This is a genomic window from Gimesia chilikensis (assembly GCF_007744075.1).
In the GTDB taxonomy this organism is placed as follows: domain Bacteria; phylum Planctomycetota; class Planctomycetia; order Planctomycetales; family Planctomycetaceae; genus Gimesia; species Gimesia chilikensis_A.
Map to the genome: position 1 here is coordinate 6,486,262 of NZ_CP036266.1, position 114,781 is coordinate 6,601,042.

At 53.5% G+C, this 114,781-nt stretch carries 114 protein-coding genes and 1 tRNA gene (1 of these 115 cut by a window edge); 67 read left to right on the plus strand and 48 right to left on the minus strand.

What is annotated here, in order from left to right:
* The first annotated feature begins 126 nt into the window (after positions 1-126).
* The 3 genes from HG66A1_RS24370 (at position 127) to HG66A1_RS24380 (ending at position 1,889) form a co-directional block, all read left to right on the plus strand.
* Positions 127-200 (plus strand) — tRNA-Asp (locus HG66A1_RS24370).
* Between the two features lie 137 nt (positions 201-337).
* Positions 338-1,036: a hypothetical protein gene (locus HG66A1_RS24375; protein ID WP_145190288.1), complete on the plus strand. Its 699-nt coding sequence runs from the start codon at positions 338-340 to the stop codon at positions 1,034-1,036.
* Between the two features lie 532 nt (positions 1,037-1,568).
* Positions 1,569-1,889 carry a hypothetical protein gene (locus HG66A1_RS24380; protein WP_145190291.1) on the plus strand — a complete coding sequence of 107 codons (321 nt, stop codon included), beginning with the start codon at positions 1,569-1,571 and terminating at the stop codon, positions 1,887-1,889.
* Positions 1,890-1,891: 2 nt separating this feature from the next.
* On the opposite strand, the gene HG66A1_RS24385 is transcribed toward HG66A1_RS24380, so the two are convergent.
* Positions 1,892-2,362 carry a hypothetical protein gene (locus HG66A1_RS24385; RefSeq protein WP_145190294.1) on the minus strand — a complete coding sequence of 157 codons (471 nt, stop codon included), beginning with the start codon at positions 2,360-2,362 and terminating at the stop codon, positions 1,892-1,894.
* A gap of 146 nt (positions 2,363-2,508) precedes the next feature.
* On the opposite strand from HG66A1_RS24385, the gene HG66A1_RS24390 reads away from it, so the two are divergent.
* Together HG66A1_RS24390 and HG66A1_RS24395 are read left to right on the plus strand one after the other, a co-directional pair.
* Complete coding sequence (locus tag HG66A1_RS24390; protein ID WP_145190297.1) at positions 2,509-2,988, plus strand: hypothetical protein; 480 nt, start codon at positions 2,509-2,511, stop codon at positions 2,986-2,988.
* 131 nt (positions 2,989-3,119) lie between these two features.
* Positions 3,120-3,902 (plus strand): hypothetical protein, encoded by a 783-nt coding sequence (locus HG66A1_RS24395; protein ID WP_145190300.1) that lies wholly within the window; start codon positions 3,120-3,122, stop codon positions 3,900-3,902.
* A gap of 52 nt (positions 3,903-3,954) precedes the next feature.
* On the opposite strand, the gene HG66A1_RS24400 is transcribed toward HG66A1_RS24395, so the two are convergent.
* A complete protein-coding gene (locus HG66A1_RS24400) occupies positions 3,955-4,383 on the minus strand; it encodes a hypothetical protein (RefSeq protein ID WP_145190303.1) in 429 nt (142 codons plus the stop codon).
* Between the two features lie 324 nt (positions 4,384-4,707).
* Between HG66A1_RS24400 and HG66A1_RS24405 the strand changes: the two genes are divergently transcribed.
* From HG66A1_RS24405 to HG66A1_RS24420, 4 genes are all read left to right on the plus strand, one after another.
* Positions 4,708-5,184 (plus strand): hypothetical protein, encoded by a 477-nt coding sequence (locus tag HG66A1_RS24405; protein WP_145190306.1) that lies wholly within the window; start codon positions 4,708-4,710, stop codon positions 5,182-5,184.
* Between the two features lie 107 nt (positions 5,185-5,291).
* Complete coding sequence (locus HG66A1_RS24410) at positions 5,292-5,678, plus strand: hypothetical protein (protein WP_145190309.1); 387 nt, start codon at positions 5,292-5,294, stop codon at positions 5,676-5,678.
* A gap of 70 nt (positions 5,679-5,748) precedes the next feature.
* Positions 5,749-6,558 carry an oxidoreductase gene (locus tag HG66A1_RS24415; RefSeq protein WP_145190312.1) on the plus strand — a complete coding sequence of 270 codons (810 nt, stop codon included), beginning with the start codon at positions 5,749-5,751 and terminating at the stop codon, positions 6,556-6,558.
* 90 nt (positions 6,559-6,648) lie between these two features.
* Positions 6,649-7,131: a DUF6368 family protein gene (locus tag HG66A1_RS24420; protein ID WP_145190315.1), complete on the plus strand. Its 483-nt coding sequence runs from the start codon at positions 6,649-6,651 to the stop codon at positions 7,129-7,131.
* An 18-nt stretch (positions 7,132-7,149) separates the two neighbouring features.
* On the opposite strand, the gene HG66A1_RS24425 is transcribed toward HG66A1_RS24420, so the two are convergent.
* A complete protein-coding gene (locus tag HG66A1_RS24425; RefSeq protein WP_145190318.1) occupies positions 7,150-7,596 on the minus strand; it encodes a hypothetical protein in 447 nt (148 codons plus the stop codon).
* Between the two features lie 224 nt (positions 7,597-7,820).
* On the opposite strand from HG66A1_RS24425, the gene HG66A1_RS24430 reads away from it, so the two are divergent.
* A complete protein-coding gene (locus HG66A1_RS24430) occupies positions 7,821-8,300 on the plus strand; it encodes a hypothetical protein (RefSeq protein WP_145190321.1) in 480 nt (159 codons plus the stop codon).
* 227 nt (positions 8,301-8,527) lie between these two features.
* Entirely contained in the window at positions 8,528-9,955 is a 1,428-nt protein-coding gene (locus HG66A1_RS24435) for a mechanosensitive ion channel family protein (RefSeq protein ID WP_145190324.1), read from the plus strand.
* 35 nt (positions 9,956-9,990) lie between these two features.
* Here the strand turns inward: HG66A1_RS24435 and HG66A1_RS24440 are convergent, their stop codons facing one another.
* The 4 genes from HG66A1_RS24440 to HG66A1_RS24455 form a co-directional block, all read right to left on the minus strand.
* Entirely contained in the window at positions 9,991-10,197 is a 207-nt protein-coding gene (locus HG66A1_RS24440) for a hypothetical protein (protein ID WP_145190327.1), read from the minus strand.
* A 94-nt stretch (positions 10,198-10,291) separates the two neighbouring features.
* Positions 10,292-10,558 (minus strand): hypothetical protein, encoded by a 267-nt coding sequence (locus HG66A1_RS24445; protein ID WP_145190330.1) that lies wholly within the window; start codon positions 10,556-10,558, stop codon positions 10,292-10,294.
* An 18-nt stretch (positions 10,559-10,576) separates the two neighbouring features.
* Complete coding sequence (locus HG66A1_RS24450; RefSeq protein WP_145190333.1) at positions 10,577-11,938, minus strand: NAD(P)/FAD-dependent oxidoreductase; 1,362 nt, start codon at positions 11,936-11,938, stop codon at positions 10,577-10,579.
* 68 nt (positions 11,939-12,006) lie between these two features.
* Positions 12,007-13,239: a hypothetical protein gene (locus tag HG66A1_RS24455; protein WP_145046479.1), complete on the minus strand. Its 1,233-nt coding sequence runs from the start codon at positions 13,237-13,239 to the stop codon at positions 12,007-12,009.
* A gap of 345 nt (positions 13,240-13,584) precedes the next feature.
* Between HG66A1_RS24455 and HG66A1_RS24460 the strand changes: the two genes are divergently transcribed.
* Positions 13,585-15,039: a sulfatase-like hydrolase/transferase gene (locus HG66A1_RS24460; protein WP_145190336.1), complete on the plus strand. Its 1,455-nt coding sequence runs from the start codon at positions 13,585-13,587 to the stop codon at positions 15,037-15,039.
* Between the two features lie 10 nt (positions 15,040-15,049).
* Here HG66A1_RS24460 and HG66A1_RS24465 read toward each other — a convergent pair whose 3' ends face one another.
* Both HG66A1_RS24465 and HG66A1_RS24470 read right to left on the minus strand, forming a co-directional pair.
* Positions 15,050-15,718: an RraA family protein gene (locus HG66A1_RS24465; RefSeq protein ID WP_145190340.1), complete on the minus strand. Its 669-nt coding sequence runs from the start codon at positions 15,716-15,718 to the stop codon at positions 15,050-15,052.
* Between the two features lie 7 nt (positions 15,719-15,725).
* On the minus strand, positions 15,726-16,484 hold the full coding sequence (locus tag HG66A1_RS24470; protein ID WP_232106668.1) for an IclR family transcriptional regulator: 759 nt from the start codon (positions 16,482-16,484) through the stop codon (positions 15,726-15,728).
* Positions 16,485-16,642: 158 nt separating this feature from the next.
* Between HG66A1_RS24470 and HG66A1_RS24475 the strand changes: the two genes are divergently transcribed.
* Complete coding sequence (locus HG66A1_RS24475; RefSeq protein WP_145190347.1) at positions 16,643-18,115, plus strand: M81 family metallopeptidase; 1,473 nt, start codon at positions 16,643-16,645, stop codon at positions 18,113-18,115.
* A 29-nt stretch (positions 18,116-18,144) separates the two neighbouring features.
* Complete coding sequence (locus HG66A1_RS24480; RefSeq protein ID WP_145190350.1) at positions 18,145-19,362, plus strand: mandelate racemase/muconate lactonizing enzyme family protein; 1,218 nt, start codon at positions 18,145-18,147, stop codon at positions 19,360-19,362.
* Positions 19,363-19,378: 16 nt separating this feature from the next.
* Here the strand turns inward: HG66A1_RS24480 and HG66A1_RS24485 are convergent, their stop codons facing one another.
* On the minus strand, positions 19,379-21,076 hold the full coding sequence (locus HG66A1_RS24485; protein ID WP_145190353.1) for a formate--tetrahydrofolate ligase: 1,698 nt from the start codon (positions 21,074-21,076) through the stop codon (positions 19,379-19,381).
* 217 nt (positions 21,077-21,293) lie between these two features.
* On the opposite strand from HG66A1_RS24485, the gene HG66A1_RS24490 reads away from it, so the two are divergent.
* On the plus strand, positions 21,294-22,259 hold the full coding sequence (locus HG66A1_RS24490) for a mannonate dehydratase (protein ID WP_145190356.1): 966 nt from the start codon (positions 21,294-21,296) through the stop codon (positions 22,257-22,259).
* Between the two features lie 278 nt (positions 22,260-22,537).
* Positions 22,538-22,921 carry a hypothetical protein gene (locus HG66A1_RS24495; protein WP_145043301.1) on the plus strand — a complete coding sequence of 128 codons (384 nt, stop codon included), beginning with the start codon at positions 22,538-22,540 and terminating at the stop codon, positions 22,919-22,921.
* 104 nt (positions 22,922-23,025) lie between these two features.
* Here the strand turns inward: HG66A1_RS24495 and HG66A1_RS24500 are convergent, their stop codons facing one another.
* The 3 genes from HG66A1_RS24500 to HG66A1_RS24510 all read right to left on the minus strand — a co-directional run bounded on the left by HG66A1_RS24500 (position 23,026) and on the right by HG66A1_RS24510 (position 27,037).
* Complete coding sequence (locus HG66A1_RS24500; protein WP_145190359.1) at positions 23,026-23,613, minus strand: SMI1/KNR4 family protein; 588 nt, start codon at positions 23,611-23,613, stop codon at positions 23,026-23,028.
* Positions 23,614-23,826: 213 nt separating this feature from the next.
* Positions 23,827-25,134 (minus strand): Gfo/Idh/MocA family protein, encoded by a 1,308-nt coding sequence (locus HG66A1_RS24505; protein WP_145190362.1) that lies wholly within the window; start codon positions 25,132-25,134, stop codon positions 23,827-23,829.
* 178 nt (positions 25,135-25,312) lie between these two features.
* The gene (locus tag HG66A1_RS24510) at positions 25,313-27,037 is read right to left on the minus strand and encodes a response regulator (protein WP_145190365.1); all 1,725 of its coding nucleotides are present in this window, start codon (positions 27,035-27,037) and stop codon (positions 25,313-25,315) included.
* Between the two features lie 416 nt (positions 27,038-27,453).
* On the opposite strand from HG66A1_RS24510, the gene HG66A1_RS24515 reads away from it, so the two are divergent.
* The 4 genes from HG66A1_RS24515 to HG66A1_RS24530 all read left to right on the plus strand — a co-directional run bounded on the left by HG66A1_RS24515 (position 27,454) and on the right by HG66A1_RS24530 (position 32,197).
* Positions 27,454-28,350 carry a diacylglycerol/lipid kinase family protein gene (locus HG66A1_RS24515; RefSeq protein WP_145190367.1) on the plus strand — a complete coding sequence of 299 codons (897 nt, stop codon included), beginning with the start codon at positions 27,454-27,456 and terminating at the stop codon, positions 28,348-28,350.
* 39 nt (positions 28,351-28,389) lie between these two features.
* A complete protein-coding gene (kdsA, locus tag HG66A1_RS24520; RefSeq protein ID WP_145190369.1) occupies positions 28,390-29,232 on the plus strand; it encodes a 3-deoxy-8-phosphooctulonate synthase in 843 nt (280 codons plus the stop codon).
* Between the two features lie 160 nt (positions 29,233-29,392).
* Positions 29,393-31,111 carry a hypothetical protein gene (locus tag HG66A1_RS24525; RefSeq protein WP_145190372.1) on the plus strand — a complete coding sequence of 573 codons (1,719 nt, stop codon included), beginning with the start codon at positions 29,393-29,395 and terminating at the stop codon, positions 31,109-31,111.
* 45 nt (positions 31,112-31,156) lie between these two features.
* Positions 31,157-32,197, plus strand: coding sequence for a bile acid:sodium symporter family protein (locus tag HG66A1_RS24530; RefSeq protein ID WP_145190375.1), 1,041 nt, complete (start codon positions 31,157-31,159; stop codon positions 32,195-32,197).
* 26 nt (positions 32,198-32,223) lie between these two features.
* On the opposite strand, the gene HG66A1_RS24535 is transcribed toward HG66A1_RS24530, so the two are convergent.
* Positions 32,224-32,841, minus strand: a complete 618-nt coding sequence (locus HG66A1_RS24535) for a helix-turn-helix domain-containing protein (protein WP_145190378.1) — start codon at positions 32,839-32,841, stop codon at positions 32,224-32,226.
* Positions 32,842-32,974: 133 nt separating this feature from the next.
* Here HG66A1_RS24535 and tdh point away from each other — a divergent pair, with 133 nt between their 5' ends.
* The gene (tdh, locus tag HG66A1_RS24540) at positions 32,975-34,006 is read left to right on the plus strand and encodes an L-threonine 3-dehydrogenase (RefSeq protein WP_145190381.1); all 1,032 of its coding nucleotides are present in this window, start codon (positions 32,975-32,977) and stop codon (positions 34,004-34,006) included.
* Between the two features lie 45 nt (positions 34,007-34,051).
* Positions 34,052-35,236, plus strand: coding sequence for a glycine C-acetyltransferase (locus tag HG66A1_RS24545; protein ID WP_145190384.1), 1,185 nt, complete (start codon positions 34,052-34,054; stop codon positions 35,234-35,236).
* Here the strand turns inward: HG66A1_RS24545 and HG66A1_RS24550 are convergent.
* The 5 genes from HG66A1_RS24550 to HG66A1_RS24570 form a co-directional block, all read right to left on the minus strand.
* Positions 35,233-36,129, minus strand: coding sequence for a hypothetical protein (locus HG66A1_RS24550; protein ID WP_145190387.1), 897 nt, complete (start codon positions 36,127-36,129; stop codon positions 35,233-35,235). The genes HG66A1_RS24545 and HG66A1_RS24550 overlap by 4 nt on opposite strands.
* Complete coding sequence (locus tag HG66A1_RS24555; RefSeq protein ID WP_145190390.1) at positions 36,126-36,782, minus strand: MotA/TolQ/ExbB proton channel family protein; 657 nt, start codon at positions 36,780-36,782, stop codon at positions 36,126-36,128. The genes HG66A1_RS24550 and HG66A1_RS24555 overlap by 4 nt, the downstream gene beginning before the upstream one ends.
* A gap of 247 nt (positions 36,783-37,029) precedes the next feature.
* Entirely contained in the window at positions 37,030-38,238 is a 1,209-nt protein-coding gene (locus tag HG66A1_RS24560; protein ID WP_145190393.1) for a 2,3-bisphosphoglycerate-independent phosphoglycerate mutase, read from the minus strand.
* Between the two features lie 148 nt (positions 38,239-38,386).
* The gene (locus HG66A1_RS24565; protein ID WP_145190396.1) at positions 38,387-39,718 is read right to left on the minus strand and encodes a glycosyltransferase family 4 protein; all 1,332 of its coding nucleotides are present in this window, start codon (positions 39,716-39,718) and stop codon (positions 38,387-38,389) included.
* 37 nt (positions 39,719-39,755) lie between these two features.
* Positions 39,756-40,499 carry a type 1 glutamine amidotransferase gene (locus HG66A1_RS24570; RefSeq protein WP_145190398.1) on the minus strand — a complete coding sequence of 248 codons (744 nt, stop codon included), beginning with the start codon at positions 40,497-40,499 and terminating at the stop codon, positions 39,756-39,758.
* Positions 40,500-40,993: 494 nt separating this feature from the next.
* On the opposite strand from HG66A1_RS24570, the gene HG66A1_RS24575 reads away from it, so the two are divergent.
* Positions 40,994-41,557, plus strand: a complete 564-nt coding sequence (locus HG66A1_RS24575; protein ID WP_145190401.1) for a protein tyrosine phosphatase family protein — start codon at positions 40,994-40,996, stop codon at positions 41,555-41,557.
* Between the two features lie 6 nt (positions 41,558-41,563).
* Here the strand turns inward: HG66A1_RS24575 and HG66A1_RS24580 are convergent, their stop codons facing one another.
* The 7 genes from HG66A1_RS24580 to HG66A1_RS24610 form a co-directional block, all read right to left on the minus strand.
* Positions 41,564-41,929 carry a hypothetical protein gene (locus HG66A1_RS24580; RefSeq protein ID WP_145190403.1) on the minus strand — a complete coding sequence of 122 codons (366 nt, stop codon included), beginning with the start codon at positions 41,927-41,929 and terminating at the stop codon, positions 41,564-41,566.
* Complete coding sequence (locus HG66A1_RS24585) at positions 41,889-42,224, minus strand: hypothetical protein (RefSeq protein ID WP_232106669.1); 336 nt, start codon at positions 42,222-42,224, stop codon at positions 41,889-41,891. Before HG66A1_RS24585 ends, HG66A1_RS24580 begins: the two co-directional genes overlap by 41 nt.
* A gap of 123 nt (positions 42,225-42,347) precedes the next feature.
* Positions 42,348-42,998: a class I SAM-dependent methyltransferase gene (locus HG66A1_RS24590; RefSeq protein ID WP_145190406.1), complete on the minus strand. Its 651-nt coding sequence runs from the start codon at positions 42,996-42,998 to the stop codon at positions 42,348-42,350.
* A 30-nt stretch (positions 42,999-43,028) separates the two neighbouring features.
* Positions 43,029-43,328 carry a Rho termination factor N-terminal domain-containing protein gene (locus HG66A1_RS24595; protein ID WP_145190409.1) on the minus strand — a complete coding sequence of 100 codons (300 nt, stop codon included), beginning with the start codon at positions 43,326-43,328 and terminating at the stop codon, positions 43,029-43,031.
* A gap of 435 nt (positions 43,329-43,763) precedes the next feature.
* Positions 43,764-45,101, minus strand: coding sequence for a DUF1501 domain-containing protein (locus HG66A1_RS24600; protein ID WP_145190412.1), 1,338 nt, complete (start codon positions 45,099-45,101; stop codon positions 43,764-43,766).
* Between the two features lie 288 nt (positions 45,102-45,389).
* A complete protein-coding gene (locus HG66A1_RS24605) occupies positions 45,390-46,796 on the minus strand; it encodes an MBL fold metallo-hydrolase (RefSeq protein WP_145190414.1) in 1,407 nt (468 codons plus the stop codon).
* A 32-nt stretch (positions 46,797-46,828) separates the two neighbouring features.
* On the minus strand, positions 46,829-47,278 hold the full coding sequence (locus HG66A1_RS24610; RefSeq protein ID WP_145190417.1) for a beta-lactamase hydrolase domain-containing protein: 450 nt from the start codon (positions 47,276-47,278) through the stop codon (positions 46,829-46,831).
* 305 nt (positions 47,279-47,583) lie between these two features.
* On the opposite strand from HG66A1_RS24610, the gene HG66A1_RS24615 reads away from it, so the two are divergent.
* Entirely contained in the window at positions 47,584-48,849 is a 1,266-nt protein-coding gene (locus HG66A1_RS24615) for a tetratricopeptide repeat protein (RefSeq protein ID WP_145190420.1), read from the plus strand.
* Here HG66A1_RS24615 and HG66A1_RS24620 read toward each other — a convergent pair.
* On the minus strand, positions 48,846-49,895 hold the full coding sequence (locus tag HG66A1_RS24620; RefSeq protein WP_145190423.1) for a CobW family GTP-binding protein: 1,050 nt from the start codon (positions 49,893-49,895) through the stop codon (positions 48,846-48,848). The two genes, HG66A1_RS24615 and HG66A1_RS24620, sit on opposite strands and share 4 nt — an antisense overlap.
* A gap of 71 nt (positions 49,896-49,966) precedes the next feature.
* On the minus strand, positions 49,967-51,424 hold the full coding sequence (gene gntH / locus HG66A1_RS24625; protein ID WP_145043344.1) for a guanitoxin biosynthesis MBL fold metallo-hydrolase GntH: 1,458 nt from the start codon (positions 51,422-51,424) through the stop codon (positions 49,967-49,969).
* Positions 51,425-51,896: 472 nt separating this feature from the next.
* Here gntH and HG66A1_RS24630 point away from each other — a divergent pair, with 472 nt between their 5' ends.
* The 5 genes from HG66A1_RS24630 (at position 51,897) to HG66A1_RS24650 (ending at position 55,712) form a co-directional block, all read left to right on the plus strand.
* Entirely contained in the window at positions 51,897-52,451 is a 555-nt protein-coding gene (locus tag HG66A1_RS24630) for a DUF3239 domain-containing protein (protein WP_145190426.1), read from the plus strand.
* A 37-nt stretch (positions 52,452-52,488) separates the two neighbouring features.
* Positions 52,489-52,872: a VOC family protein gene (locus HG66A1_RS24635; protein WP_145190428.1), complete on the plus strand. Its 384-nt coding sequence runs from the start codon at positions 52,489-52,491 to the stop codon at positions 52,870-52,872.
* A 56-nt stretch (positions 52,873-52,928) separates the two neighbouring features.
* The gene (locus tag HG66A1_RS24640; protein WP_145190431.1) at positions 52,929-53,603 is read left to right on the plus strand and encodes a DUF4253 domain-containing protein; all 675 of its coding nucleotides are present in this window, start codon (positions 52,929-52,931) and stop codon (positions 53,601-53,603) included.
* 229 nt (positions 53,604-53,832) lie between these two features.
* Positions 53,833-54,597, plus strand: coding sequence for a DUF3050 domain-containing protein (locus HG66A1_RS24645; protein ID WP_145190435.1), 765 nt, complete (start codon positions 53,833-53,835; stop codon positions 54,595-54,597).
* A 92-nt stretch (positions 54,598-54,689) separates the two neighbouring features.
* The gene (locus tag HG66A1_RS24650) at positions 54,690-55,712 is read left to right on the plus strand and encodes a carbon-nitrogen hydrolase family protein (RefSeq protein ID WP_145190438.1); all 1,023 of its coding nucleotides are present in this window, start codon (positions 54,690-54,692) and stop codon (positions 55,710-55,712) included.
* A gap of 85 nt (positions 55,713-55,797) precedes the next feature.
* Here HG66A1_RS24650 and HG66A1_RS24655 read toward each other — a convergent pair whose 3' ends face one another.
* Positions 55,798-57,420, minus strand: coding sequence for a mechanosensitive ion channel family protein (locus HG66A1_RS24655; protein ID WP_197996776.1), 1,623 nt, complete (start codon positions 57,418-57,420; stop codon positions 55,798-55,800).
* 212 nt (positions 57,421-57,632) lie between these two features.
* On the opposite strand from HG66A1_RS24655, the gene HG66A1_RS24660 reads away from it, so the two are divergent.
* The 8 genes from HG66A1_RS24660 to HG66A1_RS24695 all read left to right on the plus strand — a co-directional run bounded on the left by HG66A1_RS24660 (position 57,633) and on the right by HG66A1_RS24695 (position 66,243).
* Positions 57,633-58,370 (plus strand): class I SAM-dependent methyltransferase, encoded by a 738-nt coding sequence (locus HG66A1_RS24660; protein ID WP_145190441.1) that lies wholly within the window; start codon positions 57,633-57,635, stop codon positions 58,368-58,370.
* 44 nt (positions 58,371-58,414) lie between these two features.
* A complete protein-coding gene (locus tag HG66A1_RS24665) occupies positions 58,415-58,909 on the plus strand; it encodes a GNAT family N-acetyltransferase (protein ID WP_145190444.1) in 495 nt (164 codons plus the stop codon).
* 14 nt (positions 58,910-58,923) lie between these two features.
* Entirely contained in the window at positions 58,924-59,517 is a 594-nt protein-coding gene (locus HG66A1_RS24670) for a hypothetical protein (RefSeq protein ID WP_145190447.1), read from the plus strand.
* 265 nt (positions 59,518-59,782) lie between these two features.
* The gene (locus tag HG66A1_RS24675; RefSeq protein WP_145190450.1) at positions 59,783-61,108 is read left to right on the plus strand and encodes a Gfo/Idh/MocA family protein; all 1,326 of its coding nucleotides are present in this window, start codon (positions 59,783-59,785) and stop codon (positions 61,106-61,108) included.
* 64 nt (positions 61,109-61,172) lie between these two features.
* Positions 61,173-63,272: a hypothetical protein gene (locus HG66A1_RS24680; protein ID WP_145190452.1), complete on the plus strand. Its 2,100-nt coding sequence runs from the start codon at positions 61,173-61,175 to the stop codon at positions 63,270-63,272.
* 150 nt (positions 63,273-63,422) lie between these two features.
* Entirely contained in the window at positions 63,423-63,773 is a 351-nt protein-coding gene (locus tag HG66A1_RS24685) for a hypothetical protein (RefSeq protein ID WP_145190455.1), read from the plus strand.
* Between the two features lie 508 nt (positions 63,774-64,281).
* Positions 64,282-65,118 (plus strand): hypothetical protein, encoded by an 837-nt coding sequence (locus HG66A1_RS24690; RefSeq protein WP_145190458.1) that lies wholly within the window; start codon positions 64,282-64,284, stop codon positions 65,116-65,118.
* 63 nt (positions 65,119-65,181) lie between these two features.
* The gene (locus HG66A1_RS24695; protein ID WP_145190461.1) at positions 65,182-66,243 is read left to right on the plus strand and encodes a hypothetical protein; all 1,062 of its coding nucleotides are present in this window, start codon (positions 65,182-65,184) and stop codon (positions 66,241-66,243) included.
* Between the two features lie 87 nt (positions 66,244-66,330).
* Here the strand turns inward: HG66A1_RS24695 and HG66A1_RS24700 are convergent, their stop codons facing one another.
* A complete protein-coding gene (locus tag HG66A1_RS24700; RefSeq protein ID WP_232106670.1) occupies positions 66,331-66,795 on the minus strand; it encodes a hypothetical protein in 465 nt (154 codons plus the stop codon).
* A 316-nt stretch (positions 66,796-67,111) separates the two neighbouring features.
* On the opposite strand from HG66A1_RS24700, the gene HG66A1_RS24705 reads away from it, so the two are divergent.
* From HG66A1_RS24705 to fae, 7 genes are all read left to right on the plus strand, one after another.
* Positions 67,112-68,434 (plus strand): acetylxylan esterase, encoded by a 1,323-nt coding sequence (locus HG66A1_RS24705; RefSeq protein ID WP_145190464.1) that lies wholly within the window; start codon positions 67,112-67,114, stop codon positions 68,432-68,434.
* A gap of 97 nt (positions 68,435-68,531) precedes the next feature.
* A complete protein-coding gene (locus HG66A1_RS24710; RefSeq protein WP_145190467.1) occupies positions 68,532-69,389 on the plus strand; it encodes a hypothetical protein in 858 nt (285 codons plus the stop codon).
* Between the two features lie 156 nt (positions 69,390-69,545).
* Positions 69,546-70,070: a hypothetical protein gene (locus HG66A1_RS24715; protein ID WP_145190470.1), complete on the plus strand. Its 525-nt coding sequence runs from the start codon at positions 69,546-69,548 to the stop codon at positions 70,068-70,070.
* A 159-nt stretch (positions 70,071-70,229) separates the two neighbouring features.
* The gene (locus tag HG66A1_RS24720) at positions 70,230-70,982 is read left to right on the plus strand and encodes a hypothetical protein (protein ID WP_197996777.1); all 753 of its coding nucleotides are present in this window, start codon (positions 70,230-70,232) and stop codon (positions 70,980-70,982) included.
* Positions 70,983-71,075: 93 nt separating this feature from the next.
* Positions 71,076-71,942 carry a hypothetical protein gene (locus HG66A1_RS24725; RefSeq protein ID WP_145190476.1) on the plus strand — a complete coding sequence of 289 codons (867 nt, stop codon included), beginning with the start codon at positions 71,076-71,078 and terminating at the stop codon, positions 71,940-71,942.
* Between the two features lie 408 nt (positions 71,943-72,350).
* Positions 72,351-72,974: a hypothetical protein gene (locus HG66A1_RS24730; protein WP_145190479.1), complete on the plus strand. Its 624-nt coding sequence runs from the start codon at positions 72,351-72,353 to the stop codon at positions 72,972-72,974.
* Positions 72,975-73,067: 93 nt separating this feature from the next.
* Positions 73,068-73,616, plus strand: coding sequence for a formaldehyde-activating enzyme (fae, locus tag HG66A1_RS24735; RefSeq protein WP_145190482.1), 549 nt, complete (start codon positions 73,068-73,070; stop codon positions 73,614-73,616).
* A gap of 84 nt (positions 73,617-73,700) precedes the next feature.
* Here fae and HG66A1_RS24740 read toward each other — a convergent pair whose 3' ends face one another.
* From HG66A1_RS24740 to HG66A1_RS24750, 3 genes are all read right to left on the minus strand, one after another.
* Entirely contained in the window at positions 73,701-75,143 is a 1,443-nt protein-coding gene (locus HG66A1_RS24740; RefSeq protein ID WP_145190485.1) for a neutral/alkaline non-lysosomal ceramidase N-terminal domain-containing protein, read from the minus strand.
* Positions 75,144-75,171: 28 nt separating this feature from the next.
* Complete coding sequence (locus HG66A1_RS24745) at positions 75,172-75,477, minus strand: Dabb family protein (protein ID WP_145190488.1); 306 nt, start codon at positions 75,475-75,477, stop codon at positions 75,172-75,174.
* A 201-nt stretch (positions 75,478-75,678) separates the two neighbouring features.
* Positions 75,679-76,548 carry an aminoglycoside phosphotransferase family protein gene (locus HG66A1_RS24750; protein ID WP_197996778.1) on the minus strand — a complete coding sequence of 290 codons (870 nt, stop codon included), beginning with the start codon at positions 76,546-76,548 and terminating at the stop codon, positions 75,679-75,681.
* A 284-nt stretch (positions 76,549-76,832) separates the two neighbouring features.
* Between HG66A1_RS24750 and HG66A1_RS24755 the strand changes: the two genes are divergently transcribed.
* The 4 genes from HG66A1_RS24755 to HG66A1_RS32175 all read left to right on the plus strand — a co-directional run bounded on the left by HG66A1_RS24755 (position 76,833) and on the right by HG66A1_RS32175 (position 79,124).
* Positions 76,833-77,324, plus strand: coding sequence for a MarR family winged helix-turn-helix transcriptional regulator (locus HG66A1_RS24755; protein WP_145190494.1), 492 nt, complete (start codon positions 76,833-76,835; stop codon positions 77,322-77,324).
* Between the two features lie 24 nt (positions 77,325-77,348).
* Entirely contained in the window at positions 77,349-77,819 is a 471-nt protein-coding gene (locus tag HG66A1_RS24760) for a VOC family protein (RefSeq protein WP_145190497.1), read from the plus strand.
* A 280-nt stretch (positions 77,820-78,099) separates the two neighbouring features.
* Positions 78,100-78,714, plus strand: coding sequence for an ankyrin repeat domain-containing protein (locus tag HG66A1_RS24765; RefSeq protein ID WP_145190500.1), 615 nt, complete (start codon positions 78,100-78,102; stop codon positions 78,712-78,714).
* An 86-nt stretch (positions 78,715-78,800) separates the two neighbouring features.
* Positions 78,801-79,124, plus strand: coding sequence for a DUF6959 family protein (locus tag HG66A1_RS32175; protein ID WP_197996779.1), 324 nt, complete (start codon positions 78,801-78,803; stop codon positions 79,122-79,124).
* 279 nt (positions 79,125-79,403) lie between these two features.
* Here HG66A1_RS32175 and HG66A1_RS24775 read toward each other — a convergent pair whose 3' ends face one another.
* From HG66A1_RS24775 to HG66A1_RS24800, 6 genes are all read right to left on the minus strand, one after another.
* The gene (locus tag HG66A1_RS24775; RefSeq protein ID WP_145190506.1) at positions 79,404-80,549 is read right to left on the minus strand and encodes a DUF6985 domain-containing protein; all 1,146 of its coding nucleotides are present in this window, start codon (positions 80,547-80,549) and stop codon (positions 79,404-79,406) included.
* 264 nt (positions 80,550-80,813) lie between these two features.
* Positions 80,814-81,068 (minus strand): hypothetical protein, encoded by a 255-nt coding sequence (locus HG66A1_RS24780; RefSeq protein ID WP_145190509.1) that lies wholly within the window; start codon positions 81,066-81,068, stop codon positions 80,814-80,816.
* 38 nt (positions 81,069-81,106) lie between these two features.
* Positions 81,107-81,565, minus strand: a complete 459-nt coding sequence (locus tag HG66A1_RS24785; protein ID WP_145190512.1) for a hypothetical protein — start codon at positions 81,563-81,565, stop codon at positions 81,107-81,109.
* Positions 81,566-82,383: 818 nt separating this feature from the next.
* Positions 82,384-83,388, minus strand: coding sequence for a D-2-hydroxyacid dehydrogenase (locus HG66A1_RS24790; protein WP_145190515.1), 1,005 nt, complete (start codon positions 83,386-83,388; stop codon positions 82,384-82,386).
* Positions 83,389-83,403: 15 nt separating this feature from the next.
* A complete protein-coding gene (locus HG66A1_RS24795) occupies positions 83,404-84,204 on the minus strand; it encodes a biotin--[acetyl-CoA-carboxylase] ligase (protein ID WP_145190518.1) in 801 nt (266 codons plus the stop codon).
* Between the two features lie 33 nt (positions 84,205-84,237).
* Positions 84,238-84,630 (minus strand): STAS domain-containing protein, encoded by a 393-nt coding sequence (locus HG66A1_RS24800; protein ID WP_232102041.1) that lies wholly within the window; start codon positions 84,628-84,630, stop codon positions 84,238-84,240.
* 509 nt (positions 84,631-85,139) lie between these two features.
* On the opposite strand from HG66A1_RS24800, the gene HG66A1_RS24805 reads away from it, so the two are divergent.
* Both HG66A1_RS24805 and HG66A1_RS24810 read left to right on the plus strand, forming a co-directional pair.
* A complete protein-coding gene (locus tag HG66A1_RS24805) occupies positions 85,140-85,730 on the plus strand; it encodes a DUF2062 domain-containing protein (RefSeq protein WP_145190521.1) in 591 nt (196 codons plus the stop codon).
* 84 nt (positions 85,731-85,814) lie between these two features.
* Positions 85,815-86,777, plus strand: a complete 963-nt coding sequence (locus HG66A1_RS24810; protein ID WP_145190524.1) for a carbohydrate kinase family protein — start codon at positions 85,815-85,817, stop codon at positions 86,775-86,777.
* Positions 86,778-86,808: 31 nt separating this feature from the next.
* On the opposite strand, the gene HG66A1_RS24815 is transcribed toward HG66A1_RS24810, so the two are convergent.
* The 4 genes from HG66A1_RS24815 to HG66A1_RS24830 form a co-directional block, all read right to left on the minus strand.
* Positions 86,809-87,498 carry an SGNH/GDSL hydrolase family protein gene (locus HG66A1_RS24815; RefSeq protein ID WP_145190527.1) on the minus strand — a complete coding sequence of 230 codons (690 nt, stop codon included), beginning with the start codon at positions 87,496-87,498 and terminating at the stop codon, positions 86,809-86,811.
* 78 nt (positions 87,499-87,576) lie between these two features.
* Complete coding sequence (folP, locus tag HG66A1_RS24820) at positions 87,577-88,362, minus strand: dihydropteroate synthase (protein ID WP_145190530.1); 786 nt, start codon at positions 88,360-88,362, stop codon at positions 87,577-87,579.
* A gap of 1,209 nt (positions 88,363-89,571) precedes the next feature.
* Positions 89,572-89,940 (minus strand): hypothetical protein, encoded by a 369-nt coding sequence (locus HG66A1_RS24825; protein ID WP_145190533.1) that lies wholly within the window; start codon positions 89,938-89,940, stop codon positions 89,572-89,574.
* 200 nt (positions 89,941-90,140) lie between these two features.
* A complete protein-coding gene (locus HG66A1_RS24830; RefSeq protein WP_145190536.1) occupies positions 90,141-91,547 on the minus strand; it encodes an HD domain-containing protein in 1,407 nt (468 codons plus the stop codon).
* Positions 91,548-91,634: 87 nt separating this feature from the next.
* On the opposite strand from HG66A1_RS24830, the gene HG66A1_RS24835 reads away from it, so the two are divergent.
* Positions 91,635-93,458, plus strand: coding sequence for a TrkH family potassium uptake protein (locus HG66A1_RS24835; RefSeq protein ID WP_145190539.1), 1,824 nt, complete (start codon positions 91,635-91,637; stop codon positions 93,456-93,458).
* Positions 93,459-93,517: 59 nt separating this feature from the next.
* On the plus strand, positions 93,518-94,207 hold the full coding sequence (locus tag HG66A1_RS24840; RefSeq protein WP_145190542.1) for a potassium channel family protein: 690 nt from the start codon (positions 93,518-93,520) through the stop codon (positions 94,205-94,207).
* Between the two features lie 33 nt (positions 94,208-94,240).
* Here the strand turns inward: HG66A1_RS24840 and glpK are convergent, their stop codons facing one another.
* Together glpK and HG66A1_RS24850 are read right to left on the minus strand one after the other, a co-directional pair.
* On the minus strand, positions 94,241-95,728 hold the full coding sequence (glpK, locus tag HG66A1_RS24845; RefSeq protein WP_145190545.1) for a glycerol kinase GlpK: 1,488 nt from the start codon (positions 95,726-95,728) through the stop codon (positions 94,241-94,243).
* Positions 95,729-95,972: 244 nt separating this feature from the next.
* On the minus strand, positions 95,973-97,352 hold the full coding sequence (locus tag HG66A1_RS24850) for an ammonium transporter (RefSeq protein ID WP_145190549.1): 1,380 nt from the start codon (positions 97,350-97,352) through the stop codon (positions 95,973-95,975).
* Between the two features lie 721 nt (positions 97,353-98,073).
* Here HG66A1_RS24850 and groL (HG66A1_RS24855) point away from each other — a divergent pair.
* The 12 genes from groL (HG66A1_RS24855) to HG66A1_RS24910 all read left to right on the plus strand — a co-directional run bounded on the left by groL (HG66A1_RS24855) (position 98,074) and on the right by HG66A1_RS24910 (position 110,200).
* A complete protein-coding gene (gene groL / locus HG66A1_RS24855) occupies positions 98,074-99,780 on the plus strand; it encodes a chaperonin GroEL (RefSeq protein WP_145190552.1) in 1,707 nt (568 codons plus the stop codon).
* 139 nt (positions 99,781-99,919) lie between these two features.
* A complete protein-coding gene (groES, locus tag HG66A1_RS24860; protein WP_145043434.1) occupies positions 99,920-100,210 on the plus strand; it encodes a co-chaperone GroES in 291 nt (96 codons plus the stop codon).
* A 161-nt stretch (positions 100,211-100,371) separates the two neighbouring features.
* On the plus strand, positions 100,372-101,991 hold the full coding sequence (groL, locus tag HG66A1_RS24865; protein WP_145190555.1) for a chaperonin GroEL: 1,620 nt from the start codon (positions 100,372-100,374) through the stop codon (positions 101,989-101,991).
* Between the two features lie 175 nt (positions 101,992-102,166).
* Complete coding sequence (gene dnaJ, locus HG66A1_RS24870; protein ID WP_145190558.1) at positions 102,167-103,303, plus strand: molecular chaperone DnaJ; 1,137 nt, start codon at positions 102,167-102,169, stop codon at positions 103,301-103,303.
* A gap of 86 nt (positions 103,304-103,389) precedes the next feature.
* A complete protein-coding gene (gene grpE / locus HG66A1_RS24875) occupies positions 103,390-103,947 on the plus strand; it encodes a nucleotide exchange factor GrpE (protein ID WP_145190561.1) in 558 nt (185 codons plus the stop codon).
* Between the two features lie 40 nt (positions 103,948-103,987).
* Complete coding sequence (locus tag HG66A1_RS24880; protein WP_145043443.1) at positions 103,988-104,287, plus strand: FmdB family zinc ribbon protein; 300 nt, start codon at positions 103,988-103,990, stop codon at positions 104,285-104,287.
* 79 nt (positions 104,288-104,366) lie between these two features.
* Positions 104,367-104,576: a DNA gyrase inhibitor YacG gene (locus HG66A1_RS24885; RefSeq protein ID WP_145043445.1), complete on the plus strand. Its 210-nt coding sequence runs from the start codon at positions 104,367-104,369 to the stop codon at positions 104,574-104,576.
* The gene (locus HG66A1_RS24890; protein ID WP_145190566.1) at positions 104,560-105,660 is read left to right on the plus strand and encodes a DMT family transporter; all 1,101 of its coding nucleotides are present in this window, start codon (positions 104,560-104,562) and stop codon (positions 105,658-105,660) included. Before HG66A1_RS24885 ends, HG66A1_RS24890 begins: the two co-directional genes overlap by 17 nt.
* Positions 105,647-106,273: a gamma carbonic anhydrase family protein gene (locus HG66A1_RS24895; RefSeq protein ID WP_145190568.1), complete on the plus strand. Its 627-nt coding sequence runs from the start codon at positions 105,647-105,649 to the stop codon at positions 106,271-106,273. Before HG66A1_RS24890 ends, HG66A1_RS24895 begins: the two co-directional genes overlap by 14 nt.
* Positions 106,274-106,414: 141 nt before the next feature.
* Positions 106,415-107,743, plus strand: coding sequence for a Gfo/Idh/MocA family protein (locus tag HG66A1_RS24900; protein WP_145190571.1), 1,329 nt, complete (start codon positions 106,415-106,417; stop codon positions 107,741-107,743).
* Between the two features lie 321 nt (positions 107,744-108,064).
* Positions 108,065-108,793: a hypothetical protein gene (locus HG66A1_RS24905; RefSeq protein WP_145190573.1), complete on the plus strand. Its 729-nt coding sequence runs from the start codon at positions 108,065-108,067 to the stop codon at positions 108,791-108,793.
* Between the two features lie 57 nt (positions 108,794-108,850).
* Positions 108,851-110,200 carry a PQQ-binding-like beta-propeller repeat protein gene (locus HG66A1_RS24910; RefSeq protein WP_145190576.1) on the plus strand — a complete coding sequence of 450 codons (1,350 nt, stop codon included), beginning with the start codon at positions 108,851-108,853 and terminating at the stop codon, positions 110,198-110,200.
* Between the two features lie 30 nt (positions 110,201-110,230).
* Here HG66A1_RS24910 and HG66A1_RS24915 read toward each other — a convergent pair whose 3' ends face one another.
* The gene (locus HG66A1_RS24915; protein WP_145043458.1) at positions 110,231-110,650 is read right to left on the minus strand and encodes a secondary thiamine-phosphate synthase enzyme YjbQ; all 420 of its coding nucleotides are present in this window, start codon (positions 110,648-110,650) and stop codon (positions 110,231-110,233) included.
* A 19-nt stretch (positions 110,651-110,669) separates the two neighbouring features.
* The gene (aroC, locus tag HG66A1_RS24920) at positions 110,670-111,812 is read right to left on the minus strand and encodes a chorismate synthase (protein ID WP_145190579.1); all 1,143 of its coding nucleotides are present in this window, start codon (positions 111,810-111,812) and stop codon (positions 110,670-110,672) included.
* Positions 111,813-112,038: 226 nt separating this feature from the next.
* Here aroC and HG66A1_RS24925 point away from each other — a divergent pair, with 226 nt between their 5' ends.
* Entirely contained in the window at positions 112,039-112,791 is a 753-nt protein-coding gene (locus HG66A1_RS24925; RefSeq protein WP_145190582.1) for a DUF1614 domain-containing protein, read from the plus strand.
* Here the strand turns inward: HG66A1_RS24925 and HG66A1_RS24930 are convergent.
* Positions 112,784-113,428, minus strand: a complete 645-nt coding sequence (locus HG66A1_RS24930; protein ID WP_145190585.1) for a TlpA disulfide reductase family protein — start codon at positions 113,426-113,428, stop codon at positions 112,784-112,786. The genes HG66A1_RS24925 and HG66A1_RS24930 overlap by 8 nt on opposite strands.
* A gap of 126 nt (positions 113,429-113,554) precedes the next feature.
* On the opposite strand from HG66A1_RS24930, the gene HG66A1_RS24935 reads away from it, so the two are divergent.
* Positions 113,555-114,361, plus strand: a complete 807-nt coding sequence (locus tag HG66A1_RS24935) for a sulfite exporter TauE/SafE family protein (RefSeq protein WP_145190588.1) — start codon at positions 113,555-113,557, stop codon at positions 114,359-114,361.
* Between the two features lie 57 nt (positions 114,362-114,418).
* On the plus strand, positions 114,419-114,781 hold the 5' end (the start) of the coding sequence (locus HG66A1_RS24940) for a M28 family peptidase (RefSeq protein ID WP_232106671.1). The gene runs 597 nt beyond the window's last position; the window shows 363 of its 960 coding nt (coding positions 1-363); the start codon lies at positions 114,419-114,421; its stop codon lies beyond the right edge, outside the window.

Here is a 114,781-nt window from a genome sequence, read left to right on the forward strand (position 1 = left end):
TGAAAGCTGACTCAAAAAGTTTGCTTTTCAGTTTAGTGAGAAAATTTTCGAACATTCTCATGAATTTTTGTGTCGAATGAGTGGCAATCAGCAAAATGATCGCCTATCATCTCCGACCACCTGAAAGGGGCCGTAGCTCAATTGGTTAGAGTACCGGACTGTCGATCCGGGGGTTGCGGGTTCAAGTCCCGTCGGCCTCGCTTTTTGGTTAAAACTGTAAAGGACATCGAATCACTGATTCGATGTCCTTTTTTCGTTTGATACCAGCCTGTAACGGTATAAGCTGTTGCTGCACATTGACTGAACAATGACTGGTTCATTCCGGGGAGCGAGGGTGATGGACGACTTTCTGTTGACGCTGGCCGCGATCGGCATCCTGCTGGGTGGCTTTTTTATTCTGATAGTGGCGGTCTGCCTCTGGGAGAAGCAGTCGATCCAACCCTTCTATTTTCCAGATCCGGGTCAGGAATATTCCCCGGTCCAGGCCGCAACCAAAGCGAACAGCGAAGCCTTCCGGCTCGGCTTTGATCATGGCTGCCTCTGTCATTTTGGCAAAGCCCAGATGTATAAAGTGCGTTTTGACTTCTGGACCACACCCGACTGTTCAACGATCGCCACCGTCAGTGGTGGTACGATCCTGAATATACCGAACAAAGCGATCTGGTTCTTCACTAAGTCAACCGATGGACGCGTTCTGGCCACCACCAACGAGATCGGGTCACAGGACATTTCCGGAGTGGTAGAACAGTCGACCTGGTCCAACTACGAGTTCGAAGCCCTCTATCAGAAACACCAGGCGCGGCTGGAGGAAATTGCAATCGAGCCTTTCGAGGCGGACAATCCTGTGGCCGGCTATTTTCAAATCCGGAAAAAGCAGGCCGAGCAACTCGTCAAACACTCAGACGCTTATTACCTGGATGAAGAAGAACTGGTCTGGCGGTACAATCTCAAAGGGGCACTCAAGTATTACTTCATCTCGCAATGGGTACGGCCCCTCAAACGAGGATTGCGTTCGCTGGGCCTGGTGAAAGGGTGAAGTGATGTGGCTTCGACTTCCTGCTAACCTTCAAACCGGATCAGTAAATGAAAAACTGACTGACACACCTACCGCAGAACTATTGAAGAAAGCGGAGCGCAATTCATTTGAGAAAGCAATCGTTCAATTAAGCTTTCCCCTCTCATTGATACTGATCATCATTTCCTGGTTTCTTATTTTCCACAGCTTCGTTTCTCACATCTTCCCGGGGATACTTCTCAGCTTTCTGGCAGCTATACTCATCCCTCTGATAATCGGTTCGTTTTCAAAGTTTGTCTCTGAATGGAGAGGCTCTGAATTCATTGACGAACTGAATCGTCGGTATGGGCGGTGGAATATCCCCCGGTATATCCGATTCTATCAAGAGCAACTCCAGCCGGGAGAAATCCGATGTATCTTAAAGGCGCGCATGCTGCCTCATGGTCCTCATTTCTGGGCATGCCTCTCCCAGCATATAGATCGATCTTTAAAATTCAGATGCTCACAGACACGAGGTTCCAGTTCTACGCTTCTATGTCCCCCCTGGAGTGAAGTGATTCCTCATGAAAAAGATTTGACTCCCGATCAGAGTGGAACATTACGACAGCTGATTCAAGAATCAATTCAACGGGGTAAACAACCGATTCGGATCGAACAACGAATCAAAGATGGATGCCCCGCTGCAATGGCTATTATCTCTGGAGATGGTTCCAAACCCGTCACTGTTGTTTACAACTTGAGTCTGCTCGATGCCCCGTTCTCAGATGATCCTCGTCTCGAACTCTTAAAGCACCTGGCGTGTCTGACGGATGACTCCCGTTTTACCAGAAAATTTGAACTGGATTTCGATGCAAGTTCTACAGATAGTCCCTGATCTCATTCTCTCAGACAGAAACTGCGTAGACCAAGTTCCTGAAACTCGTCGTCGGGCTCACGTTCAATGCGACACATCGCGCGGACATTACCGACAGTGATGATCTCAATCACTCCGGGTAGTGCAGGTACATCACACAAGAAATAGGGAATCTCAGCTGCATCTAAGCCTGCCTTGAGTTCCTCCGCAGGCATTTTGTCGTGGATCACCCAGGGATCGATGTGCAGCGTCTTGCCGCCCGTGGGGATCTCAAAATCATCACTGAAGATCTGAAACAGCTGATCCGCCCGGCTGAAATAGAATTCGATGTCGCCATATTTCCAGATCGTCGCGGTCTCAACATTTTTCGCATTGGATGGGCCCCACAAATCGGGTGATCCCAGCAGAGAACTGACAGACTCGCGTGACATCCCCAGTGAAATCTCTCCCAGGACGCCGGTTCTGAAAAATTCTTCTAAACACACTGCAAGCATGTTGCCTCTGCTTTATACTGGAACCGTTGATTTAGATTTGCTCTCATCCAGTTGACAGTTGCATGGCGAGTAAAGTTCGCAGCTCTGAAATCATTTTCAGGACTCTGCTGATACAGAAAACATACCCAAACAGGAATTGATATTTTATGGTTGATATCTCGTCCTATCTGCCGGAACGGACGATCAAACGTCTGCGCTGCGTCGAAAGTGGAACGTGTGTGCTATTGGATCCAAATCCGCCTGACTGGAAACGGGCTGAAATTACTGGGCCCCGGAAACTCGCCGCTACGGATGCGGAACTATTGAGCCAACTGCTGCTGAATCCTGATTCCTGGTATCGTTGCAAAAAACGCTGTCTGCCCAGCGAGACAGCGATCTTCAGCCTGGAAGCCATTTCCGGAAAAGTAAATGTCTTCATTGACATGTCCTGCGCCGGCTGGCGGGTCCTGAAGCCGTCACATGCTCAATCTTCAGCTTTCTTTGATCCGGTCTATCGAGAAGTACGTGGCATCCTGCAACGAACCTTTCCAGAGTTAGCTTCTCGGCACGCACGCGCTCTGTGGAAACAAGGTGTCATTCATGATCTGTGCCAAAAAGCCAGGCAGAACAAGCGGGAACCCGAATAAGCCTCGCAACGCCTAATAAAACTTCTTCTTGACACGTCGCCTGGGACTGATACGATAAATTGGTCCACCTCTTCATTTGAGTTCGTTCACTTCTCTACTCAATTCTCAAAAGTCGACGAAGGAGATGACACATGATTTATGCACTACATCCATTTCCCCGTCCTCCTGCAAAGACAGGCCCCGAGCAACCACTACCTGACATTCGCGAAACACTGGCATCCAGACCCGCTTGTCAAAATGAGCGCGCAGTTGCGAATACACTTCTCCTGGATGTCATTGTTGACGGACTCCACGATATCGGGGTGCCATTTTATATCACTCATTGTCATGAGACGCACGGTGATTTACATCTGTCCGTGACAGCGGCCGGTCAGGGCCACGAAGTCGCAGCGGGGGATGAATTGCGCGGAGGACTGTTTATCCGCAACTCGGAAACGTGCCGCTTCGAAACACTGGTCTGCACCCGACTGTTTCGGGTTGTCTGTGAAAACGGCGCCTTGATGGAATGTGAAAAAGAGCAGTCTTTCACGATCGCCGAAGAGGGCGCCCCCCCTGGTGACTGGCAGGCGCAGGTCAAACGAATCATTCAGCTTTCGTTTGATCAGGAGCACTTACGCTGGGATTTTCGGCGTTTTGAAGCCACCACAAATCAGATTATTATTACCCCCTACGAATTCCTGTTACAGTTGCACGCTCAGCGATTGATCGACGATGACGAACAGTCCGCCATCCAGGCGGCCTTTCAGGAAAATGCAGACTTTTCTATGTATGGTCTGATCAATGCAGTGACGCAGACGGCACATCATCACCGGGCCAGCGACCAATGGATTCGCGCGTTTGAAATTGAACGACTGGCAGGAGAAATTTTAAGGGGAGATCATAATCTGCGCGCGTATGAATTTGCGATGTCGTGATTGCGGGTCATCTGGTTTCTGACCGCTGAAAAGACAGATAGATGAAATGCGCTCAACGACTTTCCGCAGACGTTTCAATCACAGACTGACTGATTGTGTGAGCCAGATCATCTTCGGAGACGGTGTACTGTTCCAGATCAAGTGCGTGAGAACGGGACAGGGTAATCTGCAGGCCGCCGACAAGGGTATCGGTGAGTTGAATTCGATCCCGGGCGAACTCAGCGTCCTGGACCACTGTCACATTACCAGCGTAGAGATTGATGAAGTACTGGGTCTGCTGGAGGTGGTTTCCGTTATTGTGTGAGAAGCGCAGGGTCCCATTCGGGGTAATGCGTACATTTTCCACTCGGTCCAGCTCGATCGTATGCCGCTGGATTTTCACGGTATGCGTGCTGGCTGATTTTTGATTTTGAGGGGTTACCAGCAGAACAGCGAAGCCAATCAGTAGAACAGCGATGAGACTCAAGGCGATTCTATCCATCTTCATTCTCCAGAAAGAACGTGCCTGCTTTCAAGAATCACGTTTGTGATCCTAACCCATCAGCCTGCTCATTCAAGCAGAATGTCGTGTTTTTATCGAAGAGCATGCCTCAAGAAGTATTAGCCAATTATTAAATGCAGATGAACCAGTGAGTTAGCAGGAACTGAAGTAAATCACTGCAGGAACAATAATCTCATAAACACAATTTGGCTTTTGTATGACTCAGGTCAAAATAAGATTGTGTGTATCTTCCTGTGCAACCTTTTCCTACTCTGGATAAACTGCTGGTTCTATCCTTCAACGAGAGTTTAGAAAACACTGATTATGATCGACCCCTACTTTGAACTGGGATTCTCTCTGGAACTGGGCGGCCAATATTCCTGGCGTCTGAAAGAGGGAGAACTGCGCTATCGCGGGATCCGGGAATTTGCGGGGCTGATTGAAGGTCGCATTCCCGTCTCTGACGGGCAGATTGAACGCTTCGTTGCTGCCCTGGATCTGCTGGATACCTGGAACTGGCGGGACGACTATCGTCCGCAGGACGTACAAATGGCCGTGATGGACGGCGGACACTGGTGGTTCAAGGCAAAATTACATGATCGTGTCTGTAACACCGCTGGCGAGAACGCCTATCCCTCGTATCATGATCCCAGACAGACGACTTTGAACCCGGAACGCTTCGACCTGCTGCGCGCGGGACTCTATGAGGCTTTTCAGATCGAGCACTTTATCTATCAGGCCCGCTGGCGACAACAGCAGGCAGAACGCCTCGCTTCTGACGAAACGAGTTCCCAGGAATAAGCGCGTTGTGTTGTTCGATGTTATCGCGATAAAATTGCACATAAATCGGGGATCACACAAAGTCCCCCTCTTAAGTTTGCCTCCCTTCAAAAGATAGTTTCACCCGCATGGACTTTAACGAAGACTTAAACAACTGGCTGACCGCTGCGCTCTCTGAGGACATTCCGGATGATGTAGCAGCGTTCCATTTTAATCTGTATGAATCCGCGGGAGATGAGGAGTTCAGGTTTGGCATCGACCTGGTCGGCACAGGGAGTTTCGATCCTGAAGATGATGACTGGGCCTGCGATGAGGTCTGGACGCCTGAGCAACGAATGCTGTATATTCCCCTTGAGGCCTCCGGGACAGAGTGGGAGGCGTGTCTCTCCTGCATGAAGTCTCTGGTTCAGAATTATCTCAACACAGAACAGGGCCCTGCTGAAAAGCTGAAGTCCGGAGCCGCGGTCGGCATCGGGTTTGTGGATGGCGACATCGAACTGGCCTGGCAGAAATAAAGCGTATACGAACCGCGACTGGTCGGCGACTAACACAACAAGCAATTCAACTGAACGGAGTCAGAACAGTATGAAGACAGTCTTGATCACCGGTGCTTCTGCCGGATTTGGAAAACTGGTTGCTGAGAAACTGCTGGCGAAAGGCTATACCGTTTACGCAGCAGCACGGCGGGTCGAGCGGATGCAGGACCTGGAAGCCAAAGGCGCCCATGTGATGCATATGGATGTGACCGATAACGAATCCGTCAAAGCGGGAGTGGGGCGCGTTCTGGAGGAACAACAGCGAATCGATGTGCTGTTTAACAACGCGGGCTACGGTTCGTACGGTACAATTGAAGACATCCCCCTGGAAGAAATTCAGCGTCAGTATGATGTCAATGTCTTCGGCATGGGACGCTTAATCCAGGCGGTACTGCCCCAGATGCGTCAGCAACGCTCGGGAACCATTATTAATACCTCGTCAGTAGTCGGCCAGATTTCAACAGCCGTAGTAGGCTGGTACGCTTCGACCAAGCATGCCGTCGAAGCTTTTTCAGATGCCCTGCGGATGGAGGTCAAGCCGCTGGGAATTGACGTGGTCATCATCGAGCCGGGCGCCGTCAAAACTGAATTCGACGAAGTCGCCTTCGGCACTCTCGACAGCCTGGATCTCGCGGAAGATTATAAGCCTTTAGTCTCCGGCTTCCGTAAATATACCGGCGGGATGTATGCCAAGTGCCCGGGTCCGGAAGGGACAGCGAACGCCGTAATCAAAGCGATCGAGGCCAAAAACCCCAAGACCCGCTACGCAACGACCATGGACGCCAAGCTGCTGCCCCGCGTGAAGCGACTGCTGACGGACAAGCTGTTCGATAAGGTTGTATTGAGTCAGATGAAATAGAGTTTTTCCAACGAACCTGTCGTCCCTGTTACTGTGTCCTGCTCCTCGATGATCAATTGCATCTCAATTTGCAGATAGCAGGAGAAACCAATGGCAGGTCCCGCTGCAGGCATTATCCTGCCTGAGCCTCTATCTCAAGTGCAAAAGAACGACATTTTTCTGTATCTGGAGAGTATTGCCTCTCAGATTCGTGGGAAGTACGACTACTCGATTGAAGAACGCCCCTTCCTCTATACAGAGGGACCGGAAACGGATGGCACACTCGAAGTCTACATCGAGGAAGCGGTCCCGGAAGTGATTGGCTGGATCCCGCAGGATTCCATCAGTTTCGCAGCCATGTGCAATTCGGAGCAGGATCATCGGATTCTGGGAGAACTCTGTCTATACTTTGCCAGAGAATTTGAGGGGCTCGTTGACTTTGGTGCCGCGTTAGGAGAACTGGCTGAAGTCAAAGGCACACTTTTCAAAATTCCTTACGAACAGCAAAACGGTTTCAACCTGTTCTACCACATCGGCGATACTGCATTCATGGAATACTGGCTGCAGCACCCCGGCTTTCACATGATCAAATAGCAGGGCGAGATTAACAGCCTACTTCTGGGGCTGCTCACTCTTGATTAGTTTAGTGACCTGAAACACATGCTCAAAATGAAACCCGGTTGTTGCAACTTGCGGGATATCAGCAAATGCTTTGCGGGGAATTCCGCCAAAGCGTCCGATCTCGTATCCGCGAAGATGCACTAGAGTTCCATTGGCAGGGAGCAGGGTCCTCGCGAATGAAAATGTTTCGAGCGTGATCATGACCGGCTTCTTAAGTTTCTGATCGCCAACCTTGTGAACCTGCATCCGTTTCTTTTTGCGCCAGGCTTTTGTACGCCCTGTTTCTTCATACATCATCCGACCTTCAATCTCGATGATGTTGCCAAATCCCTGACCGAGCAGAGGTCGAATCTCCGAAAGCTCCTCTTTCTCTGCAGCAGCAAGCCCACCACAGATACTCAGCAGGATCACACAGGTTGTCAGAGCATGTTTCAACATCTTTTCTCCGGTTTCCCTCGAAAGGATTTCGCCTGGTCTGGTTTACGACCACTGTTCTGCTGCACTACTTCATCCTATCCGGGTATCGATGTCAGTCAAATCATTCCTGGATAGACGATTCGCAACGCATTCGCTTTATTTTTGCTTTCGTCGCACGGTTACAGGGTTTAGAATGAAATCAGTAAATGGGATCGAGAAGTATTCTGATTTCTCAGAGGGGCATCATGAACTTCAAACGGGGGCTCATCGCCGGCGTGATTGGTACCGCAACAGGTGCTCTGCTGCCCGTCATCCTGATTGGCGGCTATACCCTGTTTCACTGGTTCTGGCACAATTCCCCCGCAATGGACCGCGAAGCTGATCTGGCTTACTGGCGCACCTATGGGGCGGGAACGGTAACTGGTATGGCACTCTTCTTTGGCCTGAGTGCCTGGGCGACTTATACTCCACCCGGAAAACATCGCTTTATCAGCACACTGGGAATTCTGACTCTGTGCTCATTGCTTCAAATGATTTTTCTGGATCTGATACTCGGACCTTCACCCCCGACTCATAAAGGCATGGAGCATCAGACAGACTGGTCTGATATTTTGTTTTTTTCGTCACCACTGCTGGCGGTCGCCTGTCTGATTGTACTCTTCCGCTGGTTCAGGTTCTGTGACTCTGAAGCAACCGCTGCGTCTCCCCAATCTCATCCGGGTTGAGAATCCAGTCCTTTTCCTGCATGACGATCGATCAGGGTGCGCGTTCAACGACCAATTGATTACACCGTTGTGAGAGCGCCAGAGGCTTTGCCTGGTAGATCATGCCTGAAATGTATTTAACCAGTCAGCGCCAATGGTACGGCATGTGCTTTAAATATTGAGGGGCTGTTCTGCAGAGCAGCTTCAAAAATGAAATCACCCCTAAACTTCACAGATGGGAGTTCTCCATGCCTGCACTGATTCGGTTCTTTCTTATACTCAGCATGGTGGCAGGAGGTCCGTCGGTCAGCAGGGGGCAGGAACAGGAACCGGCAGAATCAGCGCCCGCGGAACCGCAGCCGGTTGAGGAGACCGTGCCGGCGCCGAAAGCGGTGAATGTCACACCCGCTGCCCTCGATGCAGATATTTCGCGACGACTGACTCACATTCTGGAAGCAACAGAATGGTTTACCGAACCGGAAGCAGACGTCGATGAGGGAGTCGCCTTTCTCACGGGAACGACTGACGATGAAAAGTACCGCACCTGGGCCGGGGAACTGGCGCGGAATACTCAGGATGTCGTGGCGGTGGTCAACCGGATTCAGGTGAGACAGCCGCCTCTGTGGGACATGAGCGCGTCATTTTTGCCAATGCGGGAGATACTGCGGAACACGGTGCGCGCGATTCCGACTATCATCATGGCACTCTTGATCCTGCTGCTGACCTGGCTGAGTATGCTGCTCTGCGGCTGGGTGGCGGATTGGACATTGCTGAGTCGCGTGGAAAATAAGCTGTTGAAAGGGGTACTGCGGAAAGCGCTGCTGTTGATTGTCCTGCTGTTCGGCATTTACCTGGTGCTGCAGATCTCCGGTCTGACGCGACTGGCGACTACCGTGATTGGTGGGACCGGGCTGATTGGTTTGATCATCGGGATCGCCTTCCGGGACATTGCAGAAAACTTCCTGGCCAGTATTCTGATCAGCATGCAGAATCCGTTTCGCTATGGTGATCTCATCGAGGTCGAAGGGGTTGAGGGCTTTGTTCAACGGGTCAATACCCGCGGTACCCTGCTGATGACGCTGGAAGGCAATCACGTTCAGATTCCGAACTCGATTATCTACAAAAGCAAGATTGAGAACTTCACCTCGAATCCCAAAGTCCGGCTCGACTTCCTCATCGGCGTGGGATACGACGTGCCGCTCATCGAAGCGCAGACACTTGCGAAAACGACGCTGGGACAGCACCCGGCTGTACTCGACGATCCTGAACCTCTGGTACTGGTCGAAAACCTGGCAGCCTCGACCGTCAATCTGCGCCTGTATTACTGGATCGACGGACATAAGCACAGCGTGCTCAAAGTCAATTCCGCGTTAATGCGTCAGGTCAAAACGGCGTTTGAAGAACAGGGATTCTCGATGCCCGACGACGCCCGCGAAGTCATCTTCCCGCAGGGAGTACCAGTTCAGATGCAGGATGCGGAACAGGGCCTCCCCATGGAGCCGGCTCCCGCGCGACTGCCTGCCCGACCGCGGCCCGTCAATCTGATGGACGAAGAGACCGTATCGTCGGCAGAAGGAGAACTGACCAACGAATACAACGACATCAAACGCCAGAGCCAGCAGGCCCGCGATCCGGAAGAAGACTCGACCGATCTGTTGGCGGATACGCCTAAGTAGAAGTGGAGATTCTCGAACGCGCTTTGGATCGCTGGTCAGTTACGGAACAGCGCATTCGCCAGGAGACCGAAGGCAAAGGCGGAGGCCAGCAGATAGATTCCCCCTGCCCCCAGGTTCTCAGTCATGGCAATTAACGCACCCACAATGCCCAGAAACCCGGTGACAATCGATCCAAAATAAACCATGCCTGCGGTAGCGGTGGCTTTTTGACGGAGTTCAGTTTCCTGATTTGTTGTTTCCATGAGCGTGTCTCCTTAGATTAAATAGTCTTGAGACGTCTGCAGTGAGCCTCTGAAACTTTTGGTTCTCCGGCGACATTGCAGGCAGCAGTTTTTCTTATCCAGTTCCACAATACCAGGCGCAGCCGAGTGCGCACACCAGGATCAGCAGTGAAATCGGAATCCGAAAGACATAAACAAAGTCAGCCAGACTCAACCAGAACAGGACTCCGGAAGGAACTTCCATCCCATAGTTCTGTTCTCGTGAAAGATCTCCACCGCGCTGCTGCAGTTCCTGTCGAAACGCGTGTCTGACCACCCAGCGGAACAGAAAGATCCCCAGGATCAACAGGCCGGCCACGACGAGTGCCATCAGGTAATTCACTATTGTCCTATACCAGGATTACTGTTCCTCGTCCTGCTTGCGTTGCAGCAGGCGTCGGTGTTTTTCCTCTTCGCGTTTCTGTCGTTCCGAGTACAGGCGTTTGATATGGACCTGGGGATCGCCGGTAATCAGTCGTGAGCGGCGGGTCTTCCAGATGTAGTTCCAGAGCCAGTCCAGCATGACTTTGAAGCGGTTACGGAACCCGACGAGGAACATCACATGCAGGATATTCCAGGAGATCCAGCCCAGGATGCCGCTGTAATGCACCTTGCCGATCGCAGCGATCGCGTTCCCCCGGCCAATCATCGCCATGGAACCTTTGTCGTAATAGCTGAATGCGGGACGTTCTTTAGGCGGATTGCCCTGGAGTTCCTGCTTGATGATCTCGGCAACAAAACGGCCCGTCTGGATCGCACCCTGGGCGACGCCGGGGACCGGCTTTCCGGTTTTGGCATCGGTCGCGTGGGCCGCATCCCCTACGACGAAAACTTCGGGATGACCGGGGATTGACATGTCCGGATTGACGACAATCCGGCTGCCGCGATCGGTCTCGACGTCCAGTTTTTTAGCCAGGTCCTGTCCCTGGACGCCCGCCGCCCAGAATACGTTCTCGGCGGGAATGGTCTCGTCGCCGATGACGACCCCTTCCGAAGTGACGTCGTTCACATGCACCTGCAAATGGATCTCGACGCCCATTTTTTCGAGTACTTCCTGAGCTTTCTTGCCCAGATCTTCAGGCATGGGGCCCACAAGTCGTTCACCGCCATCGACGAGAATCACGCGGGCCATGTCACAGTGGACATTGCGGAATTCTTTCGGCAGCGTTTCGGTGGCGACTTCTTTCACGGCCCCCGCCAGTTCGACGCCCGTCGGTCCGCCCCCCACGATAACGAAGGTCAGCTTTTTGCGGCGGGACTCTTCATCGGCCTCCCATTCCGCTTCTTCGAATGCGAGGAAGAGGCGGCGACGGATTTCCAGGGCATCGTCAATCGTTTTGAGACCGGGCGCGTGCACACGAAATTCGTCATGCCCGAAGTAGGACTGCTGGGCACCGGTGGCGATGACCAGGTAATCGTAGTCCATTTCGCCCCCGTCAAAATGGACGATCTTTTTATCGAAGTCAATGTTAGTGACTTTGCCCAGGGCCACGTGCACATTCTTCTGTTTCCAGAGAATCTTGCGGATCGGCGCGGCGATATTCGCGGGATCAAGTTCTCCGGTTGCCACCTGGTACAGCAGAGGCTGAAACAGGTGGTAATTCCGTTTGTCGATCAGATCAATTTCCACCGCGACATTCTTGAATGCCTTGGCGACGTTGATGCCCGCGAAGCCTCCGCCGATGATGACCAGCCGTGGCAGTTCCTTAGAAGTCTGATTCATAAAGTTCTCAATTCCTGGTGTGAGTAGAGCAGCGCAGAATTCCGGGGGATGTCAGGGCGGAGTGTCTGTCAATCGAAGACGTGCCCGTGATCGTAGCGCTCGTCCTTGCCTGCCGCTGCGGTCAACGCAGCCACATTGGACTTGGTGAAGAAGCCCTCGTAGGCATGGCAGCGTTCCACATATTCGGTAATCAGAATCGAATACTGTGAATGCTTGGAGAAAATCTGTTTCAGGTTGGGTTCATCCAGACATTCCCCGACCACGTGAGCCAGGAAGGGAATGCCTTTGTCTTTGAGAGTCTGGACGACGTAATCCACATTTTTCTCACCAGACTTATGATCGCCGTCGAGTACTTCATATGCCACGTGGTGCAGGCGACGTCCGTAATTGCGTACGAAGTCTTCAGTAGGCATGGGCAGATTTTCGAACGAATTCACAAAGGAAGGTGTGTTGTTGGCCGTGAAGACCTTGGCGGGCGACTTTTTATCATTGTCGACGTAGCCATTCCGGGTCACGTTCGTAGACGAGTTCATCTCCGAAATATTGTATGCCCCCCAGAAGTAGTGATTAGACATCGTCAGAAATTCCAGGATGGCATCTTCCCGCTCGCCGGCCAGAATCCGGGTTGCCAGGTGATCGACCCCCAAAACCAGCTTATTCAGCTTATGGGCTTCACCGAAGGCGAGTACCTGGTTCAGCGAATCCATCACTTCAGGTTCGAGTTCGAAGGGGGTGCCCAGTTGGAGCACATCGTAATCGTCGATGTTCTCCTGCGTATAACCAACCCGGTTACAGGTAAAATCGGAAGGGAAGGTGAAAACGAAATGCGCGTCAGTGAAGAACGGGTTCTTGGTTTCATGATGATAATTGAAACGGACGCTGTGTGATTCGAGCGTGCTCCGCGTTTCGTTCACATCTTTAGTACTGAAGATTTCGCCGATGTAGCGGGCGTTCGGCTTTTTGCTGGAGAGCGGATACAGCCGATTGAACATGGTGATTTCGTCGGCGTAATCCTTGTCGCGTGGCTCCAGAACGAACAGCCGCGGGTAATCGGGGTGCGAGGTGAGCACATAGACGTTATGTGTATTATTCTTGAAGGCCGCGGAAAAACGGTAGGGCCCCATCAGATAAAGTTCATGCAGGTAAGGCAGCACTTCTCCAGTTTCAACCTGCAACACGATCCCCCGCATCGTTCCGAGCAGATCTTCGATCCCGCTGGACTTGCGGCGTTCGAAGATTTTCATCCGGTATTCTTCGAAAAACTCAGAATTCTTTTTATCGCCGCCCGGCTGATAGGTCATGGGATCAATGCTCACGGATGCTTTCCTTTTCTGAAACCTGAAATGCGTGGTTATCTTCCTGAACTGAACGGGAGAAAAGAACCAGGGAGTGAATGTGTCAGCCCGGGACATTCTTCCATGGCAGATGCTATGTTACCCTGTCCGATTCGATTTGTAATCGCTGTTTTCTTAACTTTTCGGGTCCGTTCTTAATTATTGGATTCTTCACAGAGGCCGAGTTACGGGAGACGGATGCTAAAGCAGAAACCTGAAACGCAAATCCGGAATGACAGACGTCGACTCAGCGACTATGCTGGGCTTACTGTAGCAATTCATGCGTTTGAGGTGTAGGGGGATTTGAGAACCATGCCACGTTTGATCGAATTGAGAATTCAGGCACTTCTGTACTGCCTGCTGCTGATCCTCGGCGGCTTCACTTTCTGCCGGACATCGCTGGCGGAAGACTCCCGACGCCCGAATATTGTGATGATCATTTCCGACGATCAGACCTATCGCGATTTCGGGTTCATGGGAAACAGGCAGATCAAAACGCCCCAGATTGACCAGTTGGCGGCCCAGTCGGCCCGGTTTGTCAACGGCTATCTGCCGACGAGCGTCTGCAGTCCGTCACTGGCGACATTGCTGACCGGCCTCTATCCGCACCAGAGCGGCATTCATTATAATCACCCTCCGCCAGGCAATAGTGCCTTCAACCGGATGACCTCCCGCAAGGAGTACGAGCAGACCCGCAGCCCCGCTTTTCAATTGATTCAATCCGTCGATACACTACCGCGGCTGCTCGCGGCCCACGGCTATCGTTGCCTGCAGACCGGGAAGTTCTGGGAAGGCCATTACCGCAATGCCGGGTTTACGGAGGGGATGACGATTTTCGAACCGGTACCGGGGCAGACGTTTGGCGGGAATCGCAAGCTGGCGAACGGCACCCTCGCGGCCCACGGTAATGGAGACTGGGGACTCAAGATCGGTCGCGAGACGATGCAGCCGATCTATGATTTTGTGAAAGACTGCGAAAAAGAATCCACCCCCTGGCTGGTCTGGTACGCCCCGTACCTGCCGCATCAGCCCCACGATTCTCCTCAGAAGTATTTCGATCTCTATCGCGATCAACCGGGCGTGAAGAAAAACGAAATCGCCTACTATGCCAGCTGCACGGAGTTCGATGATACGGTCGGAGACTTAGTCCGCTTCGTCGAAAAAGAAGCGAACGTCAAAAACACGTTGTTTCTGTTCGTGATCGACAACGGCTGGACTCCCGGTGAGCGACCGATGCAGCCACGAGAAAATTATCACCACACGAAAGCCAGCAAACGATCTCCGTTTGAAGACGGACTGCGCTCGCCGATCCTGATCCGCTGGGATGGCGTGACCCAACCTGCGACGCTCACAGAACTGGTCAGCAGCATTGATGTGGTACCAACACTGCTCAACGCGGCCGGCCTTAAAAAAGAGGCACAACGACTGCCCGGCGTGAACCTGTTGCCGGCTGCGGAAGGCAAAGAAGCGTTACCAGCTGACCGCGCCGTGTATGGGGCGATTTTTCCAGGCGATGCGAGTTCCTTAAAGCATCCGGAGCGGGATGTCGCCCATCGCTGGGTGCGCCAGGGGAATCTCAAGCTCATCACGTCACACAACGCGAACGCACAGGGGAAAACCTGGAACAATTACACGCGAGGCGATGTGCTGTATGATGTGGTCAAAGATCCGGGTGAAACCAATAACCTGATTGACGATCCCCAATTCAAAGTCCCGCAGCAAACATTACGCGAGCTGCTGAACCAGTGGTGGAATCCGGAATCGTAACGGCCGTCGATCAAAGGATGCCGTATTTGGCGAAGGCTTCGGTGGCAGACATGCCGGCCTTGATGCTGTCGCGGAACGTGTTTTCTTCGTGTACCTTCTGCCAGGCGAGACGAATGACTTTGTCTTCGACTTCCTGAGGGACGACCACAATGCCATCCACGTCAGCGATCACCAGGTCACCAGGGGAGAAGACGACACCACCGATCTCGACGGGAATGTCGAGGTCGATAATCCGCTGGCGGTCTTTGCTGTCATAAGGGGATGTGCCGACGGCCCAGACAGGGAAGGACATTTCCCGCATCTGACGGACATCGCGAACGGCGCCATCAATGATCGCTCCGCAGCAGCCCCGGTGCTTTACGGCGGTGGAGAGAAGTTCGCCCCAGATGCCCGACCGCATCGAACCGCTGGCCGCGGCGATGAAGATTTCATCCGCGTTAATGGAGTCGACACCTTTGAGTTCCAGTTCGTAAGGGCTGGGGTCCGCGTGGTACATGTCGGCCCAGAGACTGGTTTTACAGCGACCCACGACAACATCCTCAACCGTCATCGGAAAAAGCTCCTTGCGGGGAGACTGGTTGGTCAGGCCGATGGAATCCAGGGCATCACAGACGATGGCCGAATAGAGGGATTCCCGCATCATATCCAGCGTGATTGTTTCAGGGGTCGGATTATTCATGGTGTGCTCATCTGTTGAATTCGAGTTTTTGAGAAATCTGTTCGGCCGTTCGCAGCACGGCTTTAATGAAACGCTTTAAGGCCTTCGCATCGGCGCGGGCGGTGGGAACGCTGAGACTGATGGCGGCGACGATGTTTTCCTGTTGATAGATGGGGGCACCGATGCAGGTTACGCCGACATCGTTCTGATCCTGTTCAACGGAGTAACCGTCCTGCTGGGCCTGCTGATGAATTTTGCGGAGCTGTTTGACATCGGTTACCGTTTCTGTGGTTCGTGCCAGCAGACGGGTGCGGTTAATCAGCGCTTCCCATTCTGCATCGGTGAGTTGCAGTGTGATCGCCCGTCCCAGAGACGTCGAGTAAAAGGGATCGACGCTGTCCGGCTCCACGATCCGCCGCAGGGGATGTGTGCTCTCCAGCACCCGCAGGTAGCGAACATTGGTGCCTCGCAGGACACCTAAATTGACGGTCTCTCCCGTCTCCGTATGCAGCTCCCGCAGACAGGGGTCCGCGATTTCTATCAGACGATCTTCCAGTTCGCCGGAGGCGAGCCTTCTGAGTTTGGGAGTGATTTCATAGACGCCTTTTTCGACGCGACTCACATATCCCAAGTCAACGAGTTCACCGAGAATGCGGTGCACGGTCGGTTTATGCAGCCCCAGATCCTGCACGATTTCCAAGAGTGCTCGAGGTCCGGCGGCGGTCGCTAAAACTTCGAGAACCTGAAATGCTTTGCCCAGCGAAGAGGCTTCTTTAGTGGCAGGCATATTGAGTGGCGTCTCATCTCTGGAGTGCGCTGACATGGTTACAGGGATCGGCTTGCATCCCCCACTACGTTTCATTATAGTGAATACACCGTTCCATTTTAAGATACGACATGGAATTTTTTATTGAGTTTCACTAATGTGATCTGGAGGAACCTGAGATGCGTGTCGGAATCCTGGCCTTACAGCACGAATCAAATACGTTCATCCGGACCGCGACCACTCTGGTCGATTTCGAACATGATGTTCTGGCGACCGGCGACGAGATCTATCCGATCTTCAAAAAATCGGCCCATGAAATCGGCGGCTTCTTCGCGGGACTGGCGGAAACGGATCTGGAAGTGGTGCCGATCTTTGTGGCCCGGGCCTTACCGGGAGGAACGATTACTGCGGAAACCGTCGATACACTAATCGACCAGATGCTCGCGGCGCTGAAAGAGGCAGGACCCCTGGATGGTCTGCTGGTCGCACCGCATGGTGCAGGCGTGAGTGAGAGTGAACGTGATCTGGACGGGTACTGGCTCTCGCTGGTTCGCGACGCCGTCGGTCCGGATCTGCCCATCATCTGTACGCTGGATGCCCATGCGAATGTTTCCCAGCAGATGATCGATGCCTGTAATGCGACGATCGTTTACCGGACAAATCCGCACATCGATCAGAAGGACCGGGGAATTGAAGCGGCACGACTGATGGACCGGACTCTGAAAGGGGAGGTCAAACCAACACAGGCGGCCTGTTTTGTGCCCCTGGCGATAAACATCGAACGCCAGCATACCTCCTCTGAACCCTGTGACTCGCTGTATTATGTCGCCAACAAAATGCTGGAGACGCCCGGCGTGCTCTCGAACAGTATTATCCTGGGTTTTCCTTACGCGGATGTCGAAGAGATGGGCTCGGGCTTCATTGTGGTGACCGACGACAATCCCACTCAGGCCCGGGAACTGGCCGATGAACTGGGACAGACGCTGATCAACCGCCGCGATGAATTCAAAGCGCACCTGATTGGCATCGAAGACGCACTCGACCGGGCAGAACAGATGGAGGGGCCGGTCTGCTTCCTGGATATGGGCGATAATATCGGCGGCGGTTCCCCGGCAGACGGGACCACGATTCTGCATGCGATCAAAGCCCGCCGAGGTCCAACCAGCTTCGCGTGTCTATACGATCCTGAGGCAGCACAAACGGCGATTACTGCCGGACCCGGAATTCATCTCCCTGAACTGGCGATGGGTGGAAAAACAGATGACCTGCATGGTGAGCCCCTGGTGGCGAATGTCACCGTCATTAGTGTGCATGATGGAGACTTCACGGAAGCGGAAGTCAGGCACGGAGGCAAAACCGAATTCCATATGGGACCGACGGCCGTGGTTCAGACCGATTTCGGCTTGACGATCATGCTCAACAGTCACCGCACGCCTCCATTCAGCCTGGGGCAGTTAACGTCCTGTAATATCCATCCGGGCGACTACCAGATTCTGGTCGCCAAGGGAGTTCAGGCTCCGCTGGCCGCTTATCGTCCGGTCTGCCCGAACCTGATTCGCGTCAACACGCCGGGCTCCACTTCAGCCGATATGGAACAGTTCGACTACCACTACCGTCGCAAGCCTTTGTTCCCGTTTGAACCGATCAATTAACTGTTTGCACTGCTGCTAAAGGACCTCTGATGCAGATCACGAAAATAGAAACGTCGATTGCCGAATCGATCATGCCCGGTCTGCTGCTGGTACGCATTCATACCAGCGAAGGCGTTGTCGGATGTGGCGAAACTTACTATGCACCGCATGCGGTAGCAGCGATGATCCACGACTGGATGTCACACTACCTGATGGGAAAGAATCCCCTCGATATCGAGGCTCACTGGCGGTTCCTGTATGAACGGGCAACGAACTTCGGCTCCCGGGGAACCGAGCTGCGGGCGATCTCGGCGATAGACCTCGCGCTGTGGGACATCTTCGGCAAGGTCACATCACAGCCGGTCTGGCAGTTGCTGGGTGGCTGTGTGCAGGAATCGATTCGCACTTACAACAGTTGCGGCGGCCCTTCTTATGGAGGCACCACCGAAAAAGAGAGCAAGCACACCTGGCCGGGTTACGGTTCGGTAGGGAACCAGGGTCCGCTGAATGACTACTGGTCCGCCGTCAATGAACCGGTGGAACTGGCACGGTCGCTGCTGTCAGAAGGTTATCAGGCTCTTAAAGTCTGGACGCTGGACTTTGCGGCGCACAAGACGAATGGGCCTCTGCACATCACACACGAAGACATTACGCGTGCACTGGAACCGTTTCAGAAAATCCGGGATGCGCTGGGAAGTAATATCGAACTGATTATCGACGGCCACGGGTTCTTTCAACTCGCGCCCGCGCTCCGCATCGCGAAACGACTGCAGGAATATGACATTCTCTGGGCCGAAGACCTGCTGCGGATTGACTGTGTGGATACGCTGAGCGACTTCCGCAGCAAAGCAGGAATTCCCGTTGCGGTGAGTGAAATGTTCAACGGCCCGGACGACTTTCGACTGGCACTGGAAAAACGGGCCGCTGACTTTGTGATGATCGATCCGACGTGGGTGGGCGGTATATCGCAGACGCGAAATATCACCCGTCTGGCGCAGTTCTATAACATTCCCGTGGTCATGCATGACTGCACCGGACCTTTGACTTTGCTCAACGGCGTGCACGTCGCCGCAAGTTCGAATAATGTGGCCTGGCAGGAAAGTCTGCGGGCCCACTTGCGGATTCTGTACCCTCAACTGATCGACACACCCATTGAAGTCGAAGCGGGGCGGATCAAGATTCCGCAGAAGCCGGGCCTGGGAGTCGCCTGGCTGCCTGAGCTGTTCACGCCGGGAACAAACCAGTATCGCGCGACGACGCTGACTTAGTCACTTGGGTTGCCCGTCAATGCAGGCCGATGATTTTACCGGCATCGTCGATGTCAATCCGCAGTGCCGCAGGATCGGAGGGCAGTCCGGGCATTGTGCGGATTTCGCCGCTCAAGGCATACAGAAAACCGGCGCCCGCAGAGAGTCGCAGATCCCGAACCGGGAAGGTAAAGCCGGTCGGTCGTCCCAGGAGGTGCGGATCGTGAGAGAGCGAGTACTGCGTTTTGGCGATGCAGATGGGAAGGTTGCCGTAGCCCAGCTGTTCGTACTCCGATATCCGTCGGCGGGCCAGCGGCTCGAATTCGACGGAGGCAGCCCCATAGATACGAGTCGCGATCGTTTCGATTTTTTCCGCGATCGGCATTTCCAGAGGATAGAGATACTCAAACTGATTCGGCAGTTCTGCGGCCTGGACGACCGCTTCGGCCAGTGCAAAGGAACCTTCGCTGCCTTCACTGAAAGCGCGTGTGATGACGGCCGCTGTGGCTCCCTGATCGAGGGCGATCTTTTGAATCTCCTGCAATTCGCGTTCGGAATCATCGGGGAAGGCATTGATGGCAACGACGGTAGGCAGATGATACTGCTGAATGATATCCAGGTGTGCCTGCAGATTGACGGCCCCTGCGCGAAGGGCCTCCAGGTTCTCCTCCAAAAGTGCAGGGGGCAGCGGTTTCCCCGGATGGACGTCGAACTGACCACTCTGCAGTTTCAGAGCACGGGCGGTACAGACGAGGACTTCCGCAGCGGGCTGCAGTCCACTGGCGCGGCATTTGATATCGAAAAACTTTTCTGCACCGCAGTCCGCACCGAATCCACTTTCCGTGACAACGTAATCGGCAAGTCGCAGGGCGATCTGATCGGCGATGATCGAACTGTTGCCGTGGGCAATATTGCCGAAAGGTCCTGCGTGCACGAGAAAGGGCGTCGATTCACAGCTCTGGACCAGATTGGGGCGCAGGGCATCAATGAGCAGGGCGGCCATCGCACCGGCGCAACCCAACTGTTCGACGGTCACCGGCTGGCGGTCATAAGTCATGCCGACGACGATGCGTCCCAGACGCGTGCGGAGATCGCGGGGATCGCTGGCCAGGGCGAGGATTGCCATGACTTCCGAGGCGGCGGTCAGATCGAAGCCGGTCTCGCGAAGCGGGGCCTGCGGCGGTTGATCCAGTCCACTGATGATGTGAGCCAGCCCTTTATCGCAGAGATCAAGGGACCGTCGCCAGGTGATGGTCTTCGGGTTGATTTCGGGAGTTTTTCGTCGGGCGACGTGGTTATCGATGATGCTGGCCAGCAGGTTGGTGGCCGAGGTAACAGCGTGCATGTCCCCTGTGAAATGCAGGTTGATATCGGCCTGGGGCTCGAGCGTGCAGTTTCCACCGCCGGCACCGCCTCCCTTGATGCCGAACACCGGCGCCAGGGAAGGTTCACGAAGTGTACCAACTGTGGTATGTCCCAGTTGCGAGAGGGCCATCGCGAGCCCGATGGTGGTTACCGTTTTGCCTTCCCCCAGTGGCGTGGGATTGACAGCGGTGACACCAATGTATTTTCCCAGGGGACGATCGGTGAATTTGCTTGCCAGTCCGTGCACCAGTTTGGCCTTGAGGCGGCCGTACGGTTCATAGTCGCCAGGCGCCAGTCCGAGATCTTTGGCAAGGGAATCGATGTCTCTGAGAATCGGCCCGTCGGGGCTCGAAGGAGTAATGCGATGCATCTGAGAGTGCCTGTCAGAAATTGGTTTGCTGTTTGATTCGAAAATGAATGCAGAATTTTACTCCAGCGTCTGCATCAGTGAAAAGCCAGAAGCTGTTAATTCTGTACGACGGTGATTGTGAAATCAGTGGATTAATATGAAAATGAAATCTGGATGACAGACATAAAAGAACGCGTTTGCCGTGAACCTCATCCCAGCTGAAAAAAGAAAGCATCACATGCAACTGACATCGGTGGTCACGCCATTTACCGACGAGAACCTGACAATGCTGGCCCAGATTGGAGTGACGCATGTCACAATTCGCTATCCTGGCCCAGGGCGGGAGCGTCTGCAGGCGTTGTGTGATCAGGTAGCAGGACAGGGATTGAAGATTGCCGCCATCGAAGGTTATCTGCCGATCGAAAATATCAAACTGGGGAACGAACGGTTTGACGCCGAGATCGCGGAAATGAAAACACTGCTGCGCGATATGCAGGCGGTGGGCATTCCGTTTGTGTGTTACAACTTCATGGCGGGTACAGACTGGGTGCGGACCAAACTGGATGCCCGCGAGCGGGGCGGGGCACTTGTGACCGGCTTTGATGTCGATGAGGCAGAGCAGGCCGTTTCTCTGTCGGAGACTACGCGGGACCAGGTATCCAGCCCGATTACAGCGGAAGAACTCTGGATCAACCTGGAACGGTTTCTCACAGAACTGGTGCCGGTGGCAGAGGAATGCGGCGTGACACTGGCGATGCATCCGGACGATCCGCCGCTGGAGACGTTCATGGGCAAAGCACGGATTATGAACTGTGTCGAAAATTTTGAACGGCTGGTGCAGTTGGTCCCCAGTCCGGCGAATGCGATCTGTTTCTGCCAGGGGACGTTCGCCGAGATGGGCGTGGATATTCCGGAGACCATCCGGCGGCTGGGTTCGCATATCAGGTATGTGCATTTTCGGGACATCAAAGGGACCCGCGAACGGTTTGTGGAGACGTTTCACGATAATGGCCCAACCGACATGTATGCCGCAGTGCAGGCGTACCAGGAAATCGGTTTTACGGGGCCGATACGTCCGGACCATGTTCCCCAGCTGGTGGGAGAAGAAGCGGGAGAGCCCGGGTATACGATGCTGGGGCGGCTGCATGCCTTCGGTTATCTGCAGGGATTGATGGAGGCCGCCCGGAAAGTCGGAAACAGCTGATTTTGCGCAGGGGAACAATTTGGGGGTGGCTGAACATCACATCACGGTCTTTTGATCTGTAAGAAAAATGAGGGGTGGCTGGTGGATGTTATGCCGGTAACCTGTATAATCGATAGAGCAGGGCTATCCTGCGCAGTTCAACATCTGCGAGAAAGTGACAGGGATGTCAGCACCGGATGCAGGAGGCTTCGCCTTGCCTGTTGCTGTTCTATGAACCTGAGCCGCGCCGGCTCGGCAAGTTTAGAAACACGATGTCCTTCACTTCAGGAGTCAGTCTCATGAGAATTCGAATGCTGTCTGCAATCGCCGTGATCGCGGCCTGTTTTGCCATGCTGCCACAAGTTTCCGAAGCTGGCGGCCGGGTGACTTACTATAGTTCTCCGTTTGCTTATGTCGGTCCGGCTCCCGTGTATGCGGTGCCTGCTCCGGTGACCACGAGTTACTATGTGCCCGCAATGACCGCTTACTATGCCCCCGCTGTCGTGCCTGCCCCGGTTGTCACTCCTGTGTACTACCAGCCGGCTCCGGTTGTCGTCGCTCCAGTAACGACAACGACTTATTACGCTCCCGGCGCTTACTACGCCCCTGGCAGAGTCGTTTACAAGACACGCGGCCCCCGGTTTTTAGCTCCCAACTATAAAACGGTTGTGAAATACAGATAAGCTGACGCGATCTGATATCAAAAACAGAAAGAGCCTGCTGATATCATCTCAGCAGGCTCTTTTGCTTTATGGAATGTTCGGTTTCTAAATCGTTGTAAACGATTCTATAGATCCAGATCATCAGAAAACCAGGTAGATACGATTCCGTCATCATCATCACTATCTGGAGCAGAATTGTCGATCATCAGTGAACCAATAAAGTCTTCAAACGTGTTAGCGATCAGGTACATATTTTCGAAATCATTCTTATGCTCACCCATGATTTCCCGTTCGTCTTCGTGATCCCAAAAAAATATTTTTCCTTCCACTGGTGATTCGACTCCCAGGCAGATCTGATTTCCTCCAGGGGCCTCGGCTATGGGGACGACTGAATATGGTACTCTATCTAAATATGTTGAGTACTTTTTCGGGAGAGTCGAAAGCCCCGTATCTTGATTCGCTCCCAGAGTAAGACCGTAAAATTCGTCTAATCCTTGAGTTCCATCACTGTCCCAGGGAGAACTTTCCAATGGACGATAAACGATCATATTATCGAAATACATACTGGTCTTAAATTTCAGCAAGAAGTGTCTGTAAGTCACTGGGAGAGTGTGGCCCGTCAACGCTTCATACTCGCGCAGCAATTCTGCTTCATTATGAACTGTATCATTTGAAATAATAACACCAAGTTCGTGCAGTTTTTGCTCTATCATAATAGCTACCTGTTTTTAAGGAACTGGATTAGAATGCAGGTATTCCTGTTCGAGAATTCATCTTCCCCAGAATTCAATTATTGTCAATGCTCTTCTTTTCACTGTTGGGCAAGCCAACAAAGCCACCCGACAATGAGCCTTCAGATTCACAAAGAGCCTACCAGGGTCTCCCCGGCAGGCTCTTATGAGTTCTCACAGTAATCGGCGATCCGACTACAGTGTCCAGCCTTTGCGGTATTCGCGTTTGAGGTACTGGTCGGCTTCGGGGGCGTTGGTGACCTTGAGGTTTTCAGCGTCCCATTCGAGTTTCTTTCCGCCGAGACGGTAAGAGACGTTGCCCAGCAGTACGGTTTCGGTCAGTGGTCCGGCGTAGGCAAAGTTACTGCCGGTTGGTGTGCCGTTGCGGATGGCGTTGAGCCATTCGATGTGATGGCTTTCGGGGCGGGTCAGATAGGGTTTGACCGGTTTGGCTTCTTTGCCCGCTTCCATGAAGACCTTGTTGGTGCCGTAGTCGGCGAGCAGGCGCCCGTCGTCCCCTTCGAAGAGGACCGCGCTGTTCTTCCCATAGGCTTCAGCGCCTTTGGGTTTCCAGCCGCCGTGATACCAGGTCATGTGAACCGGGGGCAGATCATCGCGTTCGGTGAATTCATAATCGACACGCATGAAGCTGGGACAGTCATTTTCGCCTTTGTGGCCTTTCTCACCAACACCAACTACGGTTTTGGGGTACTTGAGTTTCAGGGCCCAGAAGGGCAGGTCCATGTAGTGACAGCCGAAGTCGCCGAGCTGACCGTTGCCGAAGTCCCACCAGTAACGCCAGTTGAAGTGGAAGCTGGTTTCGTTGTAGGGACGGAAGGGAGCGGGTCCGATCCATTGATCGTAATTGACGTAGGATGGGGGATTGTTTTCTTTAGAGCGTTTGCCTTCGATGCGTACGCCTCCGCCGACCCAGACATGCACGCGACGCACGGGACCAATTACGCCGGACTGGACCATTTCGACGACCTTGCGGTAGTTGTCGGTGGCGTGAATCTGATTCCCCATCTGGGTCGGTACGCCGGCTTTGGCGGCCAGGTCAGTGAGGACGCGGGCTTCGTAGACGGAATGGGTCAGCGGTTTTTCACAGTAAACGGGCAGGCCTTTGCGGAGGGCCATGGCCGCGGCGGGGGCGTGCATGTGATCGGGAGTGCTGACGAGCACGCCGTCCAGGTCGTCCCGGTCGAGGGCCTTGCGGTAATCATCGTAAGTGTCCGCGTGCGGAAATTCTTTGGAGGCCTTCTCCAGCCGCTGCGCGTCGATATCACACAGGGCGACGAAGTTTTCAGATTTGGTGCCCGTGATATTGGCATAAGCGCGGTCGGCAACGCCGATGGTCGCGAGGTTCAGTTTTTCGTTGGGGCTTTTGCTTTTGTTCGCTGCTGCGAGAGAGGGGAGTGTGAGGGCAGACGAAAATGCGGGGACCGCGGTTCCTGCGATGAGTGCTTTCTTGAGAAACTCGCGGCGGTCGACGGAACGGGACATCAGCAATTCTCCTTGAGTGAGAAGTCATCCGGTGGGAAGCAGGAATATCAGGCGAACCAGAGCCGGGGGCCGGTCTATATATTAACTTTTTTAATATAAAGCCGGGGCGCGTTGAAATCGAGACTGTTATGGGAAATCGGAATATTTTGGGAGAGAAGCAGCGGGCTGCCGAGACGGATCAGTTGGAGGTTTCCGAGGTGATGTCTTCGGAAATACTGACTGCTTTTTCGACGCCTGTAATCAGCTGATCGAGGCGGAATGGTTTGTAGAGGACGCATTTCAAACCGAGCTGGCGGGCTTTGACGATCGAGTGCGTGGGATCGTAGCCGAAGCCTGTCATCAGGATGACGGGCAAATGCTCGTGGATTTCACGGATCTGGGCGAAGCATTCGTACCCGTTCATATCGGGCAGGCGGATGTCGGCAATGACCACATCGTAGTGGAAGCTGCGGACCATCAGAAATGCTTCTTCACCGTTATGGGCGGTCTCGACTTCACACCCCAGCCGACCCAGCAGTTCGTGGGCGGCCCGCCTGACAGTAGCGTCACTGTCGACGACAAGAACCCGCTTGTTGAGCAGTTTGGGGTTCACCTGTCGCATGGTAGGCACTTTGTGGTGGTGTGGAGTCTGGGGAGCAATTTCGTCTCCCACCTGTTGGATCAGTTGCTTAATATGGCGAGTGTCTTTAAGGATACGCTGCAATCGCTCGCACACATTAGGCTCGTGTCCAATGTACCGCTCCAGAATCCAGGCAGTGTCGTTGAGGATCTCGTCGACCGGATCGACGACCCCACGCATGATTAACTCGGTACTGGCAGATGCGGTAGTCATCTTTTCGACCACCAGCAGTTCCAGCGTATTAAGGGCAATCGCGACTTCGCGACTGAAGAGTTCCAGGAAGTGCAGATCGTTTTCGTCAAAGGCACCGGCATGCGGACTTTCCACATTGAACGTTCCCAGAACTTCGTCGTGCAGATGCAGGGGGACAGTCAGGGAGCTGCGGGCATCCGGGGCACCGGTCATATAAAGTGGGTCGTGGGTAGTGTCTTCACAGAGGTAGCTTTTACCTGTCGCGGCAACGAAACCGGTCACGCCATTCCCTTCCGGTTTGGCGTAGAGCGTGCGGTTCGTGGCGACCTGCTCCATACCGACGGCCAGGAGGACATCCAGCCGTTCGGTGGCTTTGTCCAGAATGCGGATTTCGACGGTTTCGAATTCGAGGAGATCCTGGGTGTAATGCAGAATCTTGGCTTTGAGCAGTTCGATGCGGTCCTCGGTCGACATCTCGTAGATTTCTTCGGGAGAGAGGTCGCCCAGTTCCAGACCGGCCTGGTAGATCGCGTTCAGTTTCTGACGCTGCAGAACTTCGGCGGAGATATCTCGTACGCTGGCTACCAGGTAGGCGGGTTCCTGATTGTCATCCGGCTCGGTGATGACCGGGGTAACTTCTACATCGAAGTAGTTCTTGTCGCCGACACGCAGACCACTCTTGGCCAGTTTGCGTGTGGAGAAGGCAGTATGGAAGGGGCTGAAGTCCGGCCCCAGAATTTCGGGTGCACCGAAGGCATCGTAGAAAGAATGCCCAATCAGGGATTCGCGTTGATCGCAGAGTTGATTCAGGCGCTGGTTGGCCCAGATGATGCGCAGCTCTGCATCGAGGACAACGACAGCGTGGGGCAGGTATTCGAGCAGTGAGCCAGACTGGATGAGTGCGAGCGGAAGGGTACCCTCAGTCGCAGGTACTACCAGCGCGGAAACATTTCCCTGGTCAAACTCCGCAATCCCCTGTGCCAGATTTTCCGGGGTCACCACCAGATAGTCTTCTGAAGAGAACTGCTGCCTCAATTCAGAGGTCTGGTCGTCTGAAGGCCCACAGAAAAGAATTTTTTGCGGATTGGTCACTATGAAAACAGCCTTTGTCCACTAAGACACTTGTTGCCTGACTTTGAGTTGTATCATGAGCGAGGACACCTGTTATATTCTCCAATTTACCGGATAGGCTTACTGGAACACAAGTAATCTCAATCTTTTATTACGTATTTCTACTCATAAATGATAGAACATGATTTTTGGTTTTCAGGCTTTGCTTCAAAATATTACGAAAGCCGGAAACATTCGAGGGACAGTACCTATGAAATCGGCTTTCCGTCAGCCAAAATTAAGAAGCAAGGTAGTGAATCTTCTATTTTTAGAAAGTTCTTCGCAGATTTGAAGACTTTTTCTCAAGTATTCTGACCTGAAACACAGACAAACCCGCATTTCCCGTTTTCCTGACCTGATCCTTTCGATAACGACCGCCACTTTGAGAACGACTGACAATGTCTGAAGCCTGGGCCGCCATTCAGAGAAATCCGATTTCCGGAAAGGGCGATCGTGCTGCGCTGATCATGGAACTGGTACAGCACCTGAAACAGCGGGGCATCCGGCCGCGTCTTTTTTCCAACCGGGAGCGGATGCAGACGTATGTCGAGGAACGCACGCGTGACACGCCGCCGGTATGCATTGTTGCAGCGGGGGGAGACGGAACGGTGCAGGATGTAGTCAACCGCTACCCCGACCAGCGGATCGCGGTGTTACCCCTGGGGACCGAGAACCTGCTTGCGCGTTACCTGGGTATTCCGAAGTCTGGGGCTTTTGTGGCGGAGATGATCAAACAGGGCGCGTGTCGAGAGATCGACGTCTGCCAGCTCGATCAGCGGAAATTCGTGTTGATGGCGAGTATCGGCTTTGATGCCGCGGTTGTCGAAAACCTGGCGCAGGTGAGAAAAGGGAATATTTCCTACCTGAGTTATCTGAAACCGATCCTCAGAACGCTCTACGACTACCCGTTCGAATCGTTGCTGATCAGCATTGATGACGGAGCCGAGGAAGAGACCGCCTACCATGCGATCATTGTCAATATTCCCGCCTATGGTCTGAATCTGAATTTTTCGCCGGACTCGGTCGACCATGATGGCATGCTGGACCTGATCCTGTTTCGACGGCGGGGCGTCTTCAGCATGCTGCTCTATTTGTGGCAGATTGTCCGTGGGACACATCTGACGTCGAAATACGTTCAGAAGATTCAGGCCCGCTCGCTGCGGATTCAGTCCACCCGGCCGGTGCCGATCCAGACCGACGGCGATTCCTCCGGGTTGACGCCGGCCGAAATCAGGGTGATTCCCCGGGGGCTGAAGCTGATCGTCCCTTGCCCCGCTCCGTCGATTGAATCATAATTCGTAAAAATCTCCGACTTCCACTGAAAGGATTCTCCCGTGGCTCAAAACCCCGTAACGATTGGCAAGCTGCAGTGCGGCACTCAGTTACCGCTGTTGTTCATTGCCGGCCCCTGCGTGATCGAAAGCGAAGAACTGGTACTGAGCACCGCGGAGCGACTGGCCGAGATCGCCGCCCGGGATAACCTGTCACTGGTTTTTAAATGCAGTTTCGATAAAGCGAACCGAACCAGCGTGGACAGTTTCCGTGGACCGGGACTGGAAGCGGGGCTCGAGATTCTGGCGAAAGTCAAACAGGTGACGGGCCTGGATGTGACGACCGACATTCATGAACCGGGGCAGGCGGCTCCGGCGGCAGAAGTCTGTCGGATCCTGCAGATCCCTGCCTTTCTGGCACGACAGACCGATCTGCTGGAGGCGGCTTCCAAAGCAGCCCTCAAACATGGGGGTGTGGTGAATATCAAGAAGCCCCAGTTCGTGGCTCCCGAAGACTGTATTCATGCCGTCAAGAAATGTGAGGCCTTCGGACAGGAACAGTTGATGCTGACTGAACGGGGCACGACCTTCGGCTACGGTCGTCTGGTGAATGACATGCGGTGTATTCCCATCATGCAGCAGATGGGGCCGCCGGTCATCTTTGATGCGACTCACAGCGTGCAGACTCCGGGAGGTAAATCGACCGGTGGACAGCGGGAGATGATCCCCTACCTGGCCCGGGCTGCGGTTGCCTGCGGTTGCGACGGGGTCTTCGCCGAGACACATCCCGATCCTTCACAGGCGCTCAGTGACGGCCCGAATATGCTGCCTCTGGAAGAGTTTGCCCGTTTTGCGCTGGATTTGCAGCGGTTTCGTACCCTGGTCAATGAAAACAGCCCCCTTTAAGACATTCCATCTGCCCGGGAATCGGTTATAGTATAGATAACAGACAGTTGAATGATCGATCTTCTGTCGGCTCATCACCTGTGAATGCACCGCATCTTCAACACCACATTTCCATCAGTAACAGGGTGGAAATGTACCATACCATGAAACCACAACTGCTATGATTCTGACTTCTCTGCTCCGCCAAGATTCCGGAAAACGCCCGTCTGTTCTGGCCGGCGTCAGTCTGTTCTGCCTGTTGCTCAGCTGTCTGATTTCGCTTCCGGGCTGCAAAGATACCACGAAAAAGAAAGGCGGCGGAACGAAAACCGGTGCCGCCAATCCGGCAGCCGAACAGGAAGATCCGGAGTGTCACAGTTATATCGATAATGCGATTAACATGATGCAGCCGGAGCGGATGGGAATCAGTTCGACGCTGACGGGCGCTCTCTCCCTCTTGAACGAGTGGGCCGGTATGTGCGGCAAGTTCGACTCTGAGCCTCCGACTCTGAAAGATTCTCAGCGAACGTTCCTGAAGAAATACCTGAGCGAAGAACAGCTGGCAAAGCTGGAGTTGACCCGCTTCACGGAGATCGATGGAAAATTCATCAGAGATTCACAGCTGTTTAACGGTATGGTGACCGCGGCGATCGAGGGCAAGAAAAATGACCGGGATCGCGCGACCGCTGCCTTTTACTACTGCATGAACAACATCGACCTGGTTCCCGATGCGAAGAACGCACTGCCGCTTGGACCGTATGAAATCTGTGTCATTGGATCCGGAAGTGCGAAGCAGCGGGCCTGGGTCTTCATCGACCTGATGCGTCAACTGCGGATTGATGCGGTGCTGTTCGAAGCAGCGAAACCGGCCCCGTATAAGCTGCTGGTCGGAGTACTGCTGGAAGACAAGATTTATCTTTACGATCCGGTACTCGGCATGCCTGTCCCGTCACCCGATCAGCCTGCGGATACGATTCAGATTCAAATTCCCGCGACGTTTGCCGAGGTCCAGAAAGATCCCGCGCTGCTGAAAAATCTGTACGGCAAATATGCCGAGAGTCGCTTCTCTGCTGAGGAACTGAAAACGGCCCAGGTTGAAATCATCGGTCGCAGTTGCGAGTGGGCATCACGCATGCGTCGCCTGGAAGACTCGCTGTCGCGGAAACAGACATTCGTGCTGTATCGAAACCTGGATCCACTGGAAGGAGACCCGGGGTTCATCGGCCACGTCCAGTCGATCGGTAAAGGAATTTTGAAAGAGAACCCGCTCGTGGTTTCAGAATACGCCGATCAGGAAATCGACAAGAGTGAAGCGGTCACTGGTGAAGAAGCCAAGAAACTGGCTCTGGTCAAACTGCCATTTCGCGCTCCGGTCCCTTATGACGTCAAAGGACGCAAAGAAAATGCCCAGGGATTCTTTGAAGTTCCCTGGGGCAGCCCGACCAAGAAGCTGCTCAAGACCCGCATCACACAGTTGATGGGGAATCAGTCGGCGGCGATCAAGAGTTATGTCTCCACACGACTGGAGGAACGCTTCCCCGTGGATCTGGTCGTCCCTCCCGATATCCGGCAGATGCATGTTCTGGCCGCTCAGAATGCAGCCTACTTCATGGCGATTGGACAGTTCATCCAGGGTGAATACGCGAGTGCAGCGCGCTCGTTTGATACCTTCCTGCGACACCGGTTCTATATTCACCGAGACGGTCAGGGAAAGTGGCTGGGACGCTCGCTGTCAGTGATGTTCCACATGGCGATTGCGGATGCAGAATCGGACAAGCTGAACAGTGCGATCTTTTCGCTGTCTGAGAATGAGAAACACAGCCCCGAAGCGATGCAGCCCGCGTTTGCTTATTTCAGTGAACGCTGGAAGACAATCCGGGATAACAACAAGAAGAAATAAAAACCCCTGCTGCTCACCCGCCCCATACGAACTGAAAACTGAGTCATGCTTGCCTTTTTTCGACGCCGCTGGTTTCTGCTCTGCATTACGGTTGTAATTGCCTGCGGCGTCTATGCCGGACACGAAGGATCGCAGGAAACGCTGTCCCAGTTAAAGCAGTTCATTCGCCCTTCGTGGCTGACGGCGATCGTGTTGTTTCTGATGTCACTCAGTCTCAACTCCGAGCATCTGCTCTCTTCGATCCGCAAGCCGGGACCGCTGTTTCTCTCGCTGGCGACGAATATAGTGCTGCTGCCGCTGATCGCCTGGGCGCTGCTGCCGCTGCAACTGACTCCCGATTTTCAGGTCGGGCTGATCATTATGGCCTGTGTGCCGTGCACGCTGTGCGGGGCTTCAGTCTGGACCCGGCGGGGCGGGGGCAATGACGGCGTGTCCCTGATGGTGACCATGATCACCAACGGGGCCTGCTTCCTGACCGTCCCGTTCTGGATCCTGTTGATCACCTCCCGCGAGATTGAATTCGATCGCGTGCAGATGGTGACGAAGCTGTTTTATGCAGCGATGCTGCCGGTGGTCGTCGGTCAGATCCTGCGGATGAACAAGACCATCAAGCAGTTTGCCGATCGGATTACTTCGCGACTGGGGACCGTGGCACTGATCTTCGTGCTGTTCATGGTGCTGCTGGCTGCGGTGCAGACCGGTTATGGCATTCAGACTTCGGAAGTAGGCATCTCACTGGCAGCGGTCGCGGTGGTCTGGATCAGTTGCATCGTGGTGCACGTGGGAGGTTTTTTCACCAATCTGCTGCTGGGTAAAACGTTTCGGTTTCATCCGCGGGACCAGATTGCCAGTGCGATTGCGGGGAGCCAGAAGACACTGCCGATCGCGGTGTTCGTGGCGACGGATGCATCGATGTTTGGCGACGCCGGTCTGCCGTCGGCTGTCTTTCCACTGTTGATGTTTCACACGTCGCAGTTCTTCATCGATACGATCCTGGCTGATCGGCACCGCGAAAAGTATATGACCTCGTCGGAGCCAGAGCCCGTGAAAACGGAACCGCAGCCGGTCTCTGCCTGCGAGCAGTAAGCTGCCCCCGGTGCTTTCAGCAGCATTCAATTCTGATAGATGACGACCAGAAACAGGAAGGCTTCGCCCCGACCGGCATTTCTGATGGTGTGCGGCACATCAACCCGATAGCTGGCGGAATCTCCGGGACCGAGCACGGTTGTATCGTCGCCGGACTGCAGTTCGATCTTGCCTTTTTCGACGGTCAGGAATTCGCGCGTCCCCTTGAAGTGGGGCGCGCTTTGCAGTTTCCCGTTGGCGTGCAGTTGCACTTCGTAAAACTCAACGTCTTTTTCGAGGTGCAGCGGGGAGAGTGTCCGAATGCGGCACTCGTCATCGGAACGATAATGAAACGTGCGATCGTCGGCCCGGATGACTTCAATTGATGAGGTGGAGATCGGCGCTTCTACCAGTTCGCCCAGAGCGATGCCGAAGGCCTGTGAAATCCGCACTGTGACGGCCAGCGTGGGATTGGCTTCGCCCCGCTCGATCTGACTCAGCATGGAACGACTGACACCGCAGGCGGCCGAGAGGGAATCGAGTGACCAGCCCCGCTCTTTCCGCAGGGTACGAACGCGCTGCGAGAGCTGCCCGCTGATCTCATCGGGGGAGAGCTCAGCCGTAGGTTTGCTGGCGGTCTGTTTTCCTGGCAAAGGCGCAGCCATCTCTTTTTCCAATATACCGGATTATGACTCTTGCAAAATGGATTTCCGTTTTCTATTATACTGGATAATCAGGCATTATAAAGGATTCAGTCAGCTGATCCTCCAAAATATTTCTGCACGCCGGGGTGAAATCATGAAGGCACTCGTAAAGAAAGAGTCAAAGCCGGGTCTCTGGCTGGAAGAAGTCCCCAAGCCGACGATCGGTATCAATGATGTGCTGATCAAAGTTGATCGGACGGGGATCTGCGGCACCGATGTCCATATCTACAAATGGGACGACTGGGCACAGAAGACGATTCCGGTGCCGATGGTGGTCGGCCACGAATTTGTAGGCGAGATTGTGGAAGTCGGCTCGAACGTGGCTGATTATGTTCCCGGCGAAATCGTCAGCGGAGAAGGGCATGTCGTCTGTGGTCGCTGTCGAAACTGTTTCGCGGGACGGCGACACCTGTGTGCTCATACGCGGGGCGTGGGAGTGAATCGTCCGGGTGCGTTTGCCGAATACATTTCGCTGCCGATGACCAACATCTGGCATCATGACGACTCCATTGACCGGGATGTGGCTTCGATTTTCGACCCCTTCGGTAACGCAGTCCATACGGCCCTCTCGTTTGACGTGCTGGGAGAAGACGTTCTGATTACCGGTGCAGGACCGATTGGTGTGATGGCGGCAGCTGTCGTTAAACATGCGGGAGCCCGACATGTGGTCGTCACTGATGTGAACCCGTACCGGTTGGAACTCGCGAAAAAGATGGGGGCAACACTCGCGCTGGACGTGCGGGATAATACGATTGCCAACGCCCAGAAAGAACTGGGGATGACCGAAGGCTTCGATGTGGGGCTGGAGATGTCGGGGAACCCGGTCGCGTTTCGGGACATGCTCAACAACATGTGCCACGGCGGTAAAATCGCGATGCTGGGAATCCCGGAAAAAGAGATTGCCATCGACTGGAACATTGTTGTGTTCAACATGCTGACGCTGAAAGGGATCTACGGTCGCGAAATGTACGAGACCTGGTATAAGATGACAGTCATGCTGCAGAGCGGGCTGGATATCAGTCCGATCATTACACACCGTTTTCATGCCAGCGAATTTGAAAAAGGGTTCGAGGTAATGATGTCGGGCCAGTCCGGCAAGGTGATTCTCGACTGGAATGAGATGTAAGACAGAATACGTCACGACGCCACAAACTTTAGCAGGATAAATCCCATGTACGGATCGATCAAACAGGAACTGGAAAAGACGCTCGCAGAAATCAAGGACGCCGGTCTGTATAAGTCGGAGCGGATCATCACCACGCCGCAGGACGCACACATTCGTGTGGCAGCCGGTGAGCCGGTGTTGAACATGTGCGCGAACAATTATCTCGGACTGGCCGAACATCCCGAGGTGATTGCAGCTGCCCACGAGGGTCTGGATCAGTGGGGCTACGGTTTGTCCTCGGTCCGGTTTATCTGCGGAACCCAGTCGATACACAAGGACCTGGAGCAGAAACTGAGTACGTTCCTGGGGACGGAAGATACGATCCTGTATACTTCGTGCTTCGATGCCAACGGCGGGCTGTTTGAGACACTGCTTACGAAAGAGGATGCAATCATTTCGGATGAGCTGAATCATGCGAGCATCATTGACGGTGTGCGGCTCTGTAAAGCGCAGCGGTACCGCTACAAGAACAACAACATGCAGGACCTCGAAGAACAACTCAAGGCGGCACAGTCGGCCCGCTTCCGTCTGATTGCCACCGATGGTGTGTTTTCAATGGACGGCTACATTGCGAATCTGCCGGCGATCTGCGATCTGGCAGATAAGTACGATGCACTGGTGATGGTCGACGATTCGCATGCGGTTGGCTTCATGGGAGCGCACGGCAAGGGGACGCATGAATTCCACGACGTGATGGAGCGGATTGACATTCTGACGGGAACGCTGGGCAAGGCACTGGGTGGTGCCAGCGGTGGATACACCAGTGGTCGCAAGGAAGTGATCGATCTGCTGCGGCAGCGGTCGCGTCCTTACCTGTTCTCGAATTCCGTTGCACCGCCGATTGTGGCTGCGTCGATCAAAGCCATCGATCTGCTGACCGCTTCGACGGAACTCCGCGACAAGCTGGAAACGAACACGAAACATTTCCGCGCGGGCATCTCGCAGGTCGGCTTTGATGTGCTACCGGGCGAGCATCCGATTGTGCCCATCATGCTGGGTGATGCGTCGCTGGCGGCTCAGGTTGCTGACGCGTTATTGCAGAAGGGGATCTACGTGATCGGGTTCTCTTATCCCGTGGTGCCTCAGGGCAAGGCGCGGATCCGGACCCAGATTTCCGCGGCGCACTCGATTGAAGATCTGGATTTCGCGATCGAGAAATTCAAAGAGGTCCGCGAAGAGCTGGGAATTTAACGGGCCTCGGCCGGCGGTTGCTTTGTAGTACCAGTCGGCTGTGGGACAAAGCCCATCACCGCGTATTCAAAGCGGGTGCGTCCGCTGCTGTCGGCCCGCATCCGTTCTGCGACCAGGGGCAGCCCCTGCGTGGCGGCGAAACGGACGGAGGCTTTGGCATCACCGTAGGAGAAGAGAATGATCACCAGGCTCTTAGGCTGCGGGGTCGTTTTGTAGACAGCATAAAAGTGATCGACGAACTCTGCCTGCGAATCCGCCCGGAAACTGGCTGACTTGTCACCGATCTGCAATTCAAAGACGCCATTCTCGGTCAGATACAGATCCCAGATGTCGCTGCGTTTGGTGAGTTCGTCGTAGGTCAGGAAGTGCCGCACGACATCTTCGCCGCGGGCCTCGGCCAGTTCCTTGAGCTGTTTTCTGACGCGTTCCCTTTGTTCGCGGGTTTCCGGAGAATCGGGAGTCCCCTTGGATTTCAGCAGCGGATCCAGCGTGTCTTCCGGTAGCTGGAACAACTGTTGTACGAGTTCGCCGACCCGGTCGCGCTGATCACGCAGGCGTTCGATCTGCTCGGACTGTTCCATCTGCGTTTTTTCTGACTGCTGCTGCAGCAACCGCATGCTTTCCTGCGTGACGGCATTGGCTTCCCGGGCCTTCTCGATCGCCTCAAGTGCTTTGGTTTTCTCTGCGGAGAGTCGTTTTAACCGCTCCGCTTCCGATGCCTGGAGTTGCTGCAGATGCGTCAGTTGTTCTTCCGCCTGGGTGACTTTGGTCTCGGCGCGTTGTTCGATGCGAGCGGTCGTCTCCTGCGTGTCCATGAATTGCGCAAAGATGACAATCAGGAGCAGGTCGAGCAGGGGTGTGAGCTGGAAGGTTAAACGACGGCGGCTGATCATGATTTCGCGGCACTCCCCTCTGCGAGTGCCAGCTCCCGTTTGGCGCGGACGACGGTATCGCGGACATGCTGCCGGTTTTCGACCAGACCGAGAAACGAGGTTTCGAGGATACTGTTGATAAACATCAGCAGAATGGCAGCCGCCAGGCCCGCGAACGTGGACCAGATAGCATCGCCGAAGTGGCTGACGATGGAACTGATGGCGGAACCGTTTTCGGCACCGGTGTTTGCCTGCAGGGCCGCCCCCATCGCGAGGATCGTCCCCAGGACCCCGGCGAGGGGGTAGGCTTCGATCATCGTGCGACAGATGTTGTAGCAGGTCTCGAAGAAGTGGGAATTAAGATAGCGGCGTTTTTCATCGAGAATATGCACGCGTTCGGAGAGCACCTTGCGGTCGGTCGGGTTGGCGCCCGGTTCAATGGTTTCGTTGACGTCCGCGAGAAAGGCTTCGATCTGATCGGAGAGGTGACCGGTGGAATCGAGCAGGCTGCGGTGCTTGAGTCCGCGGGTGAAGTCATCCAGAGATGAGGCGATGCCTCGCAGGTCGCGGCGGGACCAGACCCAGAGTACAAAGAAGAAGAACAGGTGCGCTCCACAGGCCAGAATGATGATGAAGGTGGAGAGTCCTGAAAGCTGGCTTAAGTACTGCGACATCAATGACACCCGGAGTTGAAGATAGTTGAGTCCCTGTTCTGTGTCCGACCTGGCGCACGGTCCCTGTCTAACGAACGTTATTATTAGCAGGATCGATCAAAATCATCTGGTTTCCTTGATCTTTCCTGTCGATCGGCGACTGCAGTCCATTTTACACTCCAGTCACAACGAATATAACGAAAAAGGATGCCGCCTTCCGCAGAAGGGGCATCCTTTGAGGGTCTGGTTTTACTGATTCCCGCTGGGATCAGGCACCATATTTTTCCAGGCGACCGGCGTGCGCCATGGCCATGGACATCAGGTACTTGGCTTCGAACTGTCCCAGTCCGCCTTTGATGCACTCTGATTCACCGAAGCTCTGGCAGCCATCGAAGCGGGCGTTTTCCGCAGACAGCAGCACGGGTACGGGGTGCCAGCTGTGTGATTTCATTTTGGACGGTGTACTGTGGTCGCCGGTAACGATCAGCACATCGGGCTTGAGTGCCTTGATGCGGGGGATGCAGGAATCGACTTCTTCGGTCTTGGCAACCTTGGCAGCGAAGTTACCATCTTCGCCGGTGGAGTCGGTGTATTTGTAGTGCACGAAGAAGAAGTCGTAATCGTCCCAGATTTTTTCGAGGCAGTCCATCTGCGATTCGAGGGTCTGGCCGGCATCCTTGACGTCCATGCTGACCAGGCGAGCCAGTCCGCGGTACATCGGATAGACGGCGATGGCAGCGGCACGGGTGCCGTAGACTTCTTCGAAGGTGGGGATCTCCGGCATCTTGGCGATGCCCCGCATGGTGAGCAGGTTGGCAGGACGATCGTCTTTGAGGATCTCGCCGGCCTGCTTGAGGAATTCCTTACAGATCTCGGCGGTCTTCTGAGAGGCTTCGTTCTGGCCGACCGGTTCGAGAGGAGGTACGCCGGTTTTCTGAGGATCGGTATCGTTGATGTCGCCGCCCAGTCCTTTGGCCCGCAGCACGATCACCAGGCGGTATTCTTTCACGGGACGGACGAAAACTTCGACGCCGGGGATTTCGATCTGATCGAGTTTCTTACAGAGTTCAACGCCGATTTCACTGGCGATGCGGCCGGCACGACGGTCGGTGATGTTGCCGTCATCGTCGAGCGTACAGAAGTTGCCTCGGATGGCGACGTCATCGGGACCGAGTTCAAAATCGATGCCCAGAGCTTCGAGTACACCGCGACCGATGTTGAACTGCAGCGGATCGTAGCCGAACAGTCCCAGGTGACCGGGGCCACTCCCGGGAGTGATGCCGGGGAGCACGGGAATGCTGCGTCCCAGGGTTCCGTTTTTGGCCAGTTCGTCGAGGTTAGGGGTGTTGGCTGTTTCCAGTTCGGTTTTTCCGCCCGGTTCCAGGGGGAGTCCACCCAGTCCGTCAGAGACGAGCAGGACGATCTTGGAATCATTCTTCTTCTGCAGTTTTTTCATTAACGCATGCAAATCAGCCATTGAAATACTCAAACCTTATATTCGTATGTTTATATATGATGGAGCGGGTCTGGCCCGTTCCGCACGATTTCCGATAGAAGCTATACCATAGCGGAATCCGGGGAAATTGTTAAGCAGGACGGCGGGTCATTCAGCAGCCAGCGGGCAATTAGCGTGGGTTCTCGGCGGGAGTCCCAGCGGCGAGGCGATCGCGGAAAAACTGCAGGCTTTCGGTGGCCATCAGCTCAGAGTTGAAGCACTGGCGCACGCGTTCGTAACCCTGTTGTGCCAGTTGTTTACGATAATCCTTGTCCTGGTACAGACGTTCCCAGGCCTCGACGAGTGCCAGGGTATCGCCGGGGGGAACGAGCAGTCCGCCGGCGGTCTGTTCGATCAATTCCGGAAAGGCACCATGGGCGGGCTGGACGACGGGGACGCCGTTCGCCAGGGCTTCCAGCACGAAGATCCCCTTGGGTTCCTGGTAGTCGGTCGGCACGGAGAGGACGGAGAGGCTTTTGTAGAAGTCGACTTTTTCCTCGTGCGAAGCAGGGCTGCCCCAGTAACGGTAGGCATCCTGAAGTTCATCCAGGGGCGCGGTGGTCTCTTTGAACCAGGCTTCGTTTTCTTTGCCCAGGAAGCCCCCCACCAGCAGGCGGCTGTCGGGGTGTCGTTCGTGAAAGAGCTTGAAGGCTTCGACGGCGTTCTGCAGACCTTTTTCTTTACAGATGCGAGCGAAAAAGCCGATGGTGAAAGGCTCTTCGACGCTGGTCTCCGGCGTGCCGTCATAGCCATCCAGATTGATGCCCAGCAGGACTTTGTAGAAATGGTCGACGGGCACATCCAGGTAAGCAGACATGAAATCGCGGTAGTAGTCGCTGTGTACGAGAACGCCGTCCAGCTGTTGCACGTTTGAGCGGATCAGTTCCAGTGAACGACTGCGGTAAGGTTCTCCGAGTTCTTCCAGAAAGACATCGTCTCCCTGAAGAATGCAGAATAGAGGTCCCTTGAAATGCTGCTTGATGGTCCTGATGGTCCCCGAGAGCAGGGCGTTGCTGAGGCAGATGACATCGGGTTTGAGAGTCTCTCCCAGGAACCGGGCGAGTTCTTCAATTTCGACGCCTTCGGCTCCCTGTTCTCCTTCCAGCAAATTGACGGTCAGGGCGCCCAGTTCGTGGGCGTCGTTACTGACGCCGAAGCTGGTCGCGAGATTAATAATCCAGGGTGTATCCAGCCAGTGCTTGAGGAAGCGGGGCAGAGCGCGCCAGATGCGGGAGCGGTAATTCAGATAGACGTTGATCCCTCCCAGGAAGACCGGGGAGCCGGTCATGTTTTCTTCGTCGACGCGAATGGGAGTGTAGGTGGGGATGAGGGTTGCTTCCGCCCCCTGCAGCATCATGGCTTTGGTCCAGGTGTTGTCGTGCATGCAGGCGCCACAGAACATGCCTGCTCCTCCGGAGGTGATGATGGCGACATGCAGTTTCTTGTCTGGCGGTGGGGTCATAAACGGTGTACCTGAGTAATTACGGGCGGGAAGAGGATCAGGTCTGGTTCAGATGCCGGGGGGCGATCTCCTGCACGAAACGTTTTAACAGAGCCATGGTTTCGGGTGTATCGTGAATCGAGTGGCGGAACTCATCGAGGGAGAGGCCGGCGATTTTCTCGACATATTCGGGGTAGGTATTGAGGCGGCCCAGGAACGATTCCCGGTCGAGTTCGGGATGGAACTGGGTGCAATAAATGGGTCGATCGAGGAAACGATACGCCTGATTTTCCACACGATCAGTGGAGGCCAGCAGTTCGGTTCCCGGAGGTAGTTCAACGACCGTATCTTCATGACCCATAAGACCTTGCAGAATATCGCCTGCGGGGCCGAAGATGGGATCAGCCTGTCCTGCAGCGGTCAGGTTGACGTGATGGACACCGATTTCTGCCCGGTTGAGATCGTGGACCACGCGGCCTCCCATGGCGCGGGCCATTGCCTGGAATCCCCAGCAGGAAGCGAACGTGGGTTTACGGAGATCGTGCACAACCCGCAGACTTTCCAGGGCAATCTCCAGCCAGCGACCTTCTCCTGCGGCGGAATAGTGACCACTGCCGCCGATGAAGACGACATCATGAGACACAAGATCGACTTCCGTTAGTGGACCGCCGAGCAAATCGAAGACGGCGATCTGGCTGGTGTCGACATCCAGGGAGCGGGCGAAACAGTTGACTTCCTGCTGTTTCATCGGATCGTCTGAATTGCGAACCTGTAACAGGAGGTAGCGAAGTTGTTGCAGCATTACAGTCCGTTCATTTCCTCACGTTGTCCCGCGATAGGGAAAACGGTAATCATGTACTCAGAATTCTAATGGCGCTTAAGCTCACTGCCGCTAATCTGACAGCAATTTTATCTTACAATTCCCTTGCAGGAAATGATATCAAGGTCGTCAGAATCTCGGATTTTGATTCAGCGCAGACCTCAGGAATCAGTGATAGTTCATTTATGAACAGATGCCAAATCAGATTTTTTACGAGGAATTCATTTTCGTTTTATATATCGCTTGACAAAAATGACGATTCTGGCGATATTCACTATACACAAATTGTTTTTATCTCGTGCGTCATCTCCCAGGAGGATATATAAGTTTTCCTTTTTTTGAACCTCTTCGATGCATGAATTATTCAACGCCAGTCAGCTCGTCTTGACTGGCGTTTTTTTGTGTCCATACCGTGATTCTGTTAGAATGATCTGATCCTTACCTGATCCGACCTGTTTTACTGACTGGAATCAACCATGCGATGCTTTCAAACCGCTCCACTGCTGCTGATATTCTGCCTCGCGACTTACCCGACGACTGTCTGGGGTGACTCCAAAACAGAATCAGTGTGCCGCATGCTGCAGGCGGAGGAACTGGGGCAGATCTCTCCCCTGCACCGTAGCGGTCAGATCTACCTCGCAGGTCAGCCGGGAGAAGACGATTTCAACCTGATCCAGAAAGCGGGGGTTAAGACGGTGATTAATCTGCGTCCTTCACGGGAGTTGAAATGGGACGAAGCGATGTACCTGAAGATGCTGAATCTGGATTACGTGCAGATTCCCTTTCGAGCTCCGGAATCATTGACGCCTGCGATTTTCGACCAGTGCCGCAAACTGCTGAATGACAAATCGAAGCAGCCACTGGTTCTGCATTGTGCATCCGCTAACCGCGTGGGAGCGATCTGGCTGACGCATCGTGTGCTGGACGACGGCCTCAGTTTCGAAGCGGCCCTCGCAGAAGCCAAACAGGTCGGACTGAAAACGCCGGGCTACATCGAGCAGGCCAGAGCGTATATCGCTCAGCAAGGGAAAGCGGAATAAGCGGAATTATTGTGTTTGTATCTGAATCTGCCCTGTTTTGAACATCAGAACCGGCTCCTCAAAATCTGCATCAAAGATGCGATAATTGACCTGCTCCCACTGATGCGAGCGGGCGTTTTCTGCTGTCAGTGAGGAAAACTGCAAGCGCCTTATCCCCATGGTCGGTAGCCTGCATTCTGCGACCTGTTCCAGAGAAAAACAGGCGACCAGGTTCGTCGCCAGATCGGATTCCAGTATCAATTCAATGTCTGGATAAGGTCCAGCAGACCACTCCATCACAAAACGAGCGACGTTCGTAAACTCATGCCAGGGAAAGTCTGCAAGCAGCGTATCATTGATCTCGAACGTCTGGCCGGCCTGCGGGGTAATCATCTTCGCTGCCCTCTCTTCCCTCAATTCCCATTTCGTAATGGAAATGTTCCTGGCTCGCGCTGGTGAAGCGGCTGATAAACCGGGGGCTGGACTGATAATCCCTGGAAGGTTTGAAAATTCCTTCCGCGATAGCCCAGTCATAGACGCCTGTATCGAGAGGATACTTAGTCAGAATACCTGAAAGCTGATGTTGGGCGATGAATTCTTCCGCTTTTTCTTTTGTGGAAAATACACCACAGCAAAACTGCGCTGCAGTCCCATGAAATACCCACACCGCATCATTTTTTACAGCCATTATAAGTCCCGAAACGATACCTGGCTCCGGATTTCCAGATGTTGAACATACCGGAAACCAGGACACGTTCCAGAAAAACAGGTTCACACTGTAGCAATGAGGGGCAGTCGGCCCCGTAAGTGGTCAGGCTTTGATCGACCTGGCGTTGTGACTGATATGGTGGCATTCCAGTACCGACTTTTCCCAGACGAAGATCTCCAGGGGTGGCAGATTCCACAACACGATCGAACGTTTCTCAGGAGGACCGAAGTATTCTGTTGCCAGGTCACAGACACTACTGCGGAACTGGTAAGTCACGAAGGCACCGCCGGGGGCGAGCTGCTGATAGATGGATTCCATCAATGTACGACCTTCCTCCGGCGAGAGGACTGAGAATGGAATTCCCGAGACGATGACATCAGCCGAGGCGAAGTAGTTCCGCTTGAGAATGGATTCCAGATCAAGGGCGGATCCGATCTCGACGATCAGACGCGGGTCTGCGATCTGCTGTAGCGATGCAGCGAATTCTTCAACGACTTCCACACAGAGCAACTTGGACTGATCAGACATAGCCTGCAGCAGGGCCTTTGTCGTCTCGCCGGTTCCCGGTCCGAGTTCGATGACGGTTTTGGCGTTACGCAGACAGGAGAGCGAGCTCAGTTTGCGTTGCAGGTAACTGGAACTGGGAATACAGGAAGCCACCTGCAGCGGGTTCTCGAAGAAGCCACGCAGAAAACAGGGCAGGGTCGAAGTGATCGATGTAGTGTCCTCACCTGGCGAACGTGAAATATCCATGATGTAATCCTGACTGAAGAGGTGATTCGGCTAGCGTTTGTCACGAATGGCTTCGATCAGCTCAGCTTTATTCAGCTTGCTGCGGCCCTGAATGTGATGCTCTTTCGCGAGATTGTAAAGTTCATCTACAGTGCGGTCTTCCAGACGTGTGTTAGGGTTACCGGTTCCCTGAGTGGTCTCCTGGGGCGTTCTTCCCTCTTTCCGCCGTTGTTTATTGACTGTGCGAGCGGCGATCTCTTTCGCCTCGGAACTGGATTTTCCTCGCTCAAGGGCACTCTCTCTGATTTTCTTGTACTGCTTTTCATCTTTTTGTGTCCAGGTGGTCGGCATGGTCTCAGTTCCTGGCGGCCGGTATTAAAAAGAAAACTGAAGCGAGTTCCCCCCCATTCTCATTAGCATGGCCCGCTCGAGAGCCATACCCGATATAGAAACTCGCTCCAGTTTTTATCGGAGTTAGATAGAGTGAAACCAGTTGCATTTCCCGTGCCAATACCACTTCACGGCTGAGCAGTAATTTAAGCCCTTCACGCCTGAAATACCGCGGACAAGGCAGGAAAGCGTGATGAGAATTTTTTCCGGCTCAGCCAGGTGGCTGGATTCCGAAATGAATGGGAAGCAGCTTTAGAATCTGACACGGTTGCTGAGCGACCAGCGTGGTCTCTGGCAAGCCACAATCAGCAGTGATCTGAGACATAACGCGAAGCGAAACAGAATCGCAGCCACGTGGAGGGACTGCTCGCCCTGACAGACTCTAAGTGATCGATATTATACGACTTCCGGCATTGGGAGATAGCCGCTGTCGACCAGATACTGGGGACGACCGGCGTGATCGGGCAGGGTGACCCGCTCGATGTCGATTCCCATATTATGGTAGAGGGTCGCAAAGACTTCCTGGAAGTGGACAGGACGGTCATCCGCTTCGCCGCCGAGACGATCGGTGGTACCGATCACCTGGCCGGTCTTCATTCCACCACAGGCGAGCAGTGCGTTACAGACGCGGGGCCAGTGATCCCGGCCGCTGTTGTTGTTGATCTTGGGAGTCCGTCCAAATTCGCCCCAGGCGATGACGGTCGTGTCTTCGGCGAGTCCCCGCTGATGCAGGTCTTCAATCAGGGCGGTGATGGCCTGATCGAAATCGGGGAAGTTCTCTTTGGCCCGTTTGAAGTTACTGCCATGCCAGTCCCAGAAGCTGTAACTCAACGTCACCATGCGGGCACCCGCTTCAACAAGTCGACGGGCCAGCAGGAACTGTTCGTTCAGACGAGGGGCGGCGTCACCCTGCTTACGCGAGGTTCCTTTGCCATAACGTTCGCGAACCGCGGGATCTTCTTGGGAGACATCAAGTGCCTCGACGAGTCGTCCGGAGGAAAGGACGCCGAATGCCTGTTCGTTGAAAGCGTCCAGGCCTTCCATTGAGCCGCTGTTATCCGCATCGCGGCGGAACTGATCGAAACTCGTTAAGAGTTGTTTTCGATCCTGCAGACGGTCCAGAGTAATTCCATTGAGGGTCATATCCCCCTTCATTTCCCCGTTTGGATTGAAGGGAGTATGTGAGGTGCCCAGGAAACTGTTTTTTCCAAAGTTGTAGGGTGTGTGCTGCATCTTCGGCGAGAGGTTCACATACGCGGGAGACGTTGCCCGCGGATCGCCTTTGAGGCGCGAGAGAGCAGAACCGATTTCCGGCCAGCCGCCTGCAGGCTGATTGCGATCGCTGTGTCCGGTCATACATTGAAACGAAGCATGTTGACCGATAGACCCGACGAGTGAATTCACGAAGATACTTTTATCAGCGAGACCGGCCAGGCGGGGCAGATGCTCGCAAATTTTGATATCAGGTACATTCGTAGAGATCGGGTTGAACTCGCCTCGAATTTCAGAAGGCGCGTCCATCTTGAGATCGTACATGTCCTGATGCGGCGGTCCGCCCGGCAGGTAGATCATGATGATCGACTTGTGTGACTTCCCGGTGCCCGACTGTTGTTCTGCCCGCAGAAGTTGTGGGAGCGTCAGACCGCCGAATCCCAGCGCGCCGACCTTGATAAAATTACGGCGTGAGACGCGATTACAGAATCGGTTAGCAGCTCCGTCGAAAATATTCAGCATTATCTACTCCAGGGCGGGGGCAGCAGTGCGTCCAGTGACGCCAGGCAGGGGAGGGTCAGTCTGGATGGAAAGCGTTTCAGTTTCCCATCTTATCTCTGATCGGCGGAGTTGTCCACGTTGATCCATCAAGATCCATTCACATGAGTGAATTCCCCGGACATTCTTCCCAGACTGCCTCTGTAATAAATATAACAGGATCAGGCGGACTGTATCCGTGCCACCGGTTGAAACCCGCCTTTGTCGAGCCGACGGAACGGAGCCTGGACCAAGAGCACAAGCTCTTTAATTTCAGGCATTTAAGGGCAGGTCTGCGGCTTTCCAGGCGGACATACCTCCCAGGACGTTTGCCACATCAGTGAAACCGGCGCGGCGGATGAACGAGGAGGCGATCGAAGCCCGATATCCAGAACCACAGACCACAGCCACCGGTTGTTCCTGGGGAATTTCCTCAAAGCGTTCCTGTAAAGCACCGCCGTGAATGTGGAGTGCCCCTTTGATATGACCGGCGTCCCATTCCCGCTCGGTGCGCACGTCCAACACTGTCAGCGGGTGCTGCTGGCGCAGTTTGTGATGCAGATCCCGGACTGAGATGGTCTCCAGCATTTCCAAAGGGAATCCCGCTGTTTCCCAGGCATTGATGCCCCCTTCGAGATAGCCCTGAATGTCGTCAAAGCCGACGCGGAGCAGATTAGTGACGACTTCTTTCACCTGGGAGGGCTGATCGACGACGAGCAGAATCGGACGATCATAAGGGAGAACCCAGCCCGCCCAGGTAGGCAGATTTGATCCTATGGGGATGTTGATGGCATCCGGGATGTGTGCTGCCGCGAACGCCTCTTTCGAACGGACATCGACGATCAGGCAATCCTCACATTGTCGCTCTGCGACTTCTTTCGCCGACCAGCGTTTCTGTCCCGGGAGTTCCGGTCCGATGATCGCCGGACCTTCCTTATTGATCCGTTTCATGCGACTGAAATAGGAAGGGGAGAGAGGCATGTCCTGCAGCAAGTCTTCGATCCAGGGTTCTTCGTCCTGCTTCTGCAAGACATTACTGAAACGTCGTTCAAAGCCCAGTGTGGACGAACGTCGCGAGCCAATCGCTTTTCCACACAGAGAACCGGCCCCGTGTGCAGGAAAGATTTCCAGGAAATCGGGCAGGGCCTCGATCCGCGTAAACACGCTTTCATAGAGCTGGTGCGCGAGCTTCTGTTGTTCGGCTTCGCCCAGCAGATCCGGACGCCCGACATCGCCGACGAACAGAAAGTCTCCTGTAAACATGCACCAGGGCGTGTCCTGGCTGCGGGATTCGTCGAACAGCAGTATGGCGATGTGTTCGGGTGTGTGACCGGGAACATGCCGAAACTCGAACCGAAGCTTGCCTAACGACAGCGTGTCGTCTGCTGATACATGACGATCAGCGAATGATTGAGTCCAGTCCGCAGAGCCATACGCTGAACAGTAAATCTGCGGTTGATTGTTCAGTCGCGCTTTCAACTCGCGTGAGCCGGAAACAAAGTCGGCATGCACGTGGGTCTCGATAATATATTGAATGTGCAAATCGTGCTGACGGGCAAATTCAATGAAGTCATCAACATCACGGGGCGGGTCGATTACGACCGCGGCCCCGCTCTGATCATCGCCGATCAGGTACGAACTGATCGCCAGCCCAGGCACAAACCGTGGGTAAAATATCATGTTGAGTACTCTCTGCTGATTGAGTGTGACGCTTATTTGTGGTGCGTATCAACGTAATGCTTGACGAAGTCCTTGAGCTCGGGCTTATCACACTGGAAGCCCATCTCTTCTGCTTTCTGCAGGGTCTGTTCGCCGGACATTCCGTTTTCGACGGCGCGTTTCATCATGGCCATCGCACCGGCGCGCTTACCACTTTTACAGTGAGCGAAAATCGGTTTGGGCAGCGTTTCAAACTGCTCACGAAATTCGTCGACCTGTCTATCGTCCAGCATGTTCATGGAAACAGGGATATGGCAGTATTTCATTCCTGCAGACTCGACTGCTTTGCCTTCCGCTTCGGGAGTGATCGGCATTCCCTCTTCATTGGCAGTGCGAAAGTTCACAATCGATTTGAAACCTTCGTTGCCGAATTCGTAAATTTCGTCCCGGTTCGGCTGAGGTCCAACGGTAATCTGGTCACTGATTTTCATCGTGTTATCCATGTGTAGACTCCTCTTCTTTTGAAGGTCGAGTGATTCACTATCCGCCGTTAGATTAGTCGCAAATAATATACCAGACGTGTAAATCCAGTAGGGTTCCTGATTTTACGGATTACTCGAAGCAATACTGGTTGCTCAGCATCCGCAGCGCCTGCTGAGCCGACAGTGAAAAACCATTTTCAAAAAAATGCGTGATGTTCCTCCACGATAAACGCCTTACAATGTGGGATGTCATTCCGCAGGAAGTACATTCACTGCGGAATGACTGATGTGCAATAGACTTACCTATTTCAACCAGGAGCCCTGTCATGCGTCGTTCGATTCTGATTCCTGTCTGTCTGGGAACGCTGTTCCTGATGAGTCAATTCGCTGTTGCCGCCCCGCTGGCGGAAGAATACCTGACATCGGGAAAACTGGACGAAGGGGCTCAGGCCCTGCAGAAACAATTGAAAGCGAATCCGGAAGATGACGAGGCGCGGTTTGGTCTGGGAGTGGTGCAGTTCTTTCAGTCGTTTGAACATCTGGGAGGAACTTTGGCTCAGTATGTGGGAGGAAATTTGAATCGGTTTGGTTTACGGACAGAAGACGTCAGACGCGGGCTGCCGGAACCAATCCAGAAGATTCTGTCTCAAGCTCCCGATTCCAAAACGGCCACCTATGCCGATACCCGTCAAATGCTGCAGACGTGGGTTGATGATCTGAAAGCTGCTGAGAAAACCCTGTCTGCTGTCAAAGATCCGAATGTGAAACTGCCGTTGCATGTGGGGCTGATCAAGGTTGATCTGTTGGGAATTGGTAAACCGGTCGAAGCACGATTCCTGTTGAGCAGAGCAGGCGTCTCTCAGCAACAGACAGATGCGGAACAGTTCTTAATTGATTTTGATCGCGGCGATGCGGACTGGCTGGCCGGTTACTGCAACTTCCTGTGTGCCTGGGGCGAGGTCCTGCTGGCGATTGACGGTCAGGAATTATTCAACTGTACGGCCCATCTGTTTTTTGAAAAGGTCGACACGCCATACCCATTTCTGCTGGAAGAGCACGGAAATGTAGACAGCATCGTTGGTGTAGATCGGCCACTCGTCTCGGACATCCTGGCATTCATTCACCTCTGGCGGTTTGAACTCAAGGAACCGGAGCGGATGAAGGCGGCCCTGGCACACCTGGAAGATATGCAGTGGCACGCGAAATCGATGTGGAAGTATTATCTGGCGGAAACCGACAACGAACGCGAATGGATTCCCAATCCACAGCAGACCGGCGTGCTCGAAATCAAGGTTACGCAGGAGATGGTCGATACCTGGCTGGTCGTGCTGGACGAAGCGGGAGAGGTACTGCAGGGCAAGAAGCTGATTCCCTTCTGGCGGGGCAAACCGGGGACACAGGGTGTGAATCTGAGACGAGTGTTTACCGAACCTCGGGAGATCGATCCGTTTCTGTGGTTCCAGGGAACCGCGGCGGCCCCGTACCTTGAAAAGGGTGAGATCACAGACTTCGCTGATCCCGAACTGTGGACTCGCATCAACCGGACATTCGGCCGTAACCGGTTCTTCACGCTGGCATTCTGGTTTAACTAATTGATTGGATTAGATGTCGTCTCAGCCAGGCAGTTGTCGAACAGTTCGGTCAGTTCGCCAGGATCGAAGCCGGTGCCGATCGCGACAATGCGGGTGCGGGGAGGACGTGTGCCCCAGTCGTCGAGAGGCGTCAGTTCGGTCCGACGTCCGACGGCCTGTAGCGCGTGCCGTTGCTCGGGAGCTTCTGCACAATAGACAATGCCTTTGCAGCGGTAGATTGAAGCGGGCAACTGACGACGAACCATGGTTTCCAGTTTCTCAATGGAGAAGGGCTGGTCGGATTCATAGTTCCAGGTTGAAAACAGCTGGCTGGCGGTCTGTTGATCGCCGACCAGTTCCGGATTCTGCTGCTGTGCTTCCAGGTGGGCCGGATCGAAACGACCGACGGCGAGCAGGATCTCCAGCGGAACATCGCAGCGCTGTGCCTGCACGATGCGGATCCGCTGAAGATGTTGACCGATCCAGTCCTCGATGACTTCCAGGTGTGTGGGACCGACCAGATCAACTTTGTTTAAGAGAACCATGTCGGCAAAACCGATCTGCCGGAGTTTGAGGGCCGTCAGTTCCTCATTTTCGGCATGCGTGAAAATGGCTTCGGCATCAACGACACAAGTAATGCTGTCCAGCCGGAGCAGTTTCTCGTAGCGCGCGTTCAGGAACGTCATCACGATGCCTTCCGGTTCCGCCACGCCACTGGCTTCAAGAATTACATAATCGATGACATCATCACGGGTCAGCAGTTGTTCCAGCGAGTTGACGAGGTCATCACGAATTTCACAACAGACACAGCCGTTGGTCAGATTGATCGTGTTTTCCTCAACACCTTCCACCAGTTCGGCATCGATGTTAATCGAGCCGAAATCATTGACCAGCACGCCGACGCGGAGACCATGTTCTCCGTTGAGAATCCGATTCAGGAGTGTCGTCTTCCCGGCGCCCAGGAATCCGGTCAAGAGTGTCACCGGAACGGGATCGCGACCTGGAATTTCGATGGGAGTCAGGCGTGGTCCCGGGGCAAGAATGGGGCGTTCATCTTCTGGTTTCACGGTCACTTTTCCTCTGCGCGAAACAGACCTGCTGCCGGGAGATCAGCGGCAGGTCTGGAAATCATGTGGCTTTACTGGCTGTCGTCATCCACTTTGATACCGCGGGCTTCGAGCATTTCCTTCGGATTGAGTGTAATGCCGGGCCACTTCTGCACCGGTTTGCGGTAGGCATCGGGCGGATAGTATTTATGGGGGTCGATTTCCAGTTCACGGAGGAACTCAGACTGCTGTTTCTCACGCGGGAGTCGAGGAGTGGGCAGTTTAATTTCCGCCGGCAGTTTTTCGCCCGGTTTGAGCAACCAGCGGGGATCCATCGAGGCAGGGGCTGCACCATCGGGGAGCAGGGCTTCGCGGGACCAGATGGCATCTTTGGTGACGTTAATCACCTGGACATCGGGGCCGGCAAACATGAACAGGCCATCCCAGTTGGAGCGGACTTCGGCAGTCGATTCGGCTTCGAGTGCGGGCCCTGCATATTCGTAATGACAGATGGCCCCCATGCGAGGCTGAGTCTGTTTAAAGAGATAGCCGGCGGCGTAATACATGGTGTGGAATATGTCGATCGTGTATTCCCAGAGTTCCGCGGGGGCTCCCAGTTTCATCGAAGAAAGCTGAGGCACATCGATGGTCCCTTCCGAAACAAAGACATCGACTCCTTTGCCGTATTTCGCTGAGAGTTCGTCGGGACGACCATCGCCGGTCCAGACGAATGAAAGGCCTGCGTCTTCCCAGTCGAGTCGATAGGCGGAAGCACCATCTTTGACGTGGGAGCGGGGCCAGTGACGGACGACGACGCCATCTTTGTTGTAGCAGATGCCGTTTTCTTCGCGCCAGTCAAACTCCGTGACTTCAATTTCCATGCCGTCGCCGATGGGACAGGCATTGAAGTTTTCCTCGTGCCAGCGGTTCATTTCCCGCATGTGTTTGACCATGTGCTTGATCCCCAGTTCGGGGGTGCGACCGGAAGGGCCGTAAACCCGCAGCGGTGTATAACCGCCTGAGAATGCCCGGAAAGGATAGAAATAAGGCAGGTCAGCAAAGTGATCGGAGTGCAGGTGGCTGATGAAGATATCGTTGATCAGTGGCGCGGGAACCTGCATGGCGATGGCGTTCGAAATACTGCCGTTTCCGAGATCAAAAAAGAAACGCCGGGGCTGCGCTTCGCCGGTTCCCAGTTCAACCAGGATCGAAGTTCCGGACTGCAACCGCGTGGGCGGCCAGGGAGTACTACCCAGGAACGAGATCCGCATTTCGTTCTTCGGAAGAATTTCCGTACCGGGCATAAACACGTTGCGGTTCTTGATGGCCGGCCAGGGTTTGTAGTAATCAGGCAGACTGATCCCGCCCCCCGGTCGCGCTCCGTACGGGTTTTTCATCTCACATTTACCGTCACTGTCTGCAGCAGAGGAGATACCGGGAACGGAGGCCGCCAGTCCGGCACCTACCGCAGCAGCGCTGCCTTTAAGGAAATTGCGTCTGCCCTGGGAATTGTCAGCTGGCTGTTTCTGTGGAGTCTCGTCGGCAGTCAATGCTGTCTCCTCTCTGTCGTGTTGTGAGATAGTAATCGCGGTGAGAAAAGTCCATGAGGAGAAACATCGCAGGCCGGCCCAGTCGAGTTGTGCTTTGACGACGCAAATCGATGGGACAAATACAGTTCCAGCTGGAAACTGTGCCCGTTGTTTCTAACGGTAGTATTCGATTGTATCGGCTATTGGAGGAGAGCACCAAACGTTTCTTGGGGATTTAGAAGAATCCCGGACAGAACTTACGGAGCCCTCTAGTGCGTCTCTTCTGGCAGTTTTAATCCTTAAAAACGGATTAAAAATTTTAATCCGCGGCTACTGGAACCGCCTGCTGAAAATCTCCTTCTCGTCATCAATTCAAATTGATACCGAAACAGTACAGGAGTATACTCAATCCAACTCCATCACGAATCGTGAGCGCATACCGGTTCAGCGATCAGAAGCATGCTATAGAGAGACGAGGACAAAGCGAATACCGATGATTAAAGTGAACTATAAAGTCTTGCTCCGCTGTTATCCCGGGGAAGTCATTTTTTATGTGGTCGGTGTGATCGTGGGATTGGCCCTGATGACGGTGCATGCTGCACTGGGGGGAGCGATTGCCGGGGTTTCCGTGATCGCCTGCATCATGAATCTGAATTCCTGGAAAGGTCATTTCGCTCAGGGTGCATTGTTACCAGCGATTGTGGTTAATCCGGACAAGGGGTTGATTGCGGTTGTCGCGAATATGGATGCCCAGGGAGGCCGCCCGTATCCGGTGGTCAAGATCGTTAAACGCCCGATTAAAAGTGCGACCGGTGCCCCGTTCAAGAAAGGATCGCGACTGGCGACAATCGCCACGTTTCATAACAGCAATATTGTGAGCAACAAGCGCTGGACCGATTTCAATCCGATTGCCGTCAACTGTGCGACTGCCAGTCGTAAGACCATTAAACGGGCGATTAACGCCATCGATGAGGAAGAGTGGGAACTACTGCTGAAAGTCGTGAAGAAGCTGGATCAACCTTATAAAGCGGGGATCTATCCACTCTGATGCCCCAGATCATTTAAAAACAGGGGAGAAAACGAGCATGCGACCACAGCCGATGATTGTTGTGAATGATGTCCCCGCCAGCAGTCGCTGGTATCAGAGTCTGCTGAATGTCAAAAGTGGACATGGCGGCGATGAGTACGAACAGCTGGTACGCGAGGATGGCACGCTGATCCTGCAGTTGCACCACTGGGACGTGCACGAGCATCCCTTTCTGGGAGATCCCGATGCATTAAAGGGGAACGGTGCCTTGCTCTGGTTTGAAATTGATGATTTCACTGAGGCGGTCGCGCGGGCGAATTCGATGTCTGCAGAGATTCTGGACGGACCGCTAGTCAATCCGAATGCACAGCACCGTGAACTCTGGGTGCGCGATCCGGACGGCTACACTGTCGTACTGGCGACGAAGTATGGCGATCTCTAAACCCCCTCCATAAAGTTGTTGCCGGATTCTTTTCCTTTCAACAGGATTTTCACCGTATGACATTCAAAACCTTCAAGGTCCCCGGTGTTGAGGCTGTAGAACAATTGAATGCGTTTCGCGATCAGTATCCGCAAACCGGACAATATCCGTTTCTGATCGGGCCGCAGGATGATCTGGAGAGGATGATTGAATCTGCTGAATCCCCAAGGCAGTCACCCGAGGAAACCATACGCGCCTCTCAGAAGATTGATATCGACGAATGGGTGGCGGAACGCAGGGCGGAAATGAAAGAGTTTGGCTATTCTCCCTATGAGGACCTGGGGGAATGGCCTGGAGAAATTCATGAGAAAGGGTCCCTCTGTTTACACAAAAACGCTGTGAATGGAAACGTTCTCCCCGAAGTCTATATCGGACTGGCACAAATTAAAACGTCCTGGCATCTTCCCGCCATTTTAAACTTTGGAGGCTGGAATGATTGCCCGGAACCGGAGGTTCAATGTGCCTTCCATCGCAAGTGGCAAACCGATTGGGGAGCGGAAATCTGCAGTGTCGGAGGGGGTGTTATCGAATGCACAGTCAATGAGCCTCCTCAAGATCAGCAATCAGCCCTGCAACTGGCCTGGGAACAGTACTGGTATTGTGGCGATATTGTGGTTCAGGGTTGTGAAACGATCAGCAATCTGGGAGCGACTCTGCTGAAATCTCCTTACTGGTTCTTCTGGTGGGATTAAGAGAAATCCCTGAGAAAGCCCTACCAGAACAGCCGGTGAGAACTATAATCGCGGGTGAGTTCGTTCTGAAAACGCGCTCTGTGAGGGGATCGTTGCCCACCTTCGGTGAGCAGGTAACAGACGTTTTCTGTTTCCGGTGGCAAGCGCCCTTCCGCTCAGATTTTTAATTCAATATACCAGCGGCTACTCCGCGCCGCTTACATCTAAATCTCCAGAGAATGGGCTGTCCATGTCACGGGAAATTACGTCTGAAATCATTGCTTCGTTTTCCGAACCACTCGAAACTCATCCGATTTATGAGTCGATGGCGACGCTGGAGGACCTGCAGCGGTTCATGGAACACCATGTCTATTCGGTCTGGGATTTCATGTCTCTGGTGAAGACGCTGCAGGGGATTGTGGCTCCCACGGGAGCGCCCTGGGTGCCTGTGGGCGATGGAAGCATTCGACGGTTTATCAACGAGATCGTGCTGGAAGAAGAATGCGATGAAACCGCGGACGGCGAATTCGCGAGCCATTTCGAACTGTATCAGACAGCCATGCATGAAGTGGGGGCCGACACCGGACCGCTGAAGGAATTTATCGCCACCGTCAAATCGAGCGGGATCGAGAGTGCGCTGGCTCTGCCCTCTCTGCCCGAACCGTCGCGGCAGTTCACCACCAAAACATTTGAGTTCATCGCCGATGGCGCGCCACATAAAATCGCGGCGGCTTTCGCTTTGGGACGCGAACACATCATTCCCAGCATGTTCCGTGCAATCCTGAAGCAGACCGGCGTTTCAGAACAACAGGCGCCCGTGTTTCATTACTATCTGAATCGGCACGTCGAACTGGATGGTGACTTCCATGCCCCGCTGTCACTGCGACTGCTCAACGGACTGTGCGGGGGAGACGAAGTTAAAATTCAGGAAGCGATCACGGCGGCGCAGGAGGCAATTCAGGCCCGGCTGCAGTTGTGGGACGGCGTGCTGGAGAGCATTCAGGCATCGGTCTGAAAATCTGGTAGCGACAACGACGTCGATGCTCTACAATCAGAGCGCCCGTTTGAATCCCCTTTCATTCTGCTCTCAACAGGTGGCGTTCCCAGATGACTTACCCTGCATTCAAAGCTGCTCTCGCGCATGTTGCTCCCGTATTTCTGGATAAAGACCGGACGGTCGAAAAGGCCAGCTCGCTGATTCGCGAGGCGGCTCGTCACGGAGCGCAGATTATTGTCTTCCCGGAGACTTACATCCCGGCGTTTCCGGTCTGGTGCGCACTGCAGGCCCCCATTCATAACCACGATCTGTTCTGCGAACTGGCGGCGAATACAATTCAGGTGGACGGACCGGAACTGGCGACGATTGCTGAGGTCGCCCGGGAGTGCGGAATCTTCGTCTCGATGGGCTTCAACGAAGGAACGCACGTCAGTGGCGGCTGCATCTGGAATTCCAATGTGCTGATCAGCGATGAGGGGACTGTTCTCAATCATCACCGCAAAATCGTACCCACGTTTTATGAGAAGCTGGTCTGGGCGCCCGGCGATGGGGCGGGTCTGGTGGTCAATCCGACACGACTGGGGCAGGTGGGGATGCTGATCTGCGGTGAGAATACGAATCCCCTGGCACGGTTCACGCTGCTTGCCCAGGGAGAGCAGGTGCATCTCTCGACCTATCCGCCGGTCTGGCCCTCACACGATCCTGCAGTGCACGAGAACTACGATCTGAAAAACGCGATTCTGATTCGCGCGGGGGCCCACGCTTTCGAAGGAAAACTGTTCAACCTGGTGGCTGCGGGCTACCTGGATCGCGAAGCACGCGATCAACTGGCCAACCGGGACAAAGAGGCGGGCCGCATTCTGGATGCGAGTCCGCGCGGGATTTCGGTGGCCATCGGTCCCAGTGGCACACCCATCAGTCAGATTCAACAGGCAGACGAAGGTCTGCTTTACGCGGACGTCGATTTAGCGTTGTGCGTTGAGCCCAAACAGCTGCACGACCTGGTGGGCGGTTACAACCGATTTGATATTTTCCAGCTGACCGTGGATCGGAGAGCGCAACGGCCCGTGCGCTTCCATGATAACGGTGAAACGCCCGATGCAGACGCGGATACGTTGACGTTCCATTCATGAAGTCAATCGCGTCAACAGAAAGTGCCTCTGAATTCGATGAGGAATTCAGAGGCACGCTGTGAATTATCTGAAGCAGCTGCAAGCGTTACTTGCTGACCGTTTCGATTTTGCCGTTCCCTTTGGACGCATCCGTTGAGTAGACATGAATGTCCTGCTGCGGGAAGGGGATCGAGATGCCGGCCTGGTCGAAGCGGCGTTTGACTTCGCGGGTGACCGCGGTTTTCACGGCCCACCAGTCGGTGGTTTTGGCCCAGGGGCGACAGACGATGTTGACCGACGAATCGGCAAGGGCATGCGTCACCACGACCGCTTCGGGTTCGCGGAGAACGAGTTCCTGGTCTGCCAGCACGTCGCGGATGATCTGTTCGGCCTGTTCGAAGTCATCACTGTACCCGATACAGAACTCAAGATCGACGCGGCGAACCTTGTTGGCGGTGATGTTGGTGATCACGCCGTTCCAGATCGAGTTGTTCGGCACGTGAATGGTCTGGTTGTCAAAGGTGCGGAAGTTGGTGGAAACGAGGTTCATCTGTTTGACGGTTCCGGTAACGCCGCCTGCGGTGACGACATCGCCGACATCAAAGGGACGGTTAATCAGAATCATCAGACCGCTGGCAAAGTTACTCAAGGTTCCCTGCAACGCGAGACCGACGACCAGACCAGTGGCCCCGATGGCTGCGAGGACCGGGGTCATATCGACTTCGAGTGCAGTCAGGGCGACTGCAAAACCGACGAGATAGATCACGTTGCGGATCGTACCGCTGATCAGGTTTTCGGCGAGTTGTGTCAAACGGACCTTCCGTTCGAGCAGCCAGCTGATAACGGTCGAACCGATGCGGGCTACGACCCAGGTCAGGAACAGGATCAGCAGGAATTTCCCGAGGTTCCAGCCCATCCGCTGGCCCCCTTCTTTTGAGACAAACCAGCCTTTGATGCCCGACCAGGCAGCGCTGGCATCCGAGGTATCAAGTTCGAGACCGGAGACGGCGGCGATGTATTTGCGATAGGTTTCCACGTCTCCCCCTTTGGCCGCCAGTGATGTGAGGACCACTTCCAGACGGTCACTCAGCGCGGTGCGTTCGTCCTGCAATCGATTGATGTTCTGCAGGAACGCCGCTTTCATCGCTTCGGCGGATTGTGTAGTGGTGGGATTATCAGGCGTGCTTGTGCTGTCTGCTGTTGTGGCTGATTTTTCTTCCGTGGATGCAGTTGTTCCCTCTTCCGCTTTGGCGGGATCGGGCCTGGCTGCATCGACGGCGACATCCACGCCCAAAGTTTCCTGAGCTTGTTTCGTCAGTTCCTCTTCGGTCTGCCGGGCCTTTTCGTCGGCCATGTGCTGAACCGATTCTGCTTTCTTCAGTGAATCGAGGGCCTGCTGATCATCGTTCGTGGCGATGGCTTCGTTGGTTTTCTTGACCCCCAGCCGGGCCGCTGCAATCTGGCGGGACTTGTTGCGCAGCAGTTCAAACCAGGCATTGGCCTCGACCTGCAACTCGTCTTTGGTCAGGGGGCGCACCATGATGCGCAGTTGATCGAGGGGGACCAGGGGATCGATTGTGGTGACCGGTTTTAACTCTTTTACCGATGACGGGGGTTCTGCCTGTTTTGCATCCGCTTTCTCATTGGTTTCCTGGGCCTGGATCTGCGCCCCCGATAGAAAAACAAAACAGAATAACACGATAAACAGTAACAGCTTTGGCAATCTCACAATTAACTCCGAGGGTTGGAATAAAAAATCTGGTCGCGGGCCCGACTATCCTGCGGGCACTCTAATGAATTCTGAGCGTCTTTGAGAGTGATTCTGATGAATTTTTCCAGAACACGGTGAATCCACTATCCCATCTTACGTTATATTTGTGCAGCCGTAAAATTTTTTGTCTCAAATCAACGGATTCCCATTTTTGAAAGTGACCTGCGCTCATGACGACGAATTACGACCCGATTGCTGAGCAGTACAAACGGTCCAAGCAGATGCCGTGGCGGACATTTGTGGAATGTTATACGTTGATGGAACTGGCCGGGAATCCCAGCAGTCTGTCTGTACTGGACATTGCCTGTGGTGAAGGTTTTTATACGCGAATGATTCGTCAGCGCGGTGCGGCCCGCGTGACCGGCGTGGATCTTTCGCAGGGCATGATCACTCTGGCACAACAGCAGGAAGACGCGCACCAGCAGGGGATCGCTTATATTGTGGGCGATGCACGTGAGCTGCCGGTTCAGGAAGAATACGACCTGGCAATCGCCGCATATCTGTTGAATTACGCACGTACGCGCGAGGAACTGCAGTCGATGTGCGATGGTATCGCGCGGGCACTCAAGCCGGGGGGACGCTTCGTGACCGTCAACAGCAGCCCGGCGTTTCACTTTCCCGCGTCTCCCTCGTTTCGTCAGTTCGGCTTTGAAACCAAAGCGGTGGGCGACTGGCAGGAAGGGACGCCGATCACCTGGACGTTCCACCTGGAGGACGGTCCCTTCGACATTGAAAACTATTACCTGAGCGTCGCAACGCATGAAAATGCTTTCCGCCAGGCCGGCTTTAGCGAAGTCCGCTGGCATCCGCCTCAACTCTCGCCGGAGGGCTTGCAGGATCAGACCGACGATTTCTGGTCGCCGCTGCTGGAGAACTCCCCGATCGCGTTTATTGAATGCGTGAAGTGAGATTCAGAGGTGGCATCGATTTCAAAATCGCCTAGACTAATGAAATGCCTGATTCACCTGCTGACATTTATGTCCGTGATGCGAGAAACGATGATGCAGAGAGAGTCGCGGTTATCTGCGAAGCCGCTTTTGCGCCATTGCGTTCCATCTATCGACCGAAGGAGGAAGCGATTGCCCGACAGGCTGAACGCGCACAAACGGGAACGCGACTGGTGGCAGAAATCGCGGGCACTCTTGTCGGAACCGTTCAATATGATCTGCACACTCGGCATCTGCACGTAATTGGACTGGCCGTGCATCCCGATTATCAACGTCGCGGTGTGGCCCGTTGTCTGTTGGACGAAATCGATCAGCGGGCAGTACTGCCTGGGCAACCCGTGGTCGTACTGGATACCATTAAAGAAACAGGAAACGTCCCTCTCTTCGAGAAACTGGGATTTGAAGTCACCCGGGAAGAGGTGGCGACCTGGTGTCAGAGTGAGACCTTTTCACAAGTACATGATGTGAAGATGGAGCGGATTGTCATTCCAAACAAGTAACGGGAGGAGAGGTCATGTCATCAAGAGCTAAACAGGCGGGTGTATGTGTGCTGATTGTCATCGGCGTCAGTCTGCTGCAGGGGGCCGAGGAACCTGTGTCCGTCAAAAGCGATTGGGCGGCGCAGCCTCACGGTAAATATGAATTCCTGCAGGCGCCGCTGGAAACACCAACGTCCGCAGAGACTCGCAAATCGCTGCCGTTTCGGCGGATCAAGTTACAGCGATTCGGCCCGCTTGATATCCTCAACGGCGGTCGGGCTGTTAACGAGTACGTTGAATTTCATGTTGATGGGAAAGCGCTGCTGCACGCGATTTCCGGTTCGAAGAAAGACGGCGTCTATACAGGAACGATTGACCTGCGAGACTATGCCCGGCTCTGCCTGTTGTATGAAACGCTGCTTCAGGAAGCGGGAACACCGGAGAAGTTCGGACACGAAATCCCGTCTTCCCATCCCGTCATCGCTGAGCTGACACTGACGTTCAATGGAACGAAGCCGAACAGAGTGCATCGCAACGATGCCAACTTCGGCGACTTCAAGTTCTGGGTGTTTGAGAACGTGTTCGAGAATATCGAATCCGGGGTGAAGTGGGAGCAGGTGGAAGAGTGACACCGGAATGATAATTTTCTTCATGCTGGACCGAATAGAGTTTCCTGGCGGCAATTATGATCAGTGGCAGATAAATTACCGGCGGCTAGCCTTGCCGCTCAGTTTTTTACCTCACACCAAACAGCCCAATTAATAACAGTTCTTATGTAACTAAAACACGAAAATTCGACAGGGGCAAAAAACTGCGGTCAAATTTTCTTAGCTGTTTGACTATACTGACAGCATTGAATTTCATCTTTAACGCTCAACCGAGAGGAGAAATCATATGTCCGCCCATCAGATAACCCGTCGCGAAGCGCTGCAGACGACTGCTGCCCTGGGAGCCGGCCTCTGGCTGGGAACGTCGACGCAACCGACGCGGGCCGCCGCGAATGAGAAGCTGAATGTCGCGGTGATTGGCGTCGGAGGACGAGGGGCAGCAAACCTCAGCGGCGTCGGCAAGACTGAGAACATTGTCGCGCTGTGTGATGTCGACGACAAGCGGGCGGGCAAAGCCTATGAGCGATATTCTAAAGCGAAAAAGTACGCCGACTACCGTCGGATGCTGGACGACATGGAAAACCAGATCGACGCCGTCGTTGTCAGCACGCCCGACCATACGCACTTTCATCCTTCGATGATCGCGATGACGATGGGCAAGCATCTCTACTGTGAAAAGCCGATGGCGCACTCGGTGTGGGAAGTCCGCGAGATGACCAAACTGGCGGCGAAGAACAAACTGGCGACACAGCTGGGGATGCAGCGGCATGCGTTGTCGAACATGCATCGGGCCGTCGAACTGATCAAGTCGGGATCAATCGGCGATGTGAGCGAAGTTTACAGCTGGATCAGTTCCAGTCGCGGGATGCCTCCCGAACCGGTTAAGGAAATTCCGCCGCCGAAAACTCTCGACTGGGATCTGTGGATCGGTCCGGCGAAGTTTCGGCCGTACGCGGTCAATTCCAAGGGAGAGGGAGTGCTGGCACCTTACAACTGGCGGTTCTGGTGGGATTACGGCACCGGGGAGACCGGCAACTGGGGCTGCCACATTCTGGACATTCCGTTCTGGGCCCTCGATCTGAAATACCCGACGCACGTGGATGCCTCGGGACCGAAACGGGATGCTGAGCGGACACCGACCGAAATGCTGACCAGTTTCGACTTCCCGGCCAACGACAAACGGGGGCCAATCAAACTGCACTGGTCGCAGGAACGGGGCGGCCCGGCGATTTTGAAAGAGAAGGGGCTCAATCTGAAGGGAGCCAACACGCTGTTCATCGGCTCCAAGGGAATGCTGCTGACCGGCTTTGGTTCGCTGAAACTGTTCCCCGAAAATTCGTTCGCGAACTTTAAAGCTCCGGAACAGTTCATCCCCGATTCACCCGGGTTCTACAAAGAGTGGATCGAAGCCTGCAAAGGAGGCGAACCGGCCACCTGCAACTTTGATTATTCAGGACCGCTGTCCGAAACCGTGCTGCTGGGGAACACCGCCTACCGCGCGGGCGGCGGCTTCGACTGGGATGCTGACACACTCACGGCCACAGGCAATGAGAGTGCGAAACCACTACTGCATTCCGAATTCCGCAAGGGGTGGGAAGAGTTTACGAGTTAGGCTGATTGAAATCGCGTAGAAAACTGATTTGTAAGAAACTCAAAAATACTCTAAGGAATATTTAGTGACTGAAGAAGGTCTGGACCCTAGCGATCCACCAGCGGATTCAATGCAAGGTATTTGGTCGGGGTTAGATTGGAACTCTGAATTAAAAGAAATAATATTTTGTGTCGAGTTACCATTTTGGCTACTTATGCCTCCCTGCCAATTGTCTGTCGAATATAAGGGTTTTTCAACTACCGTATTCATAGAGAATGAAGGTATTGAGATACAGAGAGGAAATCAATTATCGCGAGGTCACAGAAATACAATTTTTATTGGCGGTAAAATTGCCGCTCGAGATGCTTCTTTTTCATTACATAATATTTGGGACGGAACATTACTCAGAACAACACGATCCTTACTTTATATCAATACATATGCTCTATCTGATGCAATTGACGCATTTTTCGATAGTGATGGACCTCGCAGATTTGTTGGCCATAGATACTTTGCTTCATTAGCACAAGGTCACCTACCGTTAGTAAACGAAGTAATAAATGCATACAGAAGGGCATCCATCGACCCATTCGCTAATGAGGTTACCGTATGGGATGTACCGCGCTGGGTCGTTTGCCACCATCCAAGATTCGAATCTGTGAGTCTGTTTCCACATCTTATTAATGATAACTATCCCAGTGTCGGAGATGAAAAAGAGGAGTATGACTATTTTGCAACAGATGAAGAAGCAGTAAGAGATCACTTATCGAAATCTATCAACCCCGGTGAAATTGAAATGCTTGATGGCTGGAGCCTCTTTCATAGAGGCCGCTATGGTGACTCGATACGTTCGTTCGTCACTGCCATTGAAGTACTTCTCGAGTCTGAAATAACTCGAATTTTATCCACGCTGGGAAACTCACAAGAGGATATAGACCGTCGATTAGAAATTACTCGAAATACTTTTGACGAAAGATTAAAAGACTATTGTGCCTTAACTAAAAGAAGAGTCCCGGGGCCTAAATTACATTTCATTCCCTACCTCAATGGCGTTCGTTTAGATCGAGAATTTGATTATACGAGAAAATTGCGTCACAAAATCGTTCATCATGGTCATCGACTTGATCATAATTTTGTAAAGCCGATGCAAAGAGCAGCAGAGACGACCAGCTGGCTATTTGATTGGTTATTGAATAATGGAGATTTTGAAAACAGAAGAATAAAAAATCATACATTTTTCTTTGGTCTCCATACGAGTTCAACACTCCTCCCCTGTGATGTTGAAAATGACATGCTTGTTGTTACTCCTCCTCCTTGGCATGATTCAAGCCAATCTGAAGCGATACAAATTAGTATTGATCATGTTGTCCATACAGATGAAATGCTCCTTTGCACAATCAGTTCCAATAAGAATGGTGGAAAAGATGTTGAGCATTTCACAAAAATGGCATATTTCGAACTTGGCTTGGGAGAAATTGATGACTGCCCCTTTGATAAAAGTCCTCCCCCTATTCCAGAACGTTTTTTTATAGATCACCAAGGGAGAAAGATTCTTTTTTTTGTATTAGACTGTTCTGAACTACTTGAGAGAAACCATATTGAGCAAGTTATCAAATACTTGACAGAAAATTATCCAGATAGCAAAAACTATGACCATGCAATTCTTGTCTCAAATGACCAGACAGACGTGGGCTGGTATCGACGTAGAATTGAAATAAACGAAGCTGAAATCAATAAGCTAGCAAACCCACATCATCTCTCAATTATCAGAACTCCTGATCTAGCAAAATTAGTTCTAGCTGTGTTGAATCAAAACTGGAATGCGGAATCCATCGTATCAGAAATGCTTCAACCAGGGCTGCAAGGCTCCTCCCCGCCTCAAAGCACTCTACTGGGTAGTATTTATCACTTCTGGGATGAGCGAAGTATTATTGGTATTCAACTTGAAGGCACACATTCACTCAAAAAAGGTGATCTTTTAGCGCTCAAGCTGAGGGATCAATATTTTCAACATGAATTAGTTGATTTTAAAATTGATGAAGAAGGCAAACTCACCTTTCAAATTGATTTAAAAAGAAATCAAATCCCCATAGATTCAAAAGTGTTTCTTCTAGACCGAACAAAATCTTTTCGTGAACAACATATAGATGAGGAAGTTAAAGATAACCCGGATCAAGAACTCTGAGTTACTCATTGAGATTGAATGCTGTCTTTGAGCATAGGACACTCAAAGCGGGTTATCACATATCTTTCGATCAGTTTTTCTTGAAGAAACTGACTGGTTGGATTGCTTACTTAAGATGAGTTCTGTCAAAAGCAAAATAGAGAAGCCGTGATGCAGGAATCAGAAGCCAGGCTGAGCTTGAAACATGAGGAATTGAACCGGGTCAGCCTGTTCTGTCCGCTCCTGTTAGCTCTTATTATCGTGGCGCGGAGTGGACTGGCCGTGGCAGGATATCGCTCCTGGGACGGGATTCCTGTCGCCCTCCTCGTACTGGGAATCCTGACGTTCCTGGCTTACTTTCAACTGAAGCTGACGACCGGCCTGGGGCTGCGTGAATTCTGGCACCAGTGTTCCCTCCCGGCTGACCAGAGGCGGAAGTTGACATTCATCGATGGCTGCCTGATTTTCATTTATATCATGGCGTTGAACGGCTACATCATTTACCTGTCGATTCTGGATTAACTCGTGGGGCGAGATTTTCGGCCGGGAGAAACCCTACTGCCAGATCGTCATGTTTTCTGCGCGATCATGCTGGTGGCTCAGCATTCAACAGCGGGACTCTGGCCGACGCTGTCTGATGAGATCTCTTTCCATTCCGATGAAATTTTCCGGCACTTCAATTTTTATAAATTGAGTGATGCGAAGAGGTGTTTTCAATCTGTTGATTTTTCATGACAACGGATTTGAATGATCTTTCCTGCTGGCATAGTGGTTGCACATTTTTCAAAACCATGCGGGCAACGCTGTGACTGTTCTGTTTTTATCGTGAGTCACACCCGATTCTGCATGACTGTCGCTGATGGATGACAGGATGTCGCAGTGATTCAGCCTGCCCGCTTCTGTGTTGAAGAAATCCTGCCGGCAGTGTCAGGCACTGCCCAGCATATCGGCTTAATTGTCGATCCCTGCTCTGACCTCAAATGCCAACCACAAGGGAGAGATGATGCTAATTCGAGGGATGCGATGTTTGATGTTACTCGGTCTGGGGCTGGTGCTGCTGCAGCCGGATCCGGGTGGGTTGTCCTCGGCAGCGGCCCAGGAGACCCCGAGTGAAGGTTTGGGTTACAGCCCTTACTATCCGGCCAATCAACCTGACGACAGTGATCTGTCAGTGAATTTCAATGAAGAGAATCAAGAGGGTGATCGGAAAATGCCAAACGATTCACGACGTGAGAACGCCCGACGGGGAGCGAAGAATCCGCCAGATTATGTGAATCGGCCTGCGGAGCATCGACGCAGAGACGACAATCCCGATGACCAGTGGTTTGATGATGACTGGTGGTACGACGGCTCAGAAGAGAATCCCCCTCGTGAGACACCACGCAGAGACGATCCCCGTGGAGAGCGCTCCGATACAGATCATCCGCGCGGCGCGCTTCCCCGGAGAGGACGTCCTCCGCGTAGAGATAACCCCCAGAGAGACAATCCCCGCGAAGACTCTGCCCGGTTCGACGAAGACTGGTGGCACGATGATTCCACCTGGTTTGATGAAAACTGGTGGCAGGACCAACGGGAAGAATATGACTACCAGCTGGGACGCGAAGATGCAGACGAGTATCGCTACTACGACAACTACTATGGCGATAACGATCTGCCGCAACACTGGTGGGAGATGGATAATAACGGCAGATACATGCCCGAACAATTACAGGGCTTGAATCAGCGCTACGAAGGTGAACCCGCTGATCGCCCTGAGAACAATATCTATACCGACTGGTGGGAAGATCATGGAGCCGGCTACGGCTACCAGTATGGCCACTCCAATCTGTCCAACCAGTACTACACCGCTGATGACTGGTGGGACTAAGTCCCACTCGTAAAACCTCATGAATTTTGAATCTGGAACAACGTTAAACAAAGGAGTTTTATAATGGTTTTGAATAAGCAGATGTTGCTGACTTCTGCATTCAGTCTGGCTGTTGCCATGCCGCTGTCTGTGATGGCTGATGACAACAAGTCTTCTTCTGAGAAAGGTCAGACGGGTTCGTCCGCCCAGTCCCGCAACGATCGGGACGCGGATTATTCCGAGAAGAAACACGACAAACACCAGGCGAAACATCAAGGGAAGAACAAACAGCACTCGCAGGATCATACGCGGAACATGAGTCGCTATAAGCTGGACATGGACGGCTGGGTACATGTCGGCGTCGACTATGACCGCGATGGTTTTTATGACGCTGTCGAAACGATTTTCCTGTACGATCTGGAAAAAGCGCAGAATGAAAGCCGCAAACGGTCTGACGATATGAAAAAGCAGGCGCAGCGTGATATGCAGCGTCGCGGTAATCGTCGTCAGGTGCAGTTAAGTGGTGAGATTCAGCAGCTGCAGACCAAGCGCATTATGTCAGCTGAGCAGAAGCAGGTGCTGGCCAAGATTGAAACGAAGGAAGGCCAGACACAGCGTGTCTTCCTTGGTCCCCAGGAACGGGTCAGTCAGCTGAACCTCGACAAAGGGGATGACATTCAGATCAAAGGCGTGAAAGGTCGTGTGAATAATCAGTCTGCGATCATGGCACAGTTCGTGTCGTTCAATGGTCAGTCGATCCAGAATGAACTGCCGCGTCAGCAGAAGCTGAGGAAGTTCAAAGGGGATATCGTCAGCACGCGGAAAACCAGCTTTCAGGGTCGCGATGGAAAATTTGTTGTCGCAAAACTGGAAACACCGCAAGAGAAAATGGTCCAGGTCAATCTGGGACCTGCTGACAGCTTTGAGGATGTCGACCTGTCAGAAGGGACGTCCATCAAGTTACTGGCCCGTCGTGGTACCATCAATGGTCAAGAAGCGCTGATCGCACAACTGATCCGCGTTGATGGCCAGAGCATTGACGTTCGGGAACCTACCGAACGTTCGCTCCGTAAAACCAAGCAGAAATCGCGGAGTGACAGCGAGAACACGACAGCGCAGAATGATCAACAGCCCCGCATCCGCTAGGCCTTGATCTGACAGTTCATCAGCGAACGGAAACGATGGCTCTCCTCGCGGGGGCCATCGTTTTTTTACGCAGATAACAAAGTCAACTCAGTTCGAAGGAATCGGGACAACTTTGAGTTTGACTTCGGAGTCGTCGACGATGCTGAGGACGTCGCGGCAGTACTCGTGGCAGTTGATGCAGGTATTCAGCGAATGCATGTAAGCGTAGCTGGCACCGTCGAGATTTTTTTCTTCCGCCATCTTGGCGAGCTTCTGAGCCTGCTTGCGGAGTTCCAGGCGATGGTGGGCATAGACGGCATCATCGTGGGACGCCCAGTCGGTGGCGATGCAGATCTGGTTGAGGGTGTTGGCCCCGCTGTGGATCTCTTTGAAGTTTTTCGTCACCAGACCGTTGGTAATTTTCTGACAGCTGGCGAGCTTGGCCAGCATCAATGCCGCCTGCTGATCGCCCGGGTCTGCAGCCGATTTACGGAGCTCGTCTGAGGCGAATACGCCGCCCGCGATTAACAGAATTCCGGTGGCCAACAGTAACCAGCGTTGCGTGATGCTCATTTCAGATCCTCGAGTGCCTGAGACAGGTTTCTGCCTGCTTTGCGTAATCCGTACAATCGGTCTGATTCCTACTATCGGCTCTGGAGATCCGATTTCTGAACCCGATCCGGGGAAAAGGAACGAGAATGAGAGCGGGATGTAGTTTTTACAAGGGTGTGCGTTGCAGTCTGGTGATTGGACAGTTACTGGGTGATCTACAGGACGCAGCAGGGGCAATTCACGTTGAATTCGTTTACCGTTCGGTGCCTGTTCTGTTAGAATCAATTCCACTTACTTGAAATCACCTTCCACGACTATTCCGATACAGGAACACACCATGCACCTGCGACTTCTGAAACATCTTGTCTCCTCCTGCCTGACCCTGGCGCTGCTGCTCTCACTGTCTGCTTCGGCTGTAGCTGCGGACAAATACGAATTGAAGGTGGTCACCGATCGCCCTGATGCGATCTATAAGACCGGTGAGACGGCGAAGTTTCTGATTTCACTGACGAAGAATGGCAAGCCGGTCTCAGGCGAGAAGGTGAGCATTACCGTGGATAATTTTATCGGCGGGGCTTCCGGTTTCCCTCAAGGGAGCAAGACACTGGGTGAAGAACCGACCGAGGTAGAAGTCACATCGGACAAGCCGGGCTTTCTGCGGTGCGTGGTCAAAGCAGGTGCGCCGGTGAATCAGACTAAAATCGCGGGCGCCGGGTTCTCGCCGGAAAAGATCGAACTCAGCAAACCTGCCCCGGAGGATTTTGACCAGTTCTGGACGAATCAGATCGCGAAACTCGAAGAGGTTCCGATGGATCCGAAACTGACGCCGGTCAAACAGAAGGACGCCCAAGTTGAAGCGTTCGACGTGCAGGTGAACTGCCTGGGTGGTGCTCCGGTCTCCGGTTATTTTGGGAAGCCGAAGGATGCGAAAGCGAAGAGCCTGCCGGCGATTCTGTGGGTGCACGGGGCCGGGGTGCGAAGTTCGTCGCTGACGAATGCCATCAAAGGGGCGAACAACGGAATGCTGTCGATGGACATCAACGCACACGGCCTGCCGAACGGGAAGCCGGCTCAATATTACAAAGACCTGGCGACAGGCAAACTGAAGGATTATCGGCAGGCGGGCCGCGAGAGCCGTGATACGGTTTACTTCCGCGGGATGTTTTTGCGTCTGGTACGGGCGATTGATTTTCTGACTGCGCAACCCGAGTGGGACGGAAAGACCGTGATTGTCATCGGCCACAGCCAGGGAGGCGGCCAGGCACTGGCAGCCGGCGGTCTGGATGACCGGGTGACGTTCATCGCCACGGGGGTCCCCGCGATCTGCGATCATTCAGGACGTGCCGCCGGCCGGATTAACGGCTGGCCCAAGCTGGTCGAAACCGGCGCGGACGGCAAACCTAATCCCACGCAGTTGAAAGCAGCATCGTACGTAGACGCAGTCAACTTCGCTACACGGGCGAAGGCCGATGCGATCATGAGCGTGGGTTTTATCGACAGCGTCTGTCCGCCGTCGAGCTGTTACGCGGCTTATAACCAGCTGAGCGGCAAGAAGCAGATCATCAACAAACCCCTGATGGGCCACGCCGCCCCGGCGGATGTACACAAGGCGTTCTTTGATGCCGTGCTGAAGCATGTGGAGGAGCAGGCGGGGAAGTAGGGGGATTGTGGCGTAACCTGCCCTTCTTTTCTCAACTCAATCGAAAAGCAAAGTGTTTTGCCCTGATTGAAAAACTATTCTATTAAGCGACTGAAATATGGGTTATTCCACCAGACTGTACGCTGTAGAATTTGACACCCTGAATGATGCGATCGGGTCATGTGATCAATTGTTGCTGAAGCGTCTTCAAGAAGTCAATAAACAAGTTGACGAGCCACTGGCCGAAGTTGATCTTCACGGCGACGTGACATTAAGAATCACGAAAGAAGGACAAATCCTGTTCAATGACCAACCGATGTCTCTTGATGAACTGTCACAGGCAATCCTTGCACTTGAATCGGGAAGCCTAGAAGTGGTTATGGAGGCCCCTTGGACGAAGACACACGAAGCAGTCACTTTAGCAAATAATGAAACGATTCCGAAGTCCGGACTGGAACGAGTCATCACACGCTTCGAGAGTGATGACCCGCAGTTTACCCAGAACCTCGATCAGACGCCGCAAATTACGTGGTCAAGAAACGAGGCGGATGACGACGAAACCGATGACGATACGTCGTATCAACCAGCTTTCGATATCTCAGAGGAAATACTGTCTGATCTCGTCTCAGGCAATCTTAATCAAAGTGGGGCAGAACATGGCTATGCGCTGGAGATCATGTGTTACACACTGGGTAAGCTCCTTCCAGACGATGACTTGATTGGCGATCTCGAACCCCTGGAGCTTGATACTCCACTGCAACAGCCACGTATTCCTGTGCCACTAAAAGAGTACAACGACTTTCCTGTCATTAGTTTTCTAACGGCAGAAGAAGTCGCAGCAGAATTTCAACGGCTTTCACGTCTCAATCTCGAATTCCCCAGCGACGAAGATATCGAAGAAGCACGAGAGGCTTTCTTTGAGTGTATCAAAACGGCTGCGGGCCAGAAACTCGGCGTCATGGCGTTTTATCACTGATGCAATCCAAATCACAATTGACTCTACCAGAGTGACCGTGTCCCGTGTTTTCCGGATCTAAAGCCAGCATTAAACGTCAGCAAAATGGATCTATCGTTTACTAACTCGCGTGAGGAAGTCGCTGATCCTGGAATTCTATACTGACAGGTTTTGGAAATGAGTAGATACAGTTGGTTAATTGGAGACAACCGGAGTGGATGGGCAACTGCCGTTGCGCCTAAGGACTATGACGAATTGGAGTTGTGGGACTTGATCGAGTCACTCGAGGATGCTGGAGATTGGCCGTCACTCTGCCTTTCGTTTTCAGATGGTGAATTGTCAGACTACCCACCTTGCAATGTGTTAAGTAGGCTTTGCTCGCAGCGATTGGTCGAATTACTTCGCCCGATTGTCGGCGATGACGTTAGGTGGCTTCCAGTGACAATTACTCGAAATAATGAGAGTCTTAGCTATTTCTACATGCACTTGCCAACCAGCCCCAACGTGATCGATGAGGAAAAATCAACCTATGCAGGTGGTCGCATTCTCACGCCTCATATCTCGCTTAAGAAGGCGGAAGGATTCTCAGTGTTTGGATTGCGCAAACTTTCACCAGATGTGATCATACGGGCAAATATCCGGGAGGCTATTGAGCAAAGTGATTGCAATGGAATGGCATTTGAGGACGTGCCGACTTCATAGCATTCCAGATGTTTCTCTCTTGACCGCTTTGACCAGGTACAACAGACCAGCTACAACATAGGACTCCCAATCTCGACACGTCCCACCAACACAATCGCTGACGCCTTTTTCTCCCTGGGGACGCTTTGAAGCATGGCAAAGAAGGCAAGGAATTCGAGAATGAAGATCGACTATACATACGGCCCACCGACTACTAGCAGTTTCGAGAGTTTGGCCAAAGCGTTTTCATCTTGCAAGACAAGTGAAGAACGTTATGGTGCTCTCGTTGAATTGATGAAGCTAGGTCGGTTTGAGTTTCGTGATAGATTGTTTGAGCTAACCAAGTGCGGAGGACCGCTGGCAAGAAAGTCGCTTCTTCTCTATTCGGAAGTCGCTGACAACGACCATTTGATTACGACTCTACCAGCGATTGAAACAGACTTCGAAGGCGACGTTCTTTCGTTGACGACTGCAGCAAACAGTAGTCTATCGTTGGGATTCGTCCCCTTGCTCATTTCTGAATTCGAAGATTTTAAAGACCAGGGTGATGATGAAGAGGCAGATAATCTGTACGATTCGATTCAGAACCTCACTGGGGTTCCTGGCTCGGATGCCACATCACTTCGGAGTACTTACGAATCTCTTGTGCTCAACACTAAAGGTTACGTTTGGAATGGAAAACCGGTCAACCTACAGTTGGTTTTCAAACAGTTTATGGCATCAGCCACGGAATCTATGTTGAATAATTCAAGATTCTTCTTTAAGTCACCTGATGTAAAAATTATGTCACTGTTCACAGGGCGCCCATTGTTAGTTGAAGGCGGGTCGGTCATTGCCAGTTCTGACTTGGAGTACTTCCAATCGTATGGCGAAACGATACTCGTTGATCGGTGGGAAATCGGAAATAAATACTTCTATGGACACAAAGTCTAGTGATTGATCAACTCTCCAATCTCCCTCCTTATGAGGAGAATAAAAGGGTCAGATCTGGACAGGAATTAGACCACTATCAATTGGATATAACGGATGAGCGAACAAAGTACATCATTCGGTATGGTGTTTTACTACTTCCAGGATCCTGGCACAGTTCTGGACCAACTCGTTCGTGTACTGAGTGACTTTGTAGAATGCTATCAGGAAGATTTCACTCGAATTTCTGATTCAGGTGATCGGTTCAAGGCTTTCAGAGAGTCGGACCCTGGATCCTTCCTTGGGAGTCGTATTCGTTCACACGACTTCTCACGCTCTCTATTTCTTTTGTTGACTAATTCATCCAAGGTTACAACACCTACACAAAAACTGTTGTTCTGGGGGCGTCGTATCGATGAGAGGTTCAAGTCAAAGACACCCAATTATATTTATTTCGAGTTGCCCACTACAATCGACATCGACCTTCGTTGGCATCTGTTCAAAGAAGCATTCTTTACAATTGATTTCCATTTGGGCCTTGGCAATCGTGTCATTGCTACAGATGAAGAATTCATGCCGCGATCGGGAGCAAATGCTGCAAAACAACTTCGTCATTCTCAACTATTCGCTCAAGGTTTCGACGCTTCATTTCGCAACCTCTCTTATCTTCAAGTTCTTGAGCAGAGGACGACCAAATTCCTAATGCACCCAAGCCAGTTTGTTGGTGTTGGTCGTGAACTCCAACATCACATTGACTACGCAGGCGCATTGGCAGCGAGTGGCAAATCGCAAGAACATTTCGAATTTTGGCCTTCCAACGAAGCTTTTTTCTTCAAGGCAAATGATACTAGACAACTAGTGGCCATGTCTGAATTTTTATCGTGTCACTACGTGGACGTGGATAGGCCATCCATGTTTTGGAAGAAGGAAGAATGGGAATCATGGCTAGGTAAAGTTCGTGGAACAACGCCGGGAACTATTTAGATAATTCAAGATAGTTAGAAAAAGGGCCGCGACTCTTTTATTTGTCTGCTACAGTCCACTCGTTTGTCATCCAGTTTTTAAAGACACAATGATTATGCCAGTAAATTCCGATCTCTTACGAATGTTAAAAGTCCCAGATTTTGTAGTTCAGCTTAGTGAGGGATTCTGACCGCAAGTATTTGCTCAAAGCCAATCTTATTTCTTTTTCGAGTAGTGATTGGTTTCACTTTTTCTATCAAAACAGGCTCCAAAAGATATTCGCAAAAATCATTAATGTCTGACATCACTCGAACCCAAGCAATCTTCAGCTGCCTGCTGTTTACCAGTTTCTGTTTCTGGAATGCGGGTGCCGATTGGAGAAGTGCCCGCAAATATGCAGACTCATTAAAACGGCATTGAGCTTCTTAAATGGATGAACTACCAGACCTGAATCAGTGCCGGCCGTTTGCTTATGACCGTGAGTCGACAGATCACGGTTCTAAAATTGGTGGTGCTGTCCCGAGGGATGTAAAGCCACTGTATGTTGATGTGAATCAGAAATATTTCGGTACGATCGAATTTGAGACAGGCCGGGCTGTCTCACTGTTTTACTCATTCGATATTTATGGCGATGATGAAACACTCGATATTATTTCGTTTAATAACCGGGTGCTTTTCCCCTCGAAGCTGATCCACGCGGTCGTCCATCAGGGTAGCATGTCGGACGGTGCTTCAGAGATCATAACGGTAGTAAGCTGTCAGCGAATTCGGTTCGAACCGATGCAATCAGATCGAATGCCGGACTCCCCGGAACAAGTTTCTCCCAGGTCTAAAGTCGGTGGAAGACCATGCATAGACAATGTGTCGCGCGTCGGTCCCGCCTTTGAAGAGTTAGAACAAAGCGGATATCGGCAGTTGTTTCAATTTGACACCCCGGACCCTCGAAGCGAAGCGTATATTGATGGTTTTCCCTGGGACCCAGGCTGGTTGCATGTCTTCGTGCGGGGAGAACATCTTGCAGAAGCGGAGTTTGCTTTCGTGGTTCAACAGTAATCCATCAATACCGGGCCGGTTGCAGATTCACTGTTGTTCGGGTAGGGTGATGTTTCAATTACCGATTCAGTTCAACCAGCAGGGAGTGTCAGTATGAGTGATCGAATTGTAATGCGTACGGGGGAATGTCTGATCGCCGGTGGTCCGCCGTTTACGGCTGCGGAACCGGAAGTGGTGATTGGTGAGCTGGATGGCCCCGTGGGGACGGCGATTGCCACGCTGACCGGCGGGCAGTCTGCGGGTCACTCGAAGGTGTTCGCGATTCTGAATACGGACATCCAGGTCAGGCCGGTCACGCTGATGGTGAGTAAGGTCACGGTCAAGAGCAGTGCCTACACGAATATTCTGATGGGAACCGTGCAGGCGGCGATTGCCAATGGTGTGCTGGATGCGGTGCGGGCCGGTGATCTGCCGAAAGAGAAAGCGAACGACCTGGGCATTATCTGTTCGGTCTGGCTGAATCCGGGTGCCGCGACCGATGAGAACCTGGATCACAAGGCGCTGTTCGAGATTCATCGCAAAGCCACCGCACAGGCGATTCATAAAGCGATGCACAACGAACCGTCGATCGACTGGCTGCTGGAACACCAGGATGAGATCACGCACAAGTATTACCAGAAGGGTCTGGACGGGACGCTGTAAGCGGGGACCCAGCCTGCTGGTCTTTAACCGGAGCAATTTATTTTCTGAGCGGCATGGCCAGCGCGGTGCCGCTCAGTTTTTATTCTACTTCTTGAACTGTGCGTTGATGGACTTGAGGGTTTCTTCGGTGAGGACCTGGCCGCCGGCGGGGCCGACGAGGTTACTCTCGATGATGGCGCTGTAGCTGCCGCCGCGGACGGCTCTTTCATTCGGTACGTAAGAACCGGGGCCGCAGAGCTGGATGACGAAGGTCTGCAGGGCCGGGCTGCGGGACTTCATCTGGGTGCCGAAATCGGTGAAGAGTTCGAAGTCGTTCGTGGCGATGGCGATGTCGCCCAAGCGAAGGGTGTGCAGTTCCATCGAATAAGGGCGGGAGGTGCCGGCCTGCTGTTCATCGTAGCGATCGAGGACGCGCTGTTTCCAGTTTTTGATCCAGACTTTGGAGGGATCGTCGGCGTAGGCTTTGATCTCTTTGGAAATTCGTTCGTGGTCGGCTTCACTGACGGTCTGCAGCGGGAGTTCGATGGTGCGGACTTCGTGCTTGAGCAGTGCGTCGGCGTGTTTTTCCTGCACGGCACCGGCGTAGGCTTCTTCCCAGCCGGCGACGATCCGCCGCGAGAGTTCTTCGAGCAGTGTCAGGTTGCGGAGCTGCATCATGCGGGCTTCGGCTGCTTTGCGGTACATGGGGCGGGGGACCTGATCCCCGGCGGCGCCGGCCCAGCCGAGCACGGTGAGCTGGTCGCCGTATTTTTTCTTGAGGGCTTCGCGAACCGGGTGCCAGAAGTCGGCATTGACGGTGCTGCGTCCTTCGACGGCCTGGGCGGGGCAGGCGATGTTGACAGCGGTGGCGATGAGTTCGTCTTTGTCATTCCAGAAGCAGAGGACTTCCATGGTGTGATCTTCGTAGCCTTCGATGCCGCGAAAATCTTTGGTGCTGGTACTGCCGTACATTTTGGCCCAGCCTCCTTCATAGAGGGCCCGGCGATTCTGGGCGATGACCGCGTGCCCGAGTCCCCAGCCGACCTGGCCCGGCTGCCGTTCGTTCCAGGCCTTTTGAATGGCGTCGGCAATTTTCTGGGCGGCGAACTCGACGAATTCAGCAGGCTGTGTGACGCCGGTCTTGGGAAGTGTGTAGCGACCTTCGATCATTGTGGGCGCGGTGTGCGTGTGGGTCGCGTTCATGATGACCTTCTGCAGCGAGAGGCCGGGCAGCTGGTCTTTGAGCTTTTCGCGGACTTTTTCGTGAATGCCGCCCCGGATGCAGACCAGGTCGCAGGAGACGAAGACGACATGTTCCAGCGATTTGTCTCCGTCGCGGGATTCCAGTACGAGGACGTTCGCAGTGACCGGGCTTTCGACTGTTTTCGCAATGCGGGTCCGCATCTGGCCGGTGAGTGAGACCGGCAGTTTGGGGGTGATGTCGGTCGACGTGGCGCCCACATAGAGTTGGGCGGCGTCTACAGGGGAGGTTGCGAACAGGCAGAGCAGTGTCAGGCAGGCGAAACGGACAAGCGGGCGTGAGTACATGCGAAAACTCCTCAGAAGATGGCGGGATTTAGTGGGCGACGGTGTCCAGAGATTCGAAGTCGGCTTCCTGAAAGTCTTCGACGGTGGTCAGCCAGTGTTCCTGAATAAAATCCTGGTGCGCCTGATGGTTGCTGTAGAAATCGAACTCTTCCTGCGTAGCGAACTTCATACTGATGCCGAAGGTATGGTCGTTCTTGGGGCTGGTCTGGCGGCGGATGGTGAAATCTTTGACGCCGGGGATGGCAGCCAGATCGGCGGCAGCGGCGAGGAAGGTCTGCTCAGCTGCAGAACCGGGGGCAGACTTGAGACGAAAGGTTACGGTATGTTCAATCACGGATGATCCTTCAACTTGATAGCATTACTGACTCGACTTGAATGCGGTCCCGACCTCGGGAAGCCGCTCGTTCCATGTTAAGCAAGCACGCTGGAATTTACCATCATCTTTGTTCCGTCTGTACAAGCGAACCGAAAGCTGAGCAACCAGATTGATCGATCACCGGACAAGGAAATCAACAATTGGGAGAACATGCGCTGTTCAGGCGTCGGCCAGTACGCGTCGAAGAGTAGCGTGACCGAGAGAGACGTGGCGGCGTTCGCCACTGTCGAGCAAAATCAGGCCCATCAACAGCGCCCAACCGAGAGCGCGCTGAATCAGGTGAGGCTCTGCATCATAGATGTCGAGCAAGGCGGTTCTGCTGGCGGGGGTTTCCAGTAAGAGCCAGGTGCACGCCAGATCGGTCGCGGGATCACCGGCTGATACGTCCCCCCAGTCGATCAGGCCGACCAGGGCACCATCGCGAACAATCACGTTGCGGGGATGCAAGTCGCCGTGAATCCAGACCATCTGGTCAGCGGGGGGCGTCTCACAACAGGCGCGCCAGATGTCAGTCAGTCGCGTGACATCGACGTCGGTACGTTCGCGTTGCCGATGCAGCCGTTCTTCAACGCCCTGACTGCGTGACTGCAGGGGAACGCCGCGATAGGGATTCTGCGGTGCCCCGTCTTCCGCCGGCTGATGCAGTGTAGAAAGGGTTTCCGCTAACAGGCGGACGTCTGCGTCAGGGAAGTTGTGTTTCTCAGAGGTTTGCCCGGGAACCCAGTTCACGACACTCCAGGTCCAGGGAAAACTGGGGCCGGAGGAGCCGATGTGAATGTGGAGAGGCAATTCCAGGGAGAGCCGCTCCGCAATTTTTGGCAGCCAGCGCTGTTCGTTTTGCAGAAATTGAACCGCGGCGGCGCGGCGGGGCAAGCGGACCGCGTGATGTTCGCCGATGCGAAAGATGAAATTGTCCCAGCCTTCATCGACCAGAAACAGAGGCTGATTCGCCAATACTGGGTAATCAACCAGCAACAGCTGGCGGACCAGGGGCAGGTCGACCTGGATTTCAGCCTGGGGGTGGTTCAAGTGGATTTCCTCAGTTACATATTCGGATCATTAATTTTCATAATAGGACAGTTTGATTGAACTTAAGCAGATTGCGTTCCAATCAGGACTAAAATCAGACTTTTAGACCGAACAGTCCACAAACGTACCATTAGCCGAACGGGTGTGAACCCCAGTCTGTCACCAACCAGTCATTTACCTCCTTGTATCTTTACCTGGAGATACTTGACCTGAAAGTATAACTGATCTATGCTTGTCGTACGATAAATTCATTCCTCTTGCGAGCGCGGAGTCATCATAAATTTATGGCACAGGATTTGATTGACGTCTTAATCAGGCAATGGAAAACGGAACGCCCGGACCTCAATGTCGAACCCATGGGGGTTGTCGGTCGGGTTTTACGACTGGCGACACGGCTGGAGCGACGGGTAAGTGAAACACTGAAGCCGTACGGTCTGACCGTGGGGGGCTTTGACATTCTGGCCACGCTCCGCAGAACGGGAAATCCGCAGGGTCTGACGCCTACGGAACTGATGGAGGCGGTGATGCTCTCCTCGGGAGCGATGACGAACCGGATTGACCGACTGGAGGAACAGGGGCTCGTCGAACGTCGGCCTTCCCCCAATGACCGCCGTTCGCTGCAGGTACTGCTGACTGCAGAGGGGCGCAAAGTGGTCGATGAAGCGGTCGCGGATCGACTGGATGAAGCGGAAGATGCGTTGTGCGTGCTCAAGGCAGAGGAGCGGGACCAACTGGCAGATCTGTTGCGCGCGATGCTGCAGGGTCTGAATGATTAATATCTCTTTCAAGGGAGAACCGATATGCAATCGTGTGAGAAACGATTAGGCGAACTGGTCCTGCGAACCGAAAACCGGGAAGCATTGGTTGCCTTTTACCAAGACGTCATTGGACTGGAACTGTTTGCCAACTTTGAAGGAGGGACCTTCCTGAAAGTCGCGGACGACTTCGACGGGCATCCCCAACTGCTGGCGATCTTTGATCAGACCTGGGAGTTCAGCGGACCGCAGGAGATTGAAGTCGGCATGGCCCGGGCCCGGACAGGGACGCTGCATCACTTCGCTTTCGCGATGGAACTGGAAGTATTCGAAAGCGAGAAAGCGCGGCTGGAAGCGCTGGAGATCGAGATGATGCTGACGGATCATCGCCAGTTCGGCTGGCACTCGATCTATCTCTTCGATCCGGACGGGAACTCGGTGGAGCTGGTCTGCTATGATGAAGCAATCCTGGACGCTGCTGCGAACCAGCGGGTGCGGGAGAGTGTCGAGGGGTAAAGACCTTGCGTTTTTTTTGCTACCACGAAAGTGATAGGAAGCTGTGGTCGCGGGAACGAATTCTGGTACGATTGTCTGGCTCATGTTTTAAGAGAAACAGGTGACTCTGTTTTCGATTGAACGAGTTAGCTGCAACTTCCTGCTCGCTGCGCTCGGCCCGAATTTCATTCGGGCTCACCCGTTTTTTTGCTACCACGAAAGACGCGAAAAGCACGAAAGTGATGCTACTCGGAACTGTACTTGAAACAGTAACGCACATTGCTTACTGGAGGAAGACTCTGTGAAGATTCCTTTGCTGGACGATGGGCGGGTCGATATTAAGACACTACGGGATCAGGTTGACTGGAACAATCTTTCTGCATTTGAGTCAATGCTAGTTACTTTACTTGACTACAATTGGGAAAGACTTTACGGAGAAATCAAAGAACATCCTGAACTTGCTAATCTGGCATGGGAAGATGACAGAACTCTTTTGGGAATTGCCGCTCATGATGGTCAATTTGAAATAGTAAAACTTTTAGTGGAGTCAGGTGCAGACATAAACCACTTGTGTAGATGTTATACCCCTATTTATGGTGCCGTATGTAGTGGAAATCCTGAAATCGTACGCTACCTGATTCAAAGAGGAGTAACAAAAAGTCTTAACTATAAATGCGAGTGGAAAGAGAATACACCACTACAAAGAGCCGCCTACGAAGGATTAATAGAAATAGCGAGACTTCTGATAGAAGCAGGCGCTGATATCAATTCTATCAATAGTAAAGGAAGAACTCCGCTTGACCTGGCGGCCCTGAGAAGGCGTATAGAGGTTGTGCTACTTCTCGTTCAACACCATGCGAGACATCAACAGCCTGAAACTACAGAATATATTGAAGAACTCAGGCTTGATGAATGAAAAGTACTACCACGAAAGACGCGAAAAGCACGAAATTTTCTGAAAAGATTGCGTGGTTCAATTCTTAATTTCAGGCGGAATCTCTCATGTATCAAGCAGACGTTGAAATTTATGCGGATACTTCGAACTATGCTGTGATGCGGCATCCGGGGCGGGAAAATCCTGGTTCACTGATCCAGGGGGATTCACTGTCGATTCTGTGCCATGCGGCTGATGCGGTGCGGCGGGAACTGGATCGGGGCGATCTCGAAGAAGCACTCGGTGAACTGGAATATCTCAGAGAGCTGTTGTGGGGCAGGCTGGAACATTTCCAGGCCGTGCTGGAGGACCATGACCTCGCGCTGCCAATGGGAAAGAGACTGGAACCAGATCCGCCGCTGGAAGAATATGAGGATGATGACGCTGAGTGATGTTTTTGCTACCACGAAAAGCACGAAAGTGGCAGGAAGCGGTGGTCGCGGGAACGAATTCTGGTACGATTGACTGGCTCACGCTTTGAGAGAAACAGGTGACTCTGCTTTCAATTGAACGAGTGAACTGCGACTTCCTGCTCGCTGCGCTCGGCCCGAATTGCATTCGGGCTCACCATTTTTTTGCTACCACGAAAAGCACGAAAGACACGAAATTTCAGGATACTGTAAGTAACTTTGGTAGTCGGCGATCTGTTTCTATCGGTGTAAGGGCTGTATCTAAAAATACCAGCCTACGGTTCCGTGGCCGATGTCGATGACTTCTCCTTCAATAATTTGAAATCCCAGACCGTGTTCGTTGTCCCAGCCGGCACTACAGTCGAAGCCGATGACGACGGATCCCGCTTCGATTTTTCGCGAAATATGGATCTGCCGGAATCTAATCAGTGAGAGCCAGCCGGTCGGTTCCCGGAGAATTGCTTCGAGTTTCGGGAGATCTCCTTCCAGTTCTTCCTGGAGGAATTCCCACCAGTCGGAATCAATCACATATGTTTTGACCGCATTGACGAGGCGCTTCAGAATTCTTTTTTCGTCTGAGAGCAGATATTTCAAAGCCTTTTCCTGCGCTGCCGTGGGCGGGGTATTGTCGGGAGAAGCAAACGTGATTTTGATGGGATAGTGAAACGAGGCGGGAACTTTTGCCAGTGGTGCAAATTCCTGATCATCAGCCTGATTGGAACTGGAATAGACGAAATGAGTGACGAGTCTCTCATTCCAGCCACATCGGCTCAGGTTTTTGAAAAGCACTGCTTCCCCCTCCCATTGATTCTCGTTGTTGAACAAAAGCGTTCCCAACAGGGGATGCTCAAACTGACTAACCAGTGGATGATCCGCAGTGCCAGCCGGCTGTGTCTCCTCTTCGAGATAATTGAACACGCATTCCGACCAGAAGGATTCCTCAAGCGCAGCTCGCGCATCGATGTTGCGAATCTCAGCAAGGAATTCATTCACTGCTGCTTCCGTGCGACTGCTTTTGAGAAACCTGGCAAAGGCGATCAGAGATGCAGCCAGTTCCCTGACGTTTTTATTGAGATAAAGCAACCGCTCGAAATCTCCAGACAAGACCCAGACCGTCCCTTGCTCGCTTTCGTTGAGCAGGACCGGCATTGAATAACCGTCTTCTCCGATGATACGGTAGTGATGAAACTGTTCGTCAAAGCCTTCTCCCTCTTCAGACTCATCCAGATGATCCAGCTCACCGGTTTCCAGCCGTTCGAAAGAGAACTCCGGGTACAGGGAAGTGGGTAAGCCCGCCTGGATCAGAAAGTCTTTGTCCGCCTGATCCAGGTTCAAGATCTGAACTGATTCAGCAAGTACACTGGAAAGCGATCCGTTCCAGATTTTTTTGAATTCGGCGGGGGTCATGTTCGTTCCTGAATTATTTTAACTGGCTGAAGTTCAGTGCCTGCTGTGATCGAACTGTTCTTAACAGAAAGCAAACCTGATTACCAGTTTTGCTCGTGGAGGCAGAATAATTCTGCATACTTTATTGTGCCTGATGGCAGTTGCCGTCCGGGATCATAGCGGCAATTGCATTCGGGCTCACCCATTTTTTTACTACCACGAAAGATGCGAAAAGCACGAAAAATTCAGGTGGCTGAGTGCTCATGGGAAACCACAGCACTCTTTTCAGTCACAGAGATCGATCAGTCTGGTGCCTGGTAATATTTCGGATTCCGGGTGGCGTGTGATGATGGTGAGCAGGGTGGCCTGAACCTCGGATCGGGAGGGGGGTTCGGCGGGGGGCTGGGATTGCTGTGCAGCGAGTGTGGTCAAGATGTTATTGACCAGGTTCTGGACAGTGACGGCGTCCTGTTGCACCAGCGTTTCTTCTTCGATGCCGAAGTGGTCGGCGACCTCCATATAGATTTCCAGCAGATCCATGCCCATATCAACAGGTTAACTGTTTTCATCTGCGGGGTTCAATGGCGGTCTGGTAAAATGCCTGAGTTACGGATGGCTCGATTTGTTTTCGGCGTTATTCGTTTTTTGCATTCGGAACTGGAGCCATTGGAAATGGTGATGCCCGGTTGATCTTTACCAGGCGGGCGGACACGTGGGTTCGCATCCTGCGAATTCTGGTTGGATTTCTTTTCTTGAAATCGGGCTGTTGCACTGTCGGTTTCCTGCTCGCTGCGCTCGGCCCGAATTTTATTCGGGCTCACCCTGGTGCTGTGAGTGGAATAGCCCTCGCCGCTGATTTTGGGATCTGCGTCTTCCTTTTTCTCGGCGGCCAGCGCCTTGCCGCTCACGGTGGGTGAGTGTGATAGGGCATTGGACGAGCACAGTTGGACAAGCCAACTGTGGCAGCCGGTGCTGTGATCTCCTGTTGCCTGCAGCAATCTCGGATTGTATCCGAGACCACCCGGCACGTTGTTCATTCAACACTGCGCGCGATCATTGCTTTTCACTGGTGTTGGATCAGCACTGGTTTTATTTTCTCTGTCCTCGCTGGTGCCGATGCGTAGGATTTCTCTTTGTACTATTTGCGGATCGCGTTGTCTGTGGTCGCGTCGCGTTTCTTAATTCGCACGGTTCATACCTAAGTCGTTTCAACCGGGGCTAATGCGCTGCGGCTCATTTTCTTTTCTGCTGTTGAAGTCCTGTAAACAAGAGTAACAGCATACCCTCGGCCGCGGTGGATACTTACATAGCTAACGTTGTCGACCTCTTGATCACGTAGAAAACTATTTAATAAACGCTACCGAGCGTCTTGCCGCTCAGGGGGGAATTGTTTATGGATGTCCATTGGAAGTTGTTTCGAGTGGAAGGTCGCCAGGCGGGCAGGCACGCAGGCTCTGCCCCTACATCCGGTTTTGATTGTGGGTCTGATTCTGTCGAAAGGCACCGGGAGGTCAAGACAGAATTTTGTCCCGATGTGGCCGGATTTTGTCCTGGTGTGGCCTGGATTTTGTCCCTGTCTGACCGGAGTCTGTCCTGGTCTGCCCTGAACAAGCTGTGGGGAACATTTCGCATGTGTTCTGATTGCTCCAGTGAAAGCCCGATGAAAAGCGGTGCGGATTCAGGTGTCTTTGCATCAGTGATGTCTCGTGTTCCGGTGCACGCTGAGCTGCCTCGCGCGCGAGCCAGAAGAGAAGAGCATACGCTGCGGCGGACGTCGATCAAGGGCAGTTTCTTCAGCAGTCAGCAGGAGCACTGCCTGAAAGCACAGGGAGGTTCGGTGTGCAGTCGAATTCGTTCAGAACCAGAGCTGTTTGTTGGCCAGAGTGATGAAGGGCTGGCCGTTGATGAAACAGCGGATGTTCTCCAGCAGCGTTTCCAGGTGCCTTTCGGGGACATGTGTCGAAGCGGCGGCGATGTGCGGGGTGATGATGACGTTCTCCATCTGCCAGAGGGGATGGTCTGCGGGCAGGGGTTCGACTTCGAAGACATCCAGGCCGGCGCCGGCGATGTCACCTTTCTGCAGTGCGATGGTCAGGTCCTGCAGATCGACGATCGCGCCGCGGCCGATGTTGATCAGGTAGCCGGAGTTCTTCATCTGCTGGAACTGGGGCGTGCGGAACAGTTTTTCGGTCTGGGGTGTATGCGGCGCTGCGATGACGACGAAGTCGCTGATGGTGAGCAGATCTTTGAGCCGATCGAGGTCCCAGACTTCATCGACGGCGCCGGGAACCTCACGGATGAGGGGATCGACGGCGCAGACTCGCATGCCGAAGGCAGCTGCGCGGTGGCAGACTTCGGAACCAATCGAGCCGGCACCGACCACGCCCAGGGTGCAATCCGAGAGGTGCATGTGGCTGCGGTCGACTTCGCTGACCTGCCCCGGTCCGGTGACGAAGTCAGGTTTTCCCGCGGTACCGCCGATGGGCTGCCAGACCGAATGGGACTGTTGACGAATGTAGCGATGCAGGTTGCGGGCGAAGCAGAGTACGAAGCCAAGCACATGGTCGGCGATGACATCGTAGAACAGGCCGCGCATGTTTGTGAGCTGGCAGGGGTGGTCGGCCAGTTCCGGAAAAATGTAGTGTTCCAGGCTGGCGGTGGGGGACTGCACCCATTCCAGTTTTTCAGCCGCGGCCAACAGTTCGGGAGTGATCTTGCCGAAGAAGGCGTGGGCGTCTTTGATTTCGGTGAGCGCTTCATCCAGATTCTGCGCGTTGACGACTTGGAGTTCGTTCGAGATGCTCTCGAGGCGGGTGAGTCGTCTGGCGTCGATGGCGGGATAGATGAGAAGTTTTTTCATAGCGGGGGCGATTCTTTAAAAGTGTTCGATGGTGCCGCTGATAATGCGTTCGCGGCCGGTCTCGGTCTGCAGGATCAGATAACCTTCGTCGTCGATTTCGAGGCAGGTGCCTTCCCGGACTTCGCGTCCGGTGTTAATGCGAATGTCCCGTCCGGTGAGCAGGCAGTATTGTCGCCAGGCGGGCATGAGTTCGCTGCGGTCACCCGCGACATCATAGAGCCGGTTTTCGATGGCGTTGATGAGATCGATCAGCATGGAGGAGAGCGGATACTTCTGTCCGGTCGTTTCGTAGAGCGAGGTTCCTCGCGACTGCAGTTCGGCTTCAGCGGAGAGGAACGAGTTATTGAGATTGACGCCGACGCCGATGACCACGAGGCCGGGCTGACTGGCGGAGGTTTCGACGAGAATGCCACAGACCTTTTTGCCCGCGAGGAAGACATCGTTAGGCCACTTGAGTTGGAGCCGATGTTCGGGGGCCTGCTTCTCGAGTGTTTCACAAACGGCCAGCCCGGTTGCCAAAGCAATCAGGGGCTGCTGCTGGAGCGGGATGCCGAGCTGGTTGGCGTCGACGACGAGGGAGAATGTAAGTCCTCCTTCAGTGGACCACCAGGCATTGTTGCCTCGACCACGGCCGGCGGTTTGATTGCCGGTGAGGACGAGGGCGGGCAGGCTGGTATCGCGTGCGGCCGGGGAGGGCGTGCAGTGCGTGTTCAGGGCCCAGGAATTGGTGGAAGCGAGGCTCTCGAAATAATCGAGGTGTTCGATGAACGTTTCCGTTCGAACAGCTTTCAAATCCTCGGCAGTGAACGGCAGCATTCCCAACTCATTTCCAGACAAGAAATCGAACAATTACTCAGAGGGAGTGACAGCGGCGATCGCTTCGTCCCGGGTATCGAACAGCGGCCAGAGGCTGCCGATTTTGATGCACTTGAGAATATTCTGCATGTTCTCGCAGGCGTTACAGAAGACGGCCTGACCGCCTGTCTGCCGGGCCCGTTGCAGGAGGCGAATCAGCGAGCCGATGATAATCGAATCGAGATAGTCGACGCGGGAGAGGTCAATGATGACATTTTTGATCTCAGGGGCGTCAAAGAGCCTGAGTACCTTGTTGGCTTCGACCTGAACGTTGCTGTACTGGAACTGCAGGGTCGATCCGAGGGGGGTGACCACCAGATTGGGACCTGCCTGTTCCACTTCGAAGATTTCCAGATTTTCTACCATCGGCGGGTTTCCGTTGTGCATTGTTTTCAGGAGATCCTGAAGGGGACAATATGAATCAGAAATGAAAATGATCAATAAAGAAAGCGCTTATCTCACTTTCATACCCATTTCCGGAGCGGAATTCAAATCTACACTGATTTTCATCTGTTGTGATTGAGGAGTTGTGTCGTAGTCAATGCTGATGATTGTTCACCTGAATTCCGATGCTGTGGCCCGGTCACGACTTAGGAACGATCTTCCGCCGGGGTGCGAATTGGGGCGTTAATTTGAGTTGCCTAATTTGAAAAACCTTAACTAAAATACATAAACGTTAACCCGAAAGGGTCGTTGTCCCACCCCCAGAAGTGAGAGAACTTACAAGCGTCTTGATTCGGATAGCCGGATCGAACGGTATGACCGGCCTAAGTTGAAGGTTTCATAAACCTGCGGAATTTTGCCAGAACTGTGCCGATATACTAATCCAAATGACCGTAAAAGTTCTCTGAACAAGATTTTAGATCACGCGACCTCAAGCAGCCTGTTGAAACTCTATGTCATCTGCCAAACCAGCCTGGACCCTGAACCCGCGAGTGCTCTTGCGCTCGATCCTCATGCTGGATGACAGTGCCCACTCGATTGCCCTGGGAACCGCGATCGGGATGTTTATCGCGTTGACGCCGACGGTGGGCATTCAGATGCTGCTGGTGGTCTGTGTCGCATTTCTGACGCGTCCGCTGTTCCGGTTCAACCAGGTCGCGTCGCTGATTACCGTCTACATTTCGAATCCGCTGACCATCGTGCCGATCTACTGGTTTGATTATAAGGTGGGTACGTTGTTCGTAGGCGGTTCGCTGACGCAGAAGGACTTTGCCCGGATCCTGGAGTTCGAGGGATTCAGCGGCTGGTGGGAAACGGTGAAGCAGCTGCTGCTGGAAGTCGGGTCGCCGTTGATTATCGGCTCACTGGTGGTCGGCACGTTCTTCGGCCTGATAACCTACCCCATTATGCTGCGACTGCTGAAACACCTGCGTCGTTCCAAATCGACTGATGGCCCGGAAGACTCTGCCGAACAGAGTGTGCGTCCCGCCCAGCCGATCGACTCGGAACAGAGCATGAAATCTGTGCATCTGCATTCCAGTTAGGTGTTGATCTCCTGATCCCCTTCCGCATAATAAGCAACACATCCTGATTTCACAGATTTCGAAGCGCTTTAGAAGGACATCCTCATGTCGTCTCCCAGGTATGACTGTTTGTGTGCGGGGATCATCGTCGCCGACCATGTATGCAAGGCCATCGACCATATGCCCCGTCCGGGCGAGCTGGTGCTGACGGACGAAATGAGTCTGACGATTGGCGGCTGTGCATCGAACGTCGCCGCGGACCTGGCGCGACTGGATCGCCGGGCTGCGATCGCCGGGATTGTGGGGCAGGACGTTTTCGGACAGTACGTGGAAGAGAGCCTGGCTGCTTCGGGTGTGCACTGCGAATACATCATGAAGTCGGATACGCTGCCGACCAGCGGTTCATTCGTAATTAATGTGCAGGGTGAGGATCGCCGGTTTATTCATTCGGTTGCTGCGAACTCTCTGTTTACCGGCGAGACAGTCACGGAGGAGCAGATTCGCTCCTGTCGCATTCTGTACCTGGGAGGTTACTGTCTGTCGGAAGAGCTCTCGCCGGAGAATGTCGCCCGCATGTTCGAGGTGGCCCGGGAAGCGGGAGTGATTACGGTGCTGGATGTGGTGACGCCAAAGGCTGCAGATTACTGGTCAATGTTGAAGCCGGTTCTGCCGTTAAGCGATTATTTCCTCCCTAATAATGATGAGGGGGAACTGATCACAGGAGAGACAGACCCGCTGAAACAGGCCGAGGCGTTCCGGGAAGCGGGAGCGAACTCGGTGATCATCACCTGTGGCGGCCAGGGGAGTCTGCTGCTGGATGCCGAGCGTTCACTGCGGTCAGAGATTTATCCGGTCGACCTGGTGGATGGGACAGGGAGCGGAGACGCGTTTGTCGCCGGTTTCATTCACGGGCTTCTGGAAGAGGCGAGCCCGGAAGACTGTCTGCGTTATGGATCGGCGCTGGGGCACAGCTGTGTGCGTGCCACCGGCGCGACCGCGGGCATCTTCACACGCAGCGAGCTGAACCAGTTCGTGTCGGCGCATGAACTGCGTGTAGAAACCCTGTAATCAATTCAACTTAGCAAGATCGGAAATGTGATCAATTCTGGGGGATATAGGGTTCGACCGCTTTCTTCCAGATCAGGTAGCCTGCGTGTTCCATGTGCAGGCCATCCTTTTTGAAGAGCTCGGGACGGGGTTTGCCGTCTTCGCCCAGCATTGGATCCCAGACATCGGCGAACGCCAGATAGTCGTGTTTTTCACACTGTTTTTTAATCAGCTTGTTGGCTTCCTGCATGGTGCCGGCCAGTTTCCAGCGACTGAGACTGGGTTTGACGGCGATGAAGACAATCCGGGTCTCGGGCAGGGCTTTATGGACGACGGAGACGAACTGTTTGAAGTCGCCAGCGACCTCTTTCGCGGTGCGACCGCGGGCGATGTCGTTATCACCGGCGTAGAGGAAGATGACTTTGGGCTTGTGTTTGAGAATGATCCGATCGGCGAAGTGGGTGGAGTCAACGATTTCAGATCCGCCAAAGCCTCGATTGATGACAGGAAGTTCAGGGAAGTATTTCTTCAGATCCCACATGCGGATGCTGGAAGAACCGACAAACAGGATACCGTCTTCCTGAATGCCTTGATCTTTGTCCTGTTTCTCAAATTGGACGATGGACTTTTCCCAGCGGTCGAAATTGTGAGCAGGCTGATCTGCAGCCCGGGCGACGGCGTAAAACGCCAGCATTGAGCAGAGGGAGAGAATGAGTGTCCGGGTTCCAAGTTTGATGTTCATGCTGTGTATTTCCTTGATGTAGGGCTGCCTGAGGAGCCGTATTAGTTAGATAGAGAGTCGAGTATCAGTATCTGGTAATCAGGTGACGCGGCTGGTGACTGCTTTCCAGGCCCAGATTGCATCGCGGTTGGCTTCGACGTCGTGCAGGCGAATGATTTCGACAGCCTGACTGGCCAGGGCGATAGAAACGCCGACCGTACCTGCCAGACGTTCTTCCACATCGCGGCCCAGCAGCTTCGACAGGAAGCGTTTGCGGGAATGACCGATGAGTATCGGATAGCCCAGATCCTGGAATTCGCGGATGTGGGAGAGAATCTGCAGGTTGTGTTCGGCTGTTTTCCCGAATCCGATGCCCGGGTCGAGGACGATTCTGCCGGGTTCGATTCCCGCCGAGAGCAGTTCCTGTAAGCGTTCCTGGAACCAGTTTTTCAGATCGACGATGACATCGTCATAGGTCGGGTTGTCCTGCATGGTCTGGGGAGTTCCCTGGATGTGCATGCAGATCACTCCCGCGCCGGTCTGGGCAGCCAGGGGGATCATCTCCGGATCAAAGGTGAGCCCGGAGATATCGTTGATGATCGCAGCGCCGGCTGCGAGCGACTGACGGGCGACTTCCGCTTTGGTGGTGTCGATGGAAATCGGGACGTCGGTCTGGTTCGCGAGCTGTTCAACGACAGGCACCACGCGGCGGAGTTCTTCTTCCAGGGGAACGGGATCAGAGCCGGGACGGGTCGATTCGCCACCAATGTCTAAAATATCCGCGCCTTGTTCAATGAGACGTAAGCCCTTCTTGACGGCTGCGTCCCGATCCGTAACCTCTCCTCCATCCGAAAAACTGTCGGGGGTCACGTTGAGAATGCCCATTAACAATGGTCGCTCAGCGAATGAAATGGTGCGGGACCCACAGTACCACAGCCGTGGTTGATCTGATGGTGAGGACGAAGATTCTGAGGCAGATGACGGCACTGAACAATCCGTGAATTCTGAAGAAGTTTATTTGAAGCAGCTCAGGGAGCCAGTTCTGGTTTTACTTTGACTGCGAGAGGGTTGCAAGCAAATAAACCTAAAGAGTCAATGAGCGCAACAGAGCGAATTTTTTGCGCAGCTTTCCCAAATATCTGCAGGAATTCAGCTGGTCGCTTTATTTTTGACCTAGGATAGAGTGAGAGCCGACAGGTCTGGTCGGATTTACCGTGTTCAAACACGTGAAAACCAGTTCTAAAACTGTTAAAATGCGAGACTTGAGGGAATAAAGGATTTTTAGAGAAACTTTATTTTTCGTGTTCGCTTTACTTTGACATCGTAATTCGTTCTGGTATTGTAATCAACGTATTTGCCGTAACCGGCAAATCTTACCAAACCAGAAAAACAGACCTGTTTTCCCTAGGTGCGTAGACTTAGGGACATCGCTGGGGGATGAAGGTAGTGACTTATCTTCCGGCGAAGTGGAACCACTTTCTTAAGAATCTGAGGAGTACACCATGATTCGAAAAGCTGTCACACTTTCTTTGATCGCTGCAATGACCCTGTTCGTTGCAACCTTCAGCGTATCAGATGCAGAAGCATTTGGTTTCCGTAACCGTTGCTGCAAACCAGAGCGCGTAAAATGCTGCAAGCCCGTTCGTGAACGTTGCTGCAAGCCCAAACGCGTTCGCTGCTGCAAGCCAGAACGCGTTCGTTGCTGCAAACCAGCACGTGTACGTTGCTGCAAGCCAGTTCGCACCACCTGCTGCAAGCCAGCACCAGTTTGCACACCCGCACCAACCTGCTGTGCACCAGCTCCTAAATGCTGTGCACCAGCTCCCAAGTGCGCTTCTCCCTGCAACAGCTGTGAAGGAGCTGCTCCAGCTCACTCAGCTCCCAAGAAAGTAGAAGAAGCACCAGCTCCTCCAAAGAAAGCTCCCGCTCCTGCTCCTAAAAAAGCATAATGAGCTAGAGTCTTCTCTGACTGCTGACATGATTTAAGATTGTCACAGCCAGGAGCAACGACGAAATCTACGGCCCCATTGTCTTGCACAATTGGGGCCGTTTTTCGTTCCAGCGGGGGAGAGAATTACAGTCCGTGGCAGCCTCTCAGGCGGAGCGGGCCAGTTCCTGCTCTTCAGGAGGAGCGTCTTCCTCAGTCGCCTGCAATTGTGCCTGCAGGTCTTGCAGCTGCTCTTCCAGACGGGGCAGCATATTCTCACCAGTACGGGTGACTTTATAAAAAACCCCGGAATCGCGTCCAGAAAGCTGAAATTTCAGCAGGTCGAACGCGATCAGTTTTCCATGAATGCGGGGGAGGCGTTCGGTAACGACGCCGTCAACTTCATTTTGACGTACGATCCAGCCATCAAATTCAGGATCCCGCTCTTTGGTCTCACGTCGCAGGACGCTGTAATGTTTGAGCACGAGACTCCATTCGGGATTTTCCAGCATCTGTTCGAGTTCGAAATCTATCATGTTGAACTTATCGACTGGGCCGAATAATCACTGTCAATGATTTTCTGGAGTCGACACGACCGACATAACAGGACCACTGTCTGCCCTATTCAGCAGGAAAATCCGGAAATTTCCCTCAAGACCTCGACTCTCTTATCGCGAAAGAACGGAGCGGATCTTCTGCAGCACCACACTTGTACAAGTCAGTTTCTGCAGGAGAGTTACATGTTGGTCTTGGAATCTGAAACTTCCCCGAGGGCGGCGTTCAGAGCGGTGGTCAGTTCCAGATCGTGGAGGTGATCCCGCGTATAAATGCGGAAGATCAGGAAGCTGACAGGCAGTGCCCGGAAGAGCTCATCATCGTGCAGCTCCTGAGTCAGTCCCGTACCGGGATCGAGCAGATAATTCTGTCCACCGGCGGGGAGTCGCCCACTGGGGCGATGGTAATGGCGGGCCACATCGATCCGCAGCGGGAGCTGCTTCAACTCCGCGGGAAGCTTAGAGCGGACCCGCTTTTCGACCAGTTCCGGTTCCGAAAAGATCGATGTGTGTACTGCAGTCCCGGAATGGAAATTGAGCTGACGCTCGCAGGCCATCTTCCATTCCACGTTACGTGAGAGAATCCCTTGCCAACGCTCTCCCAGATCACGCACTGCCGGGTCCGAACTCTTCTGAAAGCGGCCGACATCGACAAGGAATGACGACTCGGTAAACCCGCGATAGTCGTCCAGATGTTCGAGGGGATTGCCATGAAACAAGTGCTGCATGGTTTCGGCAAAGATTTCTTCGAGCGCGAGGTCCAGAGCACGCACCGTACGGTGATAGTAAATAGTGCGGAACAGATTCGCGCGGGTTTCAATAAAGTTGACGAGTGCCGTCATGCCCCGACCGTGGATCGTCAGCCCTTCGGAAGTGAAGAAACTGTAATGAATCAGGCGCGAGACATCGACCGCACGAATATTGTAGCCAGACATATAGGCATCGCGGAGAACGAAATCCATATTGTCGACCGTGTAAATGCCGCTGAACATGGCACGCAACTTACAAAGCCAGTCCGGGTTACCCGCCTCGCTCGCTGCATCGCCGGAAGGACGCCGGATCAGCCAGCCAATCTGCTTGGGATCGAGTTCTTCCAGCGGATTGAGGTGACCGTTCGGATTCCGGCGGATCCCGCGAATCAGGTCTCCCAGTTCATGTTCGATGATATGGGCACCAATATCTTCATGCGTGAGATTGTACTGATCCAGATAATGGTCGTCGAAGAAATGCCCGAAGGGACCGTGCCCCACATCGTGCAGCAGCGCCGCCAACCGGACCAGGCTCTCTACGTAAGGCAGGGAAGGCACGTTGCGACAGGCGCTGCTCAGGGAATCATACCAGGCGTTAATTGCTACCGACGAGAGATGCATGGCTCCCAACACGTGCTGAAACCGCATGTGCTCAGCTGAGGGAAAAACCCACCAGGCCGTCTGAAGCTGGTGAATATGCCTGAGTCTCTGGACCCAGGGATGGTCGATGATTTCCTGCTCGGAGACCTCGTCATCGGGAATCCCGGTTTTGGAAGTAAACGGGATATACCCATGAATCGGGTCATGAGTCAAACTTTCGGAAATAAAATCGCGCACCATAATCTCACTGTTTCAATTGACGTTGATTACGAATAAAATCTGAACAGGTCTTCATAAAATTATTTCATTGAAATACTTACGCGCCAAATGACTCTGTCGCATCTCCCCAGCCGCATCCACTATAAGACACACCATCCCCGCCGCTGCCGCAGGCTGAGACGGTTGGAAATTATTGCGCTGATCGTCGGCCTGATCTCCACAGTCATTCTACATGGACTGCTGAAGATTACCACCGTTGTCCACTGGGAATTGGGTGCCGCGATCATCGTGGCCATGAGCTATTTCACGATCAGCCTGATGCTGCGCTACGGCTGGCATCTGGACCGGAAAGAGTTCTTCAAAACCCACCTGGCCCATTTCTTTTTTTGCGGGCTCTGGTTGATCGCCAGCCTGCTGATAATCAGTCTGCATGACCTGCTGCCCGATGACGCCCCGACCCGACTGAATCTGATCCTGGGTATCTCCGAATTTTGCATCATCCTGAGAAGCCTCTACGAGACCATTCTCTTAATCCGGCGGGTCTCGTCACGCGGCTGGAACCCCGCCCTGATTGTGGTGACTTCCTTCCTGGTGCTGATTTCCGTGGGAACGATTTTACTCATGTTTCCCTCGGCTCGAATTCAGGATCCCGCTGCAAAAACGACGGAAGGTGCTCCGTTTCTGGTCGCCCTGTTTACCTCAACCAGTGCCAGTTGCGTTACAGGCCTGATCGTGGTTCCTACCGGAACCTACTGGAGCCGTACAGGGCACACCATTATCATGTTTCTGTTCCAGATCGGCGGACTGGGCATCCTGACTTTTGGTGCCTTCTTCGCAGCAGCATTCGGGCGATCGATGCAGATCCGGGAGAGCGTCACTTTCAGCGAGATGCTTGAGTCCAGCCAGCGCGGTGATATCCGCCGCCTGGTGCTGGCCATCCTGGGGATTACGATTTTTACCGAACTGCTCGGTGCGGTCTGCCTGATGGGACTCTGGCCGGAGCTCCCTTTCACCGAACGCGTCTACTTCAGCCTGTTTCATTCGATCAGTGGATATTGCAACGCCGGTTTCAGCCTGATGGATGACGGCTTCCTGGGCATGGGACATCACTGGGAAATCTGGGGCGTCATCCCGGCCCTGATCATCATCGGTGGGTTAGGGTTTGCTGTAAACTACAATTTCATGCTGTACGGCATCACCCATTTCTCGAACCTGCGGATCCGCAAGCCCCTGTTTCATCACCCGACACAGAAAGTCCGGCTGACGATTTCCTCACGCCTGATTTTTTTCACAACCCTCTTTCTTTTGATCGGGGGCACGATCGGCATCTACCTGCTGGAATCGATACATGCCTCCGATGATCTCACCTTTGGCGAGCGGCTCAATTCCGCCTGGTTCCAGTCCGTGACCTTCCGGACGGCCGGCTTTAATACTGTTGACCTCGGTGCCTACCAACCGCAGACCAAACTGTTTTCCGTACTGCTGATGTTCATCGGTGCGTCTCCCGGTTCAACGGGGGGTGGCGTGAAAACCGCAGTCTTTGCCCTGGCCATCCTTTCGGTCTGGGCGCTGCTGAAAGGGAGAGACCGGGTTGAGATCCTGGGGCGCACCATCCCCAGCGCACTGATCCACCGTTCGCTGACGATCATCTCACTGGGAATTCTGGTACTGATGTCGTCAACACTGCTGATTGTCATGTTCGAAAACAACCAGGCGATCTTCCTGGATCATCTGTTTGAAGCAACCAGTGCCTTTGCTACGGTCGGCGTCTCGACGGGCATCACCGCGGGTTTGACGACACCGTCGCACTGGGTGATCATAATTACGATGTTTATCGGTCGCGTCGGCCCGCTGACGGCTTTAATCGCACTCTCGAACCGTGGCCCCGCCTATCGATATCACTACCCGGAAGAGCCAGTGAACCTCGGGTAGCAGGAACCCTGAACTCAGACCATCTAATGTAACTCATCCTCCAGAGGAGAACTGATCCCGTGATTAAAGTAGCAGTCATCGGTTTGGGCCGCTTTGGTACCGAACTCGCCAAACGTCTGGGAGCCAGCGGAGTGGAAGTCATCGCCATCGACCATTCGGACAAGCTGGTGAATGAGGTCAAAGATGATGTCGCGGTTGCAGTTCGTCTGAATTCCACTGATGAACTGGCACTCAAAAGCCAGGACGTAGACAAAGTCGACGCCTGCGTGATTTCGATCGGGGAAAATTTCGAATCGGCACTGCTGACCACAGTGATCATTAAGAAGATGGGAGTTCCCAAGATCATCTGTCGTGCCCAGTCAAAGTTTCACGCTGAGATCTTCACCCAGGTCGGTGCAACCGATGTGATCCAGCCCGAGATTCAGGCGGGAGCTCATCTGGCACGACTGCTGGCTAATCCGCATCTGGAAGATTACATCCAGGTCGGCGACGGCTATACCATGATCGAGCTGATGACACCCAAAGAGTTCGTCGGCAAAAATCTAACCGAGCTGTCGCTGCGTTCCAAATATTCCGTAAACGTGGTCGCCATTCGTAAACGGAATTCCGCGGAGATCGAAAAGAATACGGGGAAGGTTTATACGACCGACTGTGTACCTCACCCCGACTATCAGATTCAGGAATCAGACATCCTGCTCATCATCGGAACCGATCAAAACCTGGCGCGCCTGCCGACCAGCAATGTGTGAGCACCCGGCAGATTTCCGCATAAATCGACCGAATCAGACCCAGTCTCGCGAACGTTCCACCGCCTGCTTCCAGCGTTGATACAATTCTTCACGTCGCGAAGCCTCCATCTGCGGCTGGAATTCTGCATCGAGAGCCCAGTTGCGGGTCACCTCTGCCTGATCGTGCCAGAAGCCAACAGCCAGGCCTGCCAGATAGGCGGCTCCCAGAGCTGTCGTTTCATGGACCACCGGACGCTGAGCGGGAACATCGAGCATATCCGCCTGAAACTGCATCAACAGACCATTCGCAGCCGCACCCCCATCCACCTTGAGAGTTTTCAACTTGATCTGTGAATCCTGCTCCATGGCGTGCAGCACATCGCAGGTCTGGTATGCCAGCGACTCCAGGACCGCCCGTGCAACATGAGCTCTGGTAGCGCCCCGCGTCAGACCAATCAGAGTTCCGCGAGCATCCTGATCCCAGTAGGGTGCCCCCAGTCCCACAAAGGCAGGGACGAAGAAGACATCGCCGGTATCTTCCACCTGGCCTGCCAGGTCCTCAATTTCAGACGCTGACTCAATGATCTGCAGTCCATCCCTGAGCCACTGGATTGCTGCCCCGGCCACGAAAATAGAACCTTCCAGACAGTATGTCACTTTGCCATTGATACTCCAGCCGATCGTGGTCAGCAGACCGTTCTGCGAAAGCACCGGTTTATCGCCGGTATTCATCAGCATAAAACAGCCGGTTCCGTAGGTATTCTTCGCTGCCCCGGGTTCAAAACAGCCCTGACCGAAGGTCGCTGCCTGCTGGTCCCCTGCGATACCGGCAATTTTGATCGACTCGCCAAACAGCGCGGGGTCGGTCTCACCATAAACCTCGCTGGAACTTTTGACTTCGGGCAACATGCAGCGGGGAATATCGAAGATCTGCAGCAGTTCGTCATCCCACTCGTGTGTATGAATATTATAGAGCAGGGTGCGACAGGCATTGGTTGGATCGGTCACATGCACCTTTCCCCCCGTCAGCCGCCAGATCAGAAAAGAGTCGATCGTACCAAACAGAATTTTGCCTGCCTGGGCCTGCTCCCGTAATCCTTCAACCGTATTGAGCAGGTATTCAATTTTGGTCCCGGAGAAATAGGCATCCAGTAACAGTCCAGTCTTCTCGCGGAACAGGTCTTCATATCCTTCTGCTTTGAGCTGATCACAGCGGCCGGCCGTCAGTCGGCTCTGCCAGACAATCGCATTGGAAACCGGTTTGCCGCTCGCTTTATCCCAGAGGACAATCGTTTCCCGCTGATTCGTAATGCCGATCGCTGCGATCTCAGAGAGCGCCGCCCCCGATTGATCGATCACTTCGCGGGCGGTTGCCAGCTGTGATTCCCAGATCGCCTCGGGATCGTGTTCCACCAGCCCCGGCGAGGGAAAGATCTGCTCGAACTCCTCCTGGGAAGTGGCCTCAATCTGCCCCTGATGATTAAACAGAATTGATCGACTGGATGTCGTTCCCTGATCTAACGCCAGTACATACTTTGCCATTTCCACACTCCTTGAGGCGAACACAGGCTCGAAAGGATTAATCACATCTGAATACCTTTCCGTTACATTAAGCAAGCGGTGGCCGGTTCACAAGGATTCAGGGAAATTTCTTCAGCGGCAAATACTCCTGTATTACTGACCGCGCATAAAAAAACTGATGGCGAGAGAACTCATTTCTCAAGCCATCAGTCAGTCACACTTTACGGTACCTCCTGCAAAGTACCAGTGTTCGTGTCAGGTTGGACTAGTGGTAAGCTTGCATTCCGTGCTCAGACAGGTCCAGACCTTTCAATTCATCTTCCTCAGAGACTCGGAGCTGTCCGATGACCTTCAGGAATGTGAAGAGAATAAACATGGTGATGAAGGCGTATGCCGGGATCACAACAGATCCAATCACCTGGGTTACGATGTTGTAGTCACCGAAGATACCGGTGGCGACACCACCCCAGATACCACACAGTCCGTGGACAGGGAAGGCACCGACGGGATCGTCGATTTTGAGTTTCTCGAGTGCCAGGATACCGAAGACAACCAGCAGACCGGCAACCACGCCGATGACAATTGCTTCGATGTTAGAGACACTGTCACAGTTAGCGGTGATACCTACCAGACCAGCCAGTACACCGTTCAGGGCCATGGAGATATCCGGTTTTGAGTACATGATCCAACCCAGGATCATTGCGGCCACACCACCGGCGGCTGCAGCGAGGGTTGTGTTAGTAGCGATTAGCATCACAGCGTTGGTGTTGTCAGTTCCAGCGAAGGCCAGCTGACTACCAGGATTAAACCCGTACCAGCCTACCCACAAGATGAAGACACCCAGTGTTGCCTGAGCAATGTTGTGTCCAGGAATCGGAACCGATTTGCCGTCTTTGAAGCGACCAATCCGGGGTCCGAGGACAAGTGCACCAGCCAGACCGGCGAAACCACCGACAGCATGCACAACAATTGAACCAGCAAAGTCGTAGAAGCCCATGGCATCCAACCAGCCACCGCCCCATTTCCAGTAACCACTGATTGGGTAGATGATACCGGTCAGGATGATACTGTAGATCAGGTAAGAGCTGAATTTCAGACGACCGGCAACGGCACCAGAGACGATGGTGGCAGCAGTCGCTGCGAAGGCAACCTGGAACAGGAAGTCAACCTGCGGATGCAGAACTCCTGGGCCTGGATCTCCGGCTTCGCCGATTCCGAACTGTGCGAAACCAAAGTAACCGTTACCGGCATCCCCTGGATACATCAGACCGTAACCGACAGCGTAATAAACCAGCACGCCGGCACAGACATCCATTAAGTTCTTAAAGAGAATGTTGATGGTATTTTTGGAAGAGTTGAATCCGGACTCGACCATAGCGAAGCCAGACTGCATGAACAGCACCAGAACAGCACAGAGGAATAACATACTGTTATCAAGTGCGTAGTAAAGCTCTGATAATGAAAGCTGAGGAGCTTCCTCTGCTGCGGGTGCTTCTTCTGTTGTTTCAGCAGGGGCAGCAGTTTCTGCTGCGGCTGGTTTCTCTTCAGGAGCTGCTTCGTCCTGATAAGCCCAAGCTGGCTGTGATACTGCCAAAACAACGACAAGGCTTGCCGTCAAGCCCATGAGCGCATGTTTCCAATTCATTTTGTCGCAAACCTTTCCCGGAGTCTTCGTCAGATGTTGTTTAATCTACTGTTTGGACAATCAATTTGTTCTGATCGTGACCCCTAAATACCAATCAATAAAATGAGCACTTATTTGGTAAATGGGCATAATGCAAACAGTGTGCCTCAATCTGATTTGCGACAGTTAGAACAACCCTTATCTATATTTCATGTAATGCTTTACATCATCTCATATTAAATTAATATTTACGGAAAGTGAGTCGAGCCACCAGTTCGCATGCAGATTAATAAGGCAACATCAGCGGTCGTTGCCTGCGGATTAAGCAGGCACTGCCACACATCAACACTCCGGCATCTGTCTGGCGCGGAAACTCGACACTCTGTCAGTTTTGACGGTGCCTGCAACCTCCCTGCCTGGGACGCTCCGGCAGCTGGCCTGACAGCAACAATTTCTCTGCCAAGTTGGCAGTTGACGTCAAGCATGCTCAATAAGAGATTCCCGTTAACCTCTGATATATAACATCTTACAACACCACCTTCCGATTGGCATGATGATTGCAATTACTGGGCGTCGTGGACAGGGTCCAGCCTGGATCCTGCCATCTTTGTCGTACTTACACCTATTTGTACTCACACACCAGCCCCCTGTGACCAACAGGAAGCGCGGCACGAGGCGTGTGAGGGATCATCGTGGTCATGGGCAAAATTATTGGCCATTTATTGCTGGTTGAGGAGAGACTGTGGCAAAACTTTTAAGCTTTGACGAAGAGGCCAGAAAGAGTTTATTGGCAGGAGTCGCTAAATTGTCGCGGGCTGTAAGCAGTACGCTTGGGCCGCGAGGGCGAAATGCTGTCTTGGACAAAGGCTGGGGAACCCCGAAGGTCACCAAAGACGGCGTGACTGTTGCCGAAGACATCGAACTGGAAGACCCGTTTGAAAACATGGGCGTCCAGCTGGTGAAAGAAGCAGCATCGAAAACAAACGACGTTGCTGGAGACGGCACCACAACAGCAACCGTACTGGCAGAAGCCATTTTCCGGGAAGGTCTGAAGTACATCGCTTCCGGCGCAGACCCGATGGCCCTCAGCCGTGGCGTACAGAAAGCTGTTGAGGCAGTTGTCGAACAGATCGGTAAGATCTCCAAAGAAGTAAAAGGAAATGACAAGAAAGCCATCCAGACTGTTGCGACCATCGCTGGTAACAACGATCCGGAAATCGGCAAGATCCTGGCAGATGCTCTGCTGAAGGTCGGCGCTGATGGTGTGATCACTGTCGAAGAAGGACGTGGCGTCACTACTGATGTCGATCTGGTAGAAGGCATGCAGTTCGAACGCGGCTTCCTGTCTCCGCACTTCGTCACCGACGAAGACAATCAGACCTGTGACCTGGAACGGGCCAAGATCCTGATCTACGAAGAAAAGATCAGCTCTGCTCAGACACTCGTTCCGCTGCTGGAACAGATTTCCAAAGAAGGTTCTCCGCTGCTGATCATTGCTGAAGACATCGAAGGCGAAGCACTCGCCACTCTGGTCGTCAACAAGCTGCGTGGCATCCTCAAAGTCTGTGCCGTGAAAGCTCCCGGTTACGGCGACCGTCGTAAAGCCATGCTGGAAGACATTGCTGTCCTCACCGGCGGCCGTGCGATCTTCAAAGATCTGGGAATCAAACTTGAGTCTGTTGAACTGAAAGACCTGGGACAGGCCAAGAAGCTTCACATCAGCTCAGACAACACCACTATCGTCAGCGGTTCCGGAAGCAAGGCAGCCGTCAACGGTCGTGCCGAGCAGATCCGGGCAGAAATCGAAGTTACCGACAGCGAATACGATCGCGAAAAACTGCAGGAACGTCTGGCTAAACTGGCCGGTGGCGTTGCCCAGATCAATGTCGGTGCTGCAACTGAAACAGAAATGAAAGAACGCAAAGACCTTATCGACGATGCTCTGGCCGCTACGCGTGCTGCCATCGAAGAAGGGATCGTGCCCGGTGGTGGAATCGCCCTGCTGCGATCTGCCAAAGCTCTGGAAAGCCTGAAACTGTCCGGCGACCAGGCTCTGGGAGTATCTCTGGTTCAGAAAGTTCTGGAAATGCCTCTGCGTGCAATCGCTGAAAACGCCGGTCTGGACGGTTCGGTTGTCAGCAACCGCGTCAAGAAAGACAAGAGTGCTTCCTATGGTTACGACGCTCTGAATGATCGCTACGGCGATATGTTCGAGTTCGGCGTTGTGGACCCTGCCAAAGTGGTTCGTTCCACTCTGCAGAACGGAGCCAGCGTTGCCTGCCTGCTGATGACAACTGATTCCATCGTGGTTGAAGAACCCAAGGAAGAAGAAGACGATCATCATCATGATGACCACCACGACATGGGTGGTATGGGCGGCATGGGTGGCATGCCTGGAATGGGCGGCGGAATGCCCGGAATGGGAATGCCTGGCATGGGAGGCTTCTAGTCTCGTATCGTCGGTCTCTCTGCAGATCGATGGGGCCCTGTACCGGGCCCCGCCTGTTGTTTGTAACAATTTATACCGGGTCTGAATCCCGGCTTCACAAATACAACCAGACTTACTGGAATAATCGGGAGTTAACTTAATGGAACTGAATCCCCTTGATGACCGTATTGTTATTGAACCCAATGTTGCTGAAGAAACCACTGCCGGTGGTATCGTGCTGCCTGACACGGCACAGGAAAAGCCCCAGAGTGGCACCGTGATCGCCGTTGGTCCTGGACGTCTGCTGGAAAGTGGCGAACGCTGCCCGGTTGCCGTTGAAGTAGGCGACGAAGTTCTGTACGGCAAATACGGCGGAACCGACATCGAAGTTTCCGGCAAGGAAGTCAAGATTCTGCGCGAGAGCGACATTCTCGCCAAAATCATGAAATAAAGAACGTTCTTTTATCGGAATACCGGACTGAGACTGAACGTGCCCACGGCACTTCAGTCTCTGCTCTGAGTTGAGAATCTAATTCAAACCAAAATCACGCAGGGGAGAACGGAGCAATCCGATCAAATGTTCGTTCCTGTTAAACAGAGGAGTCAATAAGCGTGGCAAAGCAACTTTTGTTTGAAGATCGCGCACGTACCAAGCTGCAAAAAGGCGTGCAAACCATCAGCGACGCTGTAGCCATCACCATGGGCCCCACCGGGCGCAATGTGATCATCGATAAAAACTTTGGTAACCCCGTGGTCACCAAAGACGGTGTTACAGTCAGTAAAGAAGTGGAAGTCGAAGATCCCTTCGAAAACATGGGAGCCAAACTGGTCAATGAAGTCGCAACCAAGACCAGTGATATCGCTGGTGACGGTACGACCACTGCCACAGTTTTAGCTCGTTCCATCTACACCGAAGGTCTGCGTGGTCTTTCACTGGGTGCCAACCCGATGGTCGTTCGCCGTGGAATCGACAAAGCCGTTGAAGCAGCTGTCGAAGCCATCGAAGCCCTGGCCAAGCCGGTAACTGACAAAGCAGAAATTGCCCAGGTCGGTGCCATCTCCGCCAACAACGACAACGAAATCGGCAATCTCATCGCTGATGCAGTTGAAAAAGTCGGTCGCGATGGTGTAATCACCGTTGAAGAAGGTAAGGGTAACGAAACCACTCTCTCCTTCGCTGACGGGATGCAGTTCGACAAAGGTTACATTTCTCCCTACTTCGTGACTGACACTGAAGGCATGAAATGCATCCTGGAAGACTGCTACATTCTGATTCACGAATCCAAGATCTCCGCCCTGCGGGATCTGGTTCCACTGCTGGAAAAAGTGTCTCAGACCGGTAAACCCCTGCTGATCATCGCTGAAGATGTCGAAGGTGAGCCGCTGACCGCCCTGGTTGTGAACAAACTGCGTGGCGTTCTGAATATTGCTGCTGTGAAAGCTCCCGGCTTCGGTGACCGTCGTAAAGCCATGCTGGCTGACATCGCCGTTCTCACCGGTGGTACCGTGATCTCAGAAGACCTCGGCATCAAACTCGAATCTGTCGAACTGGCCCAGCTGGGACAGGCCAAACAGATCGAAATCACCAAAGACTCCTGCACTCTGATCGAAGGTGCCGGCGATACCGAAGCCCTGCAAGCGCGCGTCGCCCAGATCCGCGGACAGTTGCAGAAGACCGAAAGCGAATACGATCGCGAAAAATTCCAGGAACGCCTGGCAAAACTGACCGGCGGCGTCGCCATCATCTCTGTCGGTGCAGCCACCGAAGCAGAAATGAAACAGACCAAAGCCCGTATGGAAGATGCACTGCACGCAACTCGTGCTGCTGTCGAAGAAGGCATTCTTCCCGGCGGTGGCGTGGCTCTGCTGCGATCCATTGAAGCGGTCACCAAGGTCAAAGGCAAGAACGATGACGAGAAAATCGGTATCAACATTGTTGCCCGTGCCCTGGAAGGCCCGATTCGTCAGATCGCAGAAAACTGCGGTGTTGACGGTGCTGTGATCGCTGATGAAGTGAAAGCGCTGAGTGGCGCTCACGGATACAATGCCTACAGCGGCGAATATGTTGACATGTTCAAAGCCGGCATCATCGATCCTGCCAAGGTTGTCAAGAACGCTCTGAAAAACGCCGCCTCAATCGCAGGCCTGATGCTCACAACCCAGGTACTTATCACTCGCAGTGAAAGCACCGAAGGTGGTAAGCTGGCCAACGTTGAAGGCAGTGTAAGATAATTTCGGCTGCAGTCTGAAATCGAATTTCGAACTCAGACGAAATGATGTAATCTCAGACGGGCCGCCGAAATAAGGTGGCCCGTTTTTTTCAGTTCTGATTGAGCTGCTTGAAACCGAAATACCTCCGCAGCGGACCGGGGATATTTCGCTACTTTAAAATGATGAGTTTGTATTTATGGCAACGAAACGCGATTATTATGAAGTTCTCGGCGTATCGCGCGACGTGACCACGGTAGAGATCAAAAAAGCCTACAAGAAGATGGCGCTCGCCAATCACCCGGACCGTAACCCGGGTGACGAAGAAGCCATCAAACGGTTCAAGGAAGCTGCTGAAGCCTTCGAAGTTCTGGGCGACGATCAAAAACGGGCCCACTACGACCGCTACGGACATGCCGCCGATTTCGGCGCGGGGGGCGGACATCAGTTCCATGATGTGTCTGATATTTTCAGCGCATTCGGCGACCTGTTTGAAGGGTTCGGCTTCCGCGGCGGTTCCACACGCGGGGGAAATCGTCCGCGTCAGGGTGAGAGCCTGCGAACCAAAATCGAGATTGATCTGCTGGAAGCAGCTTCAGGCTGTGAACGCGAAATCCAGATCATGCGTCAGGAGCCCTGCGAAACCTGTCACGGTTCAGGAGCCAAACCGGGAACCGATCCTCAGGAATGTGATTACTGTGGCGGAGCCGGTCAGGTTGTGCAGTCCCAGGGCTTTTTCCGCGTTCAGACAACTTGTCCCCGCTGTCGTGGCGCCGGACAGGTGATTGTCGAAAAATGTTCGGACTGTCGCGGTGACGGACGCATCGCTAAGGAAATCACACTGGATATCAAAGTCCCTCCCGGAATTGATAACGGCATGCAACTCTGCCTGAGAGGCGAGGGCAACCCGGGCCAGAATGGTGGCCCGCGCGGTGATCTGTATGTCGTCGTCAGCGTCGATGAACACCCCTTGTTCCGTCGCCAGGAACAGGAACTGAGTTGTCATGTCCCGATTACCTATACTCAGGCGGTTCTGGGGGCCGAGATTGAAATCCCCACACTGGAAGGACGGCACGAACTGAAGATCAAAGCTGGAACACAGCCGGGTGAAGTCTACCGCCTGAAAGGGCTGGGCATGCCGAATCCGCATGGCGGACGACGCGGAGATCTGCATGTGATCGTGCAGATTGATGTGCCTCGTAAAATTTCAGAGCGGGAAGAAGAACTGCTCCGGGAACTGGCTGAAATCGAACACTCGGAAGTTTCCAAGCATCGCAGCCCGAGTCGGGTTTCGTTTTTCGATAAACTCAAGGAATATTTCACGCACGCTGAATGATCAGAGTTGGTCAATCACAGTCGAGATCGTTTTCAACGATTCATCTTCTTAATTTTAATAGATAGAGTTAGTTACAGGTCAGAAGCATGACAGATCAGGAACAACCAGAAGACATTCAGAATCAGACACAGGAATCTGCTGCTGCCGAAACGGAAGCAGCAGAGAACTCAGCCTCAGTCGAAGCACAGCTCGAAACCGCTCTGGCTGAACGCGATGAAAACCAGAACCGTTTTCTGCGTTCCCAGGCTGAGCTGGATAACACACGCAAACGTCATCAGCGGGAACTGGCTGAACTGCGTCAGTACGCAGCAGCACCTTTTGTGCAGGACATGCTCCCCGCACTGGATAACCTGAAACGGGCCGTGGAAGCTGCTGAAAACGCAGACAACGTCAACGACCTGAAGCTCGGTGTCGAAATGGTAGCCAAGCAGATCCTGGATGTCTTCGCGAAAAATAATGTCAAAGCCATTGAAGCGGTCGGACAGCCCTTTGATCCGAACCTGCACGAAGCTTTACAGCAGATGCCTTCTGACGAATATCCATCGATGACTGTCATCCAGGAACTGGAGCAGGGCTTTATCCTGAACGACCGGGTGGTGCGTCCGAGTAAAGTGATTGTCTCCTCGGGACCAGCTGAAAACTGATCAGTATTCTATATTCACTGTTTTTTGAGAGAATCGAAAGATGCCAACGTACGATTACGAATGCTCCCAGTGTCATCACCAGTGGGAAGTGTTTCAGTCCATCACTGCCAAGCCACTTCGTAAATGCCCGGAGTGTGGCAAGCTGAAAGCCAAACGCATCATTGGTGCTGGCGGCGGTATCATTTTCAAGGGAAGCGGTTTTTACGAAACGGATTACCGCAGCAGTTCTTACAAAAAGGCTGCTGCAGCTGACTCTAAAGCACAGTCCGCCAGTTCCGAATCCAAAAGTTCCAGCAGCGACTCCGGATCCTCTTCCAAGAGCGGTTCCAAGGATTCCTGATTACCTTTGAAATTTGACCGGGAATGATCTATAAGAGAATCAGACGCCGATTCAGCTACTCTTTTCGTCTGAGGCTCCCATGATCCAACCTCAAACCTGCCCCATTTGCCGCAAGGTCGTCACTACAAAAGCTGGTGACGACCAGTCTGCTTTTCCATTCTGCAGCAAGAAGTGCCGGGATGTCGATTTCTTCCGCTGGTCTGATGGACGCTATGCCATTGTGGAAGATCTGGATCCACGGCTGATCGAATTGCAGCGCCTGGAGCAAGAGGGTGAACAAGATTTCTAACGCGTCTTCAGCGAACCCTTCTGATTCCGCCGCGACAGATCAGAGTGAGAATCAGGCGAGCGAAGGCTTGTCTCCCGTAGTCAAAGGCACACTGTTCGGGTTGCTTTCTGCGCTGGCCTACACAGCCGCCAACATCTCACTACGGGAAGCCGCGGTCGACAATAACGCCGACTGGGCCATCTGGATCTCCGCGTTGAAATCCATTCCCGCAACCATTGTGGGCTGGACGCTGGTTGCCTATCGCGGTTCCAGAGGATTACCGGCTCTGCCTCCCAGCCGTCTGGTCATTCCACTGATCCTGACCGGGCTGCTCATGCAGTTCGGCGGGAACGTCATGTTCCAATGGTCGCTGAGCCTCGGTGGACTTGCCTTCACGGTTCCGCTCTGTTTTGCGACCCTGCTCGCCACCGGGGCCATCCTGGGACGCCTGTTCCTGGAAGAGGCGATTACCCCGCGCATGTTTGCTTCCATGGTCATCCTGACGGCTGCCATTGTCGTACTCAGCCTGGGGGCGCATCAGGCGGAAGAATCTGTATTCGAACACATGGAGCACCATACCCGCTCCATGGTGACGGTTGCTCTGACCATCTTTGTTGCCTGTGTGGCTGGCTGCGCTTATGGAGCCGGTGGGGTCATGATTCGTGGAACCGTGCGCGGAGAGATGTCGATCTCCGCGTCACTGGTACTCATCAGTACGACCGGTATGGTCTGCCTGACAGGCGTGGCCTTCTATCGGCTTGGCATCGAGATCCTGTGGGTCACGACTCCCTGGCAATACCTGGTGATGCTGGTGGGTGGCATCATGAATGCCATCGCCTTCTTTGCCATTGGTGCGTCCATGAAGCACCTCACGGTCACACGCGTCAACCTGCTTAATGCCTCGCAGACCGCGATGGCTGCGTTTGCCGGCGTCTTCTTTTTTGATGAAAAACTGACGGTCTGGCTCTTGAGCGGAACGGCGCTGACGATCGGCGGTCTGTTCCTGATGGAGAAGAAACGCCCCGCGATCCCCAACAGTTCACTTTCCAAGACGTCACCAGATGACTCGACGCAACAGGAGGTCAGCTCGCATGAACAACCTTGAATCATCACCAGAATGGCCTCTCAAAGCAGATAGCATCCCGACGCCTCCGGAACTGCCTTATCCTGATGTCGACTGTGACTGGGAAGCGCTGCACTCCTATCCGGTCATCGATCCAACCGCCTGGGTGACTCCCGATGCCATCGTCACGGGACGCGTGCGGCTCAAAGCCCGCAGCACAATCTGGCATCAGTGTGTCTTACGGGGCGACCTGGAATATATCGAAGTTGGCGCAGAGACGAACGTGCAGGACGGCTCGGTGCTGCACACCGATTATGGACATCCCTGTATCCTCGGAGATCGGGTGACGCTCGGACACGCGGCGATCGTGCATGGCTCTGTGGTGGAAGACGATGCCATGATCGCGATTGGCGCCACGGTCCTCAGCCGCTGTGTCATTGGAAAAGGCGCGTTGATCGCTGCAGGGGCGCTGGTACGGGAAGGCATCCATGTCCCCCCCGGGACACTCTGGGCCGGCTGTCCTGCCCGCCAGATCAAAGTCCTCACGCCGCAACAACAGGAACGCCTGCAGGCTACCTGGCAGCATTATGTAAATCTCGGTGCGGCCAGCCTGGAGCGGTTCGGTCGCGAGCATATTGACCGGCTCACTCAGTAAACAACGCGTTATCTGTTCACGAGTTCAAGGCTCTGCAAAAAACTACCAGCAGATCGCATTTTTGCCTCGTAAACAGAGTAGCCGCTATGGTATCCTAAAGCATCAATTTTGTAATGAAACTAATTAACTCAGGATCCTCTTATGAATACTGAAAAGACTTCAACTCCCGCGTCGACGACGCGTCGTGATTTCATCAAATCCAGTTCTGCAGCTGTCGCTGCATCGACTCTGACAGGCAGTGTCTTTGCTGGAACATCTCCCTCAGCCGCACTGCAATCCAGTGTGTTTGCCGCCGGCAGCGATGAAATCCGCGTTGGTCTGGTGGGCTGTGGTGGTCGTGGAACCGGGGCAGCCGCCCAGGCACTCGCCGCTGACAAAAACGCCAGACTGGTCGCGATGGGTGACACGTTCTACGATCATCTGGATAAGAGTTATAAGAACCTGAAAAAGAACCCCGTTGGCGAACAGGTGCAGGTCGACGCGGATCATAAATTCGTCGGCTTTGATTCCTATCAGAAAGTCATCGACTGTGTGGACGTGGTTCTGCTGACCACACCGCCTCACTTCCGCCCCATGCAGTTGCGGGCCGCGATTGAAGCCGGAAAACACGTCTTCGCTGAAAAGCCGGTCGCCGTCGATGCACCGGGTGTTCGTTCCGTCATGGAAACCTGTAAGCTGGCCAAAGAGAAAAACCTGTCGATCGTATCGGGTCTCTGCTGGCGCTATCACCAGGGTATGCGGGAAACCTTCAAGCAGATTCATGAAGGGGCCGTCGGCGATGTGATGGCAATCCAGTGCAGCTACAACACCCGCGGTCTGTGGATGTTCAAGCGGGAGCCGGAATGGAGCGATATGGAATGGCAGATGCGCAACTGGCTCTATTTCACCTGGTTGTCTGGTGACTTCAACACCGAACAGCATGTCCACAGCCTGGATAAAATGGCCTGGACAATGAACGACCAGACGCCAATCTCCTGCAGTGGTACTGGTGGCCGCCAGACACGTACCGGCAAAGAGTACGGTCACATTTACGACCACTTCGCGATCGTCTACGAATATTCCAACGGAGTCAAAGGCTTCAGCCGCTGCCGTCAGCAGGATGGTTGTGCTGTCGATGTATCAGACCACGTATTCGGCACCAAGGGTCGCGTCGATGTCTTCAAGCATCGTATCTACGATCCCAAAGGGGAAAAGACCTGGCAGTTCCGCGACAAAAGCAAAAACATGTACCAGGTCGAGCACGATGAATTCTTCGAAAGCATCCGCTCCGGCAATCCGATCAACAATGGTGACTACATGACCAAGAGCACCATGCTGGCGATCATGGGTCGTATGGCTGCTTATACCGGTAAGAGCATTACCTGGGACGAAGCTATGAATTCGCAGGAAGACCTGACTCCCGCAAGTTACGAGTGGGGCCCGATGCCGGTTCCGCCCGTCGCCATGCCGGGCATCACCGCTTTTAAATAATCCGATTCAGCTGAAGGACACTGATCACTTCAGCACGAATCGCAGAGACCAACGCCCGCAGGCTGACTGCGGGCGTTTTTTTGTTTCAATCAGCTGACTTTGGAGTCATCTTTCGAACTTAATGAAATTCTGGTGAAAGACGAGTTTTTCGAAACATTTTCTCGTCTTCCGTGTTTGATCTTTGTAGCTTGAGTTCCAGCAGTTACGTTAAGACTGGCAAGATCGGGCAGAGCTTCGTCTGCCCCCTTTCGACAGTCTTTTCCGTAACCTTGTTGATAGAATCAACTTAACATTTCTAATTTCCAGTTCGGAGACTCTCAGATGCGTTTGACTCGTCTACTTTCAGTTGGCACGACCCTGCTCGCTATCAGTGCCACAAGCATGCTTTCAGCTCAACCTCCTGAAGGAGGAGACCGTCCCGAGCGTGGTAATCGCCCCGAAGGTCGTGAACGGGGTCCCCGTGATGGGGAACGTGGGCCACGTGATGGTGAACGTGGTCCGCGTGATCGTGGTCCGGGCGGACGTGGCAATTTCATGATGATGCTCCCCATTTTCGTCGTCCTGGACGTCAACAAAGACGGTGAAATCTCCAAAGAAGAGATGGAAAACGCCACTGCCTCGCTGAAGAAACTGGACAAAGATAAAGACGGGAAACTGTCACAGGAAGAACTGCGTCCCGACTTCGGTAACTTTGGTCGTCGTGATGGCGATCGTCGTGGTCCTGGTGGCGGATTCGGTGGTGGCTTCGGACGTCGCGATGGCGATGGTGGCGGGGACTTCGTGGAACGCATGATGGCCAACGACAAAAACAAAGACGGGAAAATTACCAAGGACGAGCTTCCCGAACGTATGCAGAGAATGTTCGATAACATCGACACCAACAAGGACAAGGCGCTGGATAAAGCAGAACTGACTAAAACTGCAGAACAGTTCAACGCTCGCTTCCGTTCGCGTGGTGGAGACCGTGGTGACCGTGGTGGTGATCGGGGACGTCGCAACTCAGACGGCGATCGCCCGAAACGCCCCGAATCGGACAACTCTGATAACTAAAGACCCATTATTTCCGTCTGGTTCACCAGCGCATCCTGTTTTTCAAAGGACGATTTTATGCAGTCCCGCGTTGCTGTCTTCGCTTTGTTGATGCTGATTTCCTCAAGCGTTCAGGCAGACTGGATGCGTTTTCGGGGACCAAACGGATCGGGTGTTTCTGACGAAACACAAGCTACGCCTGCCGAGTGGAGTAGTCAGAAAAACCTGAAATGGAAAGTGGCTCTACCAGGTCCCGGTTCATCCAGCCCGATCATTGTGGGTGACAAAGTGTTTGTCACCTGCTGGTCGGGCTACGGGATGAGCCGGAATGAGCCGCCCGGAGACCAGAAAGATCTCAGACGACATCTGATCTGCCTGGATCGCAAGACCGGGAAAGTACTCTGGGATCGCAGCGTGAAACCGGTACTGCCCGAAGATGTCTATACCGGAATGTTCGCCGAACACGGCTTCGCCTCACATACTCCCACTTCGGATGGGAAACACGTCTACGCCTATTTCGGCAAGTCGGGAGCCGTCGCGTACGACATGGAAGGCAAGCAACTCTGGCAGACCATCATCGGAGATGAACTTGATCCCCGTCGCTGGGGCTCGTCTTCCAGTCCGATTCTCTACAAAGACCTGCTGATCGTCACTGCTTCTGCAGAGAGTGAAGCCATGGTGGCCCTCAATAATGAAACCGGTAAGGAAGTCTGGCGTCAGGAATCAACGGGTTTCAACGCCACCTGGGGGACTCCCATCGTTGTCCCCGTCAACCAGGAGCGGACCGACCTGGTGATCGGCGTCCCTTATGAAATCTGGGGACTGAATCCTGAAAATGGAAAACTCCGCTGGTACTGTGAAGCCATGGACACAGACACTTACTGTTCCAGTGTGATCGCCGGCAAGGACGGCGTGGTGTATGGCATCGAAGGACGCGGTGGTGGATCGATCGCCGTCAAGGTAGACGGCAGTGGCGATGTGACCAAGTCAAACGTGCTCTGGTCGGGCCGGGATGCGAATCGTATCGAAACACCGATCCTTTATGATGGACGCATCTATTTCTTCTCGCGTGGCATCGTGAACTGCATCGATGCCAAAACGGGCGAACGGATCTTCCGAGGCCGACTGGAATCCGATAGCGGATTAACGGCCAGTGAAGAACCCGCCAGAGGCGGTGGTTTTGGCGGACGACGGGGAGGCGGCGGTTTCCGCGGCAGTGATTATTCCTCGCCAGTGGCTGCAGATGGTAAAATCTATTTCGTCTCCCGCTCCGGTGAAACGTACGTGATTAAAGCCAGCGACAAACTGGAACAGCTGGCCGTCAATCGTCTGACAACCGACGAAGAAGATTTCAGCGCCTCACCTGCCATCGATGGGGGCGACCTGTTTATCCGCTCGGACAAGCACCTGTATTGTGTCGGCAAATAAGCTGTGGTGACAGGCGCTGGTCAACAGCGCCTATTCGCCTTGAATCGTGACGACCAGTCGTCGGCTGCCGCCGTGGTTACGATGCTCGCAGAGATAAATCCCCTGCCAGGTACCCAGGCAGAGACGCCCGCCGCTGATGGGGATCGTCAACGAATTTCCAATCATGGATGCTTTCACATGCGCCGGCATGTCATCGGGGCCTTCGCAGGTATGAATATAGGGAAACGATTCCGGGGCGATCTTGTTGAACGACATTTCCAGATCGACGGGGACATCCGGATCCGCATTCTCATTAATCGAGAGTGAGGCGGAGGTATGCATGATGAAGACATGCATCAACCCGGTTTCAATCTGGGACAGTTCAGGAACTTCGCTGAGCACTTCCCGTGTGACGATATGAAAACCGCGCGGCAGCGCGGGCAGTCGGATCTGTTTCTGTATCCAGGCCATGAGATAAGGCTCCTTCCTGTTAGACGTGGTCGGGCCGCTCCGGTGTCGCTTCGCACTGCGCCCGCCAGCGTAACCAGTGATCAGCCAGCGTTATGGCCAGCATGGCTTCCGCGATGGGGACGAACCGGGGCAGCAGGCAGGGATCGTGACGGCCCTTGGTACGGATCGTCGTTGCTTCTCCTGAGCGGGTCACGGTGGGCTGTTCAATCAGCAGGCTGCTGGTTGGCTTCACTGCGGCACGGAACACCAGCGGCTGTCCGGTGGAAATGCCACCCAGGCTACCACCATGTCGATTGGAATCGGTGCTGATGACCGGCGTACCCTCGTGTTGTTCCGCGACAAAGTGATCGTTATTCTCGCTTCCCCGCATGGTGGCACAGCCAAAACCGGAACCATATTCGACTCCCAGCACGGCCGGGATGCTGAATAATGCTTTTGCGATGTCTGCCTTGAGTTTGTCGAATACCGGCTCACCCAGTCCCGGAGGAACATTCAGAGCCACGACTTCCGCGACACCGCCAATTGAATCCCCGTCTTTGCGGATCTGATCAATGAACGAGATCATCTCCTGTGCCAGACCGTGGTCCGGACAGCGCACGGGATTCGGTGTCCCATCGGCAAACTGTTCGACCTGTTCTGTGGTGATCGTGGTGGGATCGGCGATCTCGGCTTTGAGATGCCCTACCTGGGTGACATAGCCGACGATCTGTCCGCCGAAGGCCGTCTGCAGGATTTTCTTGGCGACCACCCCCGCGGCTACGCGCACATTGGTCTCACGTGCACTGGAACGCCCGCCACCACGATAATCGCGGAAACCGTACTTGGCGTCATAAGTGTAGTCGGCGTGTCCGGGGCGATACTTGTCTTTGATATCGCTGTAGTCTTTGCTCCGCTGATCCTCGTTCCGGATCAGGATGGCAAGACTCGTGCCGGTGGTCACACCTTCGAAGACGCCCGCCAGAATTTCCGGATGATCGGCTTCTTTCCGCTGAGTGACGATCTTGCTCTGCCCGGGTTTCCGCCGGTTGAGGTCGACGAGCAGATCTTCCACGCTTATCGGGATTCCCGGGGGAACACCATCAATAATAACTACGTTGCCCGGACCGTGGCTTTCGCCAGCTGTTGTGATCCGAAAGGCTTGTCCAAATGAATTTCCTGCCATACTTTGAATTGTAGCGGGACGTCGGGGAAAATCATCCTCACCAGATGTATCTGGTAGTCGAATTCACCGAGAAGGTAGGAATTGTTCGGAATATTCCCGCTGAAAACCTGCAGAATTGCGACTTCAGCCGCTAAAATGTCGCGGGAGTCGGCCCGGCGCGCCGGTCTCCTGTGTAAATGTATCTAAAAGCCGCTCTGTCGCAGAGATAGACTGGAAAGAGTAACCCGTGTCGAGCCCGCAACCGAATCCCTACGCTAATGCCCAGGCCGCTGGCTGCATGCTGTTCAGCCTGATGATCTTTCTGGGATGCATCCTGCCCCTGATGTTCGTGAATCTGGCAGAAACCGCACTGAGAAACCTGCATTTGAGCCCCATGGCTGCGGTTCTGGTCCTGTTCGGCATGATCTTCGGTTCGCTGATCAACTTCCCCATCGCCCGCTTCCCGCTGGATAAAGAGGTGAATGTTCCCTACTTTGGCCCCCTGGGAGGTGTGCAGATCATGCCTCAGATGCAGAAACTGCGTCAGGAAGCGATCGTGGCCGTCAATCTGGGAGGCTGTGTCATTCCTGTCCTGCTGGCGATCTGGCTCTCGCGATACATCTTTGCAGGAGGTCAGACACCCACCCTGGCCATGATTTTCGGCATGGCATTGAATATTCTGATCTGCAACCGCACCTCGCGGCTGGTACCCGGTATGGGAATTGTGATTCCGTTTTTCATCCCTCCGCTGGTGGCTGTCTGCTCCACAATTCTGGGCTTTGGAATCCTCGCCCCGATGGCGGGTGAAGTCGGTCGCGACTTCGAAGCACTGCGTGCCCCGGTTGCTTTCGTGATTGGAATCTCCGGCCCCCTGATCGGTGCTGACCTGATGCACTGGAATGACTTCAAAAAACTGGAAGCCCCCTCCATCAGCATTGGTGGCGCGGGAACCTGGGACGGGATTGTCCTCTCCGGTCTGATCGCGGCCCTGGTTATTTAGTCTGCTGCTGTTCGACAAGAGATTTCAGAAAGGGGATCACATCCTTCTGATAGGTATAGCCCCCTTTGCCATAGTAACCATGATCATTGTCAAAGCGTTTAGCGACTTTCCCCTGGCGATCATAAACATAGGTCGCGGGCATCGAAGCCAGCTCGATGGAAGGGAAGAATTCCTCAGCGGCAACATTACTCAGGATATTGGGAAAGTGCGCCCGCTGTTTTGTCAGGAACTGCTTCACCTGAGGGCGGAATGATTCCGGCGAGTGCCGTTTCCCGCCGAAGTAATCACAATTGAACGAGATGCAGACCACCGATTCAGGAAACCGCTGCTGCAGAGCGACGAAATCCGGGAACTCCTGTATGCAGGGGGGACAGGAGGTCGACCAGAGATCGACGACAACAATCTGGCCGGCGTGTTCTCGAATCAGTTCTTCAACACGCCGCCAGTCCCCGATTTCCAGCGGAACGGGAGTAACCGACTCATTGGACGCCTGGGAAGGGGAAGCAGCCTCAGTGAGATCCGTCGATTCCGACGACTCGCAGGCAGAGCTCAATATCAGAAGTGTCGAACAGAAAACGGTGGTCCAGAACGACTTTTCCTCAAAAAAGATTACGGGGGTTTGCCGTAAATTCACCATGATTGACTTGGTACTCTGCTGCGGAAACTTTTACACTGAGACGCCGATAGCATGCATTATACCCCCCGATGCAGGTGACGACCATCGGTAACTCATTCCCCCGAGACAGAATAGAAAGTCAATCCCTTGGACTGGTGGCAGAATTTATTACTGGCTGGCGTCGGTGTGATTGCAGGTATGCTGAATGTTCTGGCCGGCGGTGGCTCTCTGATCGTGATGCCAACGATGATCTTTCTGGGAATTCCAGGGGCCGTCACAAATGGAACGGCCCGCGTGGCAATCCTGGGACAGAACCTCACAGCGATCGCCGGTTTCAGACAGAAGGGATTTTCCGACTTCAAACTCAGCTTTTCCCTGGCGCTGTGTGCGTTACCCGGTACTTTTCTGGGAGCGTTTCTGGGAACCAAAATCACAGGTGTCTGGTTCAACCGTATCCTGGCAACCGTGATGCTGGGCGTGCTGGTCTCGATGATTCTGGGGCAACGCAAAAAGAAAAAGCCCCCACAGAATGTCACTGAGGAACCGACCGCCGGTTCACAGGAAGCGAGTACGGTAGCAACCGAGCCTGCAGAATCCACAGGCCATTCGGTGGCAGGACACCTGTTGATGGTACTGGCTGGCTTTTATGGCGGTTTCATTCAGGCAGGGATCGGGTTTATCCTGATTGCGATCATGAACAACCTGATGAAGATCGATCTGGTCCGCACGAACATGCATAAGGTCTTCATCGTCGCAATTTACACCATTGCCGCCATCGGCATTTTTGCCTGGCAGGGTAAAATATACTGGGCAACCGGATTGTACCTGACAGTAGGGATGTCCGTTGGGGGCTGGATCGGCTCACACCTGGCGGTGAGTAAAGGAGAGTCATTCATACGCACGGTGCTGTATGTGGCTATAGTTTGTATGTCGATCCGGTTATTATTGATGTAGAATCTACCTTCGCGGGATGACTATTTTTGAACGGATTTTTCAGATAGCAGGCAGGAAATGCAATTTACCCAGGCAGGCAGACGCGTTCTCTTATTCTTTTTCCCGTTGATGATCGGGACTGTGTACTTCTTCTGTCTGGTAAACCACACTTGTGCCGCCGAGCCTGAATTCAATGCCTCCCGTTCATTCGGCTACCTCACGAAAATCTGCCGCCTGAAGTCGCGGGTCAGCGGTTCGACCGGCATGGCGGAACAGCAGAAACTGATCGCCGAACATTTTCGCGAGCTGAAGGCCCAGGTTAAGTTTCAGTCCTTCGATGCGCCGCATCCCATCCGGGGCACTCCCGTGCGGATGAACAACATGATCGTCAGCTGGAATCCGGATGCCAAACAACGCATCCTGCTGGCCTGTCATTACGAC

Bases quoted from the DNA above. Each gene is read 5' to 3' on its own strand.
- HG66A1_RS24725 (WP_145190476.1), top strand. From the start codon at position 71,076: ATGAGCGAACAAAGTACATCATTCGGTATGGTGTTTTACTACTTCCAG.
- HG66A1_RS24495 (WP_145043301.1), top strand. From the start codon at position 22,538: ATGAGAATTCGAATGCTGTCTGCAATCGCCGTGATCGCGGCCTGTTTT.
- tdh (WP_145190381.1), top strand. From the start codon at position 32,975: ATGAAGGCACTCGTAAAGAAAGAGTCAAAGCCGGGTCTCTGGCTGGAA.
- HG66A1_RS24895 (WP_145190568.1), top strand. From the start codon at position 105,647: ATGAACAACCTTGAATCATCACCAGAATGGCCTCTCAAAGCAGATAGC.
- HG66A1_RS24660 (WP_145190441.1), top strand. From the start codon at position 57,633: ATGACGACGAATTACGACCCGATTGCTGAGCAGTACAAACGGTCCAAG.
- HG66A1_RS24505 (WP_145190362.1), bottom strand. From the start codon at position 25,134: ATGTCCCGTTCCGTCGACCGCCGCGAGTTTCTCAAGAAAGCACTCATC.
- HG66A1_RS24795 (WP_145190518.1), bottom strand. From the start codon at position 84,204: ATGCTGCCGTTCACTGCCGAGGATTTGAAAGCTGTTCGAACGGAAACG.
- HG66A1_RS24910 (WP_145190576.1), top strand. From the start codon at position 108,851: ATGCAGTCCCGCGTTGCTGTCTTCGCTTTGTTGATGCTGATTTCCTCA.
- HG66A1_RS24550 (WP_145190387.1), bottom strand. From the start codon at position 36,129: ATGATCAGCCGCCGTCGTTTAACCTTCCAGCTCACACCCCTGCTCGAC.
- HG66A1_RS24825 (WP_145190533.1), bottom strand. From the start codon at position 89,940: ATGATAGATTTCGAACTCGAACAGATGCTGGAAAATCCCGAATGGAGT.
- HG66A1_RS24780 (WP_145190509.1), bottom strand. From the start codon at position 81,068: ATGGATCTGCTGGAAATCTATATGGAGGTCGCCGACCACTTCGGCATC.
- glpK (WP_145190545.1), bottom strand. From the start codon at position 95,728: ATGGCAAAGTATGTACTGGCGTTAGATCAGGGAACGACATCCAGTCGA.
- HG66A1_RS24905 (WP_145190573.1), top strand. From the start codon at position 108,065: ATGCGTTTGACTCGTCTACTTTCAGTTGGCACGACCCTGCTCGCTATC.
- HG66A1_RS24400 (WP_145190303.1), bottom strand. From the start codon at position 4,383: ATGGATAGAATCGCCTTGAGTCTCATCGCTGTTCTACTGATTGGCTTC.
- HG66A1_RS24760 (WP_145190497.1), top strand. From the start codon at position 77,349: ATGCAATCGTGTGAGAAACGATTAGGCGAACTGGTCCTGCGAACCGAA.
- HG66A1_RS24885 (WP_145043445.1), top strand. From the start codon at position 104,367: ATGATCCAACCTCAAACCTGCCCCATTTGCCGCAAGGTCGTCACTACA.
- groES (WP_145043434.1), top strand. From the start codon at position 99,920: ATGGAACTGAATCCCCTTGATGACCGTATTGTTATTGAACCCAATGTT.
- HG66A1_RS24740 (WP_145190485.1), bottom strand. From the start codon at position 75,143: ATGTACTCACGCCCGCTTGTCCGTTTCGCCTGCCTGACACTGCTCTGC.
- HG66A1_RS24600 (WP_145190412.1), bottom strand. From the start codon at position 45,101: ATGCTGAATATTTTCGACGGAGCTGCTAACCGATTCTGTAATCGCGTC.
- HG66A1_RS24830 (WP_145190536.1), bottom strand. From the start codon at position 91,547: ATGGTGCGCGATTTTATTTCCGAAAGTTTGACTCATGACCCGATTCAT.
- HG66A1_RS24545 (WP_145190384.1), top strand. From the start codon at position 34,052: ATGTACGGATCGATCAAACAGGAACTGGAAAAGACGCTCGCAGAAATC.
- HG66A1_RS24435 (WP_145190324.1), top strand. From the start codon at position 8,528: ATGCCTGCACTGATTCGGTTCTTTCTTATACTCAGCATGGTGGCAGGA.
- HG66A1_RS24530 (WP_145190375.1), top strand. From the start codon at position 31,157: ATGCTTGCCTTTTTTCGACGCCGCTGGTTTCTGCTCTGCATTACGGTT.
- HG66A1_RS24710 (WP_145190467.1), top strand. From the start codon at position 68,532: ATGGGTTATTCCACCAGACTGTACGCTGTAGAATTTGACACCCTGAAT.
- HG66A1_RS24590 (WP_145190406.1), bottom strand. From the start codon at position 42,998: ATGGATATTTCACGTTCGCCAGGTGAGGACACTACATCGATCACTTCG.
- HG66A1_RS24470 (WP_232106668.1), bottom strand. From the start codon at position 16,484: ATGCCTGCCACTAAAGAAGCCTCTTCGCTGGGCAAAGCATTTCAGGTT.
- grpE (WP_145190561.1), top strand. From the start codon at position 103,390: ATGACAGATCAGGAACAACCAGAAGACATTCAGAATCAGACACAGGAA.
- HG66A1_RS24685 (WP_145190455.1), top strand. From the start codon at position 63,423: ATGCAGGAATCAGAAGCCAGGCTGAGCTTGAAACATGAGGAATTGAAC.
- HG66A1_RS24705 (WP_145190464.1), top strand. From the start codon at position 67,112: ATGCACCTGCGACTTCTGAAACATCTTGTCTCCTCCTGCCTGACCCTG.
- HG66A1_RS24755 (WP_145190494.1), top strand. From the start codon at position 76,833: ATGGCACAGGATTTGATTGACGTCTTAATCAGGCAATGGAAAACGGAA.
- HG66A1_RS24695 (WP_145190461.1), top strand. From the start codon at position 65,182: ATGGTTTTGAATAAGCAGATGTTGCTGACTTCTGCATTCAGTCTGGCT.
- HG66A1_RS24605 (WP_145190414.1), bottom strand. From the start codon at position 46,796: ATGATATTTTACCCACGGTTTGTGCCTGGGCTGGCGATCAGTTCGTAC.
- HG66A1_RS24405 (WP_145190306.1), top strand. From the start codon at position 4,708: ATGATCGACCCCTACTTTGAACTGGGATTCTCTCTGGAACTGGGCGGC.
- HG66A1_RS24455 (WP_145046479.1), bottom strand. From the start codon at position 13,239: ATGACCTATCAGCCGGGCGGCGATAAAAAGAATTCTGAGTTTTTCGAA.
- dnaJ (WP_145190558.1), top strand. From the start codon at position 102,167: ATGGCAACGAAACGCGATTATTATGAAGTTCTCGGCGTATCGCGCGAC.
- HG66A1_RS24700 (WP_232106670.1), bottom strand. From the start codon at position 66,795: ATGAGCATCACGCAACGCTGGTTACTGTTGGCCACCGGAATTCTGTTA.
- HG66A1_RS24730 (WP_145190479.1), top strand. From the start codon at position 72,351: ATGGATGAACTACCAGACCTGAATCAGTGCCGGCCGTTTGCTTATGAC.
- HG66A1_RS24900 (WP_145190571.1), top strand. From the start codon at position 106,415: ATGAATACTGAAAAGACTTCAACTCCCGCGTCGACGACGCGTCGTGAT.
- HG66A1_RS24440 (WP_145190327.1), bottom strand. From the start codon at position 10,197: ATGGAAACAACAAATCAGGAAACTGAACTCCGTCAAAAAGCCACCGCT.
- HG66A1_RS24800 (WP_232102041.1), bottom strand. From the start codon at position 84,630: ATGCACAACGGAAACCCGCCGATGGTAGAAAATCTGGAAATCTTCGAA.
- HG66A1_RS24485 (WP_145190353.1), bottom strand. From the start codon at position 21,076: ATGCATCGCATTACTCCTTCGAGCCCCGACGGGCCGATTCTCAGAGAC.
- HG66A1_RS24580 (WP_145190403.1), bottom strand. From the start codon at position 41,929: ATGATTACCCCGCAGGCCGGCCAGACGTTCGAGATCAATGATACGCTG.
- HG66A1_RS24500 (WP_145190359.1), bottom strand. From the start codon at position 23,613: ATGATAGAGCAAAAACTGCACGAACTTGGTGTTATTATTTCAAATGAT.
- HG66A1_RS24515 (WP_145190367.1), top strand. From the start codon at position 27,454: ATGTCTGAAGCCTGGGCCGCCATTCAGAGAAATCCGATTTCCGGAAAG.
- HG66A1_RS24880 (WP_145043443.1), top strand. From the start codon at position 103,988: ATGCCAACGTACGATTACGAATGCTCCCAGTGTCATCACCAGTGGGAA.
- HG66A1_RS24585 (WP_232106669.1), bottom strand. From the start codon at position 42,224: ATGGCTGTAAAAAATGATGCGGTGTGGGTATTTCATGGGACTGCAGCG.
- HG66A1_RS24480 (WP_145190350.1), top strand. From the start codon at position 18,145: ATGCAGATCACGAAAATAGAAACGTCGATTGCCGAATCGATCATGCCC.
- HG66A1_RS24465 (WP_145190340.1), bottom strand. From the start codon at position 15,718: ATGAATAATCCGACCCCTGAAACAATCACGCTGGATATGATGCGGGAA.
- HG66A1_RS24635 (WP_145190428.1), top strand. From the start codon at position 52,489: ATGCGACCACAGCCGATGATTGTTGTGAATGATGTCCCCGCCAGCAGT.
- HG66A1_RS24425 (WP_145190318.1), bottom strand. From the start codon at position 7,596: ATGTTGAAACATGCTCTGACAACCTGTGTGATCCTGCTGAGTATCTGT.
- HG66A1_RS24525 (WP_145190372.1), top strand. From the start codon at position 29,393: ATGATTCTGACTTCTCTGCTCCGCCAAGATTCCGGAAAACGCCCGTCT.
- HG66A1_RS24675 (WP_145190450.1), top strand. From the start codon at position 59,783: ATGTCCGCCCATCAGATAACCCGTCGCGAAGCGCTGCAGACGACTGCT.
- HG66A1_RS24450 (WP_145190333.1), bottom strand. From the start codon at position 11,938: ATGAATCAGACTTCTAAGGAACTGCCACGGCTGGTCATCATCGGCGGA.
- HG66A1_RS24665 (WP_145190444.1), top strand. From the start codon at position 58,415: ATGCCTGATTCACCTGCTGACATTTATGTCCGTGATGCGAGAAACGAT.
- HG66A1_RS24805 (WP_145190521.1), top strand. From the start codon at position 85,140: ATGTCATCTGCCAAACCAGCCTGGACCCTGAACCCGCGAGTGCTCTTG.
- HG66A1_RS24790 (WP_145190515.1), bottom strand. From the start codon at position 83,388: ATGAAAAAACTTCTCATCTATCCCGCCATCGACGCCAGACGACTCACC.
- HG66A1_RS24555 (WP_145190390.1), bottom strand. From the start codon at position 36,782: ATGTCGCAGTACTTAAGCCAGCTTTCAGGACTCTCCACCTTCATCATC.
- folP (WP_145190530.1), bottom strand. From the start codon at position 88,362: ATGGGCATTCTCAACGTGACCCCCGACAGTTTTTCGGATGGAGGAGAG.
- HG66A1_RS24835 (WP_145190539.1), top strand. From the start codon at position 91,635: ATGACTCTGTCGCATCTCCCCAGCCGCATCCACTATAAGACACACCAT.
- HG66A1_RS24595 (WP_145190409.1), bottom strand. From the start codon at position 43,328: ATGCCGACCACCTGGACACAAAAAGATGAAAAGCAGTACAAGAAAATC.
- HG66A1_RS24670 (WP_145190447.1), top strand. From the start codon at position 58,924: ATGTCATCAAGAGCTAAACAGGCGGGTGTATGTGTGCTGATTGTCATC.
- HG66A1_RS24650 (WP_145190438.1), top strand. From the start codon at position 54,690: ATGACTTACCCTGCATTCAAAGCTGCTCTCGCGCATGTTGCTCCCGTA.
- HG66A1_RS24850 (WP_145190549.1), bottom strand. From the start codon at position 97,352: ATGAATTGGAAACATGCGCTCATGGGCTTGACGGCAAGCCTTGTCGTT.
- HG66A1_RS24775 (WP_145190506.1), bottom strand. From the start codon at position 80,549: ATGACCCCCGCCGAATTCAAAAAAATCTGGAACGGATCGCTTTCCAGT.
- HG66A1_RS24610 (WP_145190417.1), bottom strand. From the start codon at position 47,278: ATGGATAACACGATGAAAATCAGTGACCAGATTACCGTTGGACCTCAG.
- HG66A1_RS24575 (WP_145190401.1), top strand. From the start codon at position 40,994: ATGCGATGCTTTCAAACCGCTCCACTGCTGCTGATATTCTGCCTCGCG.
- HG66A1_RS24430 (WP_145190321.1), top strand. From the start codon at position 7,821: ATGAACTTCAAACGGGGGCTCATCGCCGGCGTGATTGGTACCGCAACA.
- aroC (WP_145190579.1), bottom strand. From the start codon at position 111,812: ATGGCAGGAAATTCATTTGGACAAGCCTTTCGGATCACAACAGCTGGC.
- HG66A1_RS24615 (WP_145190420.1), top strand. From the start codon at position 47,584: ATGCGTCGTTCGATTCTGATTCCTGTCTGTCTGGGAACGCTGTTCCTG.
- HG66A1_RS24410 (WP_145190309.1), top strand. From the start codon at position 5,292: ATGGACTTTAACGAAGACTTAAACAACTGGCTGACCGCTGCGCTCTCT.
- HG66A1_RS24390 (WP_145190297.1), top strand. From the start codon at position 2,509: ATGGTTGATATCTCGTCCTATCTGCCGGAACGGACGATCAAACGTCTG.
- HG66A1_RS24645 (WP_145190435.1), top strand. From the start codon at position 53,833: ATGTCACGGGAAATTACGTCTGAAATCATTGCTTCGTTTTCCGAACCA.
- HG66A1_RS24715 (WP_145190470.1), top strand. From the start codon at position 69,546: ATGAGTAGATACAGTTGGTTAATTGGAGACAACCGGAGTGGATGGGCA.
- HG66A1_RS24535 (WP_145190378.1), bottom strand. From the start codon at position 32,841: ATGGCTGCGCCTTTGCCAGGAAAACAGACCGCCAGCAAACCTACGGCT.
- HG66A1_RS24720 (WP_197996777.1), top strand. From the start codon at position 70,230: ATGAAGATCGACTATACATACGGCCCACCGACTACTAGCAGTTTCGAG.
- HG66A1_RS24930 (WP_145190585.1), bottom strand. From the start codon at position 113,428: ATGGTGAATTTACGGCAAACCCCCGTAATCTTTTTTGAGGAAAAGTCG.
- HG66A1_RS24690 (WP_145190458.1), top strand. From the start codon at position 64,282: ATGTTACTCGGTCTGGGGCTGGTGCTGCTGCAGCCGGATCCGGGTGGG.
- HG66A1_RS24565 (WP_145190396.1), bottom strand. From the start codon at position 39,718: ATGACCCCACCGCCAGACAAGAAACTGCATGTCGCCATCATCACCTCC.
- HG66A1_RS24810 (WP_145190524.1), top strand. From the start codon at position 85,815: ATGTCGTCTCCCAGGTATGACTGTTTGTGTGCGGGGATCATCGTCGCC.
- HG66A1_RS24420 (WP_145190315.1), top strand. From the start codon at position 6,649: ATGGCAGGTCCCGCTGCAGGCATTATCCTGCCTGAGCCTCTATCTCAA.
- HG66A1_RS24385 (WP_145190294.1), bottom strand. From the start codon at position 2,362: ATGCTTGCAGTGTGTTTAGAAGAATTTTTCAGAACCGGCGTCCTGGGA.
- HG66A1_RS24785 (WP_145190512.1), bottom strand. From the start codon at position 81,565: ATGAACAACGTGCCGGGTGGTCTCGGATACAATCCGAGATTGCTGCAG.
- HG66A1_RS24570 (WP_145190398.1), bottom strand. From the start codon at position 40,499: ATGCTGCAACAACTTCGCTACCTCCTGTTACAGGTTCGCAATTCAGAC.
- HG66A1_RS24415 (WP_145190312.1), top strand. From the start codon at position 5,749: ATGAAGACAGTCTTGATCACCGGTGCTTCTGCCGGATTTGGAAAACTG.
- HG66A1_RS32175 (WP_197996779.1), top strand. From the start codon at position 78,801: ATGTATCAAGCAGACGTTGAAATTTATGCGGATACTTCGAACTATGCT.
- HG66A1_RS24560 (WP_145190393.1), bottom strand. From the start codon at position 38,238: ATGGCTGATTTGCATGCGTTAATGAAAAAACTGCAGAAGAAGAATGAT.
- HG66A1_RS24630 (WP_145190426.1), top strand. From the start codon at position 51,897: ATGATTAAAGTGAACTATAAAGTCTTGCTCCGCTGTTATCCCGGGGAA.
- HG66A1_RS24815 (WP_145190527.1), bottom strand. From the start codon at position 87,498: ATGAACATCAAACTTGGAACCCGGACACTCATTCTCTCCCTCTGCTCA.
- HG66A1_RS24490 (WP_145190356.1), top strand. From the start codon at position 21,294: ATGCAACTGACATCGGTGGTCACGCCATTTACCGACGAGAACCTGACA.
- HG66A1_RS24915 (WP_145043458.1), bottom strand. From the start codon at position 110,650: ATGGCCTGGATACAGAAACAGATCCGACTGCCCGCGCTGCCGCGCGGT.
- HG66A1_RS24640 (WP_145190431.1), top strand. From the start codon at position 52,929: ATGACATTCAAAACCTTCAAGGTCCCCGGTGTTGAGGCTGTAGAACAA.
- HG66A1_RS24395 (WP_145190300.1), top strand. From the start codon at position 3,120: ATGATTTATGCACTACATCCATTTCCCCGTCCTCCTGCAAAGACAGGC.
- fae (WP_145190482.1), top strand. From the start codon at position 73,068: ATGAGTGATCGAATTGTAATGCGTACGGGGGAATGTCTGATCGCCGGT.
- HG66A1_RS24475 (WP_145190347.1), top strand. From the start codon at position 16,643: ATGCGTGTCGGAATCCTGGCCTTACAGCACGAATCAAATACGTTCATC.
- HG66A1_RS24375 (WP_145190288.1), top strand. From the start codon at position 338: ATGGACGACTTTCTGTTGACGCTGGCCGCGATCGGCATCCTGCTGGGT.
- HG66A1_RS24460 (WP_145190336.1), top strand. From the start codon at position 13,585: ATGCCACGTTTGATCGAATTGAGAATTCAGGCACTTCTGTACTGCCTG.